This is a genomic window from Frondihabitans sp. VKM Ac-2883 (assembly GCF_015350875.1).
Classification (GTDB): domain Bacteria; phylum Actinomycetota; class Actinomycetes; order Actinomycetales; family Microbacteriaceae; genus Frondihabitans.
In genome coordinates, this window is record NZ_JADKSF010000002.1 from 278852 (window position 1) to 390184 (window position 111333).

General features: G+C 66.9%; 115 protein-coding genes, 1 tRNA gene and 1 pseudogene (2 of these 117 only partly in view). 52 read left to right on the plus strand and 65 right to left on the minus strand.

Going from position 1 to position 111333, the window contains the following annotated elements:
• From ITJ49_RS04860 to ITJ49_RS04885, 6 genes are all read left to right on the plus strand, one after another.
• On the plus strand, window positions 1-93 hold the 3' portion of the coding sequence (locus tag ITJ49_RS04860; RefSeq protein WP_194602127.1) for a hypothetical protein. It extends 393 nt beyond the left edge of the window; the window shows 93 of its 486 coding nt (coding positions 394-486); the start codon falls outside the window, past its left edge; it ends in the stop codon at window positions 91-93.
• Window positions 90-1265 carry a zinc-dependent alcohol dehydrogenase gene (locus tag ITJ49_RS18105; RefSeq protein WP_194602129.1) on the plus strand — a complete coding sequence of 392 codons (1176 nt, stop codon included), beginning with the start codon at window positions 90-92 and terminating at the stop codon, window positions 1263-1265. The genes ITJ49_RS04860 and ITJ49_RS18105 overlap by 4 nt, the downstream gene beginning before the upstream one ends.
• A gap of 114 nt (window positions 1266-1379) precedes the next feature.
• Window positions 1380-2540 carry a glutathione-independent formaldehyde dehydrogenase gene (locus tag ITJ49_RS04870; protein WP_194602132.1) on the plus strand — a complete coding sequence of 387 codons (1161 nt, stop codon included), beginning with the start codon at window positions 1380-1382 and terminating at the stop codon, window positions 2538-2540.
• 57 nt (window positions 2541-2597) lie between these two features.
• Window positions 2598-3236: a DUF1345 domain-containing protein gene (locus ITJ49_RS04875; protein ID WP_194602135.1), complete on the plus strand. Its 639-nt coding sequence runs from the start codon at window positions 2598-2600 to the stop codon at window positions 3234-3236.
• 169 nt (window positions 3237-3405) lie between these two features.
• Window positions 3406-3729, plus strand: a complete 324-nt coding sequence (locus ITJ49_RS04880) for an ATP-dependent DNA ligase (protein WP_194602138.1) — start codon at window positions 3406-3408, stop codon at window positions 3727-3729.
• Between the two features lie 300 nt (window positions 3730-4029).
• On the plus strand, window positions 4030-5010 hold the full coding sequence (locus ITJ49_RS04885; protein ID WP_194602141.1) for a helix-turn-helix domain-containing protein: 981 nt from the start codon (window positions 4030-4032) through the stop codon (window positions 5008-5010).
• Between the two features lie 214 nt (window positions 5011-5224).
• Here the strand turns inward: ITJ49_RS04885 and ITJ49_RS04890 are convergent, their stop codons facing one another.
• From ITJ49_RS04890 to ITJ49_RS04900, 3 genes are all read right to left on the minus strand, one after another.
• Entirely contained in the window at window positions 5225-6178 is a 954-nt protein-coding gene (locus ITJ49_RS04890) for an AEC family transporter (RefSeq protein WP_194602144.1), read from the minus strand.
• An 86-nt stretch (window positions 6179-6264) separates the two neighbouring features.
• A complete protein-coding gene (locus ITJ49_RS04895) occupies window positions 6265-7194 on the minus strand; it encodes an alpha/beta hydrolase (protein WP_370544374.1) in 930 nt (309 codons plus the stop codon).
• A gap of 68 nt (window positions 7195-7262) precedes the next feature.
• A complete protein-coding gene (locus tag ITJ49_RS04900) occupies window positions 7263-8060 on the minus strand; it encodes a coniferyl-alcohol dehydrogenase (protein ID WP_194602147.1) in 798 nt (265 codons plus the stop codon).
• Between the two features lie 83 nt (window positions 8061-8143).
• Here ITJ49_RS04900 and ITJ49_RS04905 point away from each other — a divergent pair, with 83 nt between their 5' ends.
• Window positions 8144-8929 carry an SGNH/GDSL hydrolase family protein gene (locus tag ITJ49_RS04905; RefSeq protein ID WP_194602149.1) on the plus strand — a complete coding sequence of 262 codons (786 nt, stop codon included), beginning with the start codon at window positions 8144-8146 and terminating at the stop codon, window positions 8927-8929.
• 25 nt (window positions 8930-8954) lie between these two features.
• Here ITJ49_RS04905 and ITJ49_RS04910 read toward each other — a convergent pair whose 3' ends face one another.
• Window positions 8955-9542: a TetR/AcrR family transcriptional regulator gene (locus ITJ49_RS04910; RefSeq protein ID WP_194602152.1), complete on the minus strand. Its 588-nt coding sequence runs from the start codon at window positions 9540-9542 to the stop codon at window positions 8955-8957.
• A 26-nt stretch (window positions 9543-9568) separates the two neighbouring features.
• On the opposite strand from ITJ49_RS04910, the gene ITJ49_RS04915 reads away from it, so the two are divergent.
• Entirely contained in the window at window positions 9569-10459 is an 891-nt protein-coding gene (locus tag ITJ49_RS04915; protein ID WP_228514062.1) for an SDR family oxidoreductase, read from the plus strand.
• A 135-nt stretch (window positions 10460-10594) separates the two neighbouring features.
• On the plus strand, window positions 10595-11017 hold the full coding sequence (locus tag ITJ49_RS04920) for a GNAT family N-acetyltransferase (RefSeq protein WP_194602155.1): 423 nt from the start codon (window positions 10595-10597) through the stop codon (window positions 11015-11017).
• A gap of 8 nt (window positions 11018-11025) precedes the next feature.
• On the opposite strand, the gene ITJ49_RS04925 is transcribed toward ITJ49_RS04920, so the two are convergent.
• The 3 genes from ITJ49_RS04925 to ITJ49_RS04930 form a co-directional block, all read right to left on the minus strand.
• On the minus strand, window positions 11026-11325 hold the full coding sequence (locus tag ITJ49_RS04925) for a GNAT family N-acetyltransferase (RefSeq protein ID WP_194602158.1): 300 nt from the start codon (window positions 11323-11325) through the stop codon (window positions 11026-11028).
• A 9-nt stretch (window positions 11326-11334) separates the two neighbouring features.
• Window positions 11335-11466 (minus strand): hypothetical protein, encoded by a 132-nt coding sequence (locus tag ITJ49_RS17825; RefSeq protein ID WP_255521670.1) that lies wholly within the window; start codon window positions 11464-11466, stop codon window positions 11335-11337.
• A gap of 235 nt (window positions 11467-11701) precedes the next feature.
• A complete protein-coding gene (locus tag ITJ49_RS04930; RefSeq protein WP_194602161.1) occupies window positions 11702-12319 on the minus strand; it encodes a hypothetical protein in 618 nt (205 codons plus the stop codon).
• 229 nt (window positions 12320-12548) lie between these two features.
• Between ITJ49_RS04930 and ITJ49_RS04935 the strand changes: the two genes are divergently transcribed.
• Complete coding sequence (locus tag ITJ49_RS04935) at window positions 12549-12842, plus strand: DUF4193 family protein (protein ID WP_194602164.1); 294 nt, start codon at window positions 12549-12551, stop codon at window positions 12840-12842.
• A 104-nt stretch (window positions 12843-12946) separates the two neighbouring features.
• Here ITJ49_RS04935 and ITJ49_RS04940 read toward each other — a convergent pair whose 3' ends face one another.
• From ITJ49_RS04940 to ITJ49_RS04960, 5 genes are all read right to left on the minus strand, one after another.
• Window positions 12947-13390 carry a hypothetical protein gene (locus tag ITJ49_RS04940; RefSeq protein WP_194602167.1) on the minus strand — a complete coding sequence of 148 codons (444 nt, stop codon included), beginning with the start codon at window positions 13388-13390 and terminating at the stop codon, window positions 12947-12949.
• Window positions 13387-14007 (minus strand): hypothetical protein, encoded by a 621-nt coding sequence (locus ITJ49_RS04945; RefSeq protein ID WP_194602170.1) that lies wholly within the window; start codon window positions 14005-14007, stop codon window positions 13387-13389. Before ITJ49_RS04945 ends, ITJ49_RS04940 begins: the two co-directional genes overlap by 4 nt.
• The gene (locus ITJ49_RS04950) at window positions 14004-14435 is read right to left on the minus strand and encodes a hypothetical protein (protein WP_194602173.1); all 432 of its coding nucleotides are present in this window, start codon (window positions 14433-14435) and stop codon (window positions 14004-14006) included. The genes ITJ49_RS04945 and ITJ49_RS04950 overlap by 4 nt, the downstream gene beginning before the upstream one ends.
• 102 nt (window positions 14436-14537) lie before the next feature.
• Window positions 14538-18449, minus strand: coding sequence for an SGNH/GDSL hydrolase family protein (locus ITJ49_RS18110; RefSeq protein WP_194602176.1), 3912 nt, complete (start codon window positions 18447-18449; stop codon window positions 14538-14540).
• A 367-nt stretch (window positions 18450-18816) separates the two neighbouring features.
• On the minus strand, window positions 18817-19239 hold the full coding sequence (locus ITJ49_RS04960) for a hypothetical protein (protein WP_194602179.1): 423 nt from the start codon (window positions 19237-19239) through the stop codon (window positions 18817-18819).
• A 505-nt stretch (window positions 19240-19744) separates the two neighbouring features.
• Between ITJ49_RS04960 and ITJ49_RS04965 the strand changes: the two genes are divergently transcribed.
• Window positions 19745-20227: a hypothetical protein gene (locus ITJ49_RS04965; protein WP_194602181.1), complete on the plus strand. Its 483-nt coding sequence runs from the start codon at window positions 19745-19747 to the stop codon at window positions 20225-20227.
• 690 nt (window positions 20228-20917) lie between these two features.
• Here ITJ49_RS04965 and ITJ49_RS04970 read toward each other — a convergent pair.
• On the minus strand, window positions 20918-21115 hold the full coding sequence (locus tag ITJ49_RS04970) for a hypothetical protein (protein ID WP_194602184.1): 198 nt from the start codon (window positions 21113-21115) through the stop codon (window positions 20918-20920).
• 1812 nt (window positions 21116-22927) lie between these two features.
• On the opposite strand from ITJ49_RS04970, the gene ITJ49_RS04975 reads away from it, so the two are divergent.
• From ITJ49_RS04975 to ITJ49_RS04985, 3 genes are all read left to right on the plus strand, one after another.
• On the plus strand, window positions 22928-23473 hold the full coding sequence (locus ITJ49_RS04975) for an RNA polymerase sigma factor (RefSeq protein ID WP_194602186.1): 546 nt from the start codon (window positions 22928-22930) through the stop codon (window positions 23471-23473).
• Window positions 23463-24293, plus strand: coding sequence for a hypothetical protein (locus ITJ49_RS04980; protein WP_194602190.1), 831 nt, complete (start codon window positions 23463-23465; stop codon window positions 24291-24293). The genes ITJ49_RS04975 and ITJ49_RS04980 overlap by 11 nt, the downstream gene beginning before the upstream one ends.
• A 223-nt stretch (window positions 24294-24516) precedes the next feature.
• Window positions 24517-25461: an NADP-dependent oxidoreductase gene (locus tag ITJ49_RS04985; RefSeq protein ID WP_194602194.1), complete on the plus strand. Its 945-nt coding sequence runs from the start codon at window positions 24517-24519 to the stop codon at window positions 25459-25461.
• A gap of 134 nt (window positions 25462-25595) precedes the next feature.
• On the opposite strand, the gene ITJ49_RS04990 is transcribed toward ITJ49_RS04985, so the two are convergent.
• The 8 genes from ITJ49_RS04990 to melA are packed head-to-tail and all read right to left on the minus strand — an operon-like array spanning window position 25596 to window position 33956.
• On the minus strand, window positions 25596-26549 hold the full coding sequence (locus ITJ49_RS04990) for a 1-phosphofructokinase family hexose kinase (protein ID WP_194602197.1): 954 nt from the start codon (window positions 26547-26549) through the stop codon (window positions 25596-25598).
• Window positions 26546-27538, minus strand: a complete 993-nt coding sequence (locus tag ITJ49_RS04995; RefSeq protein WP_228514064.1) for a carbohydrate kinase family protein — start codon at window positions 27536-27538, stop codon at window positions 26546-26548. The genes ITJ49_RS04990 and ITJ49_RS04995 overlap by 4 nt, the downstream gene beginning before the upstream one ends.
• Before the next feature lie 5 nt (window positions 27539-27543).
• On the minus strand, window positions 27544-28452 hold the full coding sequence (locus tag ITJ49_RS05000) for a carbohydrate ABC transporter permease (RefSeq protein WP_194602203.1): 909 nt from the start codon (window positions 28450-28452) through the stop codon (window positions 27544-27546).
• Window positions 28452-29402 (minus strand): carbohydrate ABC transporter permease, encoded by a 951-nt coding sequence (locus ITJ49_RS05005; RefSeq protein WP_194602207.1) that lies wholly within the window; start codon window positions 29400-29402, stop codon window positions 28452-28454. The genes ITJ49_RS05000 and ITJ49_RS05005 overlap by 1 nt, the downstream gene beginning before the upstream one ends.
• Before the next feature lie 8 nt (window positions 29403-29410).
• Complete coding sequence (locus ITJ49_RS05010; protein WP_194602210.1) at window positions 29411-30745, minus strand: extracellular solute-binding protein; 1335 nt, start codon at window positions 30743-30745, stop codon at window positions 29411-29413.
• A 51-nt stretch (window positions 30746-30796) separates the two neighbouring features.
• The gene (locus tag ITJ49_RS05015; RefSeq protein ID WP_228514065.1) at window positions 30797-31771 is read right to left on the minus strand and encodes an SIS domain-containing protein; all 975 of its coding nucleotides are present in this window, start codon (window positions 31769-31771) and stop codon (window positions 30797-30799) included.
• Window positions 31768-32643 carry a class II fructose-bisphosphate aldolase gene (locus ITJ49_RS05020; RefSeq protein WP_194602213.1) on the minus strand — a complete coding sequence of 292 codons (876 nt, stop codon included), beginning with the start codon at window positions 32641-32643 and terminating at the stop codon, window positions 31768-31770. Before ITJ49_RS05020 ends, ITJ49_RS05015 begins: the two co-directional genes overlap by 4 nt.
• Complete coding sequence (gene melA / locus ITJ49_RS05025; protein ID WP_194602216.1) at window positions 32640-33956, minus strand: alpha-galactosidase; 1317 nt, start codon at window positions 33954-33956, stop codon at window positions 32640-32642. Before melA ends, ITJ49_RS05020 begins: the two co-directional genes overlap by 4 nt.
• Before the next feature lie 83 nt (window positions 33957-34039).
• Between melA and ITJ49_RS05030 the strand changes: the two genes are divergently transcribed.
• The 3 genes from ITJ49_RS05030 (at window position 34040) to ITJ49_RS05040 (ending at window position 36792) form a co-directional block, all read left to right on the plus strand.
• The gene (locus ITJ49_RS05030) at window positions 34040-34855 is read left to right on the plus strand and encodes a DeoR/GlpR family DNA-binding transcription regulator (protein ID WP_194602219.1); all 816 of its coding nucleotides are present in this window, start codon (window positions 34040-34042) and stop codon (window positions 34853-34855) included.
• Window positions 34852-36402 (plus strand): glycoside hydrolase family 36 protein, encoded by a 1551-nt coding sequence (locus tag ITJ49_RS05035; RefSeq protein ID WP_194602222.1) that lies wholly within the window; start codon window positions 34852-34854, stop codon window positions 36400-36402. Before ITJ49_RS05030 ends, ITJ49_RS05035 begins: the two co-directional genes overlap by 4 nt.
• Before the next feature lie 96 nt (window positions 36403-36498).
• Window positions 36499-36792, plus strand: a complete 294-nt coding sequence (locus ITJ49_RS05040) for a hypothetical protein (RefSeq protein WP_194602225.1) — start codon at window positions 36499-36501, stop codon at window positions 36790-36792.
• Between the two features lie 90 nt (window positions 36793-36882).
• Here the strand turns inward: ITJ49_RS05040 and ITJ49_RS05045 are convergent, their stop codons facing one another.
• From ITJ49_RS05045 to ITJ49_RS05070, 6 genes are all read right to left on the minus strand, one after another.
• The gene (locus tag ITJ49_RS05045) at window positions 36883-38541 is read right to left on the minus strand and encodes an MDR family MFS transporter (RefSeq protein WP_194602228.1); all 1659 of its coding nucleotides are present in this window, start codon (window positions 38539-38541) and stop codon (window positions 36883-36885) included.
• Window positions 38538-39167, minus strand: a complete 630-nt coding sequence (locus ITJ49_RS05050; protein ID WP_194602230.1) for a TetR/AcrR family transcriptional regulator — start codon at window positions 39165-39167, stop codon at window positions 38538-38540. The genes ITJ49_RS05045 and ITJ49_RS05050 overlap by 4 nt, the downstream gene beginning before the upstream one ends.
• A gap of 173 nt (window positions 39168-39340) precedes the next feature.
• The gene (gene hxlA, locus ITJ49_RS05055) at window positions 39341-39964 is read right to left on the minus strand and encodes a 3-hexulose-6-phosphate synthase (RefSeq protein ID WP_055960627.1); all 624 of its coding nucleotides are present in this window, start codon (window positions 39962-39964) and stop codon (window positions 39341-39343) included.
• A 29-nt stretch (window positions 39965-39993) separates the two neighbouring features.
• Complete coding sequence (gene hxlB / locus ITJ49_RS05060) at window positions 39994-40563, minus strand: 6-phospho-3-hexuloisomerase (RefSeq protein ID WP_194602232.1); 570 nt, start codon at window positions 40561-40563, stop codon at window positions 39994-39996.
• A 91-nt stretch (window positions 40564-40654) separates the two neighbouring features.
• A complete protein-coding gene (locus tag ITJ49_RS05065; protein WP_194602235.1) occupies window positions 40655-42121 on the minus strand; it encodes an LCP family protein in 1467 nt (488 codons plus the stop codon).
• 21 nt (window positions 42122-42142) lie between these two features.
• Window positions 42143-42640, minus strand: a complete 498-nt coding sequence (locus ITJ49_RS05070) for an Lrp/AsnC family transcriptional regulator (protein ID WP_194602237.1) — start codon at window positions 42638-42640, stop codon at window positions 42143-42145.
• A 137-nt stretch (window positions 42641-42777) separates the two neighbouring features.
• On the opposite strand from ITJ49_RS05070, the gene ald reads away from it, so the two are divergent.
• On the plus strand, window positions 42778-43878 hold the full coding sequence (gene ald / locus ITJ49_RS05075) for an alanine dehydrogenase (protein ID WP_194602239.1): 1101 nt from the start codon (window positions 42778-42780) through the stop codon (window positions 43876-43878).
• Window positions 43879-43902: 24 nt separating this feature from the next.
• Here ald and ITJ49_RS05080 read toward each other — a convergent pair whose 3' ends face one another.
• Window positions 43903-45060 carry a hypothetical protein gene (locus tag ITJ49_RS05080; RefSeq protein WP_194602242.1) on the minus strand — a complete coding sequence of 386 codons (1158 nt, stop codon included), beginning with the start codon at window positions 45058-45060 and terminating at the stop codon, window positions 43903-43905.
• Between the two features lie 25 nt (window positions 45061-45085).
• Window positions 45086-45685: a hypothetical protein gene (locus tag ITJ49_RS05085; RefSeq protein WP_055960640.1), complete on the minus strand. Its 600-nt coding sequence runs from the start codon at window positions 45683-45685 to the stop codon at window positions 45086-45088.
• A gap of 282 nt (window positions 45686-45967) precedes the next feature.
• Between ITJ49_RS05085 and ITJ49_RS05090 the strand changes: the two genes are divergently transcribed.
• Both ITJ49_RS05090 and ITJ49_RS05095 read left to right on the plus strand, forming a co-directional pair.
• Window positions 45968-46213 carry a CopG family transcriptional regulator gene (locus tag ITJ49_RS05090; RefSeq protein ID WP_194602243.1) on the plus strand — a complete coding sequence of 82 codons (246 nt, stop codon included), beginning with the start codon at window positions 45968-45970 and terminating at the stop codon, window positions 46211-46213.
• Complete coding sequence (locus ITJ49_RS05095; RefSeq protein ID WP_194602245.1) at window positions 46210-46554, plus strand: type II toxin-antitoxin system PemK/MazF family toxin; 345 nt, start codon at window positions 46210-46212, stop codon at window positions 46552-46554. The genes ITJ49_RS05090 and ITJ49_RS05095 overlap by 4 nt, the downstream gene beginning before the upstream one ends.
• A 60-nt stretch (window positions 46555-46614) precedes the next feature.
• On the opposite strand, the gene ITJ49_RS05100 is transcribed toward ITJ49_RS05095, so the two are convergent.
• The 8 genes from ITJ49_RS05100 to ITJ49_RS05135 form a co-directional block, all read right to left on the minus strand.
• Window positions 46615-47859 (minus strand): sensor histidine kinase, encoded by a 1245-nt coding sequence (locus ITJ49_RS05100; RefSeq protein ID WP_194602246.1) that lies wholly within the window; start codon window positions 47857-47859, stop codon window positions 46615-46617.
• Between the two features lie 174 nt (window positions 47860-48033).
• Window positions 48034-49656, minus strand: coding sequence for an amino acid permease (locus ITJ49_RS05105; RefSeq protein ID WP_194602251.1), 1623 nt, complete (start codon window positions 49654-49656; stop codon window positions 48034-48036).
• A gap of 112 nt (window positions 49657-49768) precedes the next feature.
• Window positions 49769-51490, minus strand: coding sequence for an allophanate hydrolase (gene atzF / locus ITJ49_RS05110; protein WP_194602254.1), 1722 nt, complete (start codon window positions 51488-51490; stop codon window positions 49769-49771).
• On the minus strand, window positions 51487-55134 hold the full coding sequence (gene uca, locus ITJ49_RS05115) for an urea carboxylase (protein ID WP_194602257.1): 3648 nt from the start codon (window positions 55132-55134) through the stop codon (window positions 51487-51489). The genes atzF and uca overlap by 4 nt, the downstream gene beginning before the upstream one ends.
• On the minus strand, window positions 55127-55756 hold the full coding sequence (locus ITJ49_RS05120) for an urea amidolyase associated protein UAAP2 (RefSeq protein ID WP_194602259.1): 630 nt from the start codon (window positions 55754-55756) through the stop codon (window positions 55127-55129). Before ITJ49_RS05120 ends, uca begins: the two co-directional genes overlap by 8 nt.
• Window positions 55753-56610: an urea amidolyase associated protein UAAP1 gene (locus ITJ49_RS05125; RefSeq protein ID WP_194602262.1), complete on the minus strand. Its 858-nt coding sequence runs from the start codon at window positions 56608-56610 to the stop codon at window positions 55753-55755. Before ITJ49_RS05125 ends, ITJ49_RS05120 begins: the two co-directional genes overlap by 4 nt.
• 120 nt (window positions 56611-56730) lie before the next feature.
• Entirely contained in the window at window positions 56731-57360 is a 630-nt protein-coding gene (locus ITJ49_RS05130) for a helix-turn-helix domain-containing protein (protein WP_194602265.1), read from the minus strand.
• Between the two features lie 140 nt (window positions 57361-57500).
• Window positions 57501-57977, minus strand: a complete 477-nt coding sequence (locus ITJ49_RS05135) for a DUF805 domain-containing protein (protein ID WP_055960652.1) — start codon at window positions 57975-57977, stop codon at window positions 57501-57503.
• Between the two features lie 244 nt (window positions 57978-58221).
• On the opposite strand from ITJ49_RS05135, the gene ITJ49_RS18115 reads away from it, so the two are divergent.
• Window positions 58222-59025 carry a phosphatase PAP2 family protein gene (locus tag ITJ49_RS18115; protein ID WP_194602268.1) on the plus strand — a complete coding sequence of 268 codons (804 nt, stop codon included), beginning with the start codon at window positions 58222-58224 and terminating at the stop codon, window positions 59023-59025.
• 48 nt (window positions 59026-59073) lie between these two features.
• Here the strand turns inward: ITJ49_RS18115 and ITJ49_RS05145 are convergent, their stop codons facing one another.
• Window positions 59074-59673, minus strand: coding sequence for a TetR/AcrR family transcriptional regulator (locus ITJ49_RS05145; RefSeq protein ID WP_194602270.1), 600 nt, complete (start codon window positions 59671-59673; stop codon window positions 59074-59076).
• Window positions 59674-59735: 62 nt separating this feature from the next.
• On the opposite strand from ITJ49_RS05145, the gene ITJ49_RS05150 reads away from it, so the two are divergent.
• The 6 genes from ITJ49_RS05150 to ITJ49_RS05175 all read left to right on the plus strand — a co-directional run bounded on the left by ITJ49_RS05150 (window position 59736) and on the right by ITJ49_RS05175 (window position 62746).
• Window positions 59736-60386, plus strand: a complete 651-nt coding sequence (locus ITJ49_RS05150; RefSeq protein ID WP_194602273.1) for an NAD(P)-dependent oxidoreductase — start codon at window positions 59736-59738, stop codon at window positions 60384-60386.
• Window positions 60387-60488: 102 nt separating this feature from the next.
• Window positions 60489-61094, plus strand: coding sequence for a hypothetical protein (locus ITJ49_RS05155; RefSeq protein ID WP_194602276.1), 606 nt, complete (start codon window positions 60489-60491; stop codon window positions 61092-61094).
• Window positions 61087-61329 carry a hypothetical protein gene (locus ITJ49_RS05160; protein ID WP_194602279.1) on the plus strand — a complete coding sequence of 81 codons (243 nt, stop codon included), beginning with the start codon at window positions 61087-61089 and terminating at the stop codon, window positions 61327-61329. The genes ITJ49_RS05155 and ITJ49_RS05160 overlap by 8 nt, the downstream gene beginning before the upstream one ends.
• The gene (locus tag ITJ49_RS05165; RefSeq protein WP_194602282.1) at window positions 61326-61544 is read left to right on the plus strand and encodes a hypothetical protein; all 219 of its coding nucleotides are present in this window, start codon (window positions 61326-61328) and stop codon (window positions 61542-61544) included. Before ITJ49_RS05160 ends, ITJ49_RS05165 begins: the two co-directional genes overlap by 4 nt.
• A 160-nt stretch (window positions 61545-61704) precedes the next feature.
• Window positions 61705-62172: a hypothetical protein gene (locus ITJ49_RS05170; RefSeq protein ID WP_194602284.1), complete on the plus strand. Its 468-nt coding sequence runs from the start codon at window positions 61705-61707 to the stop codon at window positions 62170-62172.
• Between the two features lie 118 nt (window positions 62173-62290).
• Window positions 62291-62746 carry a hypothetical protein gene (locus ITJ49_RS05175; protein WP_194602286.1) on the plus strand — a complete coding sequence of 152 codons (456 nt, stop codon included), beginning with the start codon at window positions 62291-62293 and terminating at the stop codon, window positions 62744-62746.
• A gap of 91 nt (window positions 62747-62837) precedes the next feature.
• On the opposite strand, the gene ITJ49_RS05180 is transcribed toward ITJ49_RS05175, so the two are convergent.
• The 3 genes from ITJ49_RS05180 to ITJ49_RS05190 form a co-directional block, all read right to left on the minus strand.
• Window positions 62838-63164 (minus strand): hypothetical protein, encoded by a 327-nt coding sequence (locus tag ITJ49_RS05180; protein ID WP_194602289.1) that lies wholly within the window; start codon window positions 63162-63164, stop codon window positions 62838-62840.
• Window positions 63165-63299: 135 nt separating this feature from the next.
• Window positions 63300-63608, minus strand: coding sequence for a hypothetical protein (locus ITJ49_RS05185; protein ID WP_194602292.1), 309 nt, complete (start codon window positions 63606-63608; stop codon window positions 63300-63302).
• Window positions 63609-63612: 4 nt separating this feature from the next.
• Entirely contained in the window at window positions 63613-64800 is a 1188-nt protein-coding gene (locus tag ITJ49_RS05190) for an inorganic phosphate transporter (RefSeq protein WP_194602295.1), read from the minus strand.
• A 245-nt stretch (window positions 64801-65045) separates the two neighbouring features.
• Between ITJ49_RS05190 and ITJ49_RS05195 the strand changes: the two genes are divergently transcribed.
• The 6 genes from ITJ49_RS05195 to ITJ49_RS05220 all read left to right on the plus strand — a co-directional run bounded on the left by ITJ49_RS05195 (window position 65046) and on the right by ITJ49_RS05220 (window position 72386).
• Entirely contained in the window at window positions 65046-66302 is a 1257-nt protein-coding gene (locus tag ITJ49_RS05195) for an ABC transporter substrate-binding protein (RefSeq protein WP_194602298.1), read from the plus strand.
• Complete coding sequence (locus ITJ49_RS05200; protein WP_194602301.1) at window positions 66302-67234, plus strand: carbohydrate ABC transporter permease; 933 nt, start codon at window positions 66302-66304, stop codon at window positions 67232-67234. Before ITJ49_RS05195 ends, ITJ49_RS05200 begins: the two co-directional genes overlap by 1 nt.
• On the plus strand, window positions 67224-68117 hold the full coding sequence (locus ITJ49_RS05205) for a carbohydrate ABC transporter permease (RefSeq protein WP_194602304.1): 894 nt from the start codon (window positions 67224-67226) through the stop codon (window positions 68115-68117). Before ITJ49_RS05200 ends, ITJ49_RS05205 begins: the two co-directional genes overlap by 11 nt.
• Window positions 68118-68123: 6 nt before the next feature.
• Window positions 68124-69449, plus strand: a complete 1326-nt coding sequence (locus ITJ49_RS05210; RefSeq protein ID WP_194602307.1) for a family 1 glycosylhydrolase — start codon at window positions 68124-68126, stop codon at window positions 69447-69449.
• Window positions 69439-71265: a glycoside hydrolase family 2 protein gene (locus ITJ49_RS05215; protein ID WP_370544375.1), complete on the plus strand. Its 1827-nt coding sequence runs from the start codon at window positions 69439-69441 to the stop codon at window positions 71263-71265. The genes ITJ49_RS05210 and ITJ49_RS05215 overlap by 11 nt, the downstream gene beginning before the upstream one ends.
• 65 nt (window positions 71266-71330) lie before the next feature.
• Entirely contained in the window at window positions 71331-72386 is a 1056-nt protein-coding gene (locus ITJ49_RS05220) for a LacI family DNA-binding transcriptional regulator (RefSeq protein ID WP_194602313.1), read from the plus strand.
• Between the two features lie 99 nt (window positions 72387-72485).
• Here the strand turns inward: ITJ49_RS05220 and ITJ49_RS05225 are convergent, their stop codons facing one another.
• Together ITJ49_RS05225 and ITJ49_RS05230 are read right to left on the minus strand one after the other, a co-directional pair.
• A complete protein-coding gene (locus tag ITJ49_RS05225; protein WP_194602317.1) occupies window positions 72486-74366 on the minus strand; it encodes an arabinofuranosidase catalytic domain-containing protein in 1881 nt (626 codons plus the stop codon).
• A 209-nt stretch (window positions 74367-74575) separates the two neighbouring features.
• Entirely contained in the window at window positions 74576-74980 is a 405-nt protein-coding gene (locus tag ITJ49_RS05230; RefSeq protein ID WP_194602320.1) for a hypothetical protein, read from the minus strand.
• Between the two features lie 256 nt (window positions 74981-75236).
• Between ITJ49_RS05230 and ITJ49_RS05235 the strand changes: the two genes are divergently transcribed.
• Window positions 75237-76214 carry a GAF domain-containing protein gene (locus tag ITJ49_RS05235; protein WP_194602323.1) on the plus strand — a complete coding sequence of 326 codons (978 nt, stop codon included), beginning with the start codon at window positions 75237-75239 and terminating at the stop codon, window positions 76212-76214.
• Window positions 76215-76293: 79 nt separating this feature from the next.
• Entirely contained in the window at window positions 76294-76956 is a 663-nt protein-coding gene (locus tag ITJ49_RS05240; protein WP_370544376.1) for an NUDIX domain-containing protein, read from the plus strand.
• Here the strand turns inward: ITJ49_RS05240 and ITJ49_RS05245 are convergent.
• Window positions 76953-77414: a MarR family winged helix-turn-helix transcriptional regulator gene (locus ITJ49_RS05245; RefSeq protein WP_194602326.1), complete on the minus strand. Its 462-nt coding sequence runs from the start codon at window positions 77412-77414 to the stop codon at window positions 76953-76955. The genes ITJ49_RS05240 and ITJ49_RS05245 overlap by 4 nt on opposite strands.
• A gap of 56 nt (window positions 77415-77470) precedes the next feature.
• Here ITJ49_RS05245 and ITJ49_RS05250 point away from each other — a divergent pair, with 56 nt between their 5' ends.
• The gene (locus ITJ49_RS05250) at window positions 77471-78349 is read left to right on the plus strand and encodes an NAD(P)H-binding protein (protein ID WP_194602329.1); all 879 of its coding nucleotides are present in this window, start codon (window positions 77471-77473) and stop codon (window positions 78347-78349) included.
• 57 nt (window positions 78350-78406) lie between these two features.
• Here ITJ49_RS05250 and ITJ49_RS05255 read toward each other — a convergent pair whose 3' ends face one another.
• Entirely contained in the window at window positions 78407-78946 is a 540-nt protein-coding gene (locus tag ITJ49_RS05255) for a GNAT family N-acetyltransferase (protein WP_194602332.1), read from the minus strand.
• A gap of 45 nt (window positions 78947-78991) precedes the next feature.
• Here ITJ49_RS05255 and ITJ49_RS05260 point away from each other — a divergent pair, with 45 nt between their 5' ends.
• Complete coding sequence (locus ITJ49_RS05260) at window positions 78992-79558, plus strand: XRE family transcriptional regulator (RefSeq protein WP_194602335.1); 567 nt, start codon at window positions 78992-78994, stop codon at window positions 79556-79558.
• A 93-nt stretch (window positions 79559-79651) separates the two neighbouring features.
• Here ITJ49_RS05260 and ITJ49_RS05265 read toward each other — a convergent pair whose 3' ends face one another.
• Window positions 79652-80374: an SDR family oxidoreductase gene (locus tag ITJ49_RS05265; RefSeq protein WP_194602339.1), complete on the minus strand. Its 723-nt coding sequence runs from the start codon at window positions 80372-80374 to the stop codon at window positions 79652-79654.
• 90 nt (window positions 80375-80464) lie between these two features.
• Between ITJ49_RS05265 and ITJ49_RS05270 the strand changes: the two genes are divergently transcribed.
• A complete protein-coding gene (locus ITJ49_RS05270; RefSeq protein ID WP_194602343.1) occupies window positions 80465-81088 on the plus strand; it encodes a TetR/AcrR family transcriptional regulator in 624 nt (207 codons plus the stop codon).
• 139 nt (window positions 81089-81227) lie between these two features.
• On the opposite strand, the gene ITJ49_RS05275 is transcribed toward ITJ49_RS05270, so the two are convergent.
• Entirely contained in the window at window positions 81228-82157 is a 930-nt protein-coding gene (locus tag ITJ49_RS05275; protein WP_194602345.1) for an NADP-dependent oxidoreductase, read from the minus strand.
• A gap of 91 nt (window positions 82158-82248) precedes the next feature.
• Here ITJ49_RS05275 and ITJ49_RS05280 point away from each other — a divergent pair, with 91 nt between their 5' ends.
• A complete protein-coding gene (locus ITJ49_RS05280; RefSeq protein ID WP_194602348.1) occupies window positions 82249-82743 on the plus strand; it encodes a MarR family winged helix-turn-helix transcriptional regulator in 495 nt (164 codons plus the stop codon).
• Window positions 82744-82786: 43 nt separating this feature from the next.
• Here the strand turns inward: ITJ49_RS05280 and ITJ49_RS05285 are convergent, their stop codons facing one another.
• Window positions 82787-83413, minus strand: a complete 627-nt coding sequence (locus ITJ49_RS05285; RefSeq protein WP_194602351.1) for a TetR/AcrR family transcriptional regulator — start codon at window positions 83411-83413, stop codon at window positions 82787-82789.
• Between the two features lie 110 nt (window positions 83414-83523).
• Here ITJ49_RS05285 and ITJ49_RS05290 point away from each other — a divergent pair, with 110 nt between their 5' ends.
• Window positions 83524-83949, plus strand: a complete 426-nt coding sequence (locus ITJ49_RS05290) for an ester cyclase (protein ID WP_194602354.1) — start codon at window positions 83524-83526, stop codon at window positions 83947-83949.
• A complete protein-coding gene (locus tag ITJ49_RS05295) occupies window positions 83946-84419 on the plus strand; it encodes a DUF1772 domain-containing protein (RefSeq protein ID WP_194602357.1) in 474 nt (157 codons plus the stop codon). The genes ITJ49_RS05290 and ITJ49_RS05295 overlap by 4 nt, the downstream gene beginning before the upstream one ends.
• Window positions 84420-84461: 42 nt before the next feature.
• On the opposite strand, the gene ITJ49_RS05300 is transcribed toward ITJ49_RS05295, so the two are convergent.
• The 6 genes from ITJ49_RS05300 to ITJ49_RS05325 are packed head-to-tail and all read right to left on the minus strand — an operon-like array spanning window position 84462 to window position 92433.
• Complete coding sequence (locus ITJ49_RS05300) at window positions 84462-85073, minus strand: TetR/AcrR family transcriptional regulator (protein WP_370544377.1); 612 nt, start codon at window positions 85071-85073, stop codon at window positions 84462-84464.
• Window positions 85074-85075: 2 nt separating this feature from the next.
• Entirely contained in the window at window positions 85076-87145 is a 2070-nt protein-coding gene (locus tag ITJ49_RS05305; protein WP_194602360.1) for a CocE/NonD family hydrolase, read from the minus strand.
• Window positions 87142-88908 (minus strand): ABC transporter ATP-binding protein, encoded by a 1767-nt coding sequence (locus tag ITJ49_RS05310; protein WP_194602363.1) that lies wholly within the window; start codon window positions 88906-88908, stop codon window positions 87142-87144. Before ITJ49_RS05310 ends, ITJ49_RS05305 begins: the two co-directional genes overlap by 4 nt.
• A complete protein-coding gene (locus ITJ49_RS05315) occupies window positions 88905-89798 on the minus strand; it encodes an ABC transporter permease (RefSeq protein WP_194602366.1) in 894 nt (297 codons plus the stop codon). The genes ITJ49_RS05310 and ITJ49_RS05315 overlap by 4 nt, the downstream gene beginning before the upstream one ends.
• On the minus strand, window positions 89795-90859 hold the full coding sequence (locus ITJ49_RS05320) for an ABC transporter permease (protein WP_194602369.1): 1065 nt from the start codon (window positions 90857-90859) through the stop codon (window positions 89795-89797). Before ITJ49_RS05320 ends, ITJ49_RS05315 begins: the two co-directional genes overlap by 4 nt.
• Window positions 90856-92433: an ABC transporter substrate-binding protein gene (locus ITJ49_RS05325; protein WP_194602372.1), complete on the minus strand. Its 1578-nt coding sequence runs from the start codon at window positions 92431-92433 to the stop codon at window positions 90856-90858. Before ITJ49_RS05325 ends, ITJ49_RS05320 begins: the two co-directional genes overlap by 4 nt.
• A 268-nt stretch (window positions 92434-92701) precedes the next feature.
• Between ITJ49_RS05325 and ITJ49_RS05330 the strand changes: the two genes are divergently transcribed.
• The gene (locus ITJ49_RS05330) at window positions 92702-93040 is read left to right on the plus strand and encodes a cupin domain-containing protein (protein WP_194602375.1); all 339 of its coding nucleotides are present in this window, start codon (window positions 92702-92704) and stop codon (window positions 93038-93040) included.
• 144 nt (window positions 93041-93184) lie between these two features.
• Here ITJ49_RS05330 and ITJ49_RS05335 read toward each other — a convergent pair whose 3' ends face one another.
• Both ITJ49_RS05335 and ITJ49_RS18120 read right to left on the minus strand, forming a co-directional pair.
• Complete coding sequence (locus tag ITJ49_RS05335) at window positions 93185-93448, minus strand: type II toxin-antitoxin system RelE/ParE family toxin (RefSeq protein ID WP_194602378.1); 264 nt, start codon at window positions 93446-93448, stop codon at window positions 93185-93187.
• Entirely contained in the window at window positions 93445-93693 is a 249-nt protein-coding gene (locus ITJ49_RS18120) for a type II toxin-antitoxin system Phd/YefM family antitoxin (RefSeq protein ID WP_194602380.1), read from the minus strand. The genes ITJ49_RS05335 and ITJ49_RS18120 overlap by 4 nt, the downstream gene beginning before the upstream one ends.
• 100 nt (window positions 93694-93793) lie before the next feature.
• On the opposite strand from ITJ49_RS18120, the gene ITJ49_RS18125 reads away from it, so the two are divergent.
• Entirely contained in the window at window positions 93794-93928 is a 135-nt protein-coding gene (locus tag ITJ49_RS18125; protein ID WP_370544378.1) for a hypothetical protein, read from the plus strand.
• Window positions 93929-94316: 388 nt separating this feature from the next.
• On the opposite strand, the gene ITJ49_RS05345 is transcribed toward ITJ49_RS18125, so the two are convergent.
• Window positions 94317-94700, minus strand: a complete 384-nt coding sequence (locus tag ITJ49_RS05345; RefSeq protein ID WP_194602384.1) for a cupin domain-containing protein — start codon at window positions 94698-94700, stop codon at window positions 94317-94319.
• Window positions 94701-94874: 174 nt separating this feature from the next.
• Between ITJ49_RS05345 and ITJ49_RS05350 the strand changes: the two genes are divergently transcribed.
• Window positions 94875-96104, plus strand: a complete 1230-nt coding sequence (locus ITJ49_RS05350; protein ID WP_194602388.1) for an FAD-dependent monooxygenase — start codon at window positions 94875-94877, stop codon at window positions 96102-96104.
• A 109-nt stretch (window positions 96105-96213) separates the two neighbouring features.
• On the plus strand, window positions 96214-96708 hold the full coding sequence (locus ITJ49_RS05355; RefSeq protein ID WP_194602391.1) for a MarR family winged helix-turn-helix transcriptional regulator: 495 nt from the start codon (window positions 96214-96216) through the stop codon (window positions 96706-96708).
• A 46-nt stretch (window positions 96709-96754) separates the two neighbouring features.
• On the opposite strand, the gene ITJ49_RS18130 is transcribed toward ITJ49_RS05355, so the two are convergent.
• From ITJ49_RS18130 to ITJ49_RS05370, 3 genes are all read right to left on the minus strand, one after another.
• On the minus strand, window positions 96755-97135 hold the full coding sequence (locus ITJ49_RS18130; protein ID WP_370544379.1) for a hypothetical protein: 381 nt from the start codon (window positions 97133-97135) through the stop codon (window positions 96755-96757).
• A gap of 213 nt (window positions 97136-97348) precedes the next feature.
• A complete protein-coding gene (locus ITJ49_RS05365) occupies window positions 97349-97933 on the minus strand; it encodes a TetR/AcrR family transcriptional regulator (RefSeq protein WP_194602394.1) in 585 nt (194 codons plus the stop codon).
• A gap of 123 nt (window positions 97934-98056) precedes the next feature.
• A complete protein-coding gene (locus tag ITJ49_RS05370; protein WP_194602397.1) occupies window positions 98057-98563 on the minus strand; it encodes a MarR family transcriptional regulator in 507 nt (168 codons plus the stop codon).
• 68 nt (window positions 98564-98631) lie between these two features.
• Between ITJ49_RS05370 and ITJ49_RS05375 the strand changes: the two genes are divergently transcribed.
• Both ITJ49_RS05375 and ITJ49_RS05380 read left to right on the plus strand, forming a co-directional pair.
• On the plus strand, window positions 98632-99159 hold the full coding sequence (locus ITJ49_RS05375; RefSeq protein WP_194602400.1) for a phenolic acid decarboxylase: 528 nt from the start codon (window positions 98632-98634) through the stop codon (window positions 99157-99159).
• 1 nt (window position 99160) lies between these two features.
• Window positions 99161-99940 (plus strand): alpha/beta hydrolase, encoded by a 780-nt coding sequence (locus ITJ49_RS05380; protein WP_194602402.1) that lies wholly within the window; start codon window positions 99161-99163, stop codon window positions 99938-99940.
• A gap of 25 nt (window positions 99941-99965) precedes the next feature.
• Here ITJ49_RS05380 and ITJ49_RS05385 read toward each other — a convergent pair whose 3' ends face one another.
• On the minus strand, window positions 99966-100922 hold the full coding sequence (locus tag ITJ49_RS05385; protein WP_194602406.1) for a nuclear transport factor 2 family protein: 957 nt from the start codon (window positions 100920-100922) through the stop codon (window positions 99966-99968).
• Window positions 100923-101067: 145 nt separating this feature from the next.
• Between ITJ49_RS05385 and ITJ49_RS05390 the strand changes: the two are divergent.
• A pseudogene (locus ITJ49_RS05390) lies at window positions 101068-101496 on the plus strand (winged helix-turn-helix transcriptional regulator).
• 147 nt (window positions 101497-101643) lie between these two features.
• On the opposite strand, the gene ITJ49_RS05395 reads toward ITJ49_RS05390, so the two are convergent.
• Window positions 101644-101716 (minus strand) — tRNA-Arg (locus ITJ49_RS05395).
• Between the two features lie 203 nt (window positions 101717-101919).
• On the opposite strand from ITJ49_RS05395, the gene ITJ49_RS05400 reads away from it, so the two are divergent.
• Window positions 101920-102771: a phosphatase PAP2 family protein gene (locus ITJ49_RS05400; protein WP_123941000.1), complete on the plus strand. Its 852-nt coding sequence runs from the start codon at window positions 101920-101922 to the stop codon at window positions 102769-102771.
• A gap of 224 nt (window positions 102772-102995) precedes the next feature.
• Here the strand turns inward: ITJ49_RS05400 and ITJ49_RS05405 are convergent, their stop codons facing one another.
• Window positions 102996-104168: a VIT1/CCC1 transporter family protein gene (locus ITJ49_RS05405; RefSeq protein WP_194602408.1), complete on the minus strand. Its 1173-nt coding sequence runs from the start codon at window positions 104166-104168 to the stop codon at window positions 102996-102998.
• Window positions 104169-104376: 208 nt separating this feature from the next.
• Between ITJ49_RS05405 and ITJ49_RS05410 the strand changes: the two genes are divergently transcribed.
• Window positions 104377-106008 (plus strand): LPXTG cell wall anchor domain-containing protein, encoded by a 1632-nt coding sequence (locus ITJ49_RS05410; protein WP_194602410.1) that lies wholly within the window; start codon window positions 104377-104379, stop codon window positions 106006-106008.
• Between the two features lie 268 nt (window positions 106009-106276).
• Window positions 106277-107113: a DUF429 domain-containing protein gene (locus ITJ49_RS05415; protein ID WP_194602413.1), complete on the plus strand. Its 837-nt coding sequence runs from the start codon at window positions 106277-106279 to the stop codon at window positions 107111-107113.
• Between the two features lie 24 nt (window positions 107114-107137).
• Here ITJ49_RS05415 and ITJ49_RS05420 read toward each other — a convergent pair whose 3' ends face one another.
• Complete coding sequence (locus ITJ49_RS05420; RefSeq protein WP_194602415.1) at window positions 107138-107647, minus strand: GNAT family N-acetyltransferase; 510 nt, start codon at window positions 107645-107647, stop codon at window positions 107138-107140.
• A gap of 158 nt (window positions 107648-107805) precedes the next feature.
• Window positions 107806-109851 carry a glycogen debranching protein GlgX gene (gene glgX, locus ITJ49_RS05425; protein ID WP_194602418.1) on the minus strand — a complete coding sequence of 682 codons (2046 nt, stop codon included), beginning with the start codon at window positions 109849-109851 and terminating at the stop codon, window positions 107806-107808.
• A gap of 315 nt (window positions 109852-110166) precedes the next feature.
• Here glgX and ITJ49_RS05430 point away from each other — a divergent pair, with 315 nt between their 5' ends.
• A protein-coding gene (locus ITJ49_RS05430) for a glycosyltransferase (protein ID WP_194602421.1) crosses the window boundary here: on the plus strand, window positions 110167-111333 show its 5' portion. The gene runs 30 nt beyond the window's last position; 1167 of the gene's 1197 nt are visible here — the first part of the coding sequence; it begins with the start codon at window positions 110167-110169; the stop codon falls past the right edge of the window.

The window sequence follows — 111333 nt, forward strand, 5'->3', positions numbered from 1 at the left end:
GACCCCACGCCCCACGGAGAGCGGAAAGCCACCCCCACCGGCGCCCTCGTCGACCGGGCCACCGCGCACGCCGACGAGGAGGGACTGCTGTGAGGGCCCTCACCTGGACCGGCGTCAACGAGACCTCGGTCGAGACCGTCGACGACCCCGCGATCCTCAACGACCAGGACGTCATCGTCAGGGTCCAGCTCAGCACGACGTGCGGGTCCGACCTCCACCTGCTCGGCGGGTACATCCCCACTATGCGTTCGGGCGACGTCCTCGGCCACGAGTTCATGGGTGAGATCGTCGAGATCGGGTCGGCCGTCCGCAAGCGCAAGGTCGGCGACCGCGTCGTGGTCTGCTCGTTCGTCGCCTGCGGCCGGTGTTGGTACTGCACCCACGAGCTCTACTCGCTGTGCGACAACGGCAACCCCAACCCCGCCATCACCGAGACCCTCTGGGGCTCCCCCATCGGCGGGTGCTTCGCCTACAGCCACGCACTGGGCGGCTTCGCCGGCAGCCACGCCGACTACGTCCGGGTGCCCTACGGCGACCACGGCACCTTCCCCGTCCCCGACGGCGTCTCGGACGAAGCAGCACTGTTCGCCTCGGACGCGGCCCCCACCGGGTGGACCGGCGCCGACCTCGCCGGCATCACCCCCGGCGACACCGTCGCCGTCTGGGGTGCCGGCGGCGTCGGCCAGATGGCCGCCCGCGCGGCCATGCTGCTCGGGGCCGAGCAGGTCGTCGTCATCGACCAGCTGCCCGAACGCCTCCACCAGGTGCGGCAGCACGTCGGTGCCGAGACCCTCGACTTCGCGCAGGACGACGTCCTCGCCGAACTCAAGGAGCGCACCGGCGGCCGCGGCCCGGACGTCTGCATCGAGGCCGTCGGGATGGAAGCCGACGGCACCGGCGCCCAACACCTCTACGACCAGGTCAAACAGCAGCTGCGACTGCAGACCGACCGGCCGACCGCGCTGCGCGAGGCGATCTACGCCTGCCGCAAGGGCGGCAGCGTCTTCGCACTCGGCGTCTTCGCCGGGCTCGTCGACAAGTTCCCGCTCGGGGCCGTCATGAACAAGGGCCTTACCCTGCGGGGCGCCCAACAACACGGGCACCGCTACATCCCGATGATCCTCGACCGCATCGCGGCCGGCGAGCTCAGCACCGAGCACCTCGCCACCCACGTCCTCCCGCTCGAGCAAGGGCCCCAGGGCTACGAGATGTTCAAGACCAAGGACGACGGCTGCGTTTGCGCCGTCTTCCGCCCCGGCACCTGACGTCGCGCCTCCCCGGCAACCCGCGCGCTCCTCCCGGCGTCCCGCCGCACCGCCCCGCCACCCGGCCCCGCACCTCCCCCACAACCCCGCGTCACCGAAGAAAGGGAACAGATCATGAGAGCAGTCGTCTACGAGGGCCCGCGCAAGGTCTCGGTGAAGGACGTCCCGGACGCCCGCATCGAGCGCCCCACCGACGTCCTCGTCCGCATCACCAGCACGAACATCTGTGGTTCCGACCTGCACATGTACGAAGGTCGGACCGATTTCGAGACCGGCCGATGGTTCGGTCACGAGAACCTCGGCCAGGTGGTGGAGGTCGGCTCGGCCGTCGACAAGGTGCAGGTCGGCGACTGGGTCGTCCTGCCGTTCAACGTGGCCTGTGGTCATTGCAAAAACTGCGAGCGGGGCCTGACGAATTACTGCCTCACCGCCCAGCCCGAGCTCGCCTGGGCGGGCGCCGCCTTCGGGTTCGCCGACATGGGACCCTGGCCTGGCGGCCAGGCCGAATTGCTGCGGGTGCCGTGGGGCGACTTCAACTGCCTACGGCTCGGCGAGGACGCCGAAGAGAAGCAGACCGACTACGTGATGCTCGCCGACATCTTTCCCACCGGGTACCACGCCACCGAGATGGCCCGCGTGAAGCCCGGCGACCAGACCGTGATCTACGGGGCCGGACCGGTCGGCGCCATGGCCGCGTACTCGGCAATCATCAAGGGCGCGAGCAGGGTCATGGTCGTCGACCGGCACCCCGACCGGCTAGCCGCAATCGAGGAGATCGGGGCGATCGCGATCGACGACTCAAAGGTCGACCCGGTCGAGGCTGTCCTCGACCTGACGATGGGCCTCGGGGCCGACAACGGCTGCGAGTGCGTCGGCTACCAGGCACACGACCCCGACGGCACCGAGCAGCCGAACCTGACCCTGAACCGGCTCGTGCAGTCCGTCCGCTTCACCGGCGACATCGGCGTCGTAGGCGTCTACGTGCCACAGGACCCGGGCGGTCCGGACGAGCTGGCGAAGCAGGGCGTCATCCCGTTCGACTACGGCCAGTTCTGGTTCCGCGGTCAGGCAATGGGCACCGGGCAGTGCCCGGTCAAGCGTTACAACCGGCCCCTGCGCGACCTCATCGCCGGCGGCAAGGCGACGCCGTCATGGATCGTCAGCCACGAGCTGTCCCTCGAGGAGGCCCCTCAGGCCTACGAGCACTTCGACGCCCGCGACGAGGGCTGGACGAAGGTCGTCCTGCACCCCGACGCCGTGCCGTCGGCCAGCTGATCCGACCGAACCCGAACCCGGACCGGACCGAACCGGCCCGAGAACCGAGGAGCCCCGATGGACGACCGCATCCTGTCCCCCCGACGGACGGGCCTCTACGTCGCCATTGGGGTCGCCGTCGGCGTGGGCGTCGGGCTGGCCGGTGCACCGATGCTGGCCCCCCTGGCGGCCTGGTGCACCGCCGGCCTCATCGCCCTGGTGCACGTCTGGCGGGCCTGCTGGCCACAGGACGCGGTCGGCACCGAGCGCCTCGCGAACGAGGAGTCCAGCTCCCGCCTCACCGACGACGCCCTGGTCGTGGCGTGCCTCGCGAGCGTCGGGGCCATGCTGCTGGCGCTCGTGCAGGCACGCGACGCCAGCGACCCCGTGTCGGTCGCCACCGTCGTCCTGGGCATCCTCGCCACGATGGTCGCCTGGGCTCTCGTGAACACGGCGTACGCGCTGAAGTACGCCCGGATCTACTACGTCGACCACGATCGCGATGGCTTCGACGTCAAGCAGGAGGCGCCTCCCACCTACAGCGACTTCGCCTACCTGGCCTTCACCATCGGCATGTCGTACTCGGCACCGGACGTCGAACCCGACGACACCCGCACCCGACGCACCGCACTCCCCCACGCCCTACTGTCGTACTTTTTCGGCACCGTCCTGATCGCCACCACCTTGAACCTGGTGACGAACCTGGCACAAACCTGACCGCAGCTGGGCCGAGAATCTGTCCCAGTACACGAAAAGGGGCCCCTCGAACCCTTGCGGCAGCCCCACAGGTGTGGTTCCGTGACTCATCTCGGTTCCTGCTCACACAAGACCTGGGCTGTGCCGCTGGCCGCTGGGGTCCTGCGCACCCACGCGAAGAGGTGACACCATGGGCAGGTTCACGTATGACCGGGTGGTTTCAGTCGAGTTCGACGACAGAATGCTGAGGCACTTCCAGATCGTTATTGGCATCAAGCTGCACCGTCACGAGGCGTTCTTCTTCTCGTGGGAGGACCACCAGTCGGTCGGCAAGAGCCGCACGTCAATCTGGGTGCACCCAGGCGCGCTGCTTCTTTTCAAGTACTACGGGTCCAAATCACCGCAGGTGAACCTTTCGTGGATACATTCACTCGAGCTCGCCGCCAACAGCGGAGCGGGACTTGCCTGCGTCCCCGAACCCGATGGGCACCCCCACCAAAACCCGGTGCCCTGACACCAGGGCAACACCAATGAGCGGGAACCGCATCGACACAAGAGCCGTGTCCGAACACTCGCCGACCACGTCAGCGCTGATCACCAAGGACGACGTCTGTAGCAACCTCGAGGTTGGGGGGACAACGGTGGCCTTATCTGCCGACAGACAAGGCCACCGTTCATCGCGGCGGTGGTTAAGCGCTGCGGACTTTCACGGTAGAGCGAACCGCCCTCGGGCTGCTATCCCCCGCCCGCAGGCCTCGAGCCAGTTCGCGCGAGGCGAGAACGGCCGCCCGGCCGGTCTCAGTAAAATCGACTCATGACGGCGAGACCACAGGGGGCGTTCGTGTCCCACCCTGTCGCCTCAACCCACTCCGCCGACGAGGCCAAGGCCGTACTCAGTGACACATTCCTGCCGGTCGAGTTCCCTGCCCTCGCCGGGTCCGATGACCTTCACCTTGAACTCAATGCTCTAAAAACGGGCCGAATGACCTTTGGATTCATGCGTTTCGATCGGCCAATTCGCATCAGTACGGCGGAACCCGAGAACTACCACGTCGACATCCCCCTTCAAGGCAGGGCAGGACTTCGAGCGGCGCACGGCCACCACCTCGCAGTCGACCGTCACACAGCCGGTGTCTTCATGCCAGGCCGCGCCGTCGACCTCGACTGCGGGGACGACTTCGCGCAGGTCGCCCTCATGCTCTCGCGCGTTGACCTGCAAAACAAGATCGAGGAGCTGCTCGACTGGAAGACCCTGTTACCCGTTGAGTTCGACGGCGCTTTGGATCTCACCGCAGGCGGACGCACCCTTCTTCACACCGTGCGGATCATCAACGACGCTTCCCAAGACCAGAACGGGATGCTTCAGCATCCCCTGGCGGTCCACTCCCTAGAACAGGCCGTCATACACGCGCTTTTGTTCACTCATCAGCACAACCACTCGGACGCTCTGCGGAGACACGTGCAACGAGCCGGGCCCCGGGCAGTCCACGAAGCGGTTGCCCTCCTCCGAAATGACCCGGCCCGAGCCTGGACCGTCCCGGATCTCGCAGCGGCCTGCTCGACCAGCACGAGAAGCCTCCAAGAGGGATTCCGGAAAACCCACGACTCTACTCCCACGGCGTACCTCCGTCGTCTCCGCCTCGAGAAAGTCCACGAAGAACTTCTCAAGTCCAAACCCGGCATCTCCACCGTCAGCGAGACAGCAACTAAATGGGGCTTCACGCACCTGGGCCGCTTCGCCTTGGCCTACTCGACACTCTTCGCAGAAAAACCTAGCGAAACATTGCGCGCTTGACACCCAGCCGGCCGCAACACAGCCGTGGATCCAAGCCACAGCCCAGACCCTCTAACAGCCACATGCCGTCTCGCTCGCCTATCGGCTATCGGGACACATGTGCTTGATCAGCGCGCCCGCTGCGCGCAGCTTATGCGCGCTGCTCGTCCTGCTGGCCTTGGTCGCTGCGGTGGTGCAGGTGCTGCTCGTTTCGAAGCTGCACTGACTGAAGGCGTCAGAGGGCGCCCGACAGGAGACCGATCGCCACGGACAGTGTCGCGATGGAAAGCAGGCTCGACACCACAAGCGTCGACCCTGCCACCGCTGGTCTCACGTTCTGCCCGAGGCCGAAGAGGATGCCGAAGAAGCCGCTCGGAATCGCTAGCAGCAAGAGGGCCTGGGCTGCGAACGGCTGAGGCACCCCCAGGACGAGCACGACGACGAGCCCAAGGAGGGGCTGCGCGACCACCTTCACCAGACTCGACACAACGACGTTGCCTGTGATGCGGATCGCCTGTGCGGACAGGATGAGTCCGGTGAGGAACAGCGCGACTCCCGCTGCCACTCCTCCGATCTCGCGCAGGGTCGTCGACAATAGATCAGGCACGGGGAGCGCGAGCAGCGACCAGGCGAGCCCCAGGACCGGCCCGACGAAGATGGGTTTCCGGACGCTCGTACCGAGAGCCTTCGCGAACCTGCGGCCGGCAGACCTACCTTCACCCGCGACTGTCGCTCTCGCGTTCTCGAGCAAGGCGAGGGTCAGCGGGGAGATGGTGACCGATCCTGCGGCGATGGCAACGGCTACCGCGAGGGCCGCTGACGGGCCGAACACGGCCGCGGTAAGCGGCAGACCGATCGCTGCGTAGTTCGGGAATGCGGTCGTGAGGGTCTGGACGGCAACGTCAGCTGGCCGGAGCCGGAAAAGCTTTGTCTGCACTACGTATACGACCGCGTAGGTCACGAGCATGACGATGATCAGCACGACGGCCAACCACCAGTTGGAGAGGATCACAGCCCGCTCGGTGGTGGCGATCGCGGTGAACAGCGAGATCGGCAGGGCGAAGAACATCACCAGGTGGTTAAGGTCGGCGACGTTCGAATTGGCGACGATTCCCCGCTTGCCGGCGAAGAATCCGAGCGCCATGACGAAGAAGACCGGGAGCAGGGCACTGGCGATCGTGAGGGCCATAAATTCTTTCTCGTTGGCCGTTGGACATCGTGGTCATGGCGGCGCGGTATCGTCGCGGCACCGTTCCCGGTGCCGCGACGATGTCGTCAGGAGCGGCTGTGGTCGTTCAGGAAGAGCCGAAGTTCGGCGTCGATTTCCTGGTCCTCGGGTGCCCCGGCGAAGCCGCCATGGGGCATGGCTTCCCCGATGTGGAGAACCGCCTCGACCCCGGCTGAGCGAAGTTTCCGGTGCATGCGGACGGTGTTCGAGAGGAAGAGGTCGCGCGTGCCCGAGCGGAGGAACGTTGGCGGGAACCCGGTCACATCGCCGAACAGGGGCGACAGGTAGGGCTCGGCGAGGTCGTGGCCGGCCGCGTAGAGGTCGTTGACTTCTTTGAGAGAGCCGAGGATGTTGTCGAAGGCGGCGTTGGTGTGGAAGGAATCTCCGGACTCGGTGAGGTCGATCTCCGGGGTGTTCAGCACGAGCGCGGCGGGCATGGGCAACCCTTCGTCGCGGGCGCGGAGCATGAGCGCGGCGGCGATGTTCCCACCGGCGGAACCGCCGGCGACGAAGACGTCGGCCGGGTCGTGATCTTCGAGCGCTTTGCGGTACACGGTCATCGCGTCGTCTAGGGCTGCGGGGTAGGGGTGCAACGGGGGCATTCGATAGTCGACGCCCAACGTAGTCAGCCCGCTGGACAGCGCGGCCATGCCGGTCATCGTGCGAGCCACGGCGCCGCCACCGGTGATGAGCCCGCCGCCGTGGAAGTCGATGTAGATGCGCCGGTCGTCAGCGGCGACGCCGGGTCCACGAACGACGAAGACGGGCACTCCGTTGATGACGATGTCCTCGGTCGTCACGGGGAGGTCCACGCTCAGGAACTGCTGGACGACTGCCTGATCGGTCTGCTCGATCATCGCCACCCACGCGTCCCTGTCGTCTTGGGGCGGGTAGCTCGGCACGTTCTTCGGCATCGCGAGCCACTGCTGAGCGTGGGGGCTGATGGAGGTGGGGATGTGGACTTCGTTGTCGGTCACGTCGTGTCCTTCGGTCTCAGGGGTGTGCGGAACGGGTTAGGTGTGCCCGCGGGACGGGCGGCCACGGGTCAGACGTTGAAGAAGTGCCCGGCGGCGGATTCCATCGCGCCGTAGCCGCCGTCGACGACGAGGTCGGCGCCGTTGACGTAGGAAGCCATCGAGCTGTTGAGGAACAGCAAGGGCACCACCTGCTCCTCAGGCGTGGAGGCGCGACCGATGGGCCGCTCGGTAGCCGCGGCGAGTTCCGGCGGGTAGGTCTTCTCGATGACGTCCAGCATCGGGGTCCGCACCGCGCCAGGGGTGGTGATGTTGACGCGGATTCCTCGCTTGATGAGAACAGACGATTGCTGCATCGACCAAAGATTCAGCGCTTCCTTGCCAAACGCGTACGCGTGTCCGGCCTCGCTCTCGCGCTCGTCGTACCAGGCCGCGCCGTCCTCGAAGGACTCCACTGCGACGAACTCCGTCAGCAAGGGCAGGCGCTTCCGCCAGGCGGCTCCGCCGTCGGAGGACGTCGTAACGATCGCGCCGCCCTCGCTCATGTTCTGCACCACCAGTTCGGTGAAGAGACGTGTGCCCAGGAAGTTGACCCGCAGCACGTCGGCGGCAGGGAACATCGGAGCAAGACCCGCGCAGTTAAAGACGGCGTCGACGTGCTCGTCCCGGTCGGCGAAGGCCGCGCGGATCGCTTCCGGGTCCCCCAGGTCGACAGAGTCGAACGCGGCGAGGTCGAGATCAGGGCGGCGACGGCTAACGCCGTGGACCTCGGCGCCGAGGCCGATCAGAGCCTTAGCGGTGGCCCCGCCGATGCCCGAGGAGCATCCCGTGACAATGACGCGCTTGCCGTTGTATTCCGTGAAGTCCATCTGCATCCTCACCGATCTCTCAGATACGAGACGCACCGTCTCGTCCTGGTGACGATACGCCTTTCAGGTGGCACCCTGGCTTCATGTCCACCTACAAAGTCATCGCCGCCCTGGGGAGTTCCTTCGCTGCCGGGCCCGGAATCGAACCCGTCGTCGATCAAGGCGCCATGCGCTCGGGCATGAACTACGCCCACCAGCTCGCCGGCCGCTTCGGTGCGGAGCTGGTGGATCTCACCGTGTCGGGTGCGACGACAGCGAACGTGATCGACACACCCCAGGACACGGGAACCGGGTCACCGACCGCGCCTCAATTGGATGGTGTCCCGGACAACGCCGATGTCGTGACGATCACCGCCGGCGGCAACGACCTGCAATTCGCCGGCGCGATGCTCTACGTCGCGTGGCAGCGCCTTGAGCCAGGCTCTCCCATGGTCTCCGTCCTCGGTGGCATGTTTAGCGCTGGCATCCCGGAACCGACTCCTGGTGACATCGAGCGCGCAACGGCTGGGCTCGTCCGCGTCATCGACGGCGCGCGCGCCAGGGCACCTCGCTGCCGGGTGATCCTCGTCGACTACCTCACGGTGCTGGATCAGGGCTCCCTTGACCACACCCCCTTCACGGCCGAGGAGCTGGAGCAGTTCTTGACCATTCAGAGCGCAATCGGGACCGTGTTCGCGGACGCAGCCGCCCGCACGGGCTCCGAGCTCGCCCTCGCCTCGGCACTGAGCCAGGGGCATGCTCTCGGTTCCGCTGAACCGTGGGTGCAGCCCTTCCACCAGGACATGGTTCGGACCGCCGGGTCGTTCCACCCCAACGAGGCAGGGATGACGGCCATCGCCGTTGAGCTGGAGCGGATGCTCCAGAACTGACCCCCTCGAGGAAGCCCGCTAGCCGTCAGCTGGGCCGAGGGAGTCCGCCCAAGACCGTGTCGACGAGCCCCTCAGCGAGATCTGGCTCGAGGCTCAACCGGCACAGCACCCGGTAGACGATCGCCCCGAAGAGCATCTCGACGACATTGGCCACAGCCGCGTCATCACCCTCGCCCCCGCTGACGACAGTGTGGAGCCGCCCCACGAGCGACGATTCCTGGGGGCCAGTGAGACGCTCGTAGAGGACTGCGGCGAGGTCAGAGTCCTCAGCAGCCGCGGCGATTAAGCCCCTGAGGAGACTGGCGGTTCCAGGGCTGCTCAGATCGGTCAGAGTCGCACGCAACCACGCGATCAGATCCTCTCGAAGGTCGCCCGTATCGGCCGGGACATCACGGGACGGCAGCACCAGGCCGTCCAGGACGCACTCGGCGAGGATCGCGCTCTTGGATCGCCACCACCGGTAGATGGTCTGCTTGCCGACCTTGGCCCGCGAGGCGATTCCCTCGATGGTCATTTGCTCGAAGCCGACCTCGGCCACGAGGTCCCGCGTCGCGATCAAGATCGCCGTGCGCGCACGCTCACTTCGAGGTCGCGTCGACACAGGCTCCGTCATGGAGCTAACGGTAGCCGAGGCGTACGATGACGTCGACGAGACGCTACGTCTCGTTTCATGTTCACGAGGGAGTCATCATGTCCAAGCAGGTCGTCGTCATCATTGGAGCTGGCGGGATGGGCGAGCAGATCGCCCGGCGTCAGGGCTCGGGCAAGCACCTGTTCCTCGCCGACTTTAACGAAGAGATGCTGACCAGCAAGGTGGCAGCGTTGAAGGTCGACGGTTTCGAGGTGTCCTCGCACGTCGTCGACGTGTCCGACCGAACCTCAGTGAAGGCTCTCGCTGAGGCTGCAGCCGCCGCCGGTCCCGTCGTCGAGGTCATCCACACCGCGGGGCTGTCGCCGACGCAGGCTCCCATCGGCGCGATCTTGAACGTCGACCTGCTGGGTGTCGCGATCGTCCTGGACGAGTTCGGGGCGGTTATCGCCGACGGCGGCGCCGGGGTCGTGATCGCCAGCATGGCCGGCCAGACCTTCGGCCAGCTCGCCCCCGAGCAGGAGTTCGCCCTGGCCACCACTCCGACCGACGAGCTGCTCGGACTGCCCTTCGTCAAGGAAAGCATCGCTGACCCCGGTGCCGCCTACGGCCTGGCCAAGCGCGGCAACCAGCTGCGCGTGAAGTCCGCAAGCATCCTTTGGGGCGCACGTGGCGGCCGGGTCAACACGGTCAGCCCCGGCATCATCTCGACGCCGATGGGTCAGCAGGAACTGGATGGGCCCTCCGGCGCCTACATGCGAGCCATGATCGAGGGCTCGGGCACCAAGCGCATGGGCACCCCCGCCGACATCGCCAACGCCGTCTCGTTCCTGCTCAGCTCCGAGGCCTCGTTCATCACCGGCATCGACCTCCTCGTCGACGGCGGTGTGATCGGCGCGCTGACGACCAACCCTCCGACCTTCCTGACCGAGGGGGCATAGCCCTAAAGGCCTCAAAGGGCCGTAGGCGTCATCCACATGCCGGTGCCGGACCAGCTCCAGCCCTGTCGTCGAGCCGATAGACGATCGGCTAACGGACGCCCCACTGCTCGGTCAGCATCTCGGTAGCCTCGAGGTGTGGGACAGCTCGAATTTCGCCTAGCGACGCCGGAAGACTCCACGGACCTTGCCGTGGTCCTCGAGCAACCCCTGAACGAATGTCGTGCCACGGTCGAGCAGTGGCTCGAGTACAGCCGAGTCTGGCTAGCCACGGACGGCGGCACGCTCCTTGGATTCGCTGTCACTGACCAGTCCTTCTTCGGGAATGAGTTCGTCGAGCTCGTCCGCGTTCTGCCCGCAGCCCGGCGCCGGGGAGTGGCGTCGGGCCTGCTTGCTGCCGTGGGTGCCGCTCGTCGAACGCCAAAGCTCTTCACCTCGACGAACCTCTCGAACCACCCGATGCAGCTCGTTCTCGCAACGCTTGGTTGGACATCCTCAGGCATCGTGTACGGCCTCGACGACGGTGACCCCGAACTCTTCTACCAAGCACCGTCTCACTGACGGATCCTTCACCGGATCAATCGCACCGTGGTCTCGATCGGCCCGAAGCTCGACGTGGTTCCGTCGGCGTTGAATCCGTTCCGCCGGTAAAACGAGTGCGCGCGAGGATTGTCGGCAGCGACCCACAGAGATGCCGGGCGCTGGCCGAGCACTGCGTTCAAAAGTCCTTGTCCCACCCCGTCACCGTGAGCGCGCGCGAGCACGTACAGCATCGTGAGTTCCTCTGGACGGACGGCGTCAGGCTCGGACGTTTCCTGGGTCGCGGCGAACCCGATGATGCCCGAAGCGTCCTTGGCGACGACAGTCACGAAAGCGTCTTACTCCAGGTTCGCCCGCCACATGTCGATGCGCCGATCGACGTCGAACCACGGATCGGTCTCGGGATCCGCGACGAACCGCCCGTACGTCTCTCGCCAGGAGGTGGCACGGACGGCAGCAATGCCTTCCACGTCGGCTGCCTTAGCGGGGCGAATGACAATCGAGCTGAGGTTGGGCGTTTCCACACCTCGACCGCAGCGATGACGCCGGCACTCGTCGATAGCAGCCAGGGTGTCCCACAAGCCGATCCCTTACTGGGACTCGCCCGAGCTGGCACAGACACTCATGCCAATACTCTCGCAGACGGCTTGGCCGACGATCAGTCACTGAGAATGAGAACCGGGGTGATGATCTCTCGTTCAGTACTCAGCGTGCCGCCTTTTTATCCGCCCGGAAGCTCGTTTGTGTAAGAGCTCCTGTAAAGAGGTCCTCGTTAAGGAAGTAAAGGACGGGAGCAATGTCCTCAGCCTCTAGGACCAACTCACCCTCAGAACTGATGAGCCGTTCCGCGTCTAGTCCAGCGGCAGACATGGCCTCGACGAGGGTGTCCGCCGTCACGGTCGCCAAATGTCCCCTTCGAACTATGGCTTCGAGGCGTGCTCGCATGCGGCTATCCCTCAGCGCCCGCTCCTTGAGGCGATCCTGGCCAGCTGAGGCAATGGGGAGAACCTCGTGCAGGTCGGGTGTCCACTGTGGTACCTGCTGCGTCAGGGCGTCTTGATTACGGAACAGTGCCGCGAAAACAGTCTGCGAGAGAACGAGCACCTCATCACCAATACTGAGGAGATCCATCCAGTCATCGAAGGCGAAAATTGGTTCGTCAATGCGCTGAAGCGTGTCCTGCAGTAGCGAGTAAATGTGGCCTCGCTTAAGGCCCCGCCGCGGATTGCTACGGCGAATGAACACGGCGCGCTGACCGGGAACGTCCCCGATAGTTACGGCATAGAAAGACAAGTCTCCAGCAGGAAGATCATCAGGCTTCATCGCTTCTAGCGCGTCAGCCGCCTGCAAAACTTCCAGAAGCGTGGCTGAGCCGTGTTCAATCCCAAGCTTTGGGGCTGCGCCTACTTCATCAGCTTTGAGCGTCAGAAACGTCTCGGGAGACAGATCAGCATCCGGCGCCCAAGCCTGCCCCTCTCGGCGCGCGACGTCATCGAGAATAGTTGCGGCGGGCTAATCGCCCACCCACTCCCCCGGAAACCAGGAGACCCTAATGGCTGCCGACTACGACGCCCCACGTAACGCACCCGAGGCCGACGACAATGTCGTCTCCATCGATGCCCGCGCCACGACGCCGACTGGGCTCGCGGCTGACCTTGACGATGGCGATTCCGCCGATGGGTTCGAGCTCGAGGCCTCCATCGTCGATGATGCTCTTGACGTCGTCGTGCTACCGATCCAGGACCACGAGTTCACCTGTATCGAGTGTTTCCTCGTGCGGCCGCGAATCCAGCTTGACCATGAGACGAAGCTCGGATCGGTGTGCGTGGAGTGCGCCGCGCTTTAACCCGCGGACGACGGACCCCAGTGTTGTCAAGAGGTGGGGATGCGTGACGTAGGAAGTCCTCACGGCCAGTGATGGTCTGGCCGTGAGGACCGTGTTTCCGTCTTTTAGCCGGTGTACTTGATGCTGTAGCTGAGGTTGGCGCTCCAGGTGGATGTCCCGCACGGGGCGCCGCAGGCGCCGCTGATCTCGGCGTTGATGTAGAAGCTCCCCCCGGCAACCCAGATGTTGCCGTTGTCGGCCTTGACAGTCACAGCAGATCGCGCGCTCGTTCCTCGAGCAAAGGTGCGGTTGCTGGAGTTCCGGAGGGCGATTGTGAGTGCGCCGCCGGCGTTGCCGACGCTGGTTGGTGTGAACGAGACGACGTTTTTGGGGTAGCTGTTCACGCGCGCCGTGTTGTACTGGACGACGTATCCGGGACCGGGAACTTGGCCTGAAATTGCGGCCGTGGTCGCCTGCGCGGGAATGGCGGACCCGAGCGTCAGCGCCACGATCCCGGCGGTGACAGCGGCTGATGCGAAGAGGCGCGATTTGCCTTTGAGAGTGATCATTTTGTTTCTCCTTTTTTTGTGAACACTTGATTGCCGCAATTTGCGCGGAATTCAGCGGTCAGAGGTGCGACGCCTTCGCGGGCTGCGAGCTCGGTCATCTTCCGCTGATAGGAGCGAAAGACGGGGTTGCCCTTGATGCCGGGGAGTGTGACGAATGCCCTCATCTGCTGCTGGGCGTGGGCCCTTTCCTTGGCCGACTTGGTGCCGTCACGGGCCACGTCAACCCACGCGCATCGCCAGAATTGGGCCGCGATCTCCTTGGGTAGCCCGGTTTCGTAGAGGTGCTTTTTTGCCCCGCCTTGAACGAAGATGGCGGGAGCGGTCGTGGGGAAGTTCACCCTTTCGGGGAGCGGCTCTGGGTAGTTGGTCGTAATGCCCACCCAAACCGTGTTGATTTGGTCCTCGGAGTAGAAAGATTGGCCGTTCGTGCTGAACGCGGGTGAGGGCAAAGCTGTACTGGCCTCGTCACTGGAATGGCTGGTGATTGCCCATGCTCCGCCACCGATGGCAACGCACGCGGCGACGATGAATGCGATAACCCAGGTGCGCCGTCTTCGGAGTGTTTCGGGGTGGGGTGCCATGTGTTCGGCCTCATCGTTGTCGGGGCGGCGACTCATCGTGATTCCTTGGGGAGCGTGGTGATGTCGATCTGGTCGCCGTCATCGAGGTACCCGGAAAAATGCGGGCAGGCACGATCTTTCAGCTGCGTCGTCGCCCGATCCGGGGTGAGCTGGAATGATCCGCACGTGTGGGTAAGGATCTGCACATTTTGTGGAGAGTGGCCGATGGCCATAGCCCCGAAATACATGCCGACCGTCACCGTGCCGGAGGTGCTTTTTTCTATCGACAACAGCGCCGCGGGTAGCGGTGTCTGCAGAGCCGCGAAGTCGGTTTCGTCGAGGACTCGAGTGTCCGTGATGCGGGCTCCCGAGTCGATCAGATCAGTTTGAATGCGGGCGGTGATTTGGTCGGCCCGCTGTGACGAGGCCGCGATGCTGCTGAGCTCCGCGTCAACGGACTGCACGTTCGATTGGATCGTTGCCATCGCGCGACCGGTTGCCTCCTCGACACCGGAGCTGCATCCCGTGAGACAGAGAACACCCAGAATGGCGACAGCACCCCCAACGTGTCCGCGACCGCGCGTCACCTAGTACTTCCCGTTCAGGGCGGCCTTCATGACGGCTGCCTCGATGTCGGTTCCAGCGTTGTTGGGGTGGAAGCTTGCGGCCGACACTCCTGCCTGGAAGTTTGGGCCGAGGTTGGAGAGGGTGAACATCGGTAGTTCTCCGGACCGCCGGGTGGGTGTCGAGAACACCACATAGGGGGTGAGGTTGTTGATTGCCGGATTGTCGGAGCAGGCGTTTCGACCTGCAAACGCGGTCGCAGGATCGGAAAACAGCACTCGAGCGCTCGGAGTGTCTTTGTTAGCTACCGCAGTTTTTATGGTGCTGTTGAGGTCCTTCGCCATTTGGTCAAGCCACGTCTGGTTCTTGTCCGTAATAAAGGAACAGGTCACTCCGTCAGAGAAGATGGGCGGGTAGCCCATGAAGTAGATCGTCGCTTTCGGGGCCAGCTTTCTGATTCGGTCGATGACGGACTCCACGTTTGCCCCGAGGTCTGCGAGCTTCTTGTATGCCCCAGGCTTCGATGACGTTTCGCAATCTCCGGTCAGGGTCGTGAAGTTCTTTGTCACGCAGTCCGTGATGATGGGGGAAAACCCGATGTCGTTGCCGCCGATACTCGCGGTGACCAAGGTGGTGTTCTCGTCGATATAGCCCTGGCCGAGCTGGGCAGGTTCGTACTGTTTCGTTCCTAGGAGGTTCGCGGACGTGGCACCGGAACAGGAGATTTGGTGGAAGTCGAGGGTCGTGTCGAGAGAGTCGGCGCGTGAGCCAATCGTGCCGAGGCCTCGCACTGAGCCTTTCCGGACCCACGCGTTCGGCGACCTGTGGCAGGCATTGCGGTAGGTGGGGTCTAGCCCGTTGTTGTCGGTGACGGGGTAGTAGCCACCCGGCACGGAACCCGGGGACCCCTCACCGGAGGAGTAGGAATCGCCGATGGAGACAATGAAGTCTGACGGCTTCGCGGCGAGCGGTTGAATTGCGACCGCATCCCAGGCGATGTCGACAGCTGCGTCCTTGTCGTCGGAGTCGCCGGTGACGTTCGAGAGGGAGATCTTGGGAACTCCGTTGAAGTTGAAAACGCCGACGGACTTCCACTCGTTGGCATAGTTTCGCTGCGGGAGCTGACGGGTGTGGGGGGTTGTGCTGGAACCGTCATAGATGTTGTAGGTGGCGTTTTGCGCCCAGGCACCGTGATCTGGGGTGTGGATGAATACACGCCCCCATTGCTTGAGGCTTTGTCCGAAGGTCCACGTCCCGGTGACCGAGCTAGCGACACCGTCGTATTTCTGCCAGGTGTGCGTGAAGAAGAAGTGCCCGTTGAAACCGCCGCCGAGTTGGTGGGTGTCGATTTTGGAGGGGTAGGAGCCGGAATCGGAGCGTCGACCGAAGTCGAAGCTGAAAGAACCAGTGGTGGCGACCTTTGAGCAAGTTGAGTTCGCGGGGTTTGCCGAGATCGTGCCCGCATCGGTAACGATTGGCACGTCGTCCACGATCAAAGCGTTAGAGGGCAGTCCGTTCCGTGTGCAATTGGGGGGAAAACTTGCCCCATTGGGCTGTTCCGTCATGTAGTCGGCGGCTGGCGTGAAGCGCCAGAGCTCGTTGCCGCAGGTGGAGGCGCAGTCTTTCTTCCAGGTGGCGCTTTGGTGGAACCAGCACTTCAAATCGGTCCGTGCGCACACGCTTGCAGTCTTCAAGTTGCACTCGTTGGTGGTGTTGCAGAACAGGTCGATGGGGGGTTTGACGTTCGAGCGGTTTAACGGTCCGGTCGTGTAGTCACCGCTCCACCATGCGGCTCGGAAGGCCGAGACGGTCGTGTAGGTGTCGACGGTTTGTTGTTCCACAAGGTCAGGGGGGCTTGCTGCGAATCCGAGAACTTTTTCCGGATAAGGCCAGTTCTGCGGTTTCGCTGCGTCCGCAGGGTGACCATCAAGGAAGGGAGTCCGGTCAGGCGGGTAGAGGGGGTTGGCGGGGTTGTTTGCCCACCCGAGTCCGTATTGGCCGCTCCCATCGGGCTGGTGGTAGCCGGTGTTGTAAGCCCAGAGAGCGGCAAACCAATTTTCGAGCTTCGAGGGGTCTCCGTCGTTGATGGTGACGCCCGCTGCGCGGGTTTCGTTCCACTTGTCGGTGAGGATCTGGGCTGCCCGGGCGAGGTTCGCTGTGTAGTCAAGGGCGACCGCCTCCTGCTGGGCGACGGGGAGAGAGGTCTCCCCCGCTTTTTCATGGCCGGCGAGGCGCATCCCGTCGGTCACTTGAGCGACTCCGTAACCGCAGTCCGCGTTACTGAAGCTGACCTGCCAAAACGGGGTGCTTCCCACTGCGGCTGCGACATCGTTGCCGTAGAAGTTCCCAATGAGAGGGTTACCGGTCTCCCCGGGGCTGGTGTACCGCGAGGCTTGCCACAGGTTGGATTCCTGGGACACCACCCCGAGGAGCACCTGCGAGGGAATCCGTCCGCCACCGGAAAGAGCCTTGGTGGGGAACATGGTGCCCGGTTTATAGGCGGCCATGCCGGTGCTGTTCCAGTTGGCGGGGCGGGCGATGGTCAGCTGTCCCGCGACGATGCGGTTGACGGCCCACTCCACCTGGCGAGGTTTGGGCTGAAGCGCCTGCTTGCGGGGGTCATTTCGAGGCACCGCGCAGAACCGTTCCGCTTCCGACGGGTTGGATGGGGATGACTGTGCCAAGACCTTTGCCCGGGGCGCTATGCCGCTGGTGCGAGAACCCGCGGCCGGGGCGTTGGTGGTGGGGCCTTGCAACACCGAGGACAACCCGAATGTCTTGCCGGTGATGAGGGAGCGTGTCTTGATGGCGACCTTGGATGCGGGAAGCAGACCGGGGTCTCCCGCAGCTCCTGCGGACGGCGTTACGGATTCCACGGCAACGCGTCCCTTGGTTGACACCTGCGTCCCCGGACCCGCAGCAATGAGCCTCACACCAGTGGGAACGGTTCCCGGTTTGGTGACCGTTCCGGCAACGAACAGATGATTAGACGCATCACGCTGAACACCAAGGCCCCCGAGCTTGCCTGACGCCATCCGGGTGACGGAACCCACCCGGTTGCTCGCCGTCAATGACGCTGTAGACACGGTGACCGTCGAGCCGGAACGCTCGGCGAAACCCAGTCGTCCGCGGACGAGCGTCAGATCGAAGGCGGTGCCGGTAGTCGCGGCCACGACTGGTGTCGCGCCGCTCGAGCCGACCTTCACGATTCCTTTCGGTCCGGCCCCAAACACGGTCCCATCACCATTGGCGACCAAGGACGTGAGCTGGCCGGGAAGACTCCGATGCCACAGGGCCTTGCCCGTGGCCGCATCAAGGCTCCCGACGAACGTGCGCCCGCCAAAAAACCGCGCCAAGGCGACCTTGGAATCAATCCCGCAGCCCGGGTTGGAGTATGAAAGCGTGAAACCCCGACCGAGGTTTTTCACCGCCCCCGTAGACGTATCTACGACCGCGCCCCAGGCGCCCTGCCCGAACTGCGTTTCGTCGTTGGTAAAAGACCGTGGTGCATACACGGCCACGACCTTGGAGCCGTCCCCCGTCACGCACGTGTTCCCGACCCAACGGTCTGTCTGCACCCCAGCCACGCTCAACGTGGCCAGCACCTTCCAGCTGTAGCCGCCCGAGGCAGTCGCCTTCAAGATCGAGAAGCCGTCTGCGTCGCCACTTGAGGTGAAGGATGCATCCCCGGTGGCTTTCCAGCCGGAGCCGAGGGTGGCGTCGCGTTTTTTAGCGGGAATGGCGTTGCTCGAATCGGCGGGCGTTGACGCGGCAGGAGGAAGAGAAGCGTTGGGGTCCTGAGGCTTTGGGGCAGCAGCCTGAGCGGCCGAGGTGCCCATCAGGACGGACAGCCCGACGGAAACGGCTGCGATCGCCCCAATCCAGCGGTTCGGGTGTCGGCGCGTCATTTTTTCCCCACATATGGTCGGCGGCACCCAGAGCTCCTCAAAGTCCGGTTCCGTTCGTTTCGGCATAAAGCGAGGAGGGATTTCCTCGAATTCAAATCATTTGCATGAAGAAAATTCAGCGCATTCCAAGCTCGCGGTAATCATGATGCCGCTGCGCCCCGAATGAAGCCAGCCAAAACACGGGGTCACTTATGCCCCTTGAATGGGGTCTATCTCCGCCCTACCCTTCGACTTTTGGCACTCCTACAGGCCTCTCGCCCTGAACGCCGACACACAGAAAAGCCGCCAAGATTGGATCTTGGCGGCCTTTCTAAGATTCACCCACAGTCGCAGCTCAGCTACGTATTCGTGAACACTGCCCAAGGCTTAGCGCGGGGCGGGGATCTCCTGCTTCCTAGATCGACAGGCTGCCCGAGAACTTGTAGCCCGCGGAACACCCCGTCCCGGTGCCGGCGGCGGTGATGTAGTAGGTTCCCGCCGGCATACTGGTGCTGGTGTTTGACACCTGTTGGAACGTGTAGGCCACCCCTAGCTGCGACACGGTGCGGGTCTTGGTCACCTTCGTTGCGCTCGCACTTGACCCGTTTCGAAGCGAGAAGTACAGCGCCCCGCCACACCCTGAGGACGAGTTGATTGTGATCGTGATCGGGCCGCTACCACTGTGCTTGTGCGCAGTCGTGAAGTAGAAATTGTTCGAGTATTGGTCCACGGCGCCGGAAATGGATTGGGTTGCGGCCGAGGCTGAGACGGCAGGAGCCAACGCAAGTGTTGCAGTGACGGCCAACGTGCCGAGCATCAATCCAACTTTTTTGATCATTTCTATTCCCCTATCGATAGTCCGCCGTTAGTCCAGCGAATATCAATCCACGCTCTTGCACCTCTGGAACTTGCTCAAGGGGTACTTGTGCCCCACATGCCGACGTCCCCGGTCCTCCATGCAGATGTTCACGTGCGATCGCAACCATGAGGAACTGATGTCGGGTCGTCTTGAGTGCGAAGTCTGTCCGCTTGTCAAACCCCTAACCCCGTAGCGGTTTCGGGCCGCAGACGAGCTTGCCGTGTCGACGACGAGCCACTGACCAGGCCTGCCCGTTGCGCTTCCCGCCCGGAAAACGCTGTCGAACACGGCCCGTTCCACAACCAAGCTCAGCCCTTGTCTTGCTCGAAAGGACTAGCCGCCAGATAGCCTCCAACCCCAATGGGAGGGTCACTTATGCCTCTTGCTGCTGCCTCTGAGCGACGCCTAGCTTCTGTCCTAAGGACGCCAAAGAGGGGAAGTAACCCTTTTCGACTCGGCATCTCTGACCTCGAAAGGATCAATCATGCATAACCAGAACACCTCGGCGACACACGTCTCCCGGAAGCGTCGAGCCAGGCTCATCGCTAGCCTCATCGCGGCAATGTTCCTAACAATGATTCCCGCGTTTGTCAGCGGTGCCTCTTCTGCCCAGGCCGCAGCCTGCACAGACAACGCACGCACCCTCAAGGGCGTGAACATGGACGCCAAATACGTCGAATTGCGCGGATCCTCAAACTGCGGCGGAACCGCGTGGATCCGTTGGAACTATGTGCACACAAACGGAGACGCATCAGGGACCGTCAAATTCCAGGTCATGAATGCCTGCGGCACGATCTTGAACGGCGAGTCCAACAACATAAGCACTGTCGGCGGTGAACAGTCCCACATCACCGCCTACCGGTCCGGCATCACGAAAGCCCGGATGATTTACACAGCCCGTTCCGGGTCACCTGCGTCATTCACGACGTCCTGGATCACGGTCGTCGGGAAAACGACCACCTGTTGACCTCAGAACTAGGCACTGCAGCAACTTTAACCCTCAGCCACGGGTGAACTGAACAGGTAGGGCCGAGACCCGCTGCTGGAGCGCAGCGAGGTTCTCGGCCTTACCGTGCGTTCTCTTTCCGCACAGGCATGAAAGTTCGTCGAAAGCATATTGCCCACGCCACGCGGTGCCTTCCCATGTACCGGCCAGCTGGCGCGGGTAACTAACGAGCATCTGCAGGCCGCGACAAACAACGCAAGTCCTCGACCGGGCGGACGCTGGAACCAGCGTCCGCGGATGTGAGCCCCATGAGGGGATCCATCCAAACATTGCCGCCGACACGACAAACATCGATGCCACCGTCGTCCATTGGTCGCCCTGATCTCAGTGCATCTCCGGGTACATGCCCTCAGAAGTGGTCCACGCCCACAACCTCACGCGAGGTTGCTGGCGGCATCCCCTACCCCAGTTTTTCGAACCTGCTGAACTTGAGAGCCGTCGTGATCCACGTGTCCGATGGTCAAAAGGGTGCAACTCACAGCCAAAAACGGGCTCTTCAACCAAAGCCCTTCTACGTCTCGCCTAGGCGCTAGGGTCTCTCTTTCGTACGTTCCGAAAATCCCAAAACCGAGGTATGCCAAAACCCATACGTTTCGGCACACTTTGGTTTTGGGACACTTGGGCGCACGAACCGGAATGTCAGGCGGTCGTTCAGTTTCGGACGGGGAGTAGTGACCCCAGAAGGAAGAAGGTGGGCAGAGCGAGCAAGGTTATGGTTCCGGCCATAATTCCGAGCCTGCGGCCTCGACCCCCGTGTGCGCCAGCCAGGATGGAGAGGGCGATCGTGGCGATGATGAGCACGGGGAGGCCGGTAAAGACGTAGCCGCCTGCTTCCTCGATCGCACTCACGGGGACTTGGCCTATGCCTTGGAGCCACCACGCCAGAAATCCCGAGGCGACCCAGGTTAATGCGCCGAAGACCAGGGCAATGTGTCCGACGTGCCGGGTCCAGGTTGGTGGGCCGATAGGCACCTCGTGCGGGGAGGTGCGGGTTGTTCGCGTCATCTTGTGTGTCTCTCCTGGGTGTCATGGCCCCCCTACGCCCCGTGGTGAACCGAGCAGGTCAAGAGTTTCGAGGTTGCAAAAGCTTGGCGTGATCAGGTGGCGGGGGTTCCTGCGGCCTGGAAGGTGGGGTGGCCGCTGAGGACCGTGAAGCCGAGGCCAGAACCGTTCCGGCTAGAGGCTTGCTCGAAAAGGACTCCATGCGGCGCTTGCTCCGCGGCACCCGGGCCCGCGGCTCGGTGTTGCCGAGGTGGCTGAGGCAGCCTGAGCGTCTGGCGGAGGCTGTTCCGGGTTGGCGATGAAGGCCTCTACGACGTCGCGAGCCGGGGCTTTCTTCAGAGGTTTGCATTCGATAGCCATTACTTGCCTCCGTCAATGCGCCGTGCGTGTTCGATGAAACGATCCGCAAGGATCGTTGCTCCTCGAGAACCGATCTGAGCGAGCGGGACTCCCCCGCTTTGAGAGTCCTGCATAGCCGTTCGGGCTGGAATGAATGGCGCGTGCACTTGATCCCCGAATGCCTCGATCAACTGCTCGATCTGAAACTTGTGCTCCGCAGTGATGGGCGATTTTACCTTGTTGGATGATCCCTGCGGAGACCAGGCCGGGGTTCAGGTAGCTCGCCGCCTGCACTTTGCTGACGGTTTCAAGGAACGCCGTAACTCCACTGACGGAATACTTTTCCGGCTCTGTCACGAGCACGATCGTCGGCCGCGATGAGCCCGTTGAGGGTGAGGCGGCCTACGGCAGGGGGTAGGTCGATCCGAACGTGGCTATGGCGAGTCGGCCGCGGCTGCTCTCATGCGTAGCTCTTCACCGATGAGGTTCTCCGTGTCAATGCGCGCCATGTCTCGCGAGCCGGGCACCACCATCGCAGTTTTAGCGCCTCATGATTTTGGAGCAACGTATTCGAAGCTCCGACACGACTCCGAGGCACTGCGTGATGGCCAACCTCTCCTTTCCTGAGCGGGCTGCCAGACGTGGACGCCTGCACCTTCCGAGCAAGACCGGTCGTTAGTCCTCCAACCCGGAGACGGGGGCCTGACTTTTGGGCTGCGTCACTACCCGGATCGATGGCGCGGACCTCAGTGCTGGCGACCTCGACGTTCCTGTCCTCATGGCATTCTGGGACACCGACGCCGATCCACGACTTGCCTCACATGAGCGTTCCGCCGTCCTATGCGGTCGCGAAGAAGGGCGGGGCGAGATCGTCAGGCAGGGACGGTGAGGGTTCCTCCATCGCGGGTCTGGGGCGACTGAAGGACTGTCGTCGGCGCAGGAGAACCGCCGCGAGAACGGCAGTTGTGACGACGAACGCGACACCGAAAGGTAATAGGAGCCCGGCGAGCTTGCCCTTGTCGTGACCGAACTCGGCCAAAACGAGCAAACCCAGGCCAAACACGGCTGAGGCGACCGCCGTGACGGGCCAAGTGGTGTTTCGACGAGAAGGAATGTGCCCAACTTATCCGCGCCGCGGTACCCGATTTTTCCGATAGAGACCACTCCTGAGGCACGCTTTGGGTTGGTCACCGTGCGCCCAGACCCCGTCGCGCAGCGATCACAGAACGCCGCTATCTAGCGACTAACTCGACACCCCCTTTCGTCTCAAACACGTCAGGATCGTGATTTTCTCGACATTGCTGTAGTGAAGGGGGAACGATGACGGATCCGGAAGACAGAGACGACGACGCCAGGCTGCTCGTTCGGTTGGCACTCGGCGACAAAGCGGCGTTAGCGGTCGCCTTCGACAGATTTGCGCCGACGGTGACGAGGTACGCCTGGGCTATCGCTCCCAGCCGCATGGACGTGGAAGAGCTCGTGCAAGACACGCTCCTCACGCTCTGGCAGAAAGCGGCCACCATCAAGTTACCCACGGAGTCACTCCTGCCGTGGCTTCTCGTCGTCTGCCGTAACCATGCCCGAAACCTCCGACGCCGTCAGGCCCGGGCGGAGAGCGATTCCCTGCCGGACGATCTCGAAGCACCACCAGCGGCCGAGGAAGCTCGAGAACACCTGCGCTGGGTACGCGCCGAGATCGACGCCCTCCCGACGCTGGATCGCCGCATCTGCGAGCTGTGCCTCCTCGAGGGCCGCTCCTATTCCGAAGCTGCCACGATTCTCGGACTGAGCGTTGGCGCCGTCACCAAGCGCGTCTCCCGATCGCGGACTCGACTCAAGAAGGCTGTGATGCACGATGAACACTGAACCTCCTCTCGGCGACGACTTCCAGCGTCTGCTCGTCGGCATGAAGCGGAGCGTCCTCGACCGAGCCGACGACGTCCGCCCCCGTCCCGTTCGACACCGACACGTGTGGCCGGTCGTTGGCCTGGTCGCGCTTCTGGCCATTGGCAGCGTCAGCGGCGCCTACGCCGTCGGCCTCGTTCCCCATGATCTCTTCGAGGCACCGACTGCAGCCCCATCGCCGACAGTCTCCGAACCGTCGAGCCCGTCGACGCCCGCAGCCGAGACCCCTCCGGCAAGCTCCACCGCGACACAGTCAGCCACCCCGACGTCGACAGCCAAGCCGTTCTCAATCGACGATCCCGGCACCTGGACGACCTCCTTCTCCGAGGTCGGCCCCATCGCCCTCGGAGCACCCTATGCCGGCGAGATCGACGATCTCACCTCCGCGTACACCCGCGACAACGCGACCTGCCCCAACCCGAACGTGTCGTTCTGGCACCGCACGGGCTCAGTGGAGCTCGTCGTCGAAAACACGGACGGAGTCGTCTCCGGCGTCTCGATTGGGCTCGTGTCACCCACCGACCCTTCGTACCGCACCACCGCCCCGACGACTGCCGAAGGCGCCGGTATCGGCTCGACCCTGACCCAGCTCAAAACCATGTACCCGGACATCGAGAACACGGGAAACTACGGCGGCAGCGGCGCAGACGGCGGATTCGAATACTGGAGCATCCACTCCGCCGACGGCTACATCACCTTCGTACTCGGCGCCGACAACAGCCATGTAGGCCAAGTCTGGGTCGCGGCCACGCCCCAACCACCCTCCGAGTTCTGCGGCTAGCCGTCGGTCAAGGATCAGACCAGCCATCTATCCGCAGAACGTGGCGAAAGAGCCACAGCATTAGACCTGTACAACCTGATGGTGTCCCAAAAACAAGGTGTGCCGAAACGCATGGCTTTCGGGGACGACGAGCGGGACGTGGCTATACCAAGACTTTCTCTATCCGACGCTGAACAAGAATTTAGCGGCCAAACCGCCAGCTCGCGCGCGTACAACGGGAGTCATGAAGGTCATCGGAGTCACCGAGTTCGGAGGGCCAGACGCCCTCGCCATCCACGAGGTCGAGGAGCCGCACGCGGGTCCCGGCGAGGTTCGCATCAGGGTCGGGGCGTTCGCTGTCAGCCCGACGGATGCTGGCGTCCGCGCTGGCGGCCGTGACCTCAGTCAGGCGGGCGAACCGCCTTATGTGCCGGGCATGGACGCGGCAGGCATTGTCGACGAGGTCGGCGAGGGGGTGACCCAGTGGCAGACGGGCGACGAGGTCATGGCCATCGCCCTCCCGCTCCGGGGACACGGTGGCGCCTACGTGCAGGCGCTCGTCGCACCGGTGGACTCCATCGCCCAGATCCCTACGGGCACCTCGCTCGAGGAGGCCAGCACGATCCCGATGAACGGCCTCACAGCGGTGCAGATCCTGGAGAAGGCCGGCCTCTCGGCCGGGCAGACGCTCCTTGTGACAGGTGCCCCGGGACTACTCGGGAACTACCTCGTGCAGCTCGCCGAACAGCAGGGAATCACCGTGATCGCCGACGCGGCAGACAAGGATCGGGCGCTCGTCGAGTCGCTCGGCGCCGACCACATCGTGCCGCGTGGGGACGAGTTCGTGGCTGCGGTGCAGGCGATCGCCCCGCACGGTGTCGACGCGATCGCAGACACGGCGCTCCTCCACGAGCAGGCCGTCCCGCTGCTCCGTGAGGGTGGAGTGTTCCTCGCCGTGCGCGGCTGGCAGGGCGACGGAACCCCCGGAATCCGGTTCGAGCAGGCGATGGTGTTCGACGAGTACCACTCCCAGGCCAAGCTCGACCGGCTGCGGCAGGCCGTGGAGGACGGCGTCCTCACGCCCCGGGTCTCCGAGGTGCTTGCCGCGTCGGAGCCCGGGGCAGCCGCCGACGCGCACCGGCGGCTCGAAGCGGGGGGCACCCGTGGCAGGTTCGTCCTGACCTGGTGATTCAGTGGAGGCACTCATAAGACTTGGTGGATGGCAGCTGCGAACGACATCGGCCTCGGTGACAGGAATGCCTGTCTCGTCTCTGGCCTGCAGTGCTGCTACCCCGAATCCGGCGTCAAAATCGAGCGAGCCGGTCAGGCCTGCCAGCTGCGAGCTGTGAGAGGCGTGACGACCACCCGCGCCGCAAAAGACCGCGCGACAGAGGCGTCGAAGACAGCAGCACCGGGCACGAGGGCGTTCCCCGTCGCGGCTCCGGCCGCCAGGGCTACGGCGGCCGGCAGGTCGGCACCCGTGTCGAGCGCCGCGAGCAGGCCGCCGAGGTACGAGTCTCCGCTGCCGACGGGGTAGGCGCCGAACGACCCCGCTGCGGGAGGCAGGGCGACGCGCCACAGGCCCGAAGCGTCGGCCGCGATCGAACCGTGCGCTCCGTCGGTGACGACCACGTCGGATCCTGCGGCCTCTCGCAGTGCCGAGACCAGCGATGTCAGCTCGACGTCGAGGGGCAGGTCGAGCGCCTCGGCCGCCTCGGCCCGGTTGACCTTCAGCAGCCCGACAGCGAACGATCCCAGCACCGACCGAAGGGCCGGGCCGTGCGTGTCGAGGGCGAGGCGGGCTCCCTTCGCCGCGCAGAGCCGCGCGATGTCGCCGAGCACCGGTTCGGCACCTGCCGGCAGACCGCCAGAGAGCGACACCCAGGATCCGGCTCCCGCCACCCGCTCGAGCCCCTCCAGCACCTGTGAGAGCTCGTCATCGCCGAGCGCGACGGGCCGCTCGTAGATCTCAGTGAGTGTGCCCCCGGCTGCGGACGCGATCGACACGCACTGGCGGGTCTCGGTCGGTGACTCGACGACCTCCGAGGTGACGCCGTCGGCGTCGAGCAGTGCGGCAACGAGCCCGCCGAGGTGACCACCGAGCACAGGTACGGCGGTCACCGCGGCCCCGAGGCGTACGGCGGCGCGGGCCGAGTTCAGCGCTTTGCCCCCGGCGACCCGGACGACCGACGTGGGCCGATGCGGCTCGCCGAGCACCAGGTCGTCGACGACGTAGCTCACGTCGAGGGCGGGGCTGAGGGCGGCGACCGCGATCATGCGGTGGCCGCGGCAGTGGTAGACGCCGGGACCGGTGTCGGTGTCGGTGTCGGCGCCGACAAGTCGAGATGCGCCGCGATCTCGTCGCGGGTGGCATGAGCCCCGCTGCCGCCGGCAACCCGGGTCGAGAGCGACCCCGCGGCCGTCGCCCACCGCAGCCGGATCCGCTCGTCGGTCTCGCCGAAGTGGAGCGCGGCGAGGTACCCCGCGTCGAAGCTGTCGCCGGCGCCGGTGGTGTCGACGACGTCGAGCACGAGCCCGGGCGCCGAGAGAATCGGCGACCCCGAGCGGACCGACCAGCCTCCGTCTCGCCCGGCCTTGACCACGACGGCGAGCCCCGGCGACACGTCGACCAAGGCGGCGGCCGCCTGCTCGTCGGAATCGTGCCCGGGCGACACGGCCCGCAACTCTTCGAGGTTAGGGAGGAACACGTCTACGTGCGGCAGAACCGCGTCGAGACCGAGCCACTCGCCCGCGGGATCCCAGTTGGTGTCGAGGCTGACCGTGAGGCCGCGTGATCGGAGCTCCGGCAGCAGGGTCGGCAGCGAGGCGGCGAGGCCGGGCAGCAGGAAGAACGACGCGAAGTGCACGTGCGTGAATGCGCCGGCATCGGCCGCCGCCAGCACGTCGGCAGCCGTGACGCGCACCATCGCCCCCTTCGCCGTCAGGATCGAGCGGTCTTCCGGTGCCGACAGGATCACGCTGAGCCCCGTCGTCTCGCCGGGGACGACGCGCACGAACGAGGTGTCGACGCCGTCGAGGGCGGCCAGCGTGAACCGGCCGAACTCGTCGTCGCCGACGCAGGCGACCAGCGCGACCGGCACGCCGAGTCGGGCGAGGCCGTGGGCGACGATGCCGGCCGACGACCCGAGCACGAGCGACGAGGCGTCGAGCAGCTGCTCCTCCTGGCCGAACCTCGGCACGACGTCGCCAGTCAGCACGAGGTCGACGTTGGCGTCTCCGACGACGAGGATCCCGGGGTCTGTCATGGGGGTCATCCTTTCAACCCGGCGAACGTCATGGTCGCCACGAACTGCTTCTGTGCCGCGAGGAAGAACAGGATGAGCGGCAGCGTCGCGATCACGTTGCCGGCCATGAGCAGCGACCACTCGGTGCGCCTGGTGCCCTGGAAATTGGTCAACCCGAGCTGCAGGGTGAAGGCGTGGTCGTTGTTGATCGCGATCAGCGGCCAGACCAGGTCGTTCCACGAGCCGAGCAGGGTGAAGATCGCCAGCGTCGCAAGGGCGGGCTTCGCGAGCGGCAGCACGATGCGGAAGAACACCTGCAGGCGCGTGCAGCCGTCGATGAGACCAGCCTCCTCCAGCTCGGCGGGCAGCGAGAGGAAGAACTGCCGCATCAGGAAGATGCCGAACGCCGATGCGAGCCACGGCACGATGGCCGCGCTGAGGTGATCGACGAGGCCGAGACGGGCGAACATGATGTAGGTCGGGATCATCAGCAGCTGGGTCGGCACCATGATCGTGGCGAGGATCGCCAGAAAGCCGAACGAGCGACCCGGAAACTTCAGTCGGGCGAAACCGTAGCCGGCGAGCGAGCAGAGCACGAGGTGCGACGCGATGGCCGACGCCGAGACGATCGCGGTGTTCAGCAGCCAGTGCAGGATGTCGGACTGCTCGAACAGCTTCTGATAGCCGTCGAGCGTGAAGTGCGACGGGATGAAGGCGGGCGGGAACTTGTTGATCTCGGAGGCTGGCTCGACGCTCGTCAGGAACATCTCGACGAACGGCAGGAGGAAGAGGAACGCCACGGGCACGAGCAGGAAGTGCCAGCCGCTGAACGGCAGCTTGCGTCGGCGGGCCCGCGCCGAGGCGGCGGGCGGGCGGACGACACCGCCCGCATTCGCCAGCGGCGTCGACGGGAGAATGGGGGCTTCGACACTCATCAGAAGGCCTCTCGTCCGGACTTGCGCGAGTAGACGGCGACCGCGATCGTCACGAGGAGCGTGACGAAGAAGAGGCCGTAGGCGACGGCGGAGCCGTAGCCGAACTGCAGGTTCTGGAAGGCGACCTTCCACAGGTAGTACACGATCGTCTGGGTCGCCTCGAGCGGGCCGCCGCGGGTGGTCGTGTAGACGAGGTCGAACAGCTGGATCGCCTGCAGGGTCTGGTAGATGCCGACAAACACGGTGACCGGAGCGAGCTGCGGCCAGACCACGCGCCAGAAGATCTGCCACGAGTTCGCCCCGTCGATGCGGGCCGCCTCGACGACGTCGCCGGGAACATCCTGGAGGGCAGCCAGGTAGATGACCGTCGTGAAGGCGGCCTGACCCCAGAGCGACATGATCGTGATGACGACCATCGCCTCGTGCCGGTCTTCCAGCCACCCCTGCTCGGGCAGGCCGACGACGCGGAGCACGTTGTTGATGAGACCGAACTGGGGGCTGAACAGGTAGGTCGTCAGGATGCCCGTGGCCGCTGCCGACGCCACGAAGGGCACGAAGATGGCCGTGCGGTACAGGCCGATGAATCGGATCCTGCGGTTGAGGGCCACCGCGAGGAACAACCCGAGCAGCACCGACGCCGGCACGAAGAGAACGGTGTAGATCGCCGTGTGCGCCACCGCTCCCTGCAGCTCGGGGTCGGCGATCATGTCACGGTAGTTGCCGGTACCGACCGAGATCGGGTCGCTAAAGCCGTCCCACTTCTGGAACGAGAGCAGAAAGGCCCACACCCCGGGGAACACCGTCAAACCGAGCACGATCACGAGGGCGGGGGCGACGAAGCCCCAGCCTTCGAGGGCCTCGCGCCACGACCGGTGCCGACGTGACGCACGGCGAGCGGTCGACGACCGGGGCGGGGCACCTTCGGGCGGCCGGAGAGCGAATGTCGTCATGGTCGCGCCTAGTTCTCGGCGAGCGCTTTGTCGGCGGCTGTCGCGGCAGTCTTCAGGGCATCGCCCGGGTTTCCCTGCCCCTGCAGCACCTGCGAGACGGCGTCGCCGACCGCACTGGAGAGCCCGACGTAGCCGGGCACGGTCGGCCGGGCCTTCTTGGCATTCGCCGCATTGGCCTGCATCACGTCGAGGCCGGGGAGCGCCTTGACCTGGGCGAGGAACGCGGCGCTGGTCGCCTCGCTCGAGCGCAGCGGCAGGTTGCCGACGGCGACGTTGAACTTCTCGTCCTGCTCTTTCGAGGTAAGCCACTCGGTGAACTGCGTCGACCAGTAGGCGCGGTTGGCGTCTTTGTGGTCGAACAGGGTCCAGAGGTCGGGGCCCGACACCGTCTGGTGGTCGCCGTTCGTACCCGGCAGCTGCACGACGCCGTACGACGTGCCGGCGGTCTTGAGTGCCGAGAGCTCCCACGGGCCGGAGGTGATCATGCCGACGTGGTCGCTCTCGAAGAGCTGGGCGAACTTGGTGTCGGTCTGATCGAGGTAGACGCTCTTGTCGGTCACGGCGAGGTCGCGCAGGTACGTCACCGCGTCGACCCCTGCGGTGGAGTCGAAGGCCGACTTGGTGCCGTCGGACGAGAGGATGTCGCCGCCGTTCTGCCACAGGTGCGGCCACAGCTGCCAGGTGGTCTCTTCGCTGCCCGACACCGAGTAGCCGTAGCCGTAGGTGTTCGAGCTCGAGTCGGTGAGCTTCTTCGCGGCGGTGCGGAAGTCGCTCCACGTCCAGTCTTTGGTCGGGTAGTCGACCCCGGCCCTGTCGAAGACGGTCTTGTTGTACAGCAGCGAGATGTTGTCGACGACCGCCGGGAACCCGATGGTCTTCTTACCCGTCGGCTGGGCCGTCGCGCGGGCGGCCGAGGTGAACTCGTCCCACTTGACGTCGGGTTTCGCCACCTCGTCGGTGATGTCGAGCGTGCGGTTCGCCCGTTCCAGCTGGCTGGCCCAGGATCCGAAGGTGTACGACACGTCGGGATACGTGCCTCCCGCAAAGCTCGCCGACAGCTTCTGCAGCAGCTGATCGGTCGACGATGCCCCGGGCGACAGGTCGATCGAGACGTTCGGGTGCTCCTTCTCGTACTCCGAGACGAGGCCCTCGAGGATCTTCTCGGCGGCGTCGTTCTGCCCCGACCAGATGGTCAGCTTGACGTCCGCCTTGGTGTCGAGGGTCGAGGATCCGCCGCCCGACCCGGCACACCCGGTGAGGAGAGCGGCAGTGGCGACGGTGGCGAGGCCGAGGGCCAGGCCGCGGCGGACGGACGAGGGGCGTGGTGCGGAGGAACGGGACATCGGGAACTCCACTGGTCGAAGGGTGGTGATGCGGGAAGGGAGAACGGAGGGTCAGCCGAGAACGACGGAGCGCGTCAGACCCCGCGGGGTGTCGGGGTTGAGACCCTGGCTCTCGGCGAGCGCGACCGCGATCCGGTGCGCCTCGGTGAGCTGCACGAGCGGGTCGAGCCCATTCGTGTGGACGGTTGCGCCCGTTGACTCGATGTCGGCGACGAGCGTCGGGTCGACGTCCCCGAAGACGAAGACGAGCGAGCGCTCCTTCGCGACGGCGATGGGGCCGTGCCGATAGTCGAGGAGCGGGTACGACTCCGACCACGCCTGGGCCGCCTCGCGGATCTTCAGCGCGGCCTCCTGCGCGAGGCCGTAGGTCCAGCCGCTGCCGAGGTAGACGTAGTGGTCGAAGGCCGTGACATCGACGTCGAGGGCAGCGGCGAGACTCGTCCGTGCCTCCTCGACGAGGTGGGAGGTGTCGTACCCGTAGAAGGCTCGGGCGGCGGCGAGCAGGGTGGTCGGGAACCGCGTCTGCACCACCGACTCCTCGTCGGCGTAGTCGAGCACGAGCGTGGTGTCGACCAATTCGTCGACCGGCATCCCGCCGACCGCGACGATCGCGGTGAGCGCTGGGGCTGCGTCGGAGTCGCTGTCACTGGCGGCACGGGCCGCCACCAGTGCATCCAGGATTTCGGTCGTCGTGCCGGAGCGGGTGATGGCGACGATCCGGTCGTAGCGCCGCCCCGGCTTCCACTCCGAGCCGTAGGCCGCATCGGTCTCGCCGAGACCGGCGCGCTCGCGAAGGGAGGCCAGCGACTCGGCGACGAACGCGGAGGTTCCGCAGCCGACGAAGAGCACGCGCTCCCCGGGCAGGCCGAGGTACGGCCCGAAGGCGGGCGACTCGACCAGCGATCTCGCCCAGGTGTCCGGCTGGCTCTGGATCTCGGCGGTCGTCTTGCTCGACGGCGTGGTGGCGCTCGACGGGGTGGTCGTGCTCGACGCGGAACTGGTGCTCGACGGGGTGGTCGTGCTCATCGGGATGCCTTTCGAGACAGGAGCGCCGGCGAGATGACCTCGCAGAAACGCTGGACGAGGTCGGCGACGGCGTCACGGGCCGGGGCGACGTACTTGCGGGGATCGGTGGCGCGGTCGTCGGCATCGAGGAAGCTGCGGACGCTGCCGGTGTAGGCGATATTGAGGGCGGTGCCGACGTTGATCTTGCGGATCCCAGCGGCCACGGCCTCGCGGATCACGTCGTCCGGCACGCCCGATGACCCGTGCAGCACGAGCGGCACCGGAACGGCGGCTGCAAGCGCCGCGATCAGCTCGAGGTCGAGCGAGGCGTCGCGGGTGGCCATGGCGTGTGACGACCCGACGGCGACGGCGAGGCCGTCGACCCCGGTCGCGGCGACGAACGAGGCGGCCTCCGCAGGATCCGTGCGGACGCCGGGTGCATGCGCGCCGTCCTTGCCGCCGATCGCCCCGAGCTCGGCTTCGACCCAGAGGCCGGCCGCGTGGGCACGACCCACCGCGTCCGCCGTCGTGCTCACGTTGTCGGCGTAGTCGAGTGTCGATGCGTCGACCATGATCGACCCGATGCCGAACGCGCTCCCGAGGGCGATCCCCTCGTCGATCAGCGCAGGGTCTTCGATATGGTCGAGGTGGATGCCGATGTCGACCGGGGCGGCCTCGGCGAGCTCCCGACAGGCGGCGATGAGCGGGCGCATCCCGCCGCCGTGGAAGCGGATGGCGTTCTCGCTGATCTGCAGGAGCACCGGGATACGGGCGCGGGACGCCCCGAGCACGATTCCCTCGGCATGCTCCAGCCCGATCACGTTGAAGCTCGGCACGGCCGTGCGACGCTCCACTGCTGCGGCGACGAGGTCGCCGACCGGTGCCCCGGTCACAGGGCGCTCGCCGGGATGAGCTCGCGGAGCGGCTCGGGCAGGAGGTCGCCGTGGGCGGTGACGAGGTCGTTGCACAGCTCCCAGATCTGCTCGGGGGTGAGAGTCGACGACGCGTTCGGGTCGACGAGCACGGCCTGGCGGAGGAGCTTCGGGTCGCCGGTGCGAGCGGCCTCGATGGTCAGCTCGTTCACCGAAAGGTAGGAGCGGTTGATCGCCGCGGCCTGCACGGGCAGCGAGCCCATCGCCTGCGGGCGGATCCCGTCGGCGCCGACGAGCGTCGGCACCTCGACCACGGCACCCTGCGGCAGATTGTCGATCAGATCCCGGTTCACGACGTTCGCGTGGATCTCGCGCTCGGTGCCCGTGACGAGCGAGTGGATGACCTGGGGCGCGTACTCGGCCGCCCCCTCCTCGAGCTCGAGCGCGGAGCCGCTTTCGAGCGACGCCTCGGCCGCGTGGAACTCGGCGACGTTCTCCTCCGAGATGCCGAGGTATTCGAGGGGTCGCAACCGGAACTTGTCGATCTGCTCGGGCGAGCGAAGGAACCAGGGCAGGTACTCCGACGAGTGCTCGCTCGTCTCAGTCGGGTAGTAGCCCACACGGCGGAAGATCTCGACGCGGACGCGTCGTTCCAGTTCAGGATCCGCGCGAATCCGATCCCGCAGCACCGGGTAGAGGTCGCGGCCCTCGTGGCTCCACTCCAGCATCCAGGCCTGGTGGTTGACGCCGGCGGCGCGGAACCGGGTCTCTTCGACGGGCACGCCGACCAGCTCGGCCAGGTCGTGCGCCGTCCAGTAGACGCTGTGGCAGAGGCCGAGGGCGGTCAGCTCAGGGGCGACGACGCTGGTCCACCAGATGTTCATCGCCATCGGGTTCGTGTAGTTCAAGAACACGGCGTTGGGGGCTACCTCGCAGATGTCAGCCGTGAGCGCGGTGAGGAACGGGAAGGTGCGCAGCGCACGGAAGACGCCGCCGACGCCCGTCGTGTCGCCGATTGTCTGGTGCAGGCCGTACCGCTCGGGAATCTCGAGGTCTTTGCGGGTGGCGTCGATGCCACCGATCTGCACCATGTCGATCACGAAGTCGGCGCCCTCGAGCGCACGGCGGCGGTCGAGGGTCGCCGTGATGGTGATCGGCCGGCCGAAGCGCTCGCTCACCTGACGCGCCGTGCCCTCGGCGACGGCGAGACGCGATTCGTCGATGTCGTGGAGGCGGAGGTCGAGGGGTCCGAGGTCGTCGAACCCGAGAAGGTCGGCCAGGAGCTGACGCGTGAAAACAACGCTGCCCGCTCCGATGAAGGTCACTCGTGTCATGTGGACGATCATTCTGGTGACTGCGCGTTTCGTGCAATGATGTGCGTGAAACGATCACTATCGCTGAGCGAATAGGAAACAGGATGGCAACAATCGACCTCGACGTCTCGCCGCGAGCGGCCTCCTCGAAGCGATCCGACCGCATGGTCGCGATCATCTCCTCGCTCGGCGAGCGCGGTTCGGCGTCGTTCGCCGATCTCGCGACGGAGCTCGGCGTCTCGGCGGCGACCATTCGCCGCGACCTCGCCGACCTCGAAGACCAGGGCCTCCTCGCCCGCACCCACGGTGGCGCCCGAGCCTTCACCTCGGCGGCCGAGGTGCCGGTCGGTCTCCGCGACTCGCAGTTCCGGCTGGCAAAGCAGCTCATCGCCCGACGCGCCGCGACCCTGCTGCCCGACGGCCCCTACGCGATCGCGATCGGCGGCGGAACGACCGCCGCCGGAGTCGCCCGGGCCCTTATGTTCCGCACCGACCTCACCATCGTCACCAACTCGCTCACCACCGCCACCGAGATCGCGTCCCGCCCCAACATCAAGGTCATCATGACCGGCGGCGTGATCCGCTCCCAGTCGTTCGAACTCGTCGGCGCCCTCGCCGAGAACGCCTTCAACGCGATCAATGTCGGCACCGCGATCCTGGGCATGGACGGCATCGGCTCGGTCGGCGGCGCAACCACCCACGACGAGACGGAAGCCCGCACCAACACAGCGATGGTGCGCCACGCTCAGAGGGTGATCGTCGTCGCCGACTCGTCGAAGGTCGGCCGCGTCACGCTCGCCAAGGTCGCCGACCTCACCGAGATCCACGACCTCGTCACCGACTCCGGTGCCGACCCCGACGAGCTGGCGCGCATCCGCGACCGCGGCGTCCGCGTGCACGTCGTGGAGGTGGCGGAATGACCGCCGACGCGACACTCCGACTGCGCCTCGTCGAGAACGAACTCCGGTTCGACGACGAGACGGCGATGGCCGCGACCGCGATCGACGGCGGGTGGATTCTGCCGGCCGGGCCCGTCTCGGTCACGCACGATCTCGGATCCTGCGCTTTCTACCGGCACGGCTGGAACTCGTGGTCACCGACGGGCTGGGCACCGCTCACCGACAGCCCGATGCGCATCTACGGCGACGCACCCCGTCTGCTGACGGCCGACGACGCCGCCACCGACCGGCCCGACCGACACGAGGGCTCGGGCCTCGGCGCACTCGAACTGCCCGACGGCCGGGTGCTCCTGCTGGGCGCGCTCGGGCTCGGTACGCCGCGCGTCGGCGCCTCGCCCGACGAGCTGTGGGCGACTCTCGAGAGCCAAGGATCCGAGTGGTTCCTCGGTCTCGGAGACGAGGCTGTCGTGTTCGCCCGCTACGCCGAGTTGCTGCGCGAGCGGCTCGGCACCCCGCCCGCCGAGCGCGTCGACACCCTCTGGTGCAGCTGGTACTCGTTCTTCGAAGACATCGACGAGACGCTCGTGAATAAGACGATCGACGACCTCGGCGACCTGCCCCTCGACGTCGTGCAGCTCGACGACGGCTGGGAGCGAATCGTCGGTGACTGGACGGCCAACGAGCGCTTCCCCTCCGGCATGGCGGCCCTCGCCGAGCGAATCGCCGCGCGCGGCTCTCGGCCGGGTCTCTGGCTGGCGCCCTTCATCTGCCTTCCCGATTCGGCGATCGTGCGCGACCACCCCGACTGGCTCGTGCACGCCGCGTCGGGCCAGCCGCTCGTCGCCGGCTACAACTGGGATTCGCACTACTACGCCCTCGACACCACGCACCCGGCCGCTGCCGAGCACCTCGACCGCGTCTTCGCCGAACTCGTCGGGTTCGGTTACCGCTACCTCAAGCTCGACTTCCTCTACGCGGGCGCTCTGCCGGGGGTTCGCCATCTCGACCTCCCGCGCGAGCAGGTCTACCGCGATGCGCTCCTCAGGATCCGACGGGTCGTCGGCGACGACGTCTACCTTCTCGGCTGCGGGGCTCCACTCTTGCCATCGGTCGGCGTGCTCGACGGGGTCCGCGTCGGCCCCGACACCGCCTCCGACTGGGTGCGACCCGGAACCGTCGAAGATCCGAGTCACGAGGGTGGGCTGAACGGCCTCACGGCGTCGGTCGAGCGGCTGTGGATGCGCGATCTCTTCCAGGTCGACCCCGACGTGGCGTTCTTCCGGTCGGCGCACACGACGTTGACACCCGAGCAGCGCGAGGCCCTGCAGTTGATCGCCCGGGTCTCCGGGTTCCGGTCGACGTCGGATCCCATCGACTGGCTGTCGGCAGACGAAGCCGATTCGCTGCGGGTGTTTCTCGAGCGCTCCGAAGAGGTCCGACGCATCGGGCGCTACCGGTACGAGGTGGGCGACGAGGTCGTCGACTTCACGCCGTTCGTCCGAGAGGTCCGCACCGGGCGGGAGCACCTGCGCGAAACAGACCGCGTCGCGCCCGGGGCGAGCGAGTAGCATCGCCCTCACGCTGATCTGCCCGGACCCCGCAGACCAGAGCCTCTCCGCTCGTCGGAGGCCGGCTGCACATCGGAGCACGATCTCGGAGGTCTCATGAATCGCATCACCCTCACCATCGATGGCAAGCGCTACCGGCTGTCGAACGAGACCGACCTCGACCTCCTGCAGAAATCGGTGCTGCGCGCGGTGCGACGAGGCGAGTTCCTGACGTTCACTCCCCTCGGATTCCAGCGCGTCTCGGTTCTCGTCTCGCTCAACTCGTCGATCACCGTCGACACCGTCGAAGAGGTTCAGTCCGGAGTCAGCTCGCTGAGCCGCGTCGACGCTCTCGACAGCGACTACGACTACTCGCCCACGCAGCTGGAGCGCCAGCGCTACCGCAGCTGACCGCGCCACGAATCAGAGGCGGCCCCGCCCACCCGGCCCTTACGGATGGTTACCGAGATAACCATCCGTAAGGGCAGGTCGAGCCGATGCTCAGCGCCGACCGGAGGGGGTTTTCGGATCCTTCGCCGTGCGACCTGCCTCGAGGCGCTCGGCCTCCAGCCGCTCCGCCTCTTCTCCACTGATCGCCTCGCCGCGCGCGACCATTCCCGAGACCTCCGAGAGCGGGATCTCTTTCAAGAACAGAGACAGTACAAACGCGACCGCGATCAGCGGGATCAGGTACCAGAACACGGGAGCCAGCGAGTCGGCGTAGGCCGCCACGACGAGGTCGTGCAGGGCCGTGGGCAGCTTGTTGAGAGCCGCAGGATCCAGAGTGGACGTCGCCGAGGACGCATCAGACTCCGAGGCTCCCGCACCCGTGAACACGTCGGTGAGCTTCTCGGTGAGACGGCTGGTGAAGATGGCACCGAACACCGCCACCCCCAGAGCCGAACCGACCTCGCGGAAGTAGTTGTTCGTGCTCGTCGCCGTTCCGACGTCTTTCGCGGGGACGGCGTTCTGCACGACCAGGACCACGACCTGCATGATCGAGCCCAGCCCGGCACCGAAGATGAACAGGAACACGCAGATCAGCCAGATCGGGGTGTCGGCGGTGAGCGTCGTCATCAAGAACATCGCGATGCCGACGAGCACGGTGCCGACGATCGGGAAGGCCTTGTAGCGGTTGGTCTTCGAGATGACCTGACCGGAGAGGATCGACATGCCGATCAGGCCGACCATCATCGGCAGGAGCAGCAGTCCGGAGGCGGCCGCCGACGCACCCGACGCCATCTGCAGGAACGTGGGGATGAAGGCGAGCGCCGCGAACATCGCGATACCCAGCACAAAGCCGATCGCCGTCGCGATCACGAAGACGCGGTTCTTGAAGAAGGCCAGCGGGATGATCGGATCGTCGGCACGGTTCTCGACCAGGATGAACAGGGTCACCGCGACCAGCAGGGCGGCGCCGAACAGCCAGGTCTCGGGGGCGCCCCAGCCGTGCAGCGAGTTGCCGCCGAACTCGGTGAAGAAGATGAGCGACGCGGTCGCGGCCGACAGCAGGATGATGCCCGGCACGTCGATCTTCTTCGTGGCCTTCTTGCTGGGCAGGGTCAGGGTGAACCACGCGATCGCGAACGCCGCGATGCCGACCGGGATGTTGATGTAGAAAGCCCAGTTCCAGGTCAGGTGGTCGACGAAGAAGCCGCCGAGGAGAGGGCCGCCGACAGCCGCGAGACCGAAGATGCCGCCCAGCGGGCCGAGGTACTTGCCGCGCTCCGAGGCCGGGACGATGTCGGCGATGATCGCCTGCGAGAGGATCATCAGACCGCCACCGCCGAGGCCCTGGAGGGCGCGGAAGACGACGAACATCCAGAAGTCGGAGGCGAACGCGCAGCCGATCGAGGCGAGGGTGAACAGCGCGATCGCCGTCAGGAAGAGGTTGCGTCGCCCGAGCACGTCACCGAACTTGCCGTAGATCGGCATGACGATGGTCGTCGCGAGCAGGTAGGCCGTCGTGATCCAGGCCTGGTGCTCGACGCCGCCGAGCTGCCCGACGATCGTCGGCATGGCCGTCGACACGATCGTCTGATCGAGGCTCGAGAGGAGCATGCCGGCGATCAGCGCGGCGAAGATGATCCAGATACGGCGCTGCGTCAACAGCAGCGGGCCGTCACCGCTCTTCGGAGGGGCGGTCTTCTCGGTGGTCATGGGCTGGGCACCAGTCTTTTCGTGGGGAGGGGGGCGAAGAGCTCGCGGGCCGCTCGGACCCGCTCGCGAAGGATGTCGGCGAAGGGAACGACGTCGGCCCCGTGAAGATAGGTGTCGATGCTCAGGCGGACGAGCGCCTCGAACGTGACAATGGCGACCCGGATCGGCAGGAGATCGGCGTCGCCCTGACTCTCGGCCAGACGGGCGATGAACCGCTCCTGCTCGCTGCGGCCGGAATCGATCATGGCCGCGATCAGCTTCGGCTCGCGCTGCATCGATCCGACGAAGTCGGCGAGGTCGGACGCCGTCGGGCCCATGGCCTCGAAGTGCCCGATGGCTACCTCGACGAGGTCGTCGACGAGCGGGCGGCGCTCCTCGGGGTCTACCGCGCGAGCCGCGAGGAAGTCGTCGACGAGGGCGCTGTCGAGCCCGTTCTCGACGCCGAGCACCGCCGACTCCTTCGTCGGGAAGTAGTTGAAGAAGGTGCGACGCGAGACGCCCACCTGGTCGCAGAGCTCTTGGATCGTGAAGCCGGTGAGCCCCTCGCGGGCGGTCAGGTGCCGGGCGCGCGCGACGAGGGCCGCGCGAGTGCGCAGCTGCCGCTTGCCGGTTCCGTCGAGTGCCACCCGTAGAGGATTGCACTCTTACGCTGAGAGTGCATGGTACTGGGGTACCGGTCTCGCCTCGCCGCCGCCGAATTTGAAGGAAAAAAGCACCCCCGCCGACGGCTTTATGCCGATCGGCGGGGGTGCTGCCCGCGTTTCTCCTTCAAATTCGGAGGCGGGCCGGGTCAGACAGGTCAGACGATGGCAGCGCGCAGCTCAGCGGCAGCAGCACCGACGTCGGGCGCACCGTAGATCGCGCCACCGGCGACGGCCACCTCGGCGCCCGACTCCTGGACGGCCTTGATCGTCGAGGCGTTGATGCCACCGGCGACGGAGAACGCCACACCGGACGCCTTGCCGTCGTCGAGCAGCGTCGAGAAGGTGAAGCCCTCTTCGGCCTGCTCGTCGAGACCGGCGTGCATCTCGACGAACTGCACGCCGAGCTCAGTGACCTCCTTGGCGCGGGCGGCCTTGTCTTTCACACCGATGAGGTCGGCGACGATGCCCTTGCCGTGCTTCTTCGCAGCGGCGACGGCACCAGCGATGGTGCTGTCACCGGCGACGCCGAGCACGGTAACGAGGTCGGCTCCGGCCTTGAACGCAACGTCGGCCTCGAGCTCGCCGGCATCCATCGTCTTGAGGTCGGCGAAGACGATTTTGTCGGGGTGAGCCTCTTTGATGGCGGTGATCGCCGAGACTCCGGCGCTCTTGATGAGCGGGGTGCCGAGCTCGAGGATGTCGACGTGCGGCGCGGCCGCGGCGGCCAGCTCGAGGGCGGCTTCGGTGGTGAGGGTGTCCATGGCGAACTGGAGCTTCATGGTGGTGCCTTTCGTTGGGTGAGCGGAGGTCATTCGAGATTTGTGTGACGCGGCCAGATGTCGTCGGCGGTGAGGCCGGACCGCTTCCAAAGCGCGTCGAAGAGGGCGTCGCCGAGCAGCACGACGGTCTGCTCGAACAGCGAACCGGCGTACTGCGCCGAGGCGGTGCCGGAGCGGTCGAGCTTCGCCGCGGCCGGCACGACGAGCACCTCTGCCGACAGCTGCCCGAGCGGCGAGTCGGTGGCGGTCGTGATGGCGACCACCGTGGATCCTGCGCTCTTTGCGGTCTCGGCGGCGCGCACGATGCTGGCCGTCGTGCCGGAGCCGCTGGCGGTCAGCAGCACGTCGCCCGGGCCCGCCGCGGGTGTGGTGGTCTCGCCGACGACGTGCACCGTAAGCCCGAGGTGCATGAGCCGCATCGCGGTCATCTGCAGGGCGAGGCCCGAGCGACCGGCGCCGTAGACGAAGACCCGGTCAGCCTTCGACAGGGCGTCGGCGAACGAGTCGAGGTCGTGCTGGGCGATCGTGTCGACCGTGGCCCGCAGCTCGGACTCGATGGAGCGGAGAGATGTCGCGACAGACGACGGCGTTTCGGTCATACCCCATGGTGCGCCGAAGGATCCGGGGGCGGCGCCACCCGACCGACCGGTTCTGCCTACCCGAACGGGTAGGGCCCGGCGGCAGGCAGGGTCAGTTGATGCAGGTGCCGGCGTACGCGGTCGACTGCTTGGTGACCGTGGGCTTCGGCGTCGCCGGTGCCGCCGGGGCAGTGGAGGTCGATGGTTTCGGCGTCGCGGTTGCCGCCGGGTCGCGCACGGTGCGTCCGTCGGAGCCGAGCACCAGGCGCACCCCGACGATCCCCGGGGTCAGCACGGCCTCGGCCCCGGGCACCTTCGCGACGAGTGCCTTTGCGGCTCGCTCCGCTCCCTTGGCGTACTGGACCGTCGTCTGCTGGGTGAGCGCGCCCGACTCCGGCGCGCCGACCGTGAACCCGAGCGCGGTCAGGCGGGTCGATGCGGTGACCGCCGCGCCCTCGACGCCGCTCGCGTTGACGACGAGCGCGCTGACGGCCGCGGGTTTCGCCGCTGTCGCCTTCGTGTAGGCCTCCGGCTGCCCGACGACGTTGGTGATGAAGCCCGGCATGCCGGCGGTGTCGACCTCGACGATCGAGAGCGGCGTGCCGTTGACGTCGATGGTGGGCGTGCCGAGCACGGGGATGGTCGCCGAGCGGATGTTCGCCGGGCGCAGGTCGCGCACACTCGTCGCGAACGACACCAGGTCGAACCCCTCGTCGGTCTCGATCGACTTGCTGACGGCGTCGATGATGCGGCCCGATTTGACGGGGTTGAGCAGGGTGCCCGCGGACAGGATCCGCTTGGCCTCGACCGACAGGAAGTACTGCTGGCGCACCTCGCGATCGAAGTCACCGCGCGGAAGGCCATGCCGCTGGCGGACGAACGCCACGGCTTCTTTGGGGCTCAGGGTGGATTTGCCGGCCGGCAGGTCGATCTTCGAGAAGTCGTCCTGGACGGCGTTGTTGAGGCACACCTCGACCGGGCCGAGGGCTTTTACGACCTCGTAGAAACCGAGCAGCGATACGCGCATGAAGTGGTCGATCGTGAGGCCGGTGAGATTCTGCACGGTCGAGATGAGCAGTTTGGCGCCGCCGGACGGCCCGCCCGTGGCGCTCCCTGCCGAGAACGCCGAGTTCAGCTTGTTCTTGCCGTGCCCGGGAATGTCGACGTACGAGTCGCGCGGCAACGAGATCATCGTCGCGCTCTTCCGGTCGCCGCTGACATGCAGCACGATCATGGTGTCGGTGTTGCTGCTGCCGCCGTCGCTCGTCGTGCCGAGTTCGGCCAGCTGCTCCGCAGTGGCGCCGGCCGGGCGGTGGTCGTCGCCGACCAACAGGATGTTCTCGTCCTGCCCGTCGACGTCGCTCCCCCCGCTCTTGCCCGGGGCCGGGAGGGCGTCGATCTTGGTCACACCCGATTGGAACCGCTCGTAGCTGTAGGCGACGTAGCCGCCGCCGAGCACGAGAACGCCGACGAGGCCGAGCGCGATCCAGCGCAGCGGATGACGCCGATCGCGCCGGGCGTGGCGCGCGGGCGGGCGCCGGTACTTCGGCTCGGGCGGCGTCGGATTCTCGTCGGTCACCCCCACAGGCTAACCGGAGCCTTACTGGAACGAGGCCGCGACCCCGTTGCGGTGGTAGTCGAAGATGATGCTCGTGCGGGTCGAGGCGACGCTCGGCTGGGCCGAGAGGTGCTCGACCACGAACTCGCGCACGGCCGACGAGTCGGCCACGGCGATGTGCACCAGGAAGTCGTCAGCACCGCCGAGAAAGAACACCTGCAGTACCTGGGGCAGGTCGCGCACCTCCTCCGAGAAGCGCACGATGCTCTCCTGGCGCGAGCCGGGCCGGAGGGTCACGCCGACGATCGCCTGGAGCCCCAGCCCGAGGGCCTTCTGATCGACGCTCGTGAGAAACCCGGTCACGACACCGCGATCCTGCAGCGACCGCAGTCGCACGTGTGCGGTCGAGGGTGCGATACCCGCCCCTTCGGCGAGCGCGGCGTTCGAGATGCGCCCGTCGCTCGTCAGCAGCGCGATGAGCCGCCTGTCGATGTCGTCGAGTGGCGGGGGGCCCGAAAGATCGTTCGGCGAATCGCTCACTTCGTCTCCTTCAGCAGGCTCTGATCCTGCACCTCCGTCAATCTACCGAATGTTCTTCGTCTGAAACACGTGTGTAACGAACCCTGTCCATTCTGGTTGGTGCGGCGCAGGAGCCGCCCCTTCGATCGGAGAACGACATGCGCGTAGGCATCCCCACCGAGATCAAGAACAACGAGAACCGCGTCGCCATCAGCGCCGCCGGGGTCGACACGCTGGTGCGTCACGGCCACGAGGTGGTCGTGCAACAGGGCGCAGGATCCGGCTCGCGTATCTCCGACTCCGACTACTCCAAAGCCGGCGCCACGATCCTCCCCACCGCCGACGCCGTGTGGGCGAGCGCCGATCTCCTCCTCAAGGTGAAGGAGCCGATCGCCGCCGAATACGGCTACCTCCGCCCCGACCAGACGGTGTTCACCTACCTCCACCTCGCCGCCGACAGGGCCCTCACCGAAGCCCTCGTCGCCTCCGGCACGACCGCGATCGCCTACGAGACGGTGCAGCTGCCCGACCGTTCGCTGCCGCTGCTGTCGCCGATGAGCGAGGTCGCCGGGCGGTTGTCGATCACAGTCGGCGCGTACCAGCTGATGCGGTCGAACGGTGGGCGCGGATCCTTGCTGGGTGGTGTGCCCGGCACCCCGAAGGCCAAGGTCGTCGTGATCGGCGGCGGTGTCGCCGGCGAGCACGCGGCGGCGAACGCCCTCGGGCTCGGCGCCGACGTGACGGTGATCGACGTGTCGCTCCCCCGCCTTCGCGCCCTCGAGGTGCAGTTCGGCGGGCGCATCCAGACCCGGCACTCGACACCGTTCGCGATTGCCGAGCAGCTCCGCGACGCCGACCTCGTGATCGGGTCGGTGCTGATCCCGGGGGCCGCTGCCCCGAAGCTCGTCACCGACGAGATGGTCGCCACGATGAAGCCCGGCGCCGTGCTCGTCGACATCGCGATCGACCAGGGCGGCTGCTTCGAGGGATCGCACCCGACGACCCACGACGACCCGATCTTCTCCGTGCACGACGCCGTGTACTACTGCGTCGCCAACATGCCGGGCGCCGTGCCCGAGACGTCGACCCGGGCGCTGACGAACGCGACCCTGCCGTACGTGGTGGCGCTGGCCGACCGCGGTTGGAAGGCCGCAACCGAGGCGGACGAGGCGCTGGCAAAGGGGCTCAACGTCACGGCCGGCCGAGTGACCAACGCCGGGGTCGCCGCGGCGCTCGGCCTGGAGTTCGCCTCCGCCTGATGGCGCGGGCCCACCGAGCCTACGTCAGGTGTTGCAGCGCACGGGCGACAGCAATAGCCCGGTGAGCTTGACCGACGTGGTGCTGGTCGACGTCGATGACCAGGCGGTGTTCGCGGTGATGTTCGCGCGGACCGTCAGCGTGTAGCTGGGGAACAGGCTCAGGATCGCGTTGGTCGTCACTACCGCCGACGTCGTGGAGCCCGTCGTCGTGGAGGCCACGACCTGGTTGCCGTTCAGCACGTCGAAGCTGTCCGGAACGACGGTGCCGCCGTAGGTCCAGCCGATCGTGACGGTACGCCCGTCGGCGTTGTCGGTACAGGTGAGGCCCGTCGCCAGAGGCACCGTGCCCGCGGTGAATCGCGAGGTCGAATTGACGGTCGTGCCAGTAAATCCCGCCGCCAGCGCTGCCGGGGTCGGGCCAAACGAGACGAGGGAGCCCGCGACGAAGAGTGTCGCCGCGGCGGCTGCTCCCGCGCGGAAAGGCCAGGCGGGGCGCGCCCGCGGGGGTGTGTCAGGCGGGCCTGCCGCCGGATCCTGCACTCGCGTGCGAAGACGTCTGTCGAGACCGGTCAGGCCGATTAGCAAGGTGAGCCCCGCCGAGACGAGCGCGACGAAGAGCCACTGCCCCTCGCGAATCCAGAGGATCGGGAGTCCGACCCAGGGCACCCGGAGCATGCCGACGCCCCACACGGCCGACGGGTGGACGGGAGTCGAATCGGGCTGCGGATTCGCGTCGCCCGCCGTGCGGAGCATGCCGCCGTCACCCCACTCGACGAACCGGTGCAGACGCAGTTTGCCCGGGTGGTCGGGATCGTCGAAGAGGATCACCTTGCCCACCTGCACCGCCTCGGCGGCGACGGGAACGGACACCACCACATCGCCGGTGCGGATCCGCGGCATCATCGAGGCGGTCATCTCGGTCGTGGGATGCCAGCCGATCACGGCCGGAGCCGCTGCGTAGAACGCCAAACCGAGAACGGTCGCGAGCACGCCGCGGGCGATCGACGCGACGATGACCCGGGCCCAGTCACGGGTGTTCTGCCCGCGGCTCTTGTGCGCGCCGCCCGTCCGTGCCAACACGTGCCGGCCGTGCGGATCGACGATCTCGCGGAGGAGATCGGCCGACACCGCCGACTGCTGGCCGAGCGCTGGCACGCTCGGCCGGATCCTCGATCGGCTCATGAGTGGGGCTCCCGACCAGGTCGGATCAGCTGTTCTGGGCCTCCCAGGTCAGGCCGAGCTGAGCGGTGCCGCCCATGACCGTACTGGGTGCCGCGGCGTTGACGGTGTAGGTGAACTGGAAGACCTTGGTCTCAGACGCGGTGCCGGTCGGCGCCCAGCTGCCGACGCCGGTCGCGAAGTTCGTGCTCGTCGAACCGAAGTTGAGGAGGGTGCCGGTGTAGACCGAGCTTCCCGTTGCCTGCGCCGTGAAACCGGAGCAGGAGCCGAATCCACCGCCGGTACCCTGCGTCACGGTCAGGTTGATGTAGGTCGAGAGGGCGTTGGTGGTCGACGGCGAGGTTCCGTACAGGGTCACGGTCGAGGGCAGGGTGCCGGTCGACGTCACCGCGATGCACTTCGTGCCGGTCGAACCGGGCTTGAGCGCCGTGGCGTTGAAGAGCGCCGTGTTCGAGTCGTCGTCGGTGAGCGCCACCGATCCGGCGCTCCAGTTGCTGGCGGGGTTCACGGTCGTGGCCGAGAACGCCGAGTACGAGGCCGTCCCGACGACGAGGCCGGAGCCGACGAGAGCCGCGGGAATGGTGATCCAGGCGGCGATCTTGGCGCGAAACGGGGTGACGAAAGGCATGGCTGAACTCCCAGGTGGGGCTGATCCGGAACGCGTCGGCTGACGCGACTCTTCAGGTGCTGCGACGGGCGGAACGGCCGTTGGTGAGACGCCGAGAGACTCCATCGTCGGGGTTCGCGGTGGTGAAGTGCGAAGCCCCTATGTGCTCCTAAGAAGGTATGTCGCTGAGCGGATCTCATCAAGTCCGCATTTGGCCCCACTGCGAGGGTCATCGAGGCCGGGTCGCGGATGACTGCCCCGATTCGCCAGATCGTAGGAGGTATAACTAGTTATACTCGTCTCATGAGGACAGCGATCTCCCTCCCCGACGTCGATTTCGACCGATTCGAGCGCGTCGCAGCGCGGAACGGCATGAACCGCTCCGAGTTCTACCGGCTCGCCGCCGACAAGCTCGCGCGCGAGCTCGAAGGCGAAGCAGAGCTCACGGCACTCGCCAATGCCGTTATTGCGCGGGCAGGTCAGCCGGCGGGCGACGGCGCGTTCCTGCGCGAGGCTGAGCAAACCGTTCTCCGCGGAACTGACTGGTGATCGCTCACGGCGACGTCGTCTGGGTCGATTTCGGATCACCCCGGGGCTCGGAGCCGGCAAAGATCCGGCCGGCTGTGGTGACCCAGGAGAACTGGCTCCTGGCTACCGACATCTCCACCGTGCTCGTGGTGCCACTGACCTCCAACACCGCCCTCGAGGCCTTCCCGGGGAACGTCCTCGTCCCCGTCGAGACGTCTGGTCTCGATCGAGACTCGGTGGCGGTCGTCTCGCAGGTCGGGCCCGTCAGCCGCGAGTTTCTCGACCCCTACCCGGTCGGGCATCTTCCCTCCTTCATCACCACGAAGATCGCCTCTGGCATCCGCTTGGTCGCCGGCATTTAGACGGCCCTGCTGAGGCGCCAGCCCTGAGCGCGGTGTGAGAGCGGCGCGGTGCCGGATCCTTCAGTCGCCCTCTGCTCGCGGCCACGTCATCGTGACCGTCGTGCCGTGCCCGGGTTGCGAGGCGATCTCGGCGTGCCCACCGACGTTGTGGACGCGCTCGATGATCGAGACGCGCACTCCGAGGCGGTTCGGCGTCATGTGATCGACGTCGAACCCGACACCGTCGTCGGTCGTGGTGACCGTGAGCACCGCGTGGGCCCAGCGGATGTGGACGTGGCGCTTCACATCGCCCGGCCCGGCATGCTGGATGCTGTTGGTCAGAGCCTGCATCACGGCGGAGAACAGCGCCTCGACAACGGATCCCGGCACGGAGTAGTTCTGCAGGCCCTCCGCCGTGAACGTGGCCCTGATGCCGAGCTCGGCGCAGGTCTCGGTGAACCGGCGGCGCAGACCGTTCAGCGGGACGAGATCGTCGAGAGTCTCGGGCATCGGCCCCGCCGACGCGACCTCGGCGAGGGCGTGCTTCGCCATGGCAACGGCGAGGTCGCGCTCCTCCGGCGTGTGTGATCGCGCAGCGGTGAGAAAGGTCGTGAGCACGCTGTCGTGCAGGATCGAGTCGACCTGGATCCGCTCCATCTCGGTTCGGTGGTCGCGCACCGTCTTGGCGTAACGTCCGGTCGCTGTACCGTGGGCCGAGTCGACCGAGGCGGCGGCCCGACGGAACATCGTGATCAGCAACAGCACGACCAGGCCGATGATCACTCCGTACCCGGCCTCCGCTAGCGATTGCAGCAGGGGTGCGCCACCGCCGGCCGGTGTCTGGCGGACGATGATGTACACCACGTAGACGCTGCCCATGTAGACGAGCGCCCCGGCCTGCCGAAAAGCGAAAGATGCCGCGGCGAACGCGATCGTCGAGAGCGGGCTCGGCCAGGGCGCGCCCGATGCCACCACAGACGGGTCGGACGCCGCGAGCTGCCAGGTGACGAGGATCGCCAGATAGACGACGCTGAACGACGCCGCCGCGATCCGGGGATGCCACTCGAGCACTCCCGTGACGACGGTTGCGGCCAGACTGCCGAACAGGGCAACGCCGGCGATCCACGCCCAAACCTGGTTCATCAGGGGTTGTCCGACGAACGCGTCCGGGATCGCCAGGCCGCCGAAGATGAGGCAGTACGCGGCCAGGCACCGGCCGACGACTTTCTCGACCAGGGCCGAGCTGATCAGGTACCGCGCAGAACGGTCGGAATTCGAGGATCCGCGGACCCCGGCCAGCAGCAGGCGGCTCGCGCGAACTCGCATGCACACCCCCGACTCCTGGCACCCTGCCATTTGCACGGGTCTGACCTTTCTACCCCCGCACGCGGCCCTGGGCCACCCTCAGTACGGGGGCCCCGGGCTCGGATTCGCCCGGGCCCGGCAAATCGGCCGACATCGCGCGCCGCGGCGCTGTGACATCGGCCGATCCGCGTCACCTCACGCGACGCCGACGCCGGCGGAAGCAGACACGGCAGCAGGCTCGGCCGCGATGACCCCGAGCGATCGGTGCCGGCGGTGGCTGAAGCGGTAGTACGCCCCGCCGACGAGCAGCGACGCGCCGATGAACAGCAGCGCCGACCACTGCAGCCACCAGGTGTGCCCCGTCAAGTCGTAGATCGCCGACCGAGGCCACGCGAGGTTGACCACCATGAGCACCTGGTAGACGACCGCCACCGCGTTGACGGGGATCGCCCAGCGCCCGAGCGAGAAGAGGGGCTTGCCCTCTTCGTCGACGCCCGACTCTTCGACGCGAGTCCGGCCCTGAATGCGCCGCACCAGCAGCGGCACCGTCACGCCGAGGTACGCCAGGTAGAGCATGGCGATGCAGAGGCTCGACAGGGCGGTGAACAGCGCCGACTGGCCGACGTTGGCGAGCAACACCAGAGCCGCCCCGACGCCGACGACGACCGAGGTGACGATCGGTGTGCCGGTGCGCACCGAGACCCGCGACAGTGCCGCGGAGAAGGGCAGCGCGCGCTCCCGGGCCATGGAGTACATCATCCGCGAACCGGAGGTCTGAACGGCGAGCGTGCAGGCGAACACGGCGACAGCGACGGCGCAGAGGAGCAAGCGGCCGAGTACCGGGCCGAGGCGAGCGTCGACGACACCGGCGAGACCGCCGGAGACGAGGGATCCGTCGGTGAGGCTCGGAGCAGCCACCAGCGCCGCGATGATCAGGAGCGCACCGCCGAGCCCCGAGACCGTGAGGGCCCGGATGATCGTCTTCGGTGTCGTGCGGCGTGGGGCGTGCGTCTCCTCCGAGAGCTCGCCGGCCGAGTCGAAGCCGACCATCACGTACGCCGCCATGAGCGCGGAGGCCAGCCAGACCCAGATGTAGGCACCGCCAGGCTCCCGGCCCTCCGTGGTGAACACCACACTGGCCGAGCGCTCGGGGAGGAAGAAGAGGCACGCGATCAGCACGACGACGCCGACGATCTCGATCACGACGCCGACGCTGGTGACGCGCGCCATGAGTCGCACCGACACCACGTTGACGACGGTGGTGACGACGAGGAGGATGCAGCCGAGTACGACCGAGTTGGCTGCACCCGTCGGCGACAGGGGTGCCGGGTCGGCGTCCGGGCCGCCGACGATCTGGAATCCGGACCAGATCGCCGGCAGCACCGCCTGCACCGCGACCGCCGCGACGGCCACGGTGAGGATCTGCCCGATGATCATGGTCCAGCCGGTGAACCAGCCGACGATCGAGCCCGCGAGCCGGCTCGACCACTGGAAGATCGCTCCCGAGATCGGCCACCAGGCGGCGAGCTGGGCGAAGTTGAGCGCCACGAGCAGCTGCCCCGCGAAGACGACCGGCCAGGCCCAGAAGAAGGCCGCGCCGCCGAACGAGAAGCCGAGGCCGAACAGCTGGAACACCGTCGTCAAGATCGACACGAACGAGAAGCCGGCGGCGAACGACGCGAATGTGCCGACGCTGCGATGGAGATCCTGGCGGTAGCCGAAGGTGGCGAGCTCGCCCGAGTCGGTCGAAACCGAGTCGGTCGAAGCGGGTGACGGGCGGACGGAGGTCTGTTGGGGCAGTGGGTCGAGCGGGCTCATGACGTGCCTTTCGCGATCGGACGAGACTGCGTATCTGTCGGGTGACAGGTATTTGTGAAAACAGTCTGGAGTCGCAGGTCGCGTGCGCGATTTCGGCCCTGTTACGGGTGCGTTAAACCCCGAGGTAGGCGAGCCAGCCGCCGTGCTCGGTGATGTCGCGAGCACCGACCGCACTGGCCGCGTCGCACCCGAAACCGGTGACCAAGGATCCGGCCCGCAGCTCGATCTGCCCGAGGTTCATGGGCGCCGGGAGCTCTGCCAGAAACGTGCCCAGCGCTGCGGTCGGCACCTGCCACAGCCCGCCCGCGATCGACGCTCCGCCCTCACCGACCCGCACGAGGCCGGGCTTCGGTGGCACGGTGTCGAGCGCCACGAGGCGGTAGGCCTCGGCGGTGTGCGCGTCGCCGAGCCACCGGGCGCCGCGGGCCGTGAGCTGGGCCTCGAGCGGCTGCCCGGGAAGATGGGCGCCGACCACGAAGAGCGGGACGGAGGGGGCTCCCGCACGTGTCGGCCACGGGAGCGAGGTGCTGGGGAGCGCGGGAGCGGATCCTGGGCTCGCTACCGAGGGTGTCTCGAGCTGGACGCGGCGAGCGAGATCGAGCGCGACGGCGTCGGCGAACGTGCGCGCGACGACGGTCACGCCGAACTGCGCGGTGCCGGTGGCGTCGGTGACGGTGCCGGACGGCACGGCGACTGCCGCGAGGTCGAACAGGTTGCAGAAGTTCGTGTAGGTGCCCATCCACGAGTTGACGCCGATCGGGTCGGCGGCGACGGCCTCGACGGTCGGGTGGCCCGGGGCGGTGGGGATGAGGAGGGCGTCGAAGCCGTCGAGCAGCGCGAGGCTGTGGCGGCGGAGCTTCTCGAGGCGTTCGAGGTCGGTGACCATGTCGCTCGCCCGCACCGTGCCGGCACGGCTGACGATGGCGCCGACAGTGGGGTCGACCTCGTCGGGATGCGCGTCGACGAACTCGCCGACGGCCGCATGTCGCTCGGCGACGAGAGCGCCGTCGTAGAGGAGGCGCGCGGCCTCGAAGAACGACTCGAACGGGATCGTCTCGACCGTGCAGCCGTCGTCGCGGAGGCGGTCTGCGGCCTCGGCGAAAGCCGCCTCCCACTCGGGAGACATGCCGACGAGTGTCTCGGGCACGGCGATGCGGGCCGCCCTGGGGGCGGCGATCGGGGCATCGGCGGGAAAAGCCCGGGCCTCGTCGCCGCCGGCCATGGCACTCATCGCCGCGGCCGCCGTGTCGAGGTCGCGGGCGAAGATCGTGACGGCGTCCCACGACCGGCAGGCGGGGAGTACGCCCTCGGTCGAGACGACACCGAGGGTCGGCTTGATGCCGACGAGGCCCTGCAGGGCGGCGGGAATGCGGCCCGACCCGGCCGTGTCGGTGCCGATGGCGATGTCGGCGAACCCGAGGGCCACCGCGACCGACGACCCCGAGCTCGAGCCACCCGAGATGTGCGTGGGTCGACGCGAGTCGCGCACTCGGCCGTAGGGGCTCCGCTGGCCGACGAGGCCGGTCGCGAACTGGTCGAGGTTCGTCGCGCCGATCACGGTGGCCCCGGCTGCGCGAAGGCGCGCGACCGCGGCCGCGTCGGCGGCAGCAGGCCCGCGGCCGAATGCCGGGCACGCCGCGGTGGTCTCGATGCCCTCGACATCGACGTTGTTCTTCACAGCCAGAAGCAGCCCCGCGAGCGGCCCGACCTCGGCTTCACTGGCCGCCTCGAACTCCCGCGCGACATCCGCTTCGGGCCGGAGCGTGATCCACACCTCGGGCCGGTCGGCCTTCTCGATGGCGGTGAAGGCCGCCCTCACCCGATCGACGGTCATGCTGCTTCTCCTTCTCGGGGAGCGAGCACGACGAGCGCGTCTCCCGGGTTGACCTGCGATCCGGGCACGGCGAGCACCTGCGTCACGACTCCGCCGTGAGGCGCCTCGATGTAGCTCTCCATCTTCATGGCCTCCAGGGCGACGAGCATCTGCCCCTTCGCGACGGTGTCGCCGACAGCAACCTCGGTCTTCCAGACGTTCGCGACGAAAGGGGCGTCCACGCGAGTGCCACCGGGCGGCACCACGACCTCGTCGGTATCCGCCACGACAGTCGCGGCTGCCTGCTCGGCGCGGTCGAACTCCCCCGCCTCCTCCCAGGCGTGCCGCTCCGCCGCGAAGGCGATCGCCTGCTGAGCCCGGAAGCTCGCGATCCCCTCGGCGTTCGAGGCCAGGAAGCTCTCGTGCTCGGCGAGCGAGAAGCTTCCATCGGTGATGTCGAGACTCCCCCGGCCGGCCGCGAGGTCGGCGCGCAGGTCGAGGAGCTCCTCGGGCTCGACGGGGTACCAGCTGATGCGATCGAAGAACCGGAGCAGCCACGGCGACCCCTTCTCGAACGGCGCGTTCTCGCGGTACCGACTCCACACCTGCGTTGTCCGGCCAACGAACTGGTAGCCGCCAGGGCCTTCCATGCCGTAGATGCAGAGGTAGGCGCCCCCGATGCCGACGGAGTTCTCGGCGGTCCAGGTGCGCGCCGGGTTGTACTTCGTCGTGACGAGTCGGTGACGAGGATCCAACGGGGTCGCTACGGGAGCACCGAGGTAGACGTCCCCGAGACCCAAGACGAGGTACTCCGCGTCGAAGACGGTGCGGTAGACGTCGTCGACCGACTCCAGCCCGTTGATGCGGCGGATGAACTCAATATTCCAGGGCGTCCAGGGGGCATCGCTCCGCACACCCGCCATGTAGCGGGCGATCGCCTCGCGGGTCGCCGGGTCGTCCCAGCTGAGCGGCAGCCGCACCTGCCGGCTCGGCACGACGAGCTGCGCCGCCGGCGGGATCTCGCCCTCGAGTTCGCGGAGGAGGCCGACGAGCCGCGCGATCGGCAGCACGTCCGGGTCGACGTGGATCTGCAGCGAGCGGATGCCCGGCGTGAGATCGACGACACCGCGGAGGTTGCGTTCGACGAGCAGCATGTGCAGGGCGTGCACCCGGGCCCGGAGTGCGAGGTCGAGCACGATCTCGCCGTATTCGACGAGCACGTTGTCGTCGCCGGAGCGCCGGTAGGTGACGTTCGGGTCGCCGTCGATCCGGGCGAGTACGCCGTCGTCGCCGTCGCGCGCCGGAGCGAACGAGGTGAAGTCGAGCGACCTCCGCGAGGGTGCGTCGGCCGCGGCGATCGGCACGAACTGCAGGGTGTCGCCGGGCCGCAGCTGGCCCAGCTTCCAGCGCTCGGCCGACACGACCGTCACCGGGCAGACGAACCCTCCGAGGCTCGGTCCGTCGGGGCCGAGCAGGATCGGGGTGTCGCCGGTGAAGTCGAGGGCGCCGATCGAATACGCGTTGTCGTGGATGTTGGAGGGGTGCAGCCCGGCCTCGCCGCCGTCCTGGCGCGCCCAGGTCGGCTTTGGCCCGATGAGTCGCACGCCCGTCCGGGCCGAGTTGAAGTGCACCCCGTAGGTCGCGGCGTAGAGGGCGTCGATGTCGTCGCGGGTGAAGAAGTCGGGGGCGGCATGCGGCCCCTCGGTCACGGCCACCCGCCAGTGCGAGGTCATCACGGAACGCTGGGCGTCGGGAACCGCAGCGGTCTTCGGAGCCGGGGCGGAAGGATCCTGCGGAACCGCCCTCAGCACATCGCCGAGCCGCAGTGCGCGACCGCCGTGCCCGCCGAACTGGCCGAGTGTGAAGGTCGAGGCACTGCCGAGGTAGTCGGGCACGTCGAGCCCGCCTGCCACCGCGACATACGTGCGGAGGCCCGCCGTCGCGTCGCCGACGTCGAGGGCACCGCCCGCCGGAACGGTGATCGGCTCCCACATCGGAACGTCGCGGCCGTCGATTCGCACGGTCGCCGGGGCACCCGTGACGCAGACCACCGTGGCGTGGGTGAAGACGAGTCGCGGCCCGCTCGCCGTGCACTCGAGACCGGCCGCGTCGACGTCGTTGCCGAGCGCGACGTTGCCGAGGCGGAGCGAGCGGTCGTCCATCGCGCCGCTCGGCGGCACTCCCACCTGCCAGAGGCCCGTCCGCCCCTGGGCGTCCTGAACGGTCGTCATCAGGCCGGGGCGCTCGACCGTGATCCGGGGCTCGGGGTCGCCGACGCCGTCAAGCGTCTGCGTCGAGTGCGTGGCTTCGTGGAAGGCCTCGAGCCTTGCCACGGCGCGCAGCATGCCGAGGTTGACCTCGATGCCGTCGATCCGGCACTCGGCCAGCGCCTCGCCGAACCGTTCGAGCGCCTCGTCGCGCGTGGCCCCCTCGACGATCACCTTGGCGAGCAGCGGGTCGTAGGCGGTGGACACCTCGATGCCGCGCTCGACCCAGCCGTCGACCCGCACGCCATCGCCGCCGGGCAGAGTGACGCCCGTGATGACTCCGGCGCTGGGGCGGAAGTCGGTGGCCGGATCCTCGGCGTAGACCCGTGCCTCGATGGCGTGACCCGACACGGGAACAGAGCCCAGGCCGCTTTCCCGGTCGAGGTAGGGCTCGAGGATCCCGCGGTCGCCGCTCGCGAGCCGGAGCATCCAGGCGACCAGGTCGACCCCGGTGATCGCCTCCGTGACCGGGTGCTCGACCTGCAGGCGCGCGTTCACCTCGAGAAAGGAGGCCTCGTTGCGCTCGGCGTCGTAGACGAATTCGACGGTGCCCGCCGACCGGTAGTGAAGCGACGCGGCGAGACGCCGGGCCGAGTCGTGGAGGCGCTCTCGCACGTCGTCGGGCAGCGCCGGGGCGGGTGCCTCTTCGACGACCTTCTGGTTGCGGCGCTGCAGTGAACAGTCACGGTCGCCAAGTGACACGACGCCGCCGCGCCCGTCGCCGAAGACCTGCACCTCGACGTGGCGGGCCCGCTCGACGTAGCGCTCGGCGAAGACGCCGGCCGAGGCGAAGTTGGCCGCCGCCATCCGGCTGACCCGATCGTAGGCGAGACGCAGGCTCGCCTCGTCGCGGCAGACGGTCATGCCGATTCCGCCGCCACCACCGGTCGCCTTCAACATCACCGGGCAGCCGATCGGAGCGACCTGGCGTGCCGCATCGTCGGCGTCGGCGAGCAGGGTCGTGCCGGGGAAGATGGGCACGCCCGCCGCCATCGCAGCCTCGCGGGCGGTGTGCTTCGCGCCGAAGATACGGAGCTGCTGGGGAGTCGGCCCGACGAACGCGATGCCCTCGGCCTCGAGGCGCTCGGCGAAACCGGCGTCTTCGGAGAGGAACCCGTAGCCGGGATGCACGGCATCGGCCCCGGTCTCGCGGCAGGCCCGAACGACCGCGTCGACGTTGAGGTAGCTCTCGGTCGGAGCCGTCGGTCCGAGCAACACCGACTCGTCGGCGGCGTGCACGTGCGCGGCCCCGCGGTCGGCCTCCGAGAAGACGGCCACCGTGCGGATGCCGAGCTCGCGCGCCGAGCGGATGATGCGCACCGCGATCTCGCCGCGGTTGGCGACCAGCAGCGCACGGATCGCCCTGGTCTCGAGAGGCGCCCCGACCGGCTCAGACATCGGCACCGCCGCTCCAGATGATCATCTCGGCGCGGCTCGGGTCGAAGCCGTTGCAGGGGTTGTTGATCTGCGGGCAGTTCGAGACGAGCACGAGGGTGTCTTTCTCGGCGCGCAGGCTCAGCGACAGGCCGGGTGCCGAGATGCCGTCGACGATGCCGAGGGCGCCGTCGGGGTCGACCGGCACGTTCATGTACCAGTTCACGTTCGACACGTGGTCGCGCTTGCCCATGCCGTACCGCGAGATCTCGCGCATGAAGTTCTCGGCACAGGCGTGCTGGCCGTAGGTGTGGTGGCCGTAGCGCAGCGTGTTCGACTCTTTCGAGCAGGCGCCGCCGAGGGTGTCGTGCCGGCCGACCTCGTCGGCGATGAGGGTGAGCAGCGGGTCGTACTCGTTGTCGCGGAGCACGCTCCCGACCGTGAGGTAGACCGACGACTGCCCCTGCAGCGTCGCCTGCGCACTGTAGGCGCGGCTCGTGTCGGCGGCGTCGTAGGCCAAGAAGTCGACGGCCTGATTGCCGTCGACGTCGACGATCGTCAAGATCTGCCCGGCTTTCAGCGTCGCCGACCACGGCGCGCGAGCCGCAACGGTCTCGCGCGAGATCTCCACTCCGAAGTCGTTCATGCGATTCCCCGTCCCTTCAGGTAGTCGGCCGTGTTCTCGAAGGCGCGTCGCCCCTCGGGCGTCGCCGACCACCTAGGATCCGACGGGTCCGTTCTCCGATCCCGCCACGCCACGATCTCGAGCGGCGACGCGATGTACTCCTCGCGCGGATCGAGCGGGTGCGCCGCGTTGGCCACGAGCATGATCACGGGCATCTCGGTGCGAAGCGTGATCGAGCCTCCGGGGCCGGACGATCCGGTGAACGTGGGCGATCCTTCGGCGTCGATCGTCACGCCCTGGAAGAACGAGATCGACGGTGCGATGTCGCGGCGACCGAGACCGTTCTTGGCCGCAGCGACGGCGAAGAGCTCGCGGCCCGCGGGGCTCGCGCCCTCGGGAGCGCCGTCACCGTAGCGCTCGACATTGCGCGCCTCGGTGGACGTGCCGTAGAGGATGTCGTGGTGGCCCGAGGTGTCGTCGACGACCGACGCGAGCACACGCCCCTGATCGCTGAGCAGCAGCTGCCCCGGCGCGGTGTACACCTGCCACTGCACCTTCGCCGTGTCGGCGACGTTGAGGCGCTCCCAAGGGGCGTCGGCGTTGTAGAGAAGCACGGAGGCGCAGGCGTCGCCGGCGATGTCGGTGAGGCGGACGCTCGTTCCCGCAGCGAGGACTCGGTGGGCGTAGCTGCCGCCCGCGACCGTCTCGGCCCAGACGACGTCGCCTTGGTCGGCCGTGATCTGGCCGGTCCACGACTCGGCCGGAACCACTGCGTCCGGCGCGTCCGAAGCCGCCGCTTCGGCCTCCTGGGCGCGGGCATGCGCTTTCGCGCCCGCTGTCGTCGAGGTGCTGGAGGCAGCTGGAATCGTCGTCATCTCACGTCTCTTTCTATTGCTTGATAGAAACGTAACCGACGTTTTTCGCGGCAGATTTCGAGCGCGTGAGACCCAGGTTGCAGGTGTGTTAATTCTGCAGGGGGCGCCCGGATCCTGCGCTTAGAGGGCTGCGACCCAGCGATCGCTCGCCACTCCGAGTGCGCGGAGAGCGGCATCCGCGATCTCGCCGGAGAGCGTCGGGGGCAAGCCGTCGGAATCCATGCGAATGCTGATGACCGTCTCGACCACACGGAATGGGAGCTCGCGTTGAACGGTGGAGAGGGCCAGGCCCTCTTCGGTCGCGACCTCGTCGACCAGCGTCGCGTAGGCGTCACGGAGGTCGCGCCGGGCACTGGTGAAGTCGTCGAACTCACTGCCCCGCACCTCGGGCAGCAGGTAGAGCGCACCCAGGTTCCAGGTCGACGCCAGCAGCTGGGCCGAGTCGAACCGGGCGAGCGCGTGGAGGCGGGCCGCGGCGTGACCCTCGCTGGCGAGCAAGCCGGGCAGTGCTGCGAGGGTCGTCTCGACCGTGCTCAGCAGCAGCGTGCGGAGGATCGACTGCTTGGTGGCGAAGTAGTGATAGATCGACGCCTGCTGCAGTCCGACGCTCTCGGCGATCCGCCGGGTCGACGTCGCCGAGTAGCCGCGTGTGGTGAAGAGCTCGGCGGCGGCATCGAGAATCTCGTCGGCGGCCTCCATGCTGGGCCGCTGGCTCTGCTTGAGACGGGGCCTTCCGACCGTGTTCGACATGCGGCCATTCTCGCTCACTCGTGCGGGCGCACTTGTCGACGGCGCGAGGAGGCCTGAGCACGGAGACGCCCCGGGCCGAGTGTCCGGGCCGGGGCGTCTCTCGTTGTCAGGACTCCGACCGAAGCGGAGGCCCGACGCTGTCAGCGGTCGAAGCGCTGGCCTTCGGGCTTGCCCGCCGACGCGAACCACACGATGAGGATGATGGCGCCCACGAAGGGAATCAGAATGAGCAGGTACCAGGCGCCGCTGCGGTTGGTGTCGTGGAGACGTCGCCATGCCAGCGCCAGCGACGGGATGATCGTGGCGAGGGCCCAGATTCCGGCGATGACCGACACGACAGTTGCGCCGCCCGACATCGTCATCGCTCCTGAGGCGCTCATCGTGTTTCCACCGGCAGCCTGAGAGATGATGTTCAGCACGATGCTGACGATGCCGGCGATCAAGGTCCACCACCAGAACTCGCTTCGCGACGCACGACCGGAGAAGGTGGCGTACTTCTTGAAGAACCGCTTGGCGGCCGCACCGATGGGTGCGCCGTAGTACGGCTGGTTGAGCGGCGGTTCGCCCGGGAGCGACTTCGACTCGCCCTGGTAGGCGGGGGGCTGGGAATACGACATCGTCTGTCCTCCTGGACTGCTTCGGCTAGTGATCGACGCCGAGCTTAGAGCAACCTGGCAGATCGCCGGTAGAGGCGGGCGGCCAAGCGGCGACTCGATCTCGAAAGATCGTCGCTTTTTCCACCAGCTTTTTGTGGAGCCGGCCTCCTACGTCTTTCTTTGGCGAGCTGGTGCCGCCGGGTCACCGCGTGGAACGCGCGAGCCGCCGTCGGACATACACGGCGAACCCGAGCACACTGAACAGGTGACCCACGTGCGCCAGCCTGACACCGACGACCGCCTCGACCGGAAGATCGGCAGTCGTGATGTGCGGGAGTGGCGCACGAAGGCCGGGCAACGGCTGGCAGACCGCCATGGCCGGCTTGCTTCCCGCGTCGGCGCACGACCGGCGCTGGCGGCCACCCTGGCGGTGGGCGGCGGCATCGCCGTTGCGGCAACGGTCGGCGCCTCGTGGATCTACGACGGCGTCACCAGCCGCAACGGTATCGAGAGCCTCGACGGACCCGCCCTGGCCCTGGCCAAGAGGCTCCGCTCCCCCGCCGTCGATGCCGGCGCAGCCGGGATCGCCCGGCTCTTCGGGCCCATCGGCATGCCCGTTCTCGGGCTCGCGATGGCGGGAGCCCTGGCGGCCCGCAGCCGCGAGCTGACGCCGGTGGTGGTTGTGACGGCCGCCGGCGTCGGATCCTTGGCCATGACTCTGGCGGGCAAGAACATCATCGACCGCAACCGCCCTCATCGACGAGACGCCATCGCGCCGTTCGAGAAGTCACCCTCGTTCCCCTCGGGTCACACCCTCAACGCCACCACCGTGCTCGGCGCCGGGGCCTACCTCTTCGCTCTGTATGAGGAACGGAACGCACCGCAGACCGTCGTCATCGCCACGGCCGCGGCGACTGCCGTCACGGTCGGCCTGTCTCGGGTGCTGCTCGGTGCTCACTGGTTCACCGACGTCGCCGTGGGTTGGACGACCGGGGCCGGCTGGCTGTCCGTGCTCATCACGAGCCACCGGCTCTTTCTGACGGCTCAGGATCCGGCGCGCACGCGCTGACCAACCGGCCCGGGGGCGCACACGCTGCCGCTCGACGAGCGCCCGAGGTCAGCGAGCCGTGACGGCGCGGGCGCCGAGGTCGGACCCGAGCATCGTCTCCATCGCCGCACCGACCAGACGATCGGCGGCGGCACGCTCGAGCCGTCGGGACCCGACGAGCGAGGCGATCCCCTGCATCGTGGCAGCGAAGAGCATCTTGAAGTCGGATCGGGAGCCGTCGTCATCACCCTCGGGCTGAGGGCCCATCGCGCTGTCGAGCAGGGCGAACAGCGCGCCCGCCGAATCGCTCACCCGGTCGGATCGGTCGGTCGTCTTGGTCTGGAACATCAGCTCCATGAGCGCGGCGTCGTCGATGGCGAAGTCGACATAGGCCCGCGCGACGCGATCAAAGCGCTTCGAGACGTCGCCCTCCTCGGCCAGTGCTCGACGAACCGCGGTCGTGAGCCGTTCGAAGCCAAGCTCGGCCAGAGCGTCGAGCAGCGCTTGGCGGTCGACGAAGTGACTCCTCGGGGCGCCGTGGCTGACACCGGCGCGCCGGGCGAGATCTCGGAGCGAGAGGCCATTCACGCCGGTCTCGCGCAGAACGCCGGCTGCCTCGTCGAGCAAGACAGCACGGAGGTTTCCGTGATGAAAGGGCCGCTCGGTCATGACGTCAGTCTAAACCCAAACTAGTCATTGCCTATTTTCTAGACAGTGCCTATATTGGGGTCATGACAACCCAGCAAACACTTTTGGTATTCGGCGGCACCGGGCAGACCGGGCAGCACTTCACCCGGCTCGCTCTCGACGCCGGCCACCGCGTCCGCGTGCTCGCACGGACACCCAGCAAGATGACCATCGTGCACGACGACCTGGAGATCGTGCAGGGATCGATCGACGACGACCTCGATCTCGACGCGCTGCTTCAGGGTGTCGACGCGGTGGTCGCGATGTTGGGCGATGCGGCGGCGCAGCGCGAGCGCAAGGTCAATACCGCGCTCGTCCGAGCCCTCGTGCCCGCGATGCGACGGAGCGGCACTCGTCGGTTCCTCTATCAGGCGGGCGGGCTGAGCGCAGCCCCGGGCAAGCGGCTCTCGCCCGTTCTTCGAGCGGTGCGGAGCACCCTAGCTCGCGGCTATATCGGCCAGCACGAAGACAATGAGGCGGTGATGCGGTTCCTCGACGACGAGGCGCGCGATATCGAGTGGATGGTGCACCGCGCGGGTATCGGATCGGACGGCCCGTCGAAGGGCGAACTCCGGAGGTCCTCCTCGCGCATCAGCATCGGCACGTTCGTCGACTGCGCGACGTACAACCTGCGTTTGCTCAGCGACGACTCGGCCGTTCACACCTGCGACGGGAGTGCTTACGGGCGAGGTTGACGTCGCGGCTTGCGGCGGACGTCGTGGCCGTGAGGGATTACCTTATGAGCAGGCCGAAGACGCCCGAATCTTCCTCGGCCCATCACCCGAGGAGACCTCTATGTGCCGACCTGCCCCTGTAAACGAGCTGCCGAAGCGATGAAGGAATTCCGCGCTCACATCCAGACCGCTCCTCTCGGCGTGCTGTTCGCCTGGTTCACCGGTGTCTACTTCATCGGGACCTACGGCTTCGCCCTCCTCGATGGAACGGGAAGACTGACTCTTGTCACCGCGCTGATTCGCTTCGTCACCGCCGCCCTTTTTGGCGGGGCCATGACTGCCGTCGTAGCCCGGCAACGGCGCCGAGACGGTGGTGTCGAGACAACCGTCCAGATCACCGCGGCCCTCAAAACGGGTTCTGTGCCGAAGGGCGCTGATGCGTCACTGTGGGTGCCTGCACTCGAGGGGCGCCGGAGGCAAAATGAACGAGCCCAGTGGATGAATCCGATTGTCTTCGGCGTCTTCACCGCACTGGGCGTGTGGTTGGCGGTCCAGGATCCGACTGCGGTCGTCCCCTGGATCTTCGTCGCCTTCTTCGTCGCTATCGCGGTGTTCTCGATTGTCGCCGCGAAGCGCTTGGTCAGGAAGATCGATGTCCTCCTGGCCCAGGTGGACTCCACGCCCGTGACACACAACTCAGCCGTGGACTCCGGAGAGATCCGTGGCTAGAGGATGGGATCCGCTGAACCGGATGGCGACCCCACCCGGGGGCCGTATCGGAGCCTGGTTCAACGTCATCGTGTGCGGTTTTCTGTGCATCGCAGCCCCGATCGCGGCCGTCACGAAAACGCACCCCTTGGGCGCTGGGATCCTCGTCGCCCTTGTCGCTCTCGGTATCGGCGCATACATGGAGACCCAGTTCATGCGGATCCTCATTCGCCAGAATAGGGCGGCCAAGAAGTGAACCCGCAGCTCATCTTCGGCATCGGCGGTGCCATCGCCGCAGTCTGGGGCGCCATCGTCGCCATCTGGAACGACTGGGCGCTCAGACTGATGGGGCGAAGTGTCACCGGACGCCAGTTCAGCCCGGCCTACATTCGACTGATCGGCATCGGTCTCTGCGCCGGCGGGGTCTTGATAGTGATCCTGGCCGTCACCGGGGTGCTCCCCGACCACTAGCGGCATCGTGCGAATGTCAGATCGGTTGCACTCTGCTTTTTGCTCGAAGGAGACTCCGACGTCCAATTCACAACGAGAGGCCCCGCTCAAGGCCCGTCGCGGTCTGGCCTTCTACGCACTGCCGTGCCTACAGATATAGGGCCTGGCAGGGGTTTTCCTCGTGCTGTGGCTGAGCCTGTTTCCCCCGGGATTCGCGGGCGCCTCTGCGTCAGCCGTTGCAGCTGTCGCGGGAGCACTCATCTGCGTCGCCTCAGCACTCCTGCTGTGGTCGTGGTCTCGCGTGGGCGGCTACACGGCGCATTGGATGCTCCGCCAATGGGTGCGCGACGGGCCTCTCCCCAGACAGGTATCCCTGTCACGACGTCTGCGTTTTCTCAAGCCACTGGCCGACATGAGCGCCGGCGCTGGCTGGCTCTACTTCAGCCTTGCCCTGGTCTACGTTATTCTCGGTGGAACTCGCGCGCTCGAATCCGTCACCGAGTCTCTCGGACATTTCACTGTCGCTGCCGTCTGGCTGCTCGCTGGCGGATATCGGATCCTTTTCACCAGGAAGTGGGGTCAGAGAGCAACGGAGCTCTATAACGAGACGTTGACGGAACAGGCCAGCCAGGGCGATACCCCGGAATGACGGTCAGTCTCATGAGACCGCAAACGGCTGTTCCGTTTCTCTCACGATCGTGGCCTTGTCAGAAATAGACGTCGATGCGCACACTGCAAAAATATAGGTTTCTCAGTATCGTTGCGGCATGTCCGCTACCCATGACGAAGAAGCCAAAGTCCGCGATGCCGAGGTCGCTCGACTTCATCCCGATCTCGAACGCCGGCACCTCCGGGCCACACTTCCTGCTCGCGTTGTACTCCGCGATATTGAAAAGCACGAAGGGGATCGCGAGCTCAAACTCGTCGGCGAGTCCTACATCGTCGCGGTCGTTAACAGCCGCGCTGTTCAGTTCTACGCTGGCTCCGACCCTGTATTCGATGCCGGCTCAATCGATATCACCCGAATCGTGGACGTCGAAACCGGTAGCGAGTTCGACTACACGCCACCTCGGCTCAACCCCACCGTCCGCCTGAAGATTAAGGAGGGAACGACCACCCTGGACGTCGACCTCGAAGTCTTCACCTTCGACGGCACGGAGCTGCGCCAATCGACTGAAATAGATGCCGATCTCGCGTGGTGGAAATCCGCCACCAGCCACTGATCTTTTATTGACTACGAGCCCGCATGACTGTGTTCTCCGGAAGCATGCGGGCTCGTTTTATTCGACTTCAACTACCGGATGCCCGCATCTCTCACTCAGCGAGAGACTGAACCGCATTCCAGAGGTCGTTTTGGAAACCCGACGAGAAGGTGGCTCCAGGCTTGAAGTAGCGATGCGCGCTCGACCCGAAGATCAGCCAGGGCTTCTCGTGTCGCACCGTTCCAGCCTCACTCTCGTGACCTGAATCGACCCGAGTGACAGTCCACGTTCGTTCGCTTTCCGTCTCCTCCATGACGACACGATACGAATCGTTCTCGTCAGTCACGAACTCGAATTCGGGCACCGCATCGAGGTCGTAGTCTCGAGATACCTCGGAACCGTCGACGGTGACTAGTGCAATGTTGGCGCTACTGCTCATGGTTCGATCCAACCATCGACCCGGCTACTGAACGCGTGCGGTCGTGAGTAGCGGGTGACGCCGAAAAAGCGGGCGATTTCACCGTGTTGAGGCGCAAGAGCAGACCGCTCTCGCACACGGAAACACCGACGCCCGTCAGTGGAACAGCGGCACCACGAGGTAGATGCCATACAGCACCGCCGCACCGCCGATGCCGACACAGACGTACCCGCCCAGGGTCGCGGCCGCCGGTCGAGAGGTCAGCGCGCCCTGGCCGGCGATCTCACCACCGTCGTCGGGCGATCCGATCGAGAGCAGGCGGAGCCCGACCGAGAAGATGGTCACGATCGCGACCGTGGCGACCAGGGTGACGACACAGACCTCGGCGATGGACGACCAGTCGACACCGAGAAACCCGGCGGCCGACGACGATGACGCTGCGGCGAGGAGGGAGGTTGTACTCATGACTTCAACCCTTCGAGGAGTCAGACGAGGTGGAGGAACCGGTGGAGACATCGGCGAGCGGTCGACCGGTGGCGGTCGATGAGTCGTCGTTCACGTTCTCGTGGCTGACCGGGTGGCGTCTCGCGAGCAGCACGAAGGTGCCGCCACCCGCGACCGCGACGACCACCACCGCTGCGAGCCCGATCGCTCCGGTCCCGGCGAGCCAGGCTGCGCCACCCCCGGCGAGCGCCGCGGCCGGCAGGGTCACAACCCACCCGAGGGCGATCTTGCTGACCGTGTTCCAGTGAACCGAGGCGAGTCGCTTGCCGAGCCCGGCTCCGACGACCGCACCGGACGTGATCTGGGTGGTCGACAGGGGAAAACCGAGGTTCGACGAGATGAGCAGCGTGGCAGCCGAGCTCGTCTCGGCTGCGAACCCCTGGGGCGACTCCACGTCGGTGATGTTCTTGCCGACCGTTCGCATGATGCGCCAGCCGCCGGTGTAGGTGCCCAGGGCGATCGACAGGCCGCAGATGAGGATCACCCAGATCTGCGGGCCCGTGTTGGAGGCCTGGTAGCCGCTCACGATCAACGTCAGGGTGACGACGCCCATCGTCTTTTGGGCGTCGTTCGTGCCGTGAGCCAGCGAAACCAGCGAAGCCGACACGGTCTGCGCGTGCCGGAAGCCGCGCTTCGCCCCGTGCACCTCAGAGAGCTTTGTAACCCGGTAGGCGATGTAGGTGGCGATGAGCGCAACGGCACCCGCGATGAACGGCGAGAGCACCGCGGGAAGCACGATCTTCGACAGGACACCCGAGAAATCGACAGCGCTGACGCCGGATCCGATGATGGCCGCACCGATGAGGCCTCCGAACAACGCATGGGTCGAACTCGATGGCAGGCCGAGCCACCAGGTGCCGAGGTTCCAGAGCACGGCACCGACGAGGCCGGCGAAGATCAGCACGGGCGTGATGTGCGGCAGGCCCTTCGAGTCTTCGGTGAGGATGCCCGACGAGACCGTCTTGGCGACCTGAGTCGAAAGGAATGCGCCCACCAGGTTGAGCACGGCCGACAGCAGCACCGCGACTTTGGGCTTGAGCGCCCCCGTAGCGACCGACGTCGCCATGGCATTGGCAGTGTCGTGGAAACCGTTGGTGAAATCGAAGATCAGGGCAATGACGATGACCATCAGGACGATGACGAGGACGCTCATATCGATGACTCCAGACGTGGAGGCTCCGGCACGACGTCGAAGCGGTTGCCGCGAAGGTAAGCCCGACTCGTGAACGCGGGGTGAACTCGGCGAGCGAGTGGGAACCGGCCTCGATGCGCCTGGGGGAACCGCGTAACGCAGGGATCCTTGGCAAAGCTCGCGTCTCTGGCAACATCGTGCTATAACGATAAAGCGCATTTCAGCGCGGACCGGAAACCCGAAATCCGGATGCTCAAAGGAGAGTCATGAAAAAGAAGAAGTCTGTAGCGATCGGAGCGATCGCCCTGCTGGCCGCTGGTGCCGGACTCACCGGGTGTTCTTCCTCGTCGTCATCGTCCGGGCCCGTCGATTTGACCGTCTGGACGGGATCCACCGGCGGCGACGCCCCGGGCTACAAGCAGATCGTCAAGGACTTCAACGCCTCGCAGTCCAAGGTGAAGGTCACGATGACGGTTCAGCCGTGGGACACCATCCAGCAGAAGCTGCCGTCGGCCTGGCTCACCGGGACCGGCCCGGACATCGCAGCGCCGGCGCCCGATCCCAATGTGATCGCTCAGTACGTGAAGACGAACTCGGTTCTGCCGCTCACAGCCACGGGCTCGGGAGACACGAAGATCAACACCTCGAAGTTCGCCTCGGCGTTGACGAAGGAGTTCACCTACAACGGCAAGCTCTACGCGGTTCCGGCCAACTACGCCACGCTGAGCCTCTACTACAACAAGAAGCTGTTCAAGGCAGCTGGCATCGCCTCGGCCCCCACCACCGTCGCCGAGTTTCAGGCCGATGCCAAGAAGCTCACGACCGGCGGCACTTACGGGCTCTCCCTGGCCGACAACAACACCATTCAGATGTGGCCGATCCTGCAGTGGCTGTCCGGCGGCGAGGTCACCGACAGCAAGAACTGCAGTGCCCTCCAGACGCAGGCCAGCATCGACAGCCTGCAGCCGTGGGTCACCCTCGTCAAAGACGACAAGATCTCGCCTGTGGGCCAGTCGGGCGCCGAGGCCGACTCGTTGTTCTCCGCAGGCAAGGCGGCTATGGAGATCAACGGCCCCTGGGCCGCCCCCGGCTACAAGTCGGCGGGGATCGACCTCGGGATCGCCAAGATCCCCGTCGGCGACGACGGGACCAACGTCACTCTCGGCAGCACGGCACCGCTTGCGATCTCGGCAAAGACGAAGCACCCGACCGAGGCGCAGCAGTTCCTGGCCTACTGGACCTCGAAGAGCACCCAGCTGAAGTTCTCGAAGAGCACCGGGTTTCCGCCGCTGCGAACCGACCTGAGCGATAACGCGACCTTGAAGGCCGACCCCACCGTCTCGGTGTTCGCGAGCCAGGTACCCGATGCGCGGCTCTACCTCCCGCAGGTCCCCAGCGCCACGCAGGTCGACGCGAACGGGTACGTGCCCTTCATCCAGAAAGTCACCCGCGACGGCGATGTCTCCGCCGACGCCACGAGCGCCGCCGCGACCATCAACCAGTTGACGGGCTGCTCGAGCTGATGACCACCGGAGACACCACGTGGGGCGTCAAGGCGACGCCCCACGCCCGGACCCCGGCCCGGACGCCACGGTGGAGGTCACGCCCCGCGTGGCTCTTCATGGCCCCGAGTCTCGCGATTCTCGGCGTGTTCGTGCTCTGGCCGATTGTTCGCTCCTTCTGGTACAGCCTGCACACCTGGACCGTCGGTGCCACCGATCAACCCTTCATCGGCTTCGACAACTACGTGCAGCTGACCCGGGATCCTCAGTTCTGGGGAGCGCTGCTCCACACGGTCGAGATCACGGCTGTCTCCGTGCTCCTCCTGCTCGTGATCGGTTTCTTCCTCGCACTGGCACTCGCTTCCGAGAACCTCATCACCCGGATCATCCGGTCGGCGTTCTTCTTTCCCTACGTGGTGTCACTGACCGCGGCAGGTCTGGTGTGGCGATTCCTTCTGGATCCCAACATCGGTCTCGTCGACGGCCTCTCCAAAGCCCTCGGCTGGGGAGCCCCGGCGTGGTTGGCCTCCACCACACTCGCACTGCCGACGATTATCTTCGTATCGATCTGGAAGAACGTCGGCTTCGTCATGATCATCCTGGTGGCAGGCCTCAAGGGGGTTCCCGAAGACCAGTACGAAGCGGCCCGGCTCGACGGTGCCAGTCGTGGTCAGCTGGTTCGTTTCGTCACACTGCCAGCCCTCCGCCCCACGATCCTGTTCGTCAGCGTCATCCTGACCATCCAGTCGCTCCAGCTCTTCGACCTGGTTTACGTGATGACGGGCGGGGGGCCGCTGTTCACCACGGACACTCTCGTGACCCTCCTCTTCCGCGACGGATTCGTGAACTTCCAAACCGGTTACGCGTCGGCGATCTCGTGGGTGCTGTTCCTGCTCATCGTGATCGTCTCCGCTCTTCAACTGAAATTCTTCAGGTACAACGATGTCGACTGAGACTCTGACCCCCGCACCCGCGCCGCCCCGGACCGCCCCCGATCAACGTCGGCAGCCGATCCGAGGCCGGGGCAATGGCCTCGACGTCGTCAAATGGGTTGCCGTCGCCGCCGGCGTGATCGTCGCCGTCGTGCCGTTCATCTGGATGATCGGCACCTCGTTCCGCAGCGAGGCCGACCTCTTCGCACACCCCGCCAGCCTTCTCCCCACCCAGTGGACCCTGCACGGCTACAAAGGGGTCTGGGACCAGCTGCCGTTCCTGCGACTACTCCTGAACACGGTTGTCTTCGCCGGCGTGACCACGATTCTCACCCTGCTCTTCGACTCGATGTGCGCCTACGCGCTGGCTCGTCTCGACTTCCGGGGCAAGACCATCGCGTTCTGGCTCGTGCTCGTCACGTTGATGGTGCCCTTCCAGGTGACTCTCATCCCGGTCTTCATCGAGCTCTTCCACCTCGGGTGGCTGAACACCTATCACGGGCTCATCATCCCCCGTGCCACGAGCGCCTTCGGGATCTTCCTGTTCCGCCAGTTCTTCATCTCCATCCCGAGAGAACTCGACGAGGCCGCTCGCCTGGACGGCGCGAGCCACTTCAAAATCTACCGAAGCATCATCCTGCCGCTCTCGAAGCCGGCCATCGCGACCGTGGCGCTGCTGAACTTCACCGCCCTGTGGAACGACCTGCTGTGGCCCCTCGTCGTCACGAGTTCGCCCGACCTGCAGACACTGCCGGCAGGGCTCGCCCTCTTCGGCGGGCAGCACGTCACCGATCACGCGGTTCTGCTCGCCGGCGCGGTCATCTCGCTGATCCCCATTGCCATCGCCTTCTTCCTCGCGCAGCGCTTCTTCGTCGCGGGCATCTCTAACACCGGATTGAAGTAAGACCCCATGACAGACCCCTTTTTCGCCTCAGGAGAGCTCCGCTGGCTCCTCGGCATCGAAGACACCTGCGTCTATCCACCCGTCGGCTCTGCCATGGGAGCACTCGACGAGCACCTCCTCACCGGTCACGACGATCACTGGCGAGAGGACTTCGACCGCATCAAGGCGCTCGGGGCAACAGGGTTCCGGTACGGGGTCAGCTGGCCACTCGTGCATACGGCCCCGGGAGAGTTCCGCTGGGAGTCACTCGACGAACGCCTGGACTACGCCGTCAAGACCCTCGGTCTCGTCGTGGTAGCCGACCTGGTCCATTACGGGACGCCCACGTGGCTGACCCGGTCGTTCGCCGACGATCGTTACGCCGAGACCGTGGCCGAGTTCGCCGGCGCATTCGCGGAGCGCTACCGCGGTGTCGTCGACCACATCACCCCCCTCAACGAACCGCTCACCACCGCCTCGTTCTGCGGCCTTCGGGGTGTCTGGCCGCCGGCGCTCACCGGCTGGGACGGATGGACCGAGGTCACCGTCTCCATCGTCGACGGCATCCGACAGAGCATCAGCGCGATTCGACGCGCCAATGCGGACGCCGTGATCGTGCACGTCGAGGCGTCTGCCCTGTATTCGGCGTCAGACCCCGCATTGGAGGCCGATGTCGCGCATCACGAAGCAATCGCTCGGCTCCCCCTGGAGTTGCTCCTGGGTCGGGTCACCGAGGAACACCCGTACAGGAAGTACCTCGTCGACCACGGCGCCTCTCAGTCGACTCTCGAACGACTCACTCGAGACGTTCCCACGATCGACGTCCTCGGGGTGAACTACTACCCCGATCTCACCCCGCGCATTCTTCGAGGCTCACCCGGCTCCTCCCGCCAGGTGACGGAAAACAGAGGCGCGGCGGGGCTGCAACACGTTTTGGAGGACGCCCTGCGAAGGTACGGTCTCCCGATCGTCATCACGGAGACCAGCATCGAGGGCAGCGAGCAGGAACGCCAGTCATGGCTGCAGCAATCGGCAGCCCTCGTCCGGACTCTGAACGCGGCGGGGTGCGACATCCGCGGCTACACCTGGTGGCCTCTTCTCGACTTCGTCGACTGGTCGTATGCCTCGGGCGGCCGGAACGTGGAGGAGTTCGTCCTCGACCCGAGCGGCGACCTCCCGGCCGACCAGGAGCGATTCGCCGATTCGACGGATGAGACGAGCCTCTTCTTCCGGCGAATGGGCATCGTCTCCGTCACCGACTCGCAGTCGACGCGCCAGAACACGAGTGCGGCGAGCAGCTTCCAGGAGGAAGCCGAATGGACGCCGGCGAACGGAGATGTCCGTGTCGGTTGACACCCTCTCGGCCGAGGCCCTGGCCGCGCAGGCGCATGATGCGCACTACCCCCGCCCGCAGCTCATCCGCCGAGACTGGCAGAACCTCGACGGCGTCTGGCGTTTCGCCATCGACGACGACGATCGCGGGCTCACCGAGCAATGGTGGTTGCCAGAACACGCCTTCCCCGAAACGATCATCGTCCCGTTCCCGCCGGAGTCGAAAGCCTCGGGAATAGGAGTCGACGGAATCCATGACGTCGTCTGGTACCAGCGGGAGATCTCGTGGGACGACGTTGTAACCGCCGGCTACGACGAGAACGACAGGCCCCGTCTCGTGCTCCACTTCGGTGCGGTCGACTACCGTGCCACAGTGTGGCTGGACGGAGCGCAGGTCGCCCAGCACGAGGGGGGTCACACCCCCTTTTCGCTCGTGGTGCCAATCCAGCCTGGGAACGCCGGCTATACCGTGACCGTCCGCGCCGAGGATTACGCCGCCGACGTCGGCCAACCTCGCGGCAAACAGGACTGGCAGAGCGACGCGCACGTCATCTGGTACCGCAGGACAACCGGCATCTGGCAGAGCGTGTGGCTCGAGACCACACCCGCCGTCGCCGTCGAGAAGCTGCACTGGACGGCCGATGTGCCCGGGGCACGGGTGGTCTGCGAACTGCGACTCACGGCACCGCCCCTGTCAGGCGACACTGTTCGCATCACGCTCACCCACGGTGAGGTCGCACTCGCGGAGATCACTGCCTCGCTCGTCGGGCAACGTGCCACGGTCACCCTCGACCTCCCCCGACAGGCGAACGGACAGGACTACGAGCGATTGCTCTGGTCACCCGATAATCCCTCCCTCATCACCGCCGATGTCACAGTCGGCCGCGACCGAGTCGTCAGCTACTTCGGACTGCGGACGACCTCGATAGCCAACCGTTCCTTCTTATTGAACGAACGCCCCGTTTACATCCGCTCCGTTCTCAGCCAGGGTTTCTGGCCTACTTCTCATCTGGCCGCCCCGAGCCCCGAGGCACTCCGGGACGAAGTCGCGTGGATCCTTCGACTGGGATTCAACAGCGCCCGCGTGCATCAAAAGATGGAGGATCCGAGATTCCTCTATTGGGCGGACCGCCTGGGTCTCATGCTCTGGGCAGAAGCGCCTGCCGCCTACGAGTTCTCGCCGACGGCAGTCTCGCGCACGACGCGGGAGTGGCTGGACGTCGTCGACCGTGATCGCTCGCACCCCTCGATCGTCACGTGGGTTCCGATGAACGAGAGCTGGGGCATTCAGCACATCGCCCACGACCCGCGTCAGGTCGCGTTCGCTCAGGCACTGACGGCACTGACCAGAGCCATCGACCCCACCAGGCCTGTGATCTCCAATGATGGGTGGGAACACGTCGACTCCGACATCCTCACCGTGCACGACTACGACTCCGACCAAGCCGTCCTGACCGACCGGTACGCCGACCCCAATCTTCGCGCGAACCTCATGAACGGGCTCGGTCCTGCCGGGCGTCGAGTGACAGTCACCGGATCGATCCGAGACGACGCCCCGGTGATGGTCACGGAATTCGGCGGCATCACGTACTCGCCCGGTGCTCGGGCCGAGGACGCGTGGGGCTACTCCTCCGCCACATCCGCCGAGGATTTCCAGGCTCGTCTCTTGGCCGTCTACGAAGGGATCCGGGCTGGGCGCGCGGTCGTCGGATCCTGCTACACCCAGCTCACCGACACCATGCAGGAGGCGAACGGCCTTCTGACCGAGGATCGCGTACCCAAGCTGGATCCTGGCGTCATTCGTGCGATCGTGCAGGGCGGGCCGATGCCCGTCTGAAGAAAGCGAGTCGGGTCCAGTAGGTTGGGGCCCGACTGGTCAATCGATCAAGCAGAAGGGATCTCATGGCCTCCACGAACGGGCGAAGGGTGACCCTCAAAGACGTCGCCGAGAAGGTCGGCGTGACCCCCGCCGCCGTGTCGATGGCGTTGCTCGACAACGGGCGCATCAGCGCCGAGAAGAAGATCGCGATCCGGCAGGCTGCGACCGAGTTGGGGTACGTCGGATCGTCGGCCGCGAGGGCGCTGCGCAATCAGAAGACGAACACCATCGCGCTCATCGTTCCTCTCACGGCCACGCACGTGTTCGGCCACTCCTACTTCACGCACGTCCTGCAGGGTGTCACCGAAGCCTGCAACCGACGCGACGTGCAGACCCTCCTCGCCACCAACGCCGACGAGGCCCATGGGCTCGCCGCCTACGAACGCGTGCTTCGGGGCAACATGGTCGACGGTGCCGTCGTCACGAGCGCGGCGATCACCGATTCCACGGTTCAGCGCCTCTCACAGGGAGGCGTTCCGGTCGTCCTCATCGGTAACTTTCCGTACCTCGACGAGCCGGTGACGGTGGGAATCGACGACCGTGCCGCGTCAGCTCTCGCCACCAGGCACCTCCTCGAGGTCCACGGCCGGAAGCGTCTGATCCATGTCGCCGGCCCGCGTGACCACCAGACCGGACTCGATCGCAGCCTCGGGTTCGCGGACGCCGTCCGCGAGGCGGGAGTCGAGGAAGGCTCCCTCATCGTCGAGTCCGACCTCACCGAGCAGGGTGGGGCGACCGTCATCGACGAACTCGGCTCCCGTCTCGCCGACTACGACGGGATGGTTTTCGCCAATGACGACATGGCATTCGGCGCCATCACCGCACTGACTCGGCTCGGTATCGCCGTGCCGACCGAGATGTCGGTTGTGGGTTTCGACGACTTCGGCCTGGCCCGTGTCGTCAGCCCGGGAATCAGCACGGTGAGGGTTCCGGTGGAGGAGATGGCCCGGGACGCCACGGAGCGACTTCTCCAGATCGTCGACGGCGTGCCCGGCTGGACCAGGCGAGACTTCGACGTGCAGTTCATCGCTCGGGAGTCGTGCGGCTGCTCGGCGACCGAGACGCCGAAAGAGCTCTAGGTCGGGCCGTCCCCGCCACACATGGCCGGAAGGGCTCGCCGCTCACACGCGTGTGCCCGCAGCCGAGAGGCCACGGGCACACGTGCAGGCGATGCGCGCTCAGTTGATGGCGAACACCTGAGCCTGGTTGCCGTTGCAGTCGTACAGCTGAAGCGCTGTCTGGTTGGCCGTGGCGCCCGACGGGTCGTCGAGGCAGCGACCGGACTGCGGGTTGAGGATCGATCCGTTCGCCTGGGGAATCCACTGCTGCCCGCCGACGCCATTGCACTGGTACAACTCGACGTGCGTCCCGTTGGCCGTTGCGTTGCCGTTCGCGTCCAAGCATCGTCCGAGGCTGCGAATGGTGTGGTCGGATGCCGTGACCGTCCACTGCTGATCCTGGGCGGCCGGCTGCGCAGTCTCGATGGTCAGGCAGTCGAACAGCTGCACCTGGCTGCCGTTCTGCTGAAGGTCGTCACCTGCGACATCGACGCATTTTCCGCCGTTGCCGATGATGGGCACGGCCACCGTGAACTTCTGCGGAGCGGCGCCGTTGCAGTCGTAGAGCTGCAGGGCTGTGCCGTTGGCGGTGTTGCCGGAGGGATCGTCGAGGCATCGTCCCGACTGGGGGTTCTTGATCGAGCCGTCTCCCTGTACACGCCACTGCTGTCCGCCCGAGCCGTTGCAGTCGTAGAGCTCGAGCTTGGTGCCATTCGCGGTGGCGTTGCCGTCGGCGTCGAGGCAGCGGCCCAGGGTGCCGAGGGTGCCATTGCCGTATGCCGAACCGGACCAGTGCTGGTCGGCGGCGAGCGTCTGGCAGTCGTAGAGCTGGACAACCGCGAGGTTGCCACCCGTGTCGTCTCCGGCGACATCGACGCACTTGCCGCCCGGGCCGACTATCTGCGATCCGGGCCCGCCGCCTGTGGTCACAGCCTGGTAGTTCTGCGCGACGATGTTCTGCTGAACGGCGTTGTCCGTTGCCGTCGACGCGTATCCGCTGGTCATCACCCCTTCGTAGAAGGACTGTGTTCCGCGGTTGGAGTTGTCGCCGCCCGCACCGAGGACGATGGAGCCTTCGAGCTTCATCGGCGTGTAGTCGCCGGCCGGTTCTGCGCCTTCGTACCACGTCGACAACGAACCCGACTGCGAGTTGCCGCCCTTCAAGGCGAAGGTGTTCGTTCCGTTGTTCTTCAGGATTGCCGTTACGAACTTGCTGCCGTTGCCGGCGTTGGGGGTGTACGTGGCCGTCCCGCCCTGAAAGACGCCGTTCTCCAGATCCGCTTGCACCCACGGCCCTTTACCCGTGCTACCGGGACCGTTCAGGGTCGACAGGTTCAGGGCGTCCATGTGCCCCTGCCCGGTGTCTTTCTCTTCCGTCTCGACGTTTCCGAAGTCGGAGCAGCAGCCGTTGTTGCTGTTGGTGCCACTCGCCACCTCGTACATCGACTCGGGAGAAGCACCCCGTGCCGTACCCGTCGTGATGGTGCTCGCTCGGCGATAGGCCACCTGCGGCGGCATGTACAGGCCGTACGCCTGGTGTCCGGCAACGGTCACGGGCAGGGCGGTCGCCGAGGCGGCGTGATTGGCCGGGCCGGCATCACCGGCGGGCGCCACCGAGAGATCGTTGTGCCGGGAGGTCTGGTCGTAGATGGCCGGAATGGTGCAGGTCGTCCCGGAGCAGAACGAATCCTGGGCGGCGGCATTGGCGTAGCCACCCGCCGCGGTGGTGGCGATGTCGGTCGTCGCGCCATCGGACGCGCGCTTCACTTGGTAGAGCCGGCCGTTGTACGCCCCGAAAAGGGCGCGAGTCGTGCTGTAGGCGGCGACGCAGGGCGTGTTGCCGCTGGCGTAGATGTCGCAGGAGGCCGTCGTTGCGGCCTCGGCTCTCGGTGCGGCCGCGGTGCCCGCGACGAGCGAGCCCAGGATGATGGCCGCCGCACCGACGATGGCCGCCAACCGTGGCGGTCTCGAGGTGCGTAGGCGTGGTGATCGGGTTGACATAGGGGCGGATCCTCTCAAGCGACTCTGCTGGATGGTGACCTGTGACAAACGCCGCAAGGGCGCTTTATCGATAAATCACCGTAAGCATAGCCGGAGAGGCCACCTCACGGAAGAGGGCCCGCGACCTGACGCGAATCGGCCAACCTCACGCGCCGCGGCGCTGTGACGCTGGCCGATTCGCGCGACGTCGCCGATCTACAGCCCGCGGGTCAGCTGCCGGAGCGCTCAAGCCGCTCGATCAGGCCGGCCTTGTTGAGCCGCGAGATACCCGTCAGCCCCTTGGCCTTCGCGGTCGTGCGCAGGCTGATCATGGTCTGTGCGTGGAGGTCGTCCGACTCGGCGCTGTGCGGCAGCGGCGGCGTGTAGAGGGCGCCCGCCTTGTCCTCATCCGACTTCGGCGCCGACATGGATGCCGTCGACTTCGGCGCGGCCGACTTGGCCGGGGTCGTCGCGAGGTCGGCCTTCGCCTTCTTCAGATCCTTCTTGAGGTCGTCGACGGGCGGGCGCTTCTTCTTCGCCACCTTCTTGGCGAGATCGCGGGCGTCCTTGACCGCCTCCTTCGCCTTGTCGTAGGCCTTCTCGGCAGACTTCTCGAGCTTCGTGGTCTTCGCCATAGGGGTCTCCTTCGTCCGGCTTTCCGTGCAGCCCGCGGAGGGTGCACACCATGTACTACCGGCCATCTTTGTGCCTGCCGCTGAGTGCGAGCGGAATCTTTGGTGCATGCAGGGGCGACTACGGCCCCCGCACTGGGTGTAACCATCGAGCCACGATATTGCGAGGCTAAAGCTTCAGGGTGCCTCGTTCGCAACCACGGGGATCCTCGTGGGCGCGACTCGGCACTGTCACGCGAGCCGTCCGAGGAGAGCTTCCATGCCCACCACTGCCGCCACCGTCGCCTCCGCTCCCACCGCCGAGGCGATCAGCACAGAGGCACTCAGCACCGAGGCCCCCGCCGCCAAGGTGTTTCTGGTCGACAGCGATCCGAGCACTCGGCGCGAAGCCATGCAGGCCCTCCTGCCCCACGGGTTCGAGTTGTTGATCGGGGAGGGCCCTTTCGAGGCCACCACTGCGATCCTCCGCGCGGAACCCGACCTGGTGATCCTCGGCGACTCGATGACGCACGAGTTCGGGCTCGCCCTCGTCGGACGGCTGTTCTCCCTTCCCACTACCGCCGACACCCCCGTCGTGGTGATCGCGAACACCCCCGAGAAACGGCTCGCCGCGGAGAAGGCGGGCGCCACCCACGTGCTCTCCGGGCCCCTCGCCGAAGACGCCCTGCGACAAGCGGTCGCCACCCAGCTCGGTCTTCCCGGCGGGTTGGACCACGCTCCTGTCTCGCTGCTGAACGACGTCGATCGGCTTGCCGCCGTTCGCGCTCTCCGAGACAGCTCGGGAGCCGTCGACTTCGACGAGTTCACGAAACTCACTTCCGATCAGTTGCGGACCCCGGTCTCCCTCGTCACCTTCATCGAGAACGACCGGCAGGTCTACGCCAGCCACGTCGGCCTCACTCCCCCCTGGTCGGCCGTCGGCAGTGCGCCGTTGGAGTACTCCTACTGCCAATACGCGATCACCTCCCGGCAACCCCTCATCATCGACGACACCAGCACGCACCCCCTCGTCGCCTCCAGCCCGTCCGTCTCGGAGAGCGACTGGATCGCCTACGCGGGCATCCCCCTCATCACCGCCGACGGCCACGCGGTCGGCGCCCTCTGTGCCATCGATCACCGGCCCCGACAGTGGACCCCCGACGACATCCGCACGCTCGAGGATCTCGCCGGCATCCTCACGACACAACTCGACAGCGCTCTCACCGCTCCGGCGACCGGTCGGCACCGCCGGCACTAGCGCCCCGGCTCTGCGACACCCTGCACCGTCGTCTGGCGCCTGCATTCGGTCTCGCGACCGGGTCCGATACGGTCGAGGCGTGATCGATTCCCGAGGCGTCTCCCTTCCCGACTCCCGAGGCCGAACCGGCCTGGATCAAACCGGCCGTGATCTCGATCGGAACCCGGATGTCGTGGTCCGTGACGTCGAGGTCACCTCTGACGGCTGGCACGTACTCCGCCGCACGACCTTCGACATCCGCGGGCAGGACGGCGAAAGGTCGACCCAACAGCGCGAAACCTACGACCGCGGCAACGGCGCGACGATCCTGCTCTACGACCCCGCGAGGCAGACCATCCTCCTGACCAGGCAGTTCCGGTTTCCCGCCTACGTCAACGACCACCCCGACGGCATGCTCCTCGAGACCGCCGCAGGTCTGCTCGACGACGACGACCCCGAGACCGCGATTCGGCGCGAGGCGAGCGAAGAGCTCGGTGTCGAGGTCGGAGAGTTGACCCACGTCTTCGATGCGTACATGAGCCCGGGATCGGTGACTGAACGCGTCCACTTCTACGCCGCGACGTACTCCCCCGGCGACCGGACCAGCGCGGGTGGCGGCGTCGCGGACGAGGGCGAAGACATCGAGATCGTCGAGCTCGCGTTCGATGACGCGCTCGAGATGATCGCGGACGGCAGGATCCTCGATGGCAAGACGATCATGCTGCTCCAGTGGGCGGCGCTCCAGAACGTCATTCGCCGCTAGGGAACGTCCCTGGCAGGCTCGCTCGTCGGACCGAGCAGGGGCATGAGGGTCGTTCGTACGGCGTCGACCCCGGCTGTGTCGTCGCCGAACCACCCGTTGCTCGCCCGGACGACGGGGTAGGCGCGCGCCAGCAGTGCCCGACCTTCGCTGGTCAAGCGGATCTGCGAGAGGCGCCCCCTCCCGCGGTCGGAACCGCGGGCGATGAGAGTTCGGCCCTCGAGGCCGGAGACGAGCGCGGTCATGCTCTGAGGGCGGACGCCGACAGATCGAGCAAGCTCGGCCTGGCTGAGGCCGTCACCCGCCGCCAACTGCGCCAGAACACCGAACTCGACCGGGCTGATCTCGAGTGGCGCGAGCTCGTGAGCGAGCATCCGGGCGAGTTCGCGAGCGGCACGGATGACGGTCCATGCGGCGATTCCGTCGATGTCGTCTCGTGACACTGAGATCTCGGCGGCCATGCGTCGATTCTATCCAGGAGTGCTTAGATATCAGTTAGCTGATACTTGGAGGAATCATGGAATCGACAATCGCACTCACCGGAGTGACCGGCGACGTGGGCGGAAAGACTCTCGAGAGGCTGCTCGCAGCAGGCGCGCCCGTGCGGGCGATCGTTCGTCGCGACGACCAGGCGGCTCGACTTCGAGCCCGCGGCGTCGACGCCAGAGTGGCCAACCTCGGCGCGCCCGACACGCTGGTCGAGGCACTGGACGGCGTGGATCAGCTGTTCCTGATTTCGGCGGCGACCGAGCAGCAGGCCGAGCACGGGGCGAACGGCGTCCGGGCCGCGAAGGAGGCCGGGGTGCGGGCGATCGTCCACCTCTCGGGCGGCGACGCAGCCGAGCACTCTCCGCTCCCCTGGGCGAGCGCGATCTGGCAGATCGACGAACGGGTGCGCACCAGCGGCCTCGACTACACGATCCTGCATCCGTCGGGGTTCATGACGAATCTCGAATCGTCAGCGCCGGCGTTCCGTCGCGGCGTCTTCCCGCAGACCATGGGGCGCGGACGCATCGCCTGGATCGACACCGACGACATCGCGCGAGTCGCCGTCGCGGTGCTCCTCGATGGGGTGCACTCCGGCGCCGAGCCCGTGCTCACCGGACCGACTCTGCTCGACGGACGCGGCGTCGCGAAGGCCTTGTCGGCCGGCCTCGGGAGGCGCATCCGGTACCTCCACCTGCCCAGCCACGCCTTCGCCGGCCTGCTCCGGCTCACCGGCATCTCGTCATGGCAGGCGGAAGGGCTGCGACGGCAATTCGGCCTGGTCGCCCGTCACGGCCTCGACGGGGTGGACGCACTCACGACCGAGGTCGAACGCCTCACGGGGACACCCGCGCGGTCGATGACAGCGTGGGCGCGGGCACACCGCGACGCCCTCCTCGGCACGAGCTGACGCACGTCGGCGGCAAGGCGCGACACCAGGATCCGACCCATTGCGACCGGAAGGCGGTCAGCGCAGCGGGAGGGGCGCCGCCTTCACGTCATCACCGTGCGGCAGGTCGAGTTGCGACCAGGTCACGTCGTGCCAACTGTCGAGCTTCCAGCCGATGTTGGTATGAGTGCCCACCGGCTCGAAGCCGAAGCGATCGTGGAGTCGGGCGCTGGCCGGGTTGGGCTGCGTCACGCCGGCGATGACGCGCCGGAACCCGCGCTCCTGCAGGGCGGGAAGCAGCGCCGCATACAGGGCGCTGCCGCCCCCCGAGCTGCGCCGGTCACTGTCGAGATACACGCTTACCTCGCAACTCCACTGATAGGCGGCGCGAGACATGAAGGGGCCCGCGTAGGCGTAGCCGATCACGACTCCGTCTTCTTCGAGGACCAGCCACGTGTGCCGCTCCTGCGCCGCGGCGATTCGACGCGCCATGTCGTCAGCGGACGGGGGCTCGGTCTCGAAGGTGATCGCGGTGGCCCGCACATACGGCGCGTAGATGGCGGCGCAGGCGTCGGCATCCGATGCGAGGGCCGGTCGAATCAGGCGTGAGGCTGTCATGGCCATATAGTAGCCAAAAGCGGCACCATAAGAACAGGAGACACGATGGTCGACGATCTCACCGACGCCCTTGCCCGCACCGTCCGGGTGGCCCGGGCGGAGCAGAACCTCTCCCTGGTCGGCCTAGCAGAGCGCTCCGGGGTCTCTCGGGCCATGATCGCCCGTATCGAACGCAGTGACGTCCAGCCGACTGCGGCCCTGCTCGCCCGCCTCTCCGCAGGCCTCGGCCTCACCCTCTCCGAGCTCATCGTGCGCGCCGAAAGCGAGGGGTCGCGCCTGCTCCGGGCGGTCGACCAGCAGGTCTGGAGAGACCCCGAGACGGGCTACTCGCGGCGAGCACTGTCACCCGGCACAGCAGCGGCCCTGGAGCTGGTCGACGTCTCGCTTCCGCCGGGCGCATCGGTGCACTACCCCGCAGACGCGTTCCGCTTCATCGACCAGCAGATCTGGGTCACCGCCGGCACTCTCGACTTCACCGAGGGCGCCGACCACCACACACTCGAGGCGGGTGACTGCCTGCAACTCGGCGAGGCCGCCGACTGCACTTTCTCGAACTCGGGCTCGAGCGAGTGCCGGTACCTCGTCGCGCTCGCCAAGACCTCGCGCGCATAGGTCTAGTCGCTCCCCGCTCCCCGCTCGCCGCTCCCGCGCGGAGGGAGGGAGAGCCCGGGTGAGCCGAGGTACCCCTTGGCCTCTGCCCCTGACCTATGGGCGGGTGCCTCCGTACGCCACCGGCACGAGATCCCGGCGGGCCTCGCCCGTCTCGATCAACTCCAGGATCGCGTCGGCGACCTGCTCGGGCGCATCGAACGTCGCACCGGAGGTCATCGCCTCGGCATCGGCTCGGCCTGCTCGAATCGAGCTGAGGAACTCGGTATTCGTGGCGAATGGGATCATCGTCGAGACGGTCACGCCCGTTCCCTCGAGTTCATTCTGAGCGATCGCCGAGAGCCGCTCGAGAGCGATCTTCGATGCGACGTAGCCGCCCGTGCCGGGAACATCCGCAAAGGTCGTCCCCGAACTGACGTTGACGATGCGGCCGGCCCCCTGTCGGCGCATCGCCGGAAGCACCGCTTGCATCAGGGCGAGGGGTGCCACCAGATTCAGCTCGAGCACCCCGCGGAAATCGTCGAGCGAGATCTGCTCCGTCGTCGCCTGCAGCCCTTGACCGGCGTTGTTGACGAGAACGTCGACGCGACCGAACGCATCCAGGGTGGTCTTCACCATCGCCGCCACCTGCTCCTGGTCGGTCACGTCGCATCGAACGGCAATTGCGCCATCCAGCTCATCGGCGAGGGCGCTGATGCGATCCTCGCGCCGAGCTGCCAAGACGACCCTCGCGCCGGCCGCCGCCGCCGCTCGCGCCGTCGCCGCCCCGATACCGGACGACGCACCCGTGATGATGACCACCGAGTTGTCGATCTTCATCGTCTCCTCCTTCTCGACCGCCTAGCGGCCTGCTTGTAATTACGCTACTCATTAGTAGCGTAACGTCTCGCCACCGCCTAGGCTTGGCTCGTGACCGATTCGAACCGCCCCCCTGACGCCACACAGGTCGGCCGCCCCTTCGATCGTTCGCGCGACGCGCTGATTCTCGAGGTGACCCTCGATCTCCTGGCCGAGCGGGACTACGACCGAGTCACCCTGGATGACGTCGCCGCACGCACGAGCAAGGCCAAGACGACGCTGTACCGCCGATGGGCGACGAAAGACGATCTCGTTCTCGCGGCGATCCACTCCATCGGGCCCCCTCCTGAGATCGAACGGCTACCCGACTTGGGATCCTTGCGTTCCGACCTGCTCGCCGTAGTCGATTCCCCCTGGCTCGGCGGGCCCGATCGGCGCCTCGCCCTGTTCTCCGGCCTCACCTCGGCGGCACGAGCTTCGGAGCGCATCGCCGGCGCCGTCCGGGCGGAGGTGACCGAGCCGTACGGCGAGATCTACCGTCGACTGCTGACCCGCGCGATCGACCGGGGAGAGGTCTCCGCCGAGATGGCCGCGCGCGTGCCGATCGTCGCCAACGTGATCCCGGCGATGAGTACCCACTACCTGACCGCCGCGGACAGGCCGGCGCAGCGCAAGTTCTTCGTCGCCGTCATCGACGATGTCGTGCTTCCCGCGCTGCAGGTGGGGCGGGGCTGACGGGACGCGCGCCGAGTCGACTCAGGCGCACGGTGGGGCACCTGTCGAAAGTCGTCATTGACTCCAGAGTCAATTAGGTTCTTAGAGAGCCGCCTCCCCGCCAGAATTCGCGACAAGCTGGCAACAATCAAAACCATCACTACGGCAGGACGATGACCTTGCCCGAAACTCGCCCGGCCGCACCCTCGGCATGCAGCGACTGCAGCTCGGTCAGCGGAATCCGACGGGTGACCTCGACCGTGATCGCTCCCGAATCGACGAGGGACACGAGCTCAGTAAGGCGCTGTCGATTCGGGAGCACGAACACTGTCGCGGCCCGCACCCCTCGGGAGTCGTCACCGGGCGTCGGCATGAATGCGGTCGTGCTCACGACCGCTCCGCCGTCTCGGACCATTGCCACGGCGGCGGCAAATTCGTCGGGTTCGATGGGAGCGAGGTTCAGCAGAACGTCGATCTGCCCCTCGACGGCCTGGAGAACGTCGGTCTCGGTGTGGTCGATCACCTGATCGGCACCGGCGGCCTGCACAGCCGCTGCGCTGCGCGGGCTGCTGGTCGCGATGACGTGCACGCCGGCACGCTTCGCGAGCTGGATGGCGTATTTGCCGACCACGCCGCCAGCACCGACGATGAGCACCCGCTGACCCGCCTCGAGCCGCCCCTCGTCGAAGAGCGCCTGCCACGCCGTCAGCGCGACCGACGGCAGTGCGGCGGCATCGGGCAGAGGGATACTCGTGGGCGCCGGCACGACCGCGTCGGCGGGGGCGACGACGTACTCTGCCGCGCCGCCGTCGCGTTCCATCGGCAGGAATGAGATCACCGGGTCACCGATAGCCAGGCCCGCGACACCCTCCCCGAGAGCATCGACCGTTCCGGAGACGTCGTAGCCCGGCACGTGCGGGAGTTCGATCGGGATCGGCAGGAACCCGGCGCGCATGCCGTTGTCGGCTGCGCTGTAGGCGGATGCCGCGACGCGCAACCGGACCTCGCCAGGGCCGGGAGCGGGCTGCTCGATGTCGCTGTAGCGGAGAACCTCGGGTCCGCCGACTTCGCGGTACTGCACTGCCTTCATGATGGATCCTTTCGTCGATTGCTTCGAATTCGAAGCGAATACCAGAAAGCTACCACTGCTTCGAACTCGAAGCAACAGCTACGATGGACACATGCCGGATTCGCCCACCACCCTCACCCCGACTCAGCTCAGCGCCTATCTGGCATTCACCGAGGTGGGCGCACTGCTGCGACCGACCGTCGAGAAGCAGCTCCGCGACGTCGGTGAGCTGAGCTATGTGCAGTTCCAGCTCCTGGCGAGGCTCGGCGACACCGCCGACGGCCGTCAGCGCATGACCGACCTCGCCGACGGGGTCGTGTACAGCCGAAGCGGGCTGACCTACCAGGCGCAGCTCCTAGAGCAGCGCGGGCTCGTGACGCGATCGCCCTCGCCGGACGACGAGCGAAGCACCGTCGTCGCGATCACCGCGGCGGGGCGAAGCGTGCTCGCAGCGGTGTTCCCCGGGCACATCGGCACCGTGCACGACCTGCTGTTCGCTCCGATCACCGACGACGACGCGAGGGATCTCGCCCGCATCCTCGGTCGTATCAGCGAGCGACTCCGCACGAACCCGCCCCGCTCGGCGGCTCGGCGGGGCTCGAAATAGCACATGAACTAGTACCGAGAGTCACGCTTGATTCCAGAGTCAATTAGCTTTCTAGAGAGCCGCTCACCGGCCCAGGCTCCGCGAGAAGCCGATTCGGAACGATCCTGTCCACCAAAAGAAGGATCCGGGCCTTCTGGTGATCCGGCCGCAATCGGGCGCCTCGCTGTAGCTCCACGAGGCCGTGCAGGCTCGCCCAGAGCACCTCGGTCAGCATTTCGACGTCGGCATCGCCGGCGTGAGGTTCCACCGCCGCCCTCAACTCGGCGAAGGCAGACGACGGCGCCGGCGACAGCGACGAGGCCGAACCGCTTCCGAAGTGCAGGCGGGAGGTTCGGCTGAACATCGCGTCGTAGACGGCGGGCGCATCGGTCGCAAAGGCGGCGTAGCGATGGGCCACGGCTGACAGCGCATCGCCCGAGGCGGCGGTGACGCGCGCCTCATGAAGGGCCTCGGCGAGCTCCTCGAAGCCCTCGAGGGCGACGGCATCGGCGATGTCGTCGAGCGAGGCGAAGTGCTTGTAGATGACCGGCTGGCTGTATTCGATCTCGGTCGACAGGCGCCTGGTCGTGACGGCCTCCCAGCCTTCGCTTTCGGCGATCGAGCGAGCCGTCGTCGCGATCAGGCGACGTCGCGCCGATCGGTCGCGGGCTCGACGCTCTTCGATTGTCATAGTCAACCGTAGCAGTGCTAGCAATGCGAGCACCAGTCTTGACACGGCGTTGCCGCGGAGCTAGCGTCGCTAACGGTTAGCAGCGCTAGCCCTAATGAAGGAGCAGATAGATGGAATCACGCACACTCGTCGAGACGTACCTCGAAATGCTGAACACCCACAACGCAGACCTCGTCGACGCGTTCATCGCCGACGACTACGTCAACCACAACGTCGTCGTCGCGGACGGCCGCGAGGCGAACCGAGCTTTCTGGAAGAACTTCTTCGCGGGGCTCCCCGATGTCGTCGTGACGATGGAAGACGTCATCGTCTCGGGCGACCGTGTCGTCGGTCGATTCGTCTATCGAGGTACCCACACCGGCGACCTGCTGGGCATTCCGGCCACCGGCGCCGCCGTCGAGATGCGGAGCATCGACATCTGGCGCGTCGCGAACGGCCTCCTCGTCGAGCACTGGGACGAACTCAACCTCATGGAGGTCTTCCAGCAGGTCGGCGTCCTCCCCCAGCTCGGCGGCTCCGAGGCGGCGGCAGCATGATCGCCCTTATTCAGGTTGCGGCACTCCTGGCCATCCTCGGCGTCGGGCTCGTCTGGGGCACGGACGCGTTCTGCGCCCTGGTGCAGCGCCCCGCACTCGCCCGCGTCGACGACGCAGCACTCACTGCCGTCATGGGCAATGTGCACCGTTTTGGTGACCAACGGATGCCCGTCCCCGGGGTCGTGGGCCTTGTCGGATCCTTGGCTGCTGCTGTGCTGGCAGCGTTCGCGGGCCAGGCCGCGGCTGCGGCGTTGGCTGGTGCGGCACTCGTGCTGCTCGTCGTCTGGCTCGTGCTCTACGCGCGCGTCAGCGCGGCGATCAACCGCACGTTGACCGAGGCGGCAGACCGAGGCGAGACGCCGTCCAACGCTCGCGCGCTGCAGGCGGGCTGGGATCGGATCATCGTGCTCCGTGCGGCCCTGCAGGGCGTGGCTCTGCTTGCACTCGGCCTCACCCTCATCATGTTGTGAGCGCCACTACGTCGACGAGGCCACGGCCACGGCCACGGCCGCTCAGGCGAACAGTGGAAGGTCAGGTGCGAGCTCCTGGTCCAGGAAGGTCCACATCCAGCCGAGCGCCCGCGCCCGGGTCAGCCCGGGGGCCTTCTGCGCGAGCTGTGTCGCGACACCGTCGCTGTACGCGGCGAGCTTGAGGGCGACCTCGGAGGCGTCCTCGGTCGCAAACACCCCGAGGTCGATACCGCGCCGGATGGCCCGTACGAGACATGCCTCCCAGATACGGATGCGCTCGGAGTACTCCTCAGCGACGGCCGGCTTCCGAGCCACCGCCGTCCAGTAGTCCGACCAGAGCCGCCAGTGCGCGTCGGCCTCGTCGCTGTCTTCGAAGAGCGGCTCGACCAGCATCCGCACACCGCGCACGGGGTCCGGCTCGGCGTCGACTGCCTTGATGATCGACGCGTAGAACCGATCCGTCTCGAGCACGACGACCTCGTTGAGGATCTCGGCGACGCTTCCGAAGTGATACGTGACGGTGCCGACCGAGACCTGCGCCTCGGCGGCGATGTCACGGAGCGTGGTCGCTCCGAGGCTCTTCTGGAGGATGACCTCCCGCGCCGCCTCGACGATCATCGCGCGGCGAACGGCAGGCTTTTCCCGCCGTGCCACGCTCACGCGGACGTCCGGGGAACGACCTCGTCGAACGAGCGATCGGCGACGAGCACCTCCGTCACATCGGGACCGCCGTCGCGCGCCCAGGCCCGCACGGTGTTGACGACGCGGTAGGCATCGGCGTCCGCCGTCACTCGCGAGGTCGTCTCGAGGCGGGCCCGCCACGACGGCTTCTCGAGGCCGATCGCCCATCGCGACTCGGCCACCGCGGATGTAGGGTCGCCCTCGGTGATCCGGTAGGTCTCTCGACTGCTCTCGGTGAAGACGAGACCGTCGGGATAGAGGCGGGAGCCGCCATAGCCCGGGTCGACATCGAGCACCCACTCTCCCGTCTCGACGTCGTGCGTGACGCTTCGCTGCGACAGGGGCGGAGCAGCAGCCTCGGCCTCGGTCGGCGGCACCGCGCGGATCGCCATCGGCGTGGAGCGGATCGCGGGCTCGAACTCCACGCCGTCGTCGTCGGTACGAGTCCATTCGGGGATCGTCACGCTGCTGCGGTCCGGCGACACGATCAGTGTCGCCTCCGCGGCGTGCGGCCAGATCCACGGCCAGTAGGCGCTCGACAGCGCGATGCGCAGCCGATGCGCCGCAGGGAAGGAGTGCCCTGTCGAGACGAGCGACACTCGCACGACCTCCTCGACGCCGGGAACCATCGGGGTGTTCCCTGCTCGGCCGCGTCGCTTGTTGAGGTTCAGGACCCCGCGCGTGACGAGGGTCGAGCTGCCGTCCGGGGCCACATCGCAGAGCCGCACGACGATGTTGGCGTCGGGCACGTCGCTCGATACAGCTATGTCGACGAGCACGTTGCCCAGGATGTCGAGCCGGCCGTCGAGGGGCAGGTCGAAGCACACCGAACGGCCGTCCTCGGCCCGCTGATCCGGTGGCAGATCGGTCGCATTGCCGAACGGGAAGAAGCGTCCGGCGTCGGCACCGGTCTGCTGCGGCGAGCGCACCACGACATCCGAGGTGGCGCGAGCCCCCGCGTCAAGACGCACGGGCGCGGGGCCGGCGAACGACGACAGCCCGACGATTCGAGGTGACGCGCACGACGCCGGTGCCGGCCACGAGGGGGAACCGACCCAGCGCCCGGTCCGCTCTGCGTAGTACGTCGACGGCGGCTCGGAGTCGTTGATCCACGCTCGGAGCGCCGGCTCGCGGGTGACGCCGGTATCGATACCTTTCAGCCACTGGTCCCACCAGCGGAGTGTCTCCTGGAGAAAACCGATCGACGGTCCGGGCGCGAACCCGCGGTCGGGGTACTGGTGCGACCAGGGCCCGATGATGCCCTTGACGGGCGCGGAGAGGTTGGCGACGAGCCGCAGCACGGCGTCGCGGTAGGGGTCGGCCCATCCCCCGACGGTGAGCACGGCGGCAGAGATCGCGGAGTAGTCCTCGGCGACGCTCCCGTGTCTCCAGTAGTCGTCGCGTTCCTGGTGCGCAAGCCACGTCGGCGTCATGGGCCGGTTGGACTCGAGCCGCTCGCGCCACCGGTCGACCCAGTAGTCGCCGACGACCTCGGGTCGCGGCGGCCGCGAGTTGAACGCGAACATCGTGCCGCCCCAGGCGGCCATGTCGATGCCGAGCACTGCGCCACCCATGTAGTGCACGTCGTTGTCGTAGCGGTCGTCGGTCGAGCACACCGTCACGACGGCCTTGAGCGCCGAGGGGGCTCTGGCCGCGAGCTGCAGCCCGTTGAACCCGCCCCACGAGATCCCGAAGACCCCGACTGCGCCGGTGCACCATTCCTGGGCGGCGATCCACTCGATGACCGCGACCCCGTCGTCGAGTTCTTGCACGGAGTACTCGTCATCGAAGAGGCCGTCCGACGAGCCGGATCCGCGGATGTCGACGCGTATCGACGCGTACCCGTGCTCGGCGTACCACGGGTGCCGTTCGCTGTCGCGCGGGGCCGTCCAGTCGTCGAGCCGGTACGGCAGGTATTCGAGGAGCGCCGGGACGGGCGCCCCCGACGAGGGAGCCCAAATTCTGGCATGGAGGCGCACTCCGTCCGGCATCGGAATCCAGACGTCGCGTTCCGTCACCGTCGGCGACGAGGTCGCGTCGGTCATGCGTCCTCCCAGTTCCTGATCCTGTGCCCGTCGCCGAGATCCCGCCAACCGCCGCCGGCGGCGTCGCGCCAGGTCGCCACGGCGTCTTGCACGTCCGGCAGCTCGGTCGTGCCGGGTTCGAGCGTCGCGTCGAGCAGCTGCCGAGTGTAGGGGTGGTTCGGTCCGGCGAAGACACGACCGGTCGGTCCGATCTCGACGATGCGACCGCCGGTCATCACGGCCACTCGATCGGCGACGCCGCGCACGACAGCCAGGTCGTGGCTGATGAACAGGCAGCTGAGGCCCTTGTCGCGCTGCAGGTCGGCGAGCAGCTGCAGGATCTCGGCCTGCACCCGGACGTCGAGCGCGGTCGTGATCTCGTCGGCGATCACGAGCTGCGGCCCGGCGGCGAGTGCGCGGGCGATACCGACGCGCTGGCGTTGCCCACCCGACAGCTGCGCGGGGAGCCGAGCGGCGAACGACGGAGAGAGCCCGACCTCGGTGAGGATCTCGCCCACGCGCTCCGCAGACGTCGTGCCGGTGAAGAGCTTCAGCGGCCTGGCGATGGCCGCTCCGACGGTTCGGCGCGGGTTCAAGGAGGTGTCAGCGTTCTGGAACACCAGCTGCACGGCGCGGCGGAGGTCGAGAGACCGCCCAGACACCGGTTCGGCCAGATCTCCGGACACCCCGTCGCCGGCGAATCGGAAGGTGCCGGACTCGGTCGGGATGAGCCCCGCCAGCGCGGTCGCGAGCGTCGACTTGCCGCTGCCCGACTCGCCGACGACGGCGAGCGTCTCGCGCGGCGCGATGGTGAACGACACGTCCTGCACCGCCGCGGGCAGATGCCGGGCGTATCTGATGACGAGGCCGTCGGCCTGCACGACCGGAGGTGCGGGAACGACGGTTGCCTCGTCGGGCTCCGCGGATCCTGCGCTCTCGGCGAAGCCGTCGGCCGGAGTCGGCGTCGGCGCGAGGGCCGCCCCGGGGATGGCCGCCAAAAGCTCCCGGGTGTAGGCGTGCTTCGGTGTGGCGAAGAGGTCGGCCGTCGGGCGGTGCTCGACGACGAGCCCGTCGCGCATCACGGCGATCTCGTCGGCCATGCTCGAGACGACGCCCAGGTCGTGACTCACCAGCAGGATCGCCATCTCGAGCTCCACCGCGAGGTCACGGATCAGCTCGAGCACCGCGGCCTGAGTCACGACGTCGAGCGCGGTCGTCGGCTCGTCGAGGACGAGCACCTGCGGCCGCGCGGCGATGGCCATCGCGATCGCGATGCGCTGCTGCTGGCCGCCCGAGAGCTGGTGCGGGTACCGCAGGACGATGGATTCAGGATCCGGGAGCCGCACTCGTCGCACGAGCTCCTGCACCCGATCGTCGCCGCTCGGCAGCCCGTGGCTTTCAAGCGCTTCACGAAGCTGACGGCCCACGCGCATGGACGGCGTCAGCGCTTGCCCGGCGTTCTGAGCGATGAGAGCAGCCGTGCCGCCCCGGAGTGCCCTGGTGTCGACGGGGGAGAGCGCGAAGACGTCATCTCCGGCGACCTCCACGGTGCCGGAGACGATCCGCGAGCCGCGACGGAGGTGCGCGAGCAGTGCGCGGGCGACGGTCGATTTGCCGCTGCCCGACTCCCCCACGAGGCCGAGGGCCCGACCAGGACGGATGTCGAAGCTCACCCCGCGCACCACTGGCACGTCGGTGCGTCCGGCCGTGTACGAGATCGCGAGGTCATTCACCCGCACGACAAAGCCGGTCGTGGTCGGTACGTCGTCGACGGTCGTCGTCATGACGCGGCCCCCTGCTGTGCGCGGTCGATGCCGAGAGCCTTGCTGAGACCGTCGGCGCTGAGGTTCAGGCCGATGACGAGAGTCGCCAGAGCGACGATAGGTGCCAGCGTGCCCATCGGAACCACGGTGAGCGCGGTGCGGTTCTCCTGCACCATGAGACCCCAGTCGGGCGTCGGCGGGTTCGCCCCGAAGCCGAGGAACGAGAGCGTGGAGATGAGGAGGACGATCCACGACGCCCGCATGGCGTACTCGACGAGCACGACGTCGAGGACGTTGGGGAGGATCTCGCGGAACACGATGCTCAGCGGTTTCTCGCCGCGCGCCCTGGCGGCGGTGACGTAGTCCTGCGTGATCACGGTTCGGGCCGCCCCGCGGACCACCCGGGTCACGGCGGGCGCGTAGACGACCGTCACCGCGAGCACGATCACCCAGAGACCGGAGTCGAACACCGTCACGACGACGAGGAGTGCGAGGATCGAAGGCACGCTCAACAGGGCGTCGACGACGCGCATGACGACTTCGTCGAACCAGTTGTCCGCATAGGCGGTGACGGCACCGAGCACCGTTCCGATGGCGACCGCGATGGTCGTGGCGAGGAACGTGACGAGCAACGCGTACCGTCCGCCGTTCAGCACGCGCGACAGGATGTCGCGGCCGTACTGGTCGGTGCCGAGCCAGTGCGACCACGTCGTGCCCGAGAGCACGTTCGTGGAGTCGGTCACGACGGGATCGTGCCCGGCGATCACCGGCGCGAGGAGCGCGAGGACGACGTGGAGCGCAATGAGGGCGAGGCCGATCGACAGCGCGGTCGAGGCGCGAAGCGGAGTCGTCCATCCGCGGAGACGGCCGCGGAAGCGGGTCAGCGGTGATGACTGAAGTGCGGCGGTCATGCGCGATCCTTCCGGGCGGTGGCGTTGTCTGCGGTAGCGGTGTCTGCGCTGGCTGCGGCGAGGGCGGCCGGGCGTCGAGCGGTACCGCGTGGTCGCGCACGGCGCCCCCGCTGCCTGGTGCGAAGCCGAGGATCAAGGGCGAGCGCGACGAGGTCCGCCGCCAGGTTGCAGACGACGTAGATCAGGGCGCTCAGCAGCGCGATCGCCTGGATCGTCGGGAGGTCTCGGTTGAAGACCGACTCGAGCATGAGCTTGCCCATGCCCGGGTAGTTGAAGACGTTCTCGACGACGACCACGCCGCCGAGCAGCCAGGCGACGTTCAGCGCGACGACGTTGAGCGTCGGCAGGAGGGCGCTCGGGACCGCGTGCCGCCAGACGATCTGCCGCGTCGACAGGCCCTTGAGCTCGGCTGTCGTGATGAACTCCGACGCCATCACGTCGATGGTCGAACTCCGGGCGGTGCGCACGATGTACGCCGCCATCGCCAGTGTCAGAACGATCATCGGGAGCCACACCGACGGCAGGAGCTGCAGCACGGTCGCGTCACTCCCCCGCAGGACCACCGCGGGGAACACCGGAATTGCGATCGCGAACACCAGCACGAGGACGGTGGCGACCATGAACTCCGGCACGCTCATGACCACGAGGCTGATGAGCGAGATCACGTGGTCGCTCGCTCGGCCCCGACGGACCCCCGCGACGACGCCGAGGGTCAACGACACGGTGACGCCAATGAGCATCGCGGGGACGGCGATAAGCATGCTGTTGCGGAACGCGACGAAGAGGGAGGGCCCGACGGGGTCGCCGCTCACGAGCGACGTGCCGAAGTCGCCGTGGGCGGCGCCGATCAGCCAGTCACCGTAGCGGAGCCAGACGTTCTGGTCGAGCCCGAGCGACTCGCGGAGCGCCTTGACCGCGTCCGGCGTGGCGTTCTGGCCGAGGAGCTGCTGCGCGACGTCGCCGGGGAGCAACTGGATCGCGAGAAAGACGAAGAGCGAGGCGAGAACGACCGTGAGGATCGCGGTGCCGATTCGTCGGAGGACAGTTGTCAGTACGGTCATTTGCGCAGTCCGATCCGGAGGTAGTCGAACTCGAAGCCGAACTCCCGGTAGTTGACGACGTCCCGGGATATCCCCACCAGCCGGTCACCGAACATCGGGGTCATGTCGGCCCCGTCCTCGATGATCACTCGCTGGGCGTCCTGGTAGAGCATCCGTCGACGATCGTCGTTCATGGTGGCGCGGGCGTCGTCGAGCAAACCGTCGAAAGTCGCGTTCGACCACGCCGACTCGTTGTAGCTGGAGCCCGTGCGGAAGATCTGGTTGAGCAGCTGGTCGATCGGCCGGCCGGTGAACCAGTAGCTCACCATGAGCGGCTTCTGCATCCATATCTCGGTGTAGTACGAATCCGACGAGGCGTTCCGGACGGTCAGGTCGATACCCGCCGCCTTCACCTGGTCGCGGTACGCCACGGCCATCGGCGTGAACACCGACTCGTAGCTCGACGTGTAGATCGACGTCTTCATGTCGGAGCGCCCAGCTTTCTTGAGCAGCGCCCTCGCTTTGTCCGGATCGTAGACGCGCCGGTCATCGTCGAACGCCGCGAGGGTGGGCGGCACCGGGTTGTCCCACCCAGGTGAGCCGGTGCCCTGGAGTGCCGTCGCGACGATCACCTTCGGGTCGTAGGCGAATTTCATCGCCTGCCGGACCATCGGATCCTTGAATTCGGTGCTCGTCGCGAGCATCGGGATCGTGTACCACTGGGCGTTCTTGACGCGGGCCACTGTCGCGCGGCTCGACGCCGAGACGACCCGGGCCGTGGCGAAGTCGAGGTTCGTCTGCGAGATCAGGTCGATCTGCCCGGCGAGCAGGGCATTTACCCGGGCGGTGGTGTCTTGGATCGACGAGAAGTCGATGCCGTCGAGCGCGGGGCGGCCTGCGAAGTGGTCGTCGAACGCCTCGACGCTGCCGGAGCCGGCCGGCGCGAACGACGAGAGCTTGAACGGCCCCGTGCCGATGCCAGTCGTACCGATCGTCGCGATCTCGCCAGCCGGCACGATGTAGCACTGGTAGGCCGTGAGGAGCGACGGGAACTCCGCGTTCGGCTTGGTCAGGTCGAACCGGAGCGTGTACGGATCGGGCGCCGACAAGCTGTTCTTGTCGAGCATGTCGCCGAGCACGCCACCCTGCGGCGACGCGGTCTTCGGGTCGAGGATGTGCTCGATCGAGGCGATCGCGTCGGCGGCCGTGAAAATTTTGCCGTTGTGGAAGCGGACGCCCTTGCGGAGCCGGAACGTCCAGGTCGTCCCGTCGGGGGTCGCGCTCCACTCCTCGGCGAGGTCGGCGACCGTTTCACCCGCCTGGTTCTGCTTGACGAGGCGGTTGTAGAGCGCGCCGAGGTACTCGTACGCGGAGAGGCTGCTCGCGGAGTCGAGAGTCTCGGCAGCAGACGCGGCGGGGCGCGCGATGCGGAGGCGGCCGCCACGGGCAGCGATACCGGTCGCGGCAGCCTCGGGGATGGTGGTGGACCGGGCACCGCTGGTGCAACCGGTGAGCGTGAGAAGACCGAGACCGGCAAGACCTGCGGCACCGGTCAGCAGGGTTCGGCGACTCGGGCCGCGCTCGTGGTCATTCATCGGGGAAGGGACGATGGGTGGCATTGGGGAGAACCCCTCCTGTCAATCGTTCTTGTGAACGATAGATGACATGAGCACCCGTCACCAGCCGACGTTGAGGCGTGCGCGTGCCACAGAGGGCGCCTCGTATGCGTTCGGCGCCCCGCCGCCGCAACGATCCGGGCGTGCTGGGGCGCCGAGATCGACTCGTCCTGAGTATTTACGAAAGCGTTACACCCGCGCTCCGTCACGCTGCCGTGACGCGCCAAGGGCGTGGCAAGCTGCGACCATGAACGGCTCTCCCATCGCCCGATCAACCCTGTTGGATCAACACCTCGGCTCGGCCACAGACGTGTCTCACGTTGAAGTGCGCCGAATCTCGATCTCGCCCTTCACAGTTGGCGGCGCGCACAAGCACAACGGCCCCGTGTTCGGAGTGATCGAAAGCGGTTCCGCCACTTTCCAGATCGGCCAGGGAGACGAGACGACCCTGCGGGCCGGTGACGTCTTCTACGAACCCGCCGATGTCGTCATCTCCAAGTTTGACACCGCCGACGAGGCTGTGGTCTTTCTCGGCTATTTCCTTCTCGGCGAAGGCGCAGCGCCAGAGATCACCTTCTCCCCGTGAGTGCCACAGGCCCTACAGATCTGGGTTGCCCACGGTGGGAATTGTTGGCTTAGCGTCCATTTTTAGTCCACCATCCGCATCGATCACGCGAAGTACCGGTTCACCCCCGGGCAGCCAGCCATCGCTGTTGGGCCTATACAGGCGTCAATGGGTGTCGTAGACGTCACGGCGGTGACCGACGGTGACCACGACAACCAACAGGACGTCGTCCTTGATTGTGTAGATGATCCGGTAGTTACCCACCCGCACCCGCAGCCCCACCCGACCCTGCAACGCTTTTGCCCCCGGTGGTCTCGGGTTTTGCCCCAGGAGCGCGATGGCGCCCTGAACGCGACGGGCGTCTTGAGGGTCAATATTGCGAAGCGCTGTGACGGCGGCCGGCCGCAATTCGATCCGGTACGTGCTCATTGCCAACCGAGGTCGGCCTTGACCTGATGCCAGGGTATGTTCGGCCCCTCATCAGCCATGGCCTCATCGAACGCGTGCACATCCTCGACGTCTTCGAGGGCGTCCATCAATCGGTCGTACTGCGCCGGGCTGATCAACACCGCAGCAGGTCTGCCATGCCGTTCCAAAAACACCGCCTCCGTGCGGGCGGTTTCTATTACTTCGGACAGCTTCCCTCGGGCATCACTCACGCTGATCGTCGACACGTCCACACTGTACAAAATGATGACCCCTTTGTACAAGTAGGGGAGTCCTCGTTGCGGGATCGTGACTCGAGCGAGAGCGCCGATAGGTGACGATGGTGCTGTGCCGAAACGACATACGCGACTGATCGCTGCTGCAGGGCTCTCGCTGGCTTTCCTGCCTCTCCTCTCGGCATGCAGCAGCACCCCCGCCGACCCCATCGCGGCGGCCCGCACTCTCGCGGATGCCCCCGGCTGAGTCAGTGCGCCGACCGGCACTAACTGCGATGACATTGATCTGACGGCCGATCGCAGCCTTCCCGATAAGGCCCTCCAGTGCCTTTCCGATGCGCGAGGCGCGGGCGACGAGGCTCGTCTCGCGTGGATCGAGCTGACGACGGAGGGTGAACCGGTTCCCTACTTCGCCAAGACCGAGAATTCGGGCCTGACTATTGTGTCGTCCTCGGCATACGACAGCTTCGGCCAGGGCGGGTGGAGCGAGAACGAGTGCTCCGAGATCGCAGCGCTCCGGACTTGCCTGGCCGACGCCGAGTAGAGCGGCCGGAGACGAGCGAGGTCGGAAATCAGCGCCCGGCGGGCCGGAGCTCGGGTGCCGGGATCCTTGTGTCTCTAGAAAAGAGGCTGAGTCACAGGGCCTCACCGAGCTGGCGCTCGATGGGCACCGTGCCCTCGACGATGACATCGCCCGTGTGTGCGGTGGTGACGGTTTCGATGAGCACGATCTCGACCTCCTCGTCGGCGACGGGGTTGTGCTGCACGCCTCGGGGCACGACGTAGAACTGGCCCGGGGTGAGCACGACCTCCTGGTCGTCGGGAAGCTGAATGCGGAGGGTGCCTGACACGACGAGGAACATCTCGTCTTCGGCGTCGTGGGCGTGCCAGACCAACTCGCCGAGGAGTTTCGCGACCTTGACGTATTGATCGTTCACCTTGCCCACGACGCGCGGGGTCCAGTGCGCGTTGACCTGCTGGAGTTCGCGGGCGACGTCGGTCTCATGGGGAGTGGTCATAGATCCATCGTGGGCCATGGGGCGTTCAGACGGCGAGATGCACCTGCCGAGGAGCACAAAGAAGTCGCGCGCAGGAGCCACTGTTGTTAATTCACTGTGAAGTGTTCTCATAGTGAAGCTAATGTGCTCGACACGGGTGATGCTGAGTCCCTGCCCAAACGAAAGCGATCCGAGATGACATCACGCCACCAGCCCAAGCCCCGAGTCCTGATCACAGGAGCGAGCATTGCCGGCCCAACCCTCGCTTGGGGGCTAGAAAGATCTGGCTTCGAGGTGACCCTTCTCGAGCGATCGCCCCAGCAACGAGAGACCGGACAGAACATCGACATCCGAGGTACCGGCCGAGACGTCATTGCGCGAATGGGCATCCGAGACACCGTGATGGCCAACCTCACCGGGGAAGAGGGCACCCGCTACGTGGACGACGACGGACACCCGTACGCGCGCTTCGCGAAAGAGGAGGGCGAAGACGGCCCCACCGCGGAGATCGAGATTCTTCGTGGAAAGTTCGCCCAAATTCTCGTCGAGCTCCTCCCGTCCACTGTGGAGCTGCGCTACGGCGACTACATTGTCGGCGTCGAGCAAGACGCCTCGGGCGTCGACGTGACATTCCACGGCGGTGCCACAGAGCGATTTGATGTCGTCGTCTCGGCCGAGGGGCGAAGCTCACGAACACGCCGCCTTCTGTTCGCCGACGAGACCGAGTATCGAGACTTCGGCGTCAGCATCGCTTACGGCACTCTCGACCGGGTGGCGGACGACGTCGATCAGTGGGACTGGTACACCGCACCCCGGGGTCGGGTCGCCTCGATCCGCCCTGACAACGAAGGCACCATGCGCGCGAGCATGTCGTTCGAATCCGAACCGATGGGCTTCGAGAAGCTCCCCGTCGAGGCGCAGCTCTCCATTCTCCGGGAGCGCTTCCGGGGAGCCGCGTGGAAAACGGAACGGATTCTCGACGGGTTCGACGCTCGGTTCAACGAGTTCTACACGCAGCGAATGGAGCAGGTCGTCGTCTCCCGGTGGAACAAAGGCAGAGTCGTGCTCCTCGGCGACGCTGCGTGGGGTTCCGGTCCGACGGGCATGGGCACCACCCTGTCTCTCGTCGGCGCTCACATCCTCGCGGGCGAACTCGCCAAGACACTCGACAACCGTGCCGACACCCCGCAGCTCGCCTTCGCCCGCTATGAACGACTCCTCCGCGGCTACGCCGACAGCGCTCAGGGTCTTCCTCGCGGTGGGGCAAAACTACTGCACCCGTCCACCAGGGCAGGCGTCAGGGCCATGCAGACCGCGCATCGGATCGCTGCGTCGAAACCGGTCCGCCGGTTCGCGACAAACCACCTTCTCACCAGCGAGAAGAACGTCCCGGAGCTGCCGAATTACCCGTCACTTCGACTCTGACCGTGCGCGCCGGCTACCGACCCACTGACAGCGTCTCTGCGGAGGTCCTCCTCGTCGCGATGGCCGTGACATCGACCTCCCACCCACAGAAACCGGAAGAATCAACGGCATGACTGATGTCAAAGCCCACGTTCTCGAGGCGTTGCGCCACTACGCGGTGAGCTACCAGGAATCCGCACACCACCTCGCAGAATGGATGGACCTCCCCAGCACCGACGGCGCCGCACTCGGAGAGATCCTCTGGGCGGAAAACGCAGGGCGCCCCCTCTTTCCGGCACAACTCAAAGACCGAATCGGGCTGACATCCGGAGCCACCAACGCGCTCGTCAACCGGCTGGAGGCACTCGACCTCGTCACCCGCAGCCGAGAAAGCACTGACCGGAGGATCGTCAGCCTCCGGGTCACGCAGAAGGCGCGAGACCGCAGCGACGGCTTCATTCGCAACCCTGCCAGAGAACTCGAATCCGCCCTCGACGAGTACACGCCGGAGGTTCTCGAAACGGTGCGGAGCTTTCTAGAGCGATTTGCGGCCATCCTCCCCACCGGCACGGATCACCGGCGGGAGCCGGGCGACGAGAACGCACCTGCGGCTGGGGCGCCGTAGCGCACACCCGACCCCAGCCGGACCGCCTACCGCCGAGTCGAGAAGGTCAAGGCCGTGGTATCACGCCGCGTGCGGGCTCGTATCGCTGCTGCGCCGCTGCCGAAGCCGAAGCCGAAGCCGAAGCCAACGACCACCGGGCCGCGCGCGCTACCCACTCGGCGATCAGCACCGCCGACGCATCGGTGATCTCTGTCACCGCGTACGACGTCGGCCACAGACCGGACTCGTCGTCGAGCGCAGCCATCCCACTGAAGCCCAGGGTCGAGTATCGGGCCTTGTCGTCGATTCCACTTCGAAAGAACACGACCACCTTGCCGGCCTTTGCCCATCTGGGTTGGCCGTAGTACAGCTTGGGCACGAGATCCGGGGCGACTTCACCGACGATGGCGCCGAGCCTCTCGGCGAGGGACCGGTCAGGATCGCTCATCGCCGCTATCTTCTCGGCCACTGCATTGGAGTTAGCGGCGGCTCGTGCTTCGGCGCTGAGCCGACGAGCGTCTGCCCTGTTCTCAGCGGCCCGCTGTGTGATGGCGGCTTTCTCTTCGGGTGAAAAGCTTTCTGACCCTGATCCGTTCACGAGAGGCCCTTCCTAGGCGTCAGCCCAGCATGCCCCGAGGAGAGGCAAAGTGCCGAACGACGATTACGAAAGGGACGACGGCCGAATGCTCGTCACGTTCTCCATCAGGAGAGCGTCGAGGGCACGGTACAGGTCGTCGGGATTGCCATCCCAGGTCTCGTCGACGATCCTGGAGTGGGTGATGTGGGTCGCCTCGCTGGTGATCCGGCGAGCTTCACGGGTGATCTGCGCCTCGCCGAGTCGGGTGCCGAAGAACAGCCGGATCCTCGATTCCACTCGGGAGACGATGAACGGCCCCATGCGGGCATCGATCTTCTGGGCCATCGCGCCGATGCGCAGAGCCCGATAGAACAGACGCCGCTTCGCGTAGTGGTGAGCGAAGGCGCTGAGAGGGGGCGTGTCGGAGGCCCCGATCTCGAACGTCGAGAGGTCGCGGGCGCACGCGTCGAGGGCAGCCTCCACGAGGAGTTCATCGGTCGAGGCGAAGGCGTCGACGACAGTCGCTTCATCGACACCGGCAGCGGCGGCAATCTCTCTCGCAGTAACCGCTGGAGTCCCCTCGCGCTCGACGACCACGATTGCCGCGTCGAGAACGGCGGAACGGATCGCACGGTCGATCGACCCGGAAGGCTCGGCAGAAGAGACCATGTCGATCGCCCCTCCCCCTGTGCCGCCGCGCTCGCGCGAGCCGGACGGCACCCAACGCTAGAACCCTCCCGACGCGACGACAAGGTCGACCGCCCACCCAGTTGGAGGGTGGCCGGGGCCCTCCTAAGCGTTCCCCGGGCCGGACGGCGCGTTTACAGTCGCTTCTTTGCCCTGCTCCAGCGCCGTGCGGATGTAGCCGAGCAGGGGAAGGGCATCTCGAAGCGTGCCCTGTTGCGCCGCAGTCAGGTCGCGCAAAATGCTCGTGAGGAGACCTTCGGCCGCCGAGTCGTAGACATGGAGTTGCTCCCGCGCAAGATCCGTCAGGCCCACTTTGGTGCTGCGGGCATCCAGTTCGTCTGTGCGTCGCGAGACCAGACCGCTCCTTTCCATGGCAACGACGAGGTTGCTGACCGTCGGGCGCGCGAGTCCCAATTGCCGCCCGAGCACTGTGGGGCTCACCCACTTGTCGGGGAAGAGCCGGCGGAGCACCTCGATCTGGGCGTCAGGAATCAACGGCAGGCCGGCGCGGGCCCGGGAGCTGTTCAGAAGCGTCCGGCGGAAAGGACCGATCTCGTCACTGAGGCTCCGCGCAATCGCGCTCAGGCCCGTCGGGTCTCCGGAATCGTCCACACAGAAAGAATAGGCGACCACGACCAAATAGGTTTGCAACAAACGCATTTCTGGGTAATAGTGGATTTATGAGCACTCACACCAGCGTCGCCAACCCCACCCCCGAGCAGGGTCTGGACGCAATCATCGGCCACCGGTTCATCTACACCTACGCCAACGGATGGCAGTACGAGATGTACGTCAAAAACGCCACCACGATCGACTACAGGATCCACTCCGGCATGGTGGGCGGTCGGTGGGTCAAAAACCAGCAGGTGGACCTCGTCGGCCTCGGCCGCGGGGTGTTCAAGGTGTCGTGGAATGAGCCGACCGGCACCAGCGTGGTGGTGAACGTCGTACCGGAAGACAGGGTTCTGCACGGCACTATCTTCTTCCCGCACTGGGTCGAACTCGACGGATCCAAGACAGTCCTTTTCCAGAACGACCACCTCGAGCGGATGCGACGGTTCCGTGACGAAGGCCCGACCTACCCGATCTACGTCGTGCCCGAGTTCGCGCACATCACCCTCTTCGAGTTCGTCGGAGTCGACGACGAGACCATCATCGACACGGCACCCGGTGACCTGCCGGACGGCTTCGCAGACAGGAGCAACTGAGATGGGCACCCGTGATGCCGAGGTGACCGCCCTCACGCTCGCGCACAATGGGCACGTCATCCGTGGCCACGAATTCCGCCCTCGCGACGCCACCGCCGACGCCCCGTCCGTCCTCATCGTGCACGGCTTCGGCGACTCCCACGTCGGCCCACAGCGCCTCTTCGTCCAAGTCGCCCGGCGCCTGGCAGACGCCGGCGCGGTCGTCCGCGCCTACGACCGCCTCGGGCAGGGCACAAGCGACGGCGACTTCGACGACATCACCCTCCGCGACGAGATCGATCAGGTGATCGTCATGGTCCGCGCATTCGCCGACGACCGCTCCTCCCCGGTTCATCTGGTGGCACACAGTCTTGGCGCCGTCGAATCCGCCATCGTCGCAGCCCGGCTCCCCGACCTCGTGGCCAGCGTCACGCTCTGGTCACCCGCGGGCGTCGTGGTCGACGACATCACGGTGAAAAACGAGATCCAGGGGCAGTCGCTCGAGTCCGTTGCCGAGAACGGCGGTTTCGACTTCGGCGGCCTGTGGCTCGGGCAAGCCTTCATCGACGATGTCCGGAATGACCTCGACGTCTACGCCGAAGCGGCAGGCTACAGCGGCCCCGTCGAGGTACTCCACGGCACTGCCGACCAGATCGTGCCGCTCGAATACGGGCGGCGTTACGCGGAGCTCCTCCCCGGGGCCTCCTTCACCGCCATTCCGGGCGCCGACCACGCCTGGTCGTCACGGCAACTGCGCGAGCAGCTCCTCGAGCACCTGCTGCCCTTCCTGAAACTGTCCTAGGACGGCAGCCCGATGCACGCCGCGCTCAGCTGGTCGGAACCACATCCCAGTGCTCGCGGATCAGACCGGCGTCGACCCGAAACAGATCGGCCGCGAGCAGGGGATCGCCCGGCTTGGCCCCGACCGTCTGCGAGAAGGTCCACACGATATCGCCGTCGGAGAGCGAGATGACCGACTGCTGCGCCGGGAACTCCGCACCGCTGCCGAACAGCTGCTTGAGGGCCGCAGTACCGTTCGGTGCCACGGGATTGTGCTGCAGGTAGGCCGGGTCGAAAGAACGGTCGAGCACGGAGACGTCGTGGTCACGGAACAGCGTGTTGTAAGCCGAGACGGCGAAATCCCGGTTGCGCTCCTCCTGCCGCTCCGACGGCGCCTTGGTCGGCTTCGCAGGTCGGTAGAGGTCGCTGAACATGGTGTTCGTGTTGCCACTGGCGGGCGTGCCGGTGGCAATCGGCTGGTCGAGCGACCAGTGCTCGACGACCTTTCCGTGGCGCATCCGGAAGAGGTCGACGGCAGCCTCGCCCCGCCCCTCGTCTCGCGGGTCGGGAGCGATCTGCCAGTGCACCGCGACCAGGTCGCCGTCGGCTGCCAGGTGTTTGACGACCGCGTGCGCGCCGGGGACGCGCTTTCGGTCTGCGGCGAATTGCGCGAGGAGACCTTCCGGCCCCGACGTCGCGCCGGTCCCGTGGCCGACTGCGCCGGAGGCTACGAGCGCGGCCGCAAGACGCCGAGCGCTCGAGCTGGAAGGATCCGCGAATCCCCGCGACAGGAGAGTGCGAATGGCGCAGGCGTTTCGCCGCTCGGCCGCGGCGTCCTGCCGATCGCCGCTCGTTCCACCGCGCGCGAAATCGAGGGAGGCTGCGCCGGACGAATGAGCCACGGCAGGTGCGGCAATCGCGGTTCCGGAGACGCCCAATCCGGAGAGGAGGGCGGCACTCGTAATCACGGCGGTGCCGTACGCGCGGAAGCGGTGCTTGATCATGGACTCTTCCTTCTCTCGTGTGGCTCGGAGGGAGGGATCCGGTCTCGCTGATTGGCAGCGGCCGCAGAACCCCGGGCCATCGCGACGACGATAGAGCGCGACGCCTCCCCCGCGGAAGGTACGTACCTTTTCGTAAGCTACTGACATGGATGTTGGAAACACGGCATCGCGGGCATCGACGGAATCAAAATTGCAGACTTTCGCGCGGTTCCCCGCGGCGTGTCCGAGTCGAGTCGTCCTCAGTCATGTCACGAGCCGTTGGGGCGTGCTCGTCCTGCTCGCCCTGGAGCCGGGAAGCATGCGATGGGGTGAACTGCGCCGCACCATCGAGGGAATCAGCGAGAAGATGCTCGCCTCCACACTCCGCACCCTCGAACAGGACGGCATCGTCCATCGCGCCGCCCAGGCGAGCATCCCGCCACGCGTCGACTAATCCCTGACCGAGACCGGAACCGAACTTGCTGCCCGGCTCCTCCCGCTGATGGACTGGATTCTCGACAACGCGGATGCGATCGTCGCCCGACCTATCGTCACTACACCGGCCACAGACCCAGGAAGTCGACTCCACCAGTAGGCGACCCGCGGCAGTGTCGGGAGGAAAGCGCTGTCGGGAGAGAAAAAGCAAAGAGGGGAGGAAAAAGCGAAGCCCCGCACTCCTTGGAATGCGGGGCTTTGCCTTACTGCTGTCTCAACTCAGTTCTTCTGTGTCACTCAGACACTGTGCGCTCGAAGGGACTCGAACCCCCAACCTTCTGATCCGTAGTCAGATGCTCTATCCGTTGAGCTACGAGCGCGCATTACTTTCGGCCGATTGGCCAGAGGAAACATTACACGAGGCCTGCCCCCGACGCCAATCGAGTCGACCAGGCGGGCCTGCGCGTGTGGCCGGGCGGTCGGATCCTTGCGTTTTACCTGAACGTAGGCGGTGCAGTTGCTCACCGAGCATTGGGGGTCCGGGCAGAGGCAGTTGTCAGGGGGCGTGCGATTGGATGAGACAGTGAACGCCACCACTCTGCCTGCCTCGACGACTGCCCGTCGCCCGGTTCCGGCTCGGTGGATGCTCACGAGCATCGGATCGGCCGTCGCGCTCGGTGGCGTCTACGCCGTCGCGGTCCTGACGAAGCCCGGTCAAGAGATCGAAGACTCCATCCTTCGATCGGTTGATGGCGGCACGCTCCTCAAATCCGGTCGTGCGCTCGATGCGATCTCGATTCCGGCGATCCTCGTGGTCGTCGGCGTCGTCGTGCTCATCGCTTTTGTGCGCCGCCGGCCCGGAGCGGCCTTTCAGTCGGCGACCCTGATCGTAGGATCCATCGCGACCGCCCAGATCATCAAGGCCATCGCACCGCGCCCCGAGCTCACCGAGTCGACCCTCAGCAACAGCTTTCCCAGCGGCCATGTCACGATCGCCGTGGCCGGTCTCCTGGCTCTCTCCACTGCATTTGGGCGTCACCTCCGGCCGCTCATCATGGTGGTCGGGACCGCTTTCGCCGCCCTCGTCGCCGAGCAGACCGTCGCCTACGGCTGGCACCGCGTCAGCGACGTCTGCGGGGCATGCGCGGTCGCTCTGCTGTGGCTCGGCATCGTGCGGAGCGCCGCGGCCGTCTGGTCGCGCGACCGCCGCGACACCGTGGGCAAGAAGGCGCACGGCTTCACCTCGGCCGTTCTCGGGCTGGCACTCGTTGCGACACTGGCTGCCGCCGGCGCGATCTTCTCGATCGGCATCGGTGCCGACATGACCGTCACCATGTCGACCGGGCCAGGGGTGCTCGTCGGGGCGCGACTTCTCTCGGCCGGCGTCGTCATCGCGACCGCCTGGCTGGCCTGGAAGCTCGATCGGTCGGTGTAGGTCGCTGGCCGCTCTGGCTTGCCTTTCTGCTACTCTGCCGGCGTGCTAGCTTGCGACCGGCTCGCTGCCGGCACGGGCTCGCCGAGATCGCACTAGTGGTCGGGTCGACCCGACCGGTAGTGTGATCTCGGCAGCCCGAGCCTCGCGAGATGGCCACATCTACGTGAATAGCGGCCCCGCGTCGTAGATCGGGCCACCTCGCGCGGACGGAAGGAGCCTGAGCTCTATGCAGCCCCGAACAGCAATCCGAGCGCGTATGTCACAGCGGCGGCCCCGTAGCCGATCGCGAGCTGCCGCAGCGCCCGGCGGAGCGGCGACGTTCCCGAGAGCAGCCCGACCACGGCGCCGGTGCCGAGCAGAGCCAGCCCGACGAGCACCGCAGCGACCACGATCACCGTGAGGCCGGACGCCCCGAAGAACAGCGGGATCAACGGGATGATCGCCCCCGACGCGAAGAAGCAGAAGCTCGACACCGCAGCGCCGAGTCCCGACCCGATGGCCTCGTGCTCATCGACGGGCGAGTCGGCGGACGCCCGCGGCGCAGAAGCAGAAGCACCACCGACAGACGGTGCCACGACGGGCGCAACCAGCACATCGACCCCAGGATCCGGCACAACCCCGATCGCCCCGGTCCGCACCTGCAGTGCGCCGAGCACGTCCCGCGCGTGCGCCTCCGCCTCGTCGGGAGCCAGTCCTCGCGCCCGGTACACGAGCGCGAGCTCGTTGGCATCGACGTCGAGGTCGGGCAGCACCTGCTCGGCTTCGGGGTCGGGGGTCGACGCCGCGAGGAGTTCGCGCTGCGAGCTCACCGACACGTACTCCCCCGCGCCCATCGACAGTGCGCCGGCCAGCAGCCCCGAGAGCCCGGTCACGAGCACGACCGCGTGCGACGCCCCGCTCGCGGTGACCCCGAGGATCAACGCCAGGTTCGACACGAGCCCGTCGTTCGCTCCGAAGACCGCCGCACGGAACGTGCCCGACAGCCGCGATCGACCCCGCTCGGCGAGACCGCGCACGACCTCGCCGTGGATGCGCTCGTCGGCGGCCATCGCCTCGGTCGCGTCGGCGTCGGTCGCGTACGGCGATCGCGCCTCGGCGCTCTGCACGAGGGCGAGCACGAAGATCGAGCCGAAGCGCCGGGCGAGAAACCCGAGGATCCGAGTGCGCAAGTCCGTCCGCACGGACCGCCCCACGCGGTCCCCCAGCAGGTCGCGCCAGTGCTGCTCGTGCCGCCCCTCGGCGTCGGCGAGCGCCAGCAGAATGTCGCGCTCCTCGCCGGTTCGGCGCGCGGCGAGGTCGCGGTAGACGGCGCCCTCGGCCCGTTCGTCGGCGAGGTAACGGCGCCACCGCCGGAGGTCGGCGGGGCTGGGTTCCCTCGCGGGCGTGGTCGCGCTCATGGGGTCAGGGTAGCGGTGCGCGGGAGGGGTGGTGCGGGGGTCGGCGTCGCGGATCCTCTAGTTTTTGCGTTTCGTGCACCTTCTTGCCGAACGCCCAGCTTCGGTGCTACGTTGCCCGAGGCCCACCCGAACGGGCCCGCCTGTAGCCCTTCCATCTGGGGGGAGGACGACGACGCAACGACGCTCATCTCCACTGAAGGATCACTCTGTGAAATCTTTGTCTCGAGGCACGGCGTTCGCCGTTCCGACCGTTCTCGCCATGACATTCGGTGGGCTGTTGCTCGCGGCGCCGGCCCACGCCGCTGACGCCTTCGCCGTCACGACGCCCGCTCCCGGTGCGACCGGAGTGGCGCAGACGTTCCCGAACGTCGTTCCCTTTGAAGGCACCGGCGCTCCCGCTGGCGACAACGTGACCGTCAGCTACCTCGACGCCGACGGCGCCAGCCACAACGCGACCTTCGGCGGCTCGACCGTGGACGCCGCCACGGGACAATGGAGCGGCAACGAGAACTTCGACCAGCTCAGCCCCGGCCAGACCGCCGTGGTGGCGACGGTTACCGCCGTCAACGCGGGCGGCACCGTCGATTTGACCACGACGACTTCGTTCGAACTCGCCGTCGCGCCGAACTCGTTGACGCCGTTCACGGTCACGAAGCCCGTGTCGAACTCGACCACCCCGGTCGAGAGCACGACTCCGACCTTCGAGGGAGCCGGCCAGGCCGGTGACACCATCACGATCACCTACGGCGCCCGCGCCGCGAAGACCGGCGTCGCCGCGACCACAGTCGTGAAGGCCGACAACACCTGGTCGACCACGACCGACTTCAGCCAGCTCGAGCCGGGCGCGACCGAGGGCAGCGCTCTCGTCAACGAGACCGACCCCGCCGGCAACCCTGTCCCCGGTGCCGACCAGAAGCGGATCAACTTCGTGTTCCCGTCGGCCCCCGCTGCCGCCGTGCCCGCGTCGATCGCCGTGACGCCGACCAAGACCAGCGTGCTCGAAGCGTCGACCACCGGAGTCGCCGTCTCGGCCAAGGGCTTCAGCCCCGACGAGCAGGTCGTCGTCGCCGTCACCGATGCCAAGGGCACCGTGATCCCCCTCGCCGGCGATCGCCCCGCTCAGACATTCGCCAGCGACACCGACGGCTCGTACACCGACGTTCTGCGTCTGCCTGCCAACCTCGTGGGCGGCACCTACACGGTCACCATCGTCGGCGTCCGCAGCGGCGTCTCCGTCAAGTCGTCGTTCTACGCTCTCGGCGCCCCGACGATCACCTCTCCGACCAACGGCCAGAAGCTCGTCGGCTCGACGGTCACCTTCGCCGGAACCGGAACCCCAGGATCCGACATCGGCGTGATCGTCCTCACCACGAAGGCGTACAAGGCCGCTCTCGCCCAGGCGAAGGCCGCTGAAGCCAAGTCGTCCGCATCGGCTTCGCGTCTGGCCTCGCCGCGCGCCGGAACCACCGCGACGCCCGCCGACCCGACCGCTCGCATCATCGTCGGCGCGAACGGCCGCTGGAGCGTCACCCTCGCCGCCAAGCCTGGCGACTACACCGCCGTCGCGATCGCCGCTCTGCTCGACGCGAACGGCGACCCGGTCGTCGACGCCGCGGGCACACCGGTCGCGGCCGGCCCGAGCGCTCCGGTCGAGTTCACGCTGACCGCTGCGGTCGTCACGCCGGCCGCCGCTGGCACGGGCGTGGACGGCAACGGAACGACGACGCTGGCCTACACGGGCTCCGACACCGCGCCGCTCGCAATCGGTGGCAGCCTCGTCCTGCTCGCCGGCGCCGGCCTGCTGCTGGCGGCTCGCCGTCGCCGCTCGCTCGAGGTGTAGTCGGTCGCACTGATTCCCCAAGGGCCCGTCTCGCGCGTTCGCGCGGGGCGGGCCCTTTCGTCGTTGCGGGCGGGCTCGTCACGCCGCTCGCTCGCGAGATAGCCGAAACCTCCGCCCAGCGCACGATTCGGCGGAGATGGGGCCACCTCGCGCGCGCCGACCGCCGAGATCGCAGTTGCGGTCGGGTGCAGGCGACCCCTACTGCGATCTCGGCGACGCCGAAGCCGCGGCACGCCCCGCGCCCACCGCCAGCGCCTACGCTCAACTGATGCTGTACGTAGGAGTCGACCTGGCCTGGGGCGAGGGCAGCGACGCCAAACCGGCGAACGAGACCGGGCTGTGCGCACTCACCGCAGAAGGACGCATCGTGGCGGCCGGGTGGGAACGCGGTGTCGCGGGCGTGGTCCAGTGGATCCTCGGGGTCGTCACTGAGGCAGAGGCAGCAGCCGGCCCGGGCATCGCCATCGCCGTCGACGCCCCGCTGGTCGTTCCGAACGCGGTTGGCATGCGCGAGTCCGAGAAGCAGGTCGGTCGTGCCTACGGCCGGTGGAAGGTGGCGGCCAACCCCACGAACCAGGCGCTCGGCTGGCTGGCCGGGGTGCGGCTTCGCGACGCTCTCGAGCAGGCAGGGTTCGTGGTGGTGTCGGGTGTGCCGGATCCTGAGCCTCGTGACCGCGTGATGTTCGAGTGCTATCCCTACACGACTCTCGTCGGGGTCGAAGAACTCGGCTACGACGTCGAACGCCCGCGCTACAAGCGGCTCGACAAGGCGCTGCCGGCCGCTGAAGCAAGGGCTGCGCGTGCTGTGGCGACAGACGAGCTGGTGCGCCGCATCGGGCTGCTCGATACGTTCGATCCGCCCCTCGACCTCGCGTCGCACCCGGTCACGAGGGCGCTGCTCGACGAGCCGTCACCGCTCTCCGGCCCCGGGCACAAGCACCGCGAAGACCTGCTCGACGCAGCCCTGTGCGCCTGGACGGCTTCGATCTGGCACCGGCACGGGCTGTCGCGGGTGCAGGTGCTCGGGCGGGACGAACCGAAGGATCCCTCGGGCCGACCGGCAACGCTCGTCGCGCCGTGCCGCCCGTCGCAGCGTCTGCCGTAGCGTCGCGGCGCTCGGCCCTGGCCGCTACAGCGCCTTGATCATCTCGTTCTCGAAGCCGTGCGGCGCCAGTTCGTACGGCAGCTTCCGCCCCGTCTCGGTGAAGCCGCGCCCCGCGTAGTAGCGGATCGCCCGCGCGTTGTCTTCGTGCACGTGCAGCGCCATCGCATTCGCATGCCCCTTCGCCCAGGCCTCCACCTCGTCGAGCAGCGCATCGGTCACTCCGGCGGCGCGGCCCCGATGCGACGGCGCCACGTAGACGCCGACGAGCAGTGGGAATCCCGTCTTGGGCAGGTAGCCGCCCATCGTTCCGACCCAGGATCCGGTCGACTCGTCGATGGCAGCGAACGATGCCGACCCCTCGTCCGTTCCTCGGCGACCCCGCAGGCGCCATTCGGCCTCGGGGTGATTCTCGGCCGTCGCCAGGGTCTCGCCGAACGCGATCGGCGTGTCTCGGAGCATCTCGAGCCGCAACGTCCGGACCTCCCGCCAATCGGCTTCGGTGACGGGGCGGATGGTGACGGTGGTGCTGGCCATGCGTTCAGCCTAGGCGGGGGCCGACGTACTCCACCCGCGCCCACCCCCTCGAACGGCACAAACCCGCCCGGCCGGCAGAAACAGCCCGGCTAGGCGGGGTGTTCGTGCCGATCGAGCGGGTCTGTGCCGCTGTGGCAGGTCGGGCTAGGCGGGTCGGGCTAGGCCTTCGAGCGGAGAACCGTGAACGAGGCGTCGCGCACGATCAGTGTCGACACCGGCGAGGCCACCTGCTGCTCCGGGTCGCTCGACGATGCGAGCTCCCACTCGCCGAAGGGCGCCTCGGGCACGGTGAACTCGACACCGTTCTGCGCAGCGTTCATCAGCACGGCAAAGGAGTCGGCTCCCTCGTGCCCGAGCACGAACATGACCGCGCGGTTCTCCGGATCCTGCCAGTCGGCCTCTTCGAACGGACGAGCGTCGGCCCGCAGGATCTCGACAGTGCGGGGCGAGTCGCCGGGCGCGGTGCGGAACCACGACGGGCGCAGCGCCGGCGCCGACTGGCGGAGCGCGATCAGCGACGTGGTGAACTCGAGCAGGTCGCGGTCGACGGCCTTCCAGTCGAACCACGAGATTTCGTCGTCTTGGCAGTAGGCGTTGTTGTTGCCGCCCTGGGTACGGCCCATCTCGTCGCCACCGAGGATCATCGGCACGCCGGCCGACAGCAGCAGCGTCGCGAGCAGGTTTCGCTGCTGACGGCCACGCCACTCGAGCACGGCCGCGTCGTCGGTGTCGCCCTCGATGCCGCCGTTGAACGACGCGTTGTTGCTCTCGCCGTCGTTGTTGTCTTCACCGTTGGCCTCGTTGTGCTTCTCGGCGTACGAGGTGAGGTCGCGGAGCGTGAAGCCGTCGTGCGCGGTGACGAAGTTCACGCTCGACAGCGGCGAACGGCGGTCGCCCTCGTAGACGTCGGGGCTGCCCAGCACACGCTGCGTGAAGGTGCCGAGCACGTCGCCCGAGCCCCAGTACTCGCGGGTGTCGTCGCGGAACTTCCCGTTCCACTCCGACCAGTCGGCCGGGAATCCTCCGACCTGGTACCCCGCGGTGTCCCACGGCTCGGCGATGAGCTTGACCGGGGCGAGCACGGGATCCTGGTGGCACAGATCGAGGAACGCGGAGTGCTTTTCGGCGTCGCCGTCCTGGCGGGTGAGGGTCGTGGCGAGGTCGAAGCGGAAACCGTCGACGTGCATCTCGGTGACCCAGTAGCGGAGCGAGTCCATGATGAGGCGGAGGGCGGCCGGGTGCCCGACGTTGAGCGAGTTGCCGGTGCCCGTGGTGTCGAAGTAGCTGCCGCGGTCGTCTTCGACCAGACGGTAATACGAGGCGTTGTCGATGCCCTTGAACGACAGCGTCGGGCCCTGGTGGTTGCCCTCGGCCGTGTGGTTGAACACCACGTCGAGGATCACCTCGAGGCCGGCGGCGTGGAACGCCTTGACCATGGCCTTGAACTCGGCGACCTGCTCCCCCGCCTGACCCGACGACGAGTACTCGTTGTGCGGCGCGAAGAATCCGATCGAGTTGTAGCCCCAGTAGTTGCGCAGCCCCTTCTCGGCAAGGGTGTCTTCCTGGGCGAACTGGTGGATCGGCAGCAGCTCGACACTGGTGACCCCCAGGTCGACGAAGTGCTTGATGGCCGCGGGGTCGGCGAGACCCGCATACGTACCCCGAATGCTCTCGGGAACCTCGGGGTGCTGCTTCGTGAAGCCCTTCACATGCACCTCGTAGATCACGGTCTCGTCGAGCGGGACGCGCGGAGCCTTGTCGCCCTCCCAGTCGAACGACGCATCGGTGACGATGCACTTCGGCATCGCCGATGCGGAGTCGTCGTCGTTGCGCGTGAACGCGTCGTCGAACTCATGCGAGAACAGCGCCTGACCCCACTCGAAGCCACCCTCGATGGCCCGCGCGTGCGGGTCGAGCAGCAGCTTGGCCACGTCGTGGCGAAGACCGTTCGCAGGATCCCACTCACCGTCGACCCGCAGACCGTACCGGGTGCCCACTTCGATGCCGGGCACGAACGCGTGGAACACGTAGCCCGTGCGCTCATCGAGCTCGTGCCGGGTCTCGGAGCCGGCCGCGTCGGATCCTTCGCCCGCAGAATCGAAGGTGCAGAAGTAGATGGCGGTCGCGGTCTCGGAGTAGACGGCGACGGTGACGCCACCGTCGACGACGGAGACGCCAAGGGGATAAGGCTGTGAGAGGGTCATGCCTTTAGTTCTACGGGTAACGGCTGTGCATCGGAACGCCGGCTTGTCCCCCGAAATGCCCCCATTCCGAGGTACCTCCGACCCGATCGTGCCACTCTCGGGGCATGAGCAAAGACAGTTCCTTCTCGAGTGATGGCCCCGTACTCGCCGACACCGTGCCGATCGACCTCCACGAGCTTCGCGCACTGCTCGACGAGGGTGGCTCAGCGGCGCTCTGAGATTCGGCTCTGCAGCCTTCTATTGGGCTGCTCCGAGGGCGGCTAGCGCGGTCGCCCGCTGAGATCCTTCAGCGTCACCGAGCGATACGCTCATCTGATGCCTGACTCTCGGCCGGACGCCCTCCGCATCGCTCTCGTGTGTCTGCACACCTCGCCGGCGTCCGACCCCGGCATCGGAGACGCCGGCGGCATGAACGTCGTCGTGCGCAACCAGGCCGCAGCGCTCGGCGCACTCGGCCACCACGTCGACGTTCTCACACGCCGATCGTCACCCGATCAGCCCGCCACCAGTGACCTCGGCGAGAACGTCGTCCTTAGGTTTCTCGACGCCGGGCCGCCCGAAGCCGTCGCGAAGGGCGTGCACGAGAACTTCATCGGTGAGTTCCAGCAAGCCATGGAGCCGTTCGGTCCCTACGACATCGTCCACTCGCACCACTGGTTCTCGGGCATGGCCGCTCTGCCCTTCGCGCGGGCGCGAGGCCTGGCGCACCTGCAGAGCTTCCATTCGATCGCCGCCGACCACTCGACGCCCCTCTCGGAGGGCGAACGGCCCGAATCGCCCGGTCGCCTCACCGGCGAGGCCTGGCTCGCGAAAGAATCCGACGGGGTCATCGCCATCAGCGCCGCGGAAGCCGAGACCGTCGTACACCGGCTCGGAGCCGACGCCGAGAACGTGCACGTCGTCTCGCCCGGAGTCGATGCCACCGTGTTCCGTCCGGCCACGCCGGGCTCGGTTGCCCCCTCGCCCTACGTCGTCGCCGCCGGTCGCCTCGACCCGCTCAAGGGCTTCGACCTGGCCATCGCGGCGGTCGCGGCGATCCCCGAGAGCATTCGTCCCGATCTCGTGATCGCCGGCGAGGAGTCGGTCGACTACCGCAGCTATCCCGACGAGCTCCGCGCCCTCGCCGAGTCGCTCGGCGTCGCCGACCGGGTCCGGTTCGTCGGCCCGCAGTCGCGCTCGGCTCTCGCCGCACTCCTCCGAGAGGCACGGGTCGCCGTGGTGCCGTCGCACTCCGAGACGTACGGTCTCGTCGCCCTCGAGGCTGCTGCCAGCGGCACACCGGTCGTGGCGGCGGCCGCCGGAGGCCTGCGCGAAGCCGTCGTCGACGGGGTGACCGGGATCGTGCTGCGGTCGCGCGAACCGGCCGTGTGGGCAGACGCGATCGCGGGGATCCTCGGCGAACCGGTCTATGCCGCCGCCCTCTCGACCGCCGCCCGCGTGCGGGCCGCCGGGCTCAGTTGGGCGCACTCGGCCGATGGGCTC

Coding starts and splice junctions, on each gene's coding strand:
- ITJ49_RS04870 (WP_194602132.1), top strand. CDS start 1,380: ATGAGAGCAGTCGTCTACGAGGGCCCGCGCAAGGTCTCGGTGAAGGAC.
- ITJ49_RS04875 (WP_194602135.1), top strand. CDS start 2,598: ATGGACGACCGCATCCTGTCCCCCCGACGGACGGGCCTCTACGTCGCC.
- ITJ49_RS04880 (WP_194602138.1), top strand. CDS start 3,406: ATGGGCAGGTTCACGTATGACCGGGTGGTTTCAGTCGAGTTCGACGAC.
- ITJ49_RS04885 (WP_194602141.1), top strand. CDS start 4,030: ATGACGGCGAGACCACAGGGGGCGTTCGTGTCCCACCCTGTCGCCTCA.
- ITJ49_RS04890 (WP_194602144.1), bottom strand. CDS start 6,178: ATGGCCCTCACGATCGCCAGTGCCCTGCTCCCGGTCTTCTTCGTCATG.
- ITJ49_RS04900 (WP_194602147.1), bottom strand. CDS start 8,060: ATGGACTTCACGGAATACAACGGCAAGCGCGTCATTGTCACGGGATGC.
- ITJ49_RS04905 (WP_194602149.1), top strand. CDS start 8,144: ATGTCCACCTACAAAGTCATCGCCGCCCTGGGGAGTTCCTTCGCTGCC.
- ITJ49_RS04910 (WP_194602152.1), bottom strand. CDS start 9,542: ATGACGGAGCCTGTGTCGACGCGACCTCGAAGTGAGCGTGCGCGCACG.
- ITJ49_RS04915 (WP_228514062.1), top strand. CDS start 9,569: ATGACGTCGACGAGACGCTACGTCTCGTTTCATGTTCACGAGGGAGTC.
- ITJ49_RS04930 (WP_194602161.1), bottom strand. CDS start 12,319: ATGAAGCCTGATGATCTTCCTGCTGGAGACTTGTCTTTCTATGCCGTA.
- ITJ49_RS04935 (WP_194602164.1), top strand. CDS start 12,549: ATGGCTGCCGACTACGACGCCCCACGTAACGCACCCGAGGCCGACGAC.
- ITJ49_RS04940 (WP_194602167.1), bottom strand. CDS start 13,390: ATGATCACTCTCAAAGGCAAATCGCGCCTCTTCGCATCAGCCGCTGTC.
- ITJ49_RS04945 (WP_194602170.1), bottom strand. CDS start 14,007: ATGAGTCGCCGCCCCGACAACGATGAGGCCGAACACATGGCACCCCAC.
- ITJ49_RS04950 (WP_194602173.1), bottom strand. CDS start 14,435: ATGGCAACGATCCAATCGAACGTGCAGTCCGTTGACGCGGAGCTCAGC.
- ITJ49_RS04960 (WP_194602179.1), bottom strand. CDS start 19,239: ATGATCAAAAAAGTTGGATTGATGCTCGGCACGTTGGCCGTCACTGCA.
- ITJ49_RS04965 (WP_194602181.1), top strand. CDS start 19,745: ATGCATAACCAGAACACCTCGGCGACACACGTCTCCCGGAAGCGTCGA.
- ITJ49_RS04975 (WP_194602186.1), top strand. CDS start 22,928: ATGACGGATCCGGAAGACAGAGACGACGACGCCAGGCTGCTCGTTCGG.
- ITJ49_RS04980 (WP_194602190.1), top strand. CDS start 23,463: ATGAACACTGAACCTCCTCTCGGCGACGACTTCCAGCGTCTGCTCGTC.
- ITJ49_RS04985 (WP_194602194.1), top strand. CDS start 24,517: ATGAAGGTCATCGGAGTCACCGAGTTCGGAGGGCCAGACGCCCTCGCC.
- ITJ49_RS04990 (WP_194602197.1), bottom strand. CDS start 26,549: ATGATCGCGGTCGCCGCCCTCAGCCCCGCCCTCGACGTGAGCTACGTC.
- ITJ49_RS04995 (WP_228514064.1), bottom strand. CDS start 27,538: ATGACAGACCCCGGGATCCTCGTCGTCGGAGACGCCAACGTCGACCTC.
- ITJ49_RS05000 (WP_194602203.1), bottom strand. CDS start 28,452: ATGAGTGTCGAAGCCCCCATTCTCCCGTCGACGCCGCTGGCGAATGCG.
- ITJ49_RS05005 (WP_194602207.1), bottom strand. CDS start 29,402: ATGACGACATTCGCTCTCCGGCCGCCCGAAGGTGCCCCGCCCCGGTCG.
- ITJ49_RS05010 (WP_194602210.1), bottom strand. CDS start 30,745: ATGTCCCGTTCCTCCGCACCACGCCCCTCGTCCGTCCGCCGCGGCCTG.
- ITJ49_RS05015 (WP_228514065.1), bottom strand. CDS start 31,771: ATGAGCACGACCACCCCGTCGAGCACCAGTTCCGCGTCGAGCACGACC.
- melA (WP_194602216.1), bottom strand. CDS start 33,956: ATGACACGAGTGACCTTCATCGGAGCGGGCAGCGTTGTTTTCACGCGT.
- ITJ49_RS05030 (WP_194602219.1), top strand. CDS start 34,040: ATGGCAACAATCGACCTCGACGTCTCGCCGCGAGCGGCCTCCTCGAAG.
- ITJ49_RS05035 (WP_194602222.1), top strand. CDS start 34,852: ATGACCGCCGACGCGACACTCCGACTGCGCCTCGTCGAGAACGAACTC.
- ITJ49_RS05040 (WP_194602225.1), top strand. CDS start 36,499: ATGAATCGCATCACCCTCACCATCGATGGCAAGCGCTACCGGCTGTCG.
- ITJ49_RS05045 (WP_194602228.1), bottom strand. CDS start 38,541: ATGACCACCGAGAAGACCGCCCCTCCGAAGAGCGGTGACGGCCCGCTG.
- hxlA (WP_055960627.1), bottom strand. CDS start 39,964: ATGAAGCTCCAGTTCGCCATGGACACCCTCACCACCGAAGCCGCCCTC.
- hxlB (WP_194602232.1), bottom strand. CDS start 40,563: ATGACCGAAACGCCGTCGTCTGTCGCGACATCTCTCCGCTCCATCGAG.
- ald (WP_194602239.1), top strand. CDS start 42,778: ATGCGCGTAGGCATCCCCACCGAGATCAAGAACAACGAGAACCGCGTC.
- ITJ49_RS05080 (WP_194602242.1), bottom strand. CDS start 45,060: ATGAGCCGATCGAGGATCCGGCCGAGCGTGCCAGCGCTCGGCCAGCAG.
- ITJ49_RS05085 (WP_055960640.1), bottom strand. CDS start 45,685: ATGCCTTTCGTCACCCCGTTTCGCGCCAAGATCGCCGCCTGGATCACC.
- ITJ49_RS05090 (WP_194602243.1), top strand. CDS start 45,968: ATGAGGACAGCGATCTCCCTCCCCGACGTCGATTTCGACCGATTCGAG.
- ITJ49_RS05100 (WP_194602246.1), bottom strand. CDS start 47,859: ATGCGAGTTCGCGCGAGCCGCCTGCTGCTGGCCGGGGTCCGCGGATCC.
- ITJ49_RS05105 (WP_194602251.1), bottom strand. CDS start 49,656: ATGAGCCCGCTCGACCCACTGCCCCAACAGACCTCCGTCCGCCCGTCA.
- atzF (WP_194602254.1), bottom strand. CDS start 51,490: ATGACCGTCGATCGGGTGAGGGCGGCCTTCACCGCCATCGAGAAGGCC.
- uca (WP_194602257.1), bottom strand. CDS start 55,134: ATGTCTGAGCCGGTCGGGGCGCCTCTCGAGACCAGGGCGATCCGTGCG.
- ITJ49_RS05120 (WP_194602259.1), bottom strand. CDS start 55,756: ATGAACGACTTCGGAGTGGAGATCTCGCGCGAGACCGTTGCGGCTCGC.
- ITJ49_RS05125 (WP_194602262.1), bottom strand. CDS start 56,610: ATGACGACGATTCCAGCTGCCTCCAGCACCTCGACGACAGCGGGCGCG.
- ITJ49_RS05130 (WP_194602265.1), bottom strand. CDS start 57,360: ATGTCGAACACGGTCGGAAGGCCCCGTCTCAAGCAGAGCCAGCGGCCC.
- ITJ49_RS05135 (WP_055960652.1), bottom strand. CDS start 57,977: ATGTCGTATTCCCAGCCCCCCGCCTACCAGGGCGAGTCGAAGTCGCTC.
- ITJ49_RS05145 (WP_194602270.1), bottom strand. CDS start 59,673: ATGACCGAGCGGCCCTTTCATCACGGAAACCTCCGTGCTGTCTTGCTC.
- ITJ49_RS05150 (WP_194602273.1), top strand. CDS start 59,736: ATGACAACCCAGCAAACACTTTTGGTATTCGGCGGCACCGGGCAGACC.
- ITJ49_RS05175 (WP_194602286.1), top strand. CDS start 62,291: ATGTCCGCTACCCATGACGAAGAAGCCAAAGTCCGCGATGCCGAGGTC.
- ITJ49_RS05180 (WP_194602289.1), bottom strand. CDS start 63,164: ATGAGCAGTAGCGCCAACATTGCACTAGTCACCGTCGACGGTTCCGAG.
- ITJ49_RS05185 (WP_194602292.1), bottom strand. CDS start 63,608: ATGAGTACAACCTCCCTCCTCGCCGCAGCGTCATCGTCGTCGGCCGCC.
- ITJ49_RS05190 (WP_194602295.1), bottom strand. CDS start 64,800: ATGAGCGTCCTCGTCATCGTCCTGATGGTCATCGTCATTGCCCTGATC.
- ITJ49_RS05195 (WP_194602298.1), top strand. CDS start 65,046: ATGAAAAAGAAGAAGTCTGTAGCGATCGGAGCGATCGCCCTGCTGGCC.
- ITJ49_RS05200 (WP_194602301.1), top strand. CDS start 66,302: ATGACCACCGGAGACACCACGTGGGGCGTCAAGGCGACGCCCCACGCC.
- ITJ49_RS05205 (WP_194602304.1), top strand. CDS start 67,224: ATGTCGACTGAGACTCTGACCCCCGCACCCGCGCCGCCCCGGACCGCC.
- ITJ49_RS05210 (WP_194602307.1), top strand. CDS start 68,124: ATGACAGACCCCTTTTTCGCCTCAGGAGAGCTCCGCTGGCTCCTCGGC.
- ITJ49_RS05220 (WP_194602313.1), top strand. CDS start 71,331: ATGGCCTCCACGAACGGGCGAAGGGTGACCCTCAAAGACGTCGCCGAG.
- ITJ49_RS05225 (WP_194602317.1), bottom strand. CDS start 74,366: ATGTCAACCCGATCACCACGCCTACGCACCTCGAGACCGCCACGGTTG.
- ITJ49_RS05230 (WP_194602320.1), bottom strand. CDS start 74,980: ATGGCGAAGACCACGAAGCTCGAGAAGTCTGCCGAGAAGGCCTACGAC.
- ITJ49_RS05235 (WP_194602323.1), top strand. CDS start 75,237: ATGCCCACCACTGCCGCCACCGTCGCCTCCGCTCCCACCGCCGAGGCG.
- ITJ49_RS05245 (WP_194602326.1), bottom strand. CDS start 77,414: ATGGCCGCCGAGATCTCAGTGTCACGAGACGACATCGACGGAATCGCC.
- ITJ49_RS05250 (WP_194602329.1), top strand. CDS start 77,471: ATGGAATCGACAATCGCACTCACCGGAGTGACCGGCGACGTGGGCGGA.
- ITJ49_RS05255 (WP_194602332.1), bottom strand. CDS start 78,946: ATGACAGCCTCACGCCTGATTCGACCGGCCCTCGCATCGGATGCCGAC.
- ITJ49_RS05260 (WP_194602335.1), top strand. CDS start 78,992: ATGGTCGACGATCTCACCGACGCCCTTGCCCGCACCGTCCGGGTGGCC.
- ITJ49_RS05265 (WP_194602339.1), bottom strand. CDS start 80,374: ATGAAGATCGACAACTCGGTGGTCATCATCACGGGTGCGTCGTCCGGT.
- ITJ49_RS05275 (WP_194602345.1), bottom strand. CDS start 82,157: ATGAAGGCAGTGCAGTACCGCGAAGTCGGCGGACCCGAGGTTCTCCGC.
- ITJ49_RS05280 (WP_194602348.1), top strand. CDS start 82,249: ATGCCGGATTCGCCCACCACCCTCACCCCGACTCAGCTCAGCGCCTAT.
- ITJ49_RS05285 (WP_194602351.1), bottom strand. CDS start 83,413: ATGACAATCGAAGAGCGTCGAGCCCGCGACCGATCGGCGCGACGTCGC.
- ITJ49_RS05290 (WP_194602354.1), top strand. CDS start 83,524: ATGGAATCACGCACACTCGTCGAGACGTACCTCGAAATGCTGAACACC.
- ITJ49_RS05295 (WP_194602357.1), top strand. CDS start 83,946: ATGATCGCCCTTATTCAGGTTGCGGCACTCCTGGCCATCCTCGGCGTC.
- ITJ49_RS05305 (WP_194602360.1), bottom strand. CDS start 87,145: ATGACCGACGCGACCTCGTCGCCGACGGTGACGGAACGCGACGTCTGG.
- ITJ49_RS05310 (WP_194602363.1), bottom strand. CDS start 88,908: ATGACGACGACCGTCGACGACGTACCGACCACGACCGGCTTTGTCGTG.
- ITJ49_RS05315 (WP_194602366.1), bottom strand. CDS start 89,798: ATGACCGCCGCACTTCAGTCATCACCGCTGACCCGCTTCCGCGGCCGT.
- ITJ49_RS05320 (WP_194602369.1), bottom strand. CDS start 90,859: ATGACCGTACTGACAACTGTCCTCCGACGAATCGGCACCGCGATCCTC.
- ITJ49_RS05325 (WP_194602372.1), bottom strand. CDS start 92,433: ATGAATGACCACGAGCGCGGCCCGAGTCGCCGAACCCTGCTGACCGGT.
- ITJ49_RS05330 (WP_194602375.1), top strand. CDS start 92,702: ATGAACGGCTCTCCCATCGCCCGATCAACCCTGTTGGATCAACACCTC.
- ITJ49_RS05335 (WP_194602378.1), bottom strand. CDS start 93,448: ATGAGCACGTACCGGATCGAATTGCGGCCGGCCGCCGTCACAGCGCTT.
- ITJ49_RS05345 (WP_194602384.1), bottom strand. CDS start 94,700: ATGACCACTCCCCATGAGACCGACGTCGCCCGCGAACTCCAGCAGGTC.
- ITJ49_RS05350 (WP_194602388.1), top strand. CDS start 94,875: ATGACATCACGCCACCAGCCCAAGCCCCGAGTCCTGATCACAGGAGCG.
- ITJ49_RS05355 (WP_194602391.1), top strand. CDS start 96,214: ATGACTGATGTCAAAGCCCACGTTCTCGAGGCGTTGCGCCACTACGCG.
- ITJ49_RS18130 (WP_370544379.1), bottom strand. CDS start 97,135: ATGAGCGATCCTGACCGGTCCCTCGCCGAGAGGCTCGGCGCCATCGTC.
- ITJ49_RS05365 (WP_194602394.1), bottom strand. CDS start 97,933: ATGGTCTCTTCTGCCGAGCCTTCCGGGTCGATCGACCGTGCGATCCGT.
- ITJ49_RS05375 (WP_194602400.1), top strand. CDS start 98,632: ATGAGCACTCACACCAGCGTCGCCAACCCCACCCCCGAGCAGGGTCTG.
- ITJ49_RS05380 (WP_194602402.1), top strand. CDS start 99,161: ATGGGCACCCGTGATGCCGAGGTGACCGCCCTCACGCTCGCGCACAAT.
- ITJ49_RS05385 (WP_194602406.1), bottom strand. CDS start 100,922: ATGATCAAGCACCGCTTCCGCGCGTACGGCACCGCCGTGATTACGAGT.
- ITJ49_RS05405 (WP_194602408.1), bottom strand. CDS start 104,168: ATGAGCGCGACCACGCCCGCGAGGGAACCCAGCCCCGCCGACCTCCGG.
- ITJ49_RS05415 (WP_194602413.1), top strand. CDS start 106,277: ATGCTGTACGTAGGAGTCGACCTGGCCTGGGGCGAGGGCAGCGACGCC.
- ITJ49_RS05420 (WP_194602415.1), bottom strand. CDS start 107,647: ATGGCCAGCACCACCGTCACCATCCGCCCCGTCACCGAAGCCGATTGG.
- glgX (WP_194602418.1), bottom strand. CDS start 109,851: ATGACCCTCTCACAGCCTTATCCCCTTGGCGTCTCCGTCGTCGACGGT.